Below are 98,313 nucleotides of genomic sequence, written 5' to 3' on the forward strand. Positions count from 1 at the left end.
TGGGGTAGTGCAGCTCATGACTGGAAGACCGCCATGAACCAATTCGCTATCCTTTACGCAGATCGATTCATCCGGCCTTCCGTGTAATTACTCAACCCGCCTTGAACACGGAAATCCTGACACCCCCCAAAGCAAAGTTGTCACCGTTTGCGAAGTAAAAATGTCACATCGCGGGTCGGCATCGATTGGGAAACGGAAAACTGTCGCAAATTCATGGGCATGAGTGTCGCGCAATAAAGTCGTCATCGGCCCCGGCGTTGCCGTAGATCAAATTAAAGTTGTCACCGTTTGGGAAGTAAAAATGTCACTTCGCCGCCTCGCGCCGGCGATGAAGAGCGAAACCGTCGTGAATTCATGGGGTTGCACGTCGCGAACTAAAGTTGTCACCGGCCACGGTGTTGCGAAGACCAGTGTCAACTGCCGCGCGGCGCCGTTGCAGCGCCGGCAACCCCTGTCACGCGTTGTGCGAAACCCGAGTTTGAATGGGTGATCGTACTGTCGTGATAACAAAGCTTAGCTCGTTACCAGAACGTTCGGCGAGGTCGGCAAACAAGCCCGTGCGCCGTCGAGCGGCCGTTCTGGAGCCGTGCGAGAGGCGCTTCGCGACCCACTCCGGTCAGACAGCCGCCTCCAAACCGGTCAGTCAGTCGAGTCAATGTTTTCGCGAACTGGAGCACCATAAAGCGGACGTTGGCGGCCTCACCCAATCGGGCCACTTGCGGGCGTTCGACCGCGCTCTCGCGGCGGACATTCGAACGTCAGTTCCGCTCAGCTATCAGACTCTGCCTTGTCGAAATGTGCCGTCGTGCTTCGGCGGCCCGATTGGCGACGCGTAGCGTGATCATCGAAGATTTGAACACTGGCGTTGGCGGTGTTAGCGCTTGCGTCACCTGCTGACTGAGAATTCGCAGTACAGGACAGTTTTCCCCGATAACAATCAATCTTCGTGCGCCAGCCGAAACAAGACATCAGCGAGGGGCGCGAATCTTGGACGTTGCGGCTCGTTGGGATGGATAGACGACGAAGTAAGAAATGCGCGGCCGCCATAAGCCTTTCACTCAGAGACGTCAATCCTTATCCCCGCCAGGGAAGCAGGGAATGCAAATCAACAATCGGCAAGCTACGAGCTCGCGTCGCGGTTCTGGCTGTCGAAAATCCGCCTCGCTTCTCTGAAGCGGTCCGCATTCTCGACAATCCAGGTCCACAACGGGACCATGCGAACGAGCAGGTCCATGCCCGTGTCGGATAACTCGTATTCGACTCTAGGGGGCACTTCATCGAAATCGTGACGGAGCACCAGACCGTCACGTTCGAGTTGTCGTAACGTGCGCGTCAACATCCGCTGAGTCACCCCGTGCATGCGCCTGCCGATTTCGGCATGGCGCAGCCTGCCGTACACGCCAAGCGTGTGGACGACACCGAGCGACCAACGACTCCCGGCGTGTGCGAGCACCTCTCGCCGCAGTCCGTCATCATCGTCTCGCAGGCCGTCGCAAACGGTTTGCGAATATCGGAGAAGTTCGTCTCGATCCAACTATCTGGCTCCCAGTATCACGCATGTGCCTTCTTTCATACACGTCCATGCATTGCTAGACTGCCGCAACACATTTCTCAGCAGGCTAGACGATGAACCAAACAGATCCTAACGCCACGTCTCAAAACATTCTCGTGCTCGGTGCTGGCGAACTTGGCCTTCCAGTGCTACGCAATCTCGCACGTCGAGCGAAGGACGTGGCCGGCGCGAAGATCAGCGTGCTGCTGCGCGCAAGTGCCGTTGAGTCCAATGCACCAGCCAAGCAACATGATATCGCGGAGATTCGAGACCTTGGGATCGAGATCGTCGTGGGCGATCTTGTGAAGAGCTCTATTGATGAGCTCGCAGGCGTATTCGCAGGATATGACACGGTAATCGGTTGTGCGGGCTACGCAGCCGGCATCGACACGCCGATGAAGTTGGCGCGGGCGGCGTTGCAGGCGCGCATCCCGAGGTACTTCCCGTGGCAGTTCGGTGTCGACTTCGATGTGATCGGTCGTGGCAGTCCGCAGGACATCTTCGACGCACAGCTGGACGTGCGCGAGTTGCTGCGCAGTCAGCACGAGACCGAGTGGGTCATCATCTCGACCGGCATGTTCATGAGCTACCTGTTTGAGCCAGACTTCGGTGTCGTTGACCTGCAAAACGACGCAGTCCACGCGCTGGGCAGCCTCGACACCGCCGTGACGCTGACGACGCCCGATGATATCGGCGCGCTGACTGCCGAGATCGTGTTCGCTCAACCCCGTATCCGGAACGAAATTGTATATCTGGCCGGTGACACCGTGACTTACGGGGTGGTCGCCGACAAGCTGCAAGCGGCCCTCGGCCGCCCCTTCAGTCGTTCCGAGTGGAGCGTGCAGTATTTGCTGGATGAGCTGGCGCGCGACCCGAACAACATGATGCGCAAGTATCGTGCGGCGTTTGCTCAAGGGCGGGGTGTCGCATGGGACAAGAGTGGGACGTTCAATCAACGCCATGCCATTCCAGTCACCGACGTAGCATCGTGGATCGACGCAAACCTTGCTTCGGGCCGCAGCGAGTAATCGTGAATCCGACCATCTAGGCAAACGGCATCGACGACTGCTTCCCCGGAAAGAAAGCCCGACCCCAGCGATGGGTGGGGGCTCCCGTATTCTGTACTGACTTCAACCGAATTCTGCTGGATGAAATCGACGTGTGAAAGCAATGTGGCAGCTGGCGGAAGTTGCTCGTCAGCGGTCGTTGACAGCGCTGAAGATTGGATGACGGGTTAGGGTCGGGCTGCGTCAGCCCCCTCTTCAAACTCATCGCCGGAAAGCGGCCAGTGGAATTCCGCTTCCGGAAGCGGCCAGTCGGCAGTGCGTACTCACGACCCGAAGTGGACCGCCGATATGCTGAGACGGATGACCGCAAAGCTCTCAATACCGGTCCATCCAAGCCGATCAAAAGAAACGATGGCTTGCATCGACGCCTCGATGTTGCGAGATGCGTGCTGAAACAACATCTTCGAGCGCATCACACGCCGCACGGATGTTGTCGGGCCGAAGATTCGTTACGCTCAAAAGTAGGCCGTTCCTCGCGAGCTCTGTCCGTAGGTACCACGCAGACAGCGCAGACGGTGCAAGATTTTCCTTGCGCGCGGAATGAACGATCTCCAGGTCATCGACGCCATCAGGCAACTTGACAATCAACCCCAATCCCGATTCCACGACCTCCGTAAACCGCTTTCTGAGCAGTTCAACAGCGAGATAGCGGCGCTCAGCGTAGACCTTCTTCATGTGTCGGAGGTGGCGCATGAAGTGTCCATCTGCGAGAAACTCGGTTAGTGCCAGCTGTGTCGTCCTATTCGGAGCAGGTGCCATTACTGAAACTGTTTCGACAACGCGTTCGGCCAGTGCGCGCGGCGCGACGACGAAGCCGAGGCCCAGCGCGGGGCTGATTGTCTTACTGAATGCGCCGATGTGGATCACGCGTTGCGCGCCATCACCCGCAGCCAAGGCGGGCGCCGCCCGTCCAACCAACTGTAGTTCACCCAGGTAGTCATCTTCGATGATCCAGGCATTCTTTGCTTCAGCCCATTCGAGCAGGGTACGTCTTCTCATCGGCGAGAGGGCGACGCCCAGCGGCGCATGTTGGCCTGGCGTAACCAGCGCTAACGCGGCATGCGGAGCACGAGCGATTCCTTCCTCGACACGTAATCCCTCGACATCTACGGAGATGGGGGCAACCGTAAGCCCCGCCAGCTCCAGAGCTTTCCTTCCGAGCGGATAGCCCGGTTCTTCGATCCACGCGGTGCGACCGTGAGCTCTGAGCGCGATCAGTGTAAGCATCAGTCCCTGACGGTATCCACTGGTCACAAAAACTTGATCGGGATGGCATTGAATCTGTCGGCTGATGGCCAGGTGACTGGCAATCTGTGCGCGCAAGCCGCGCTCGCCGCGAGGGTCGGCGTAGGTCGTGTATCCGGTGGCGTCCGCCCGGACAGCCCGCGCTCGCATTCGAGCCCAGACCTTGGCGGGGAATGCATCGTGAGCCGGTACGCCCATCTGGAACGGTAGTGGCGCGCTCGAATACGGTCGTGTAAAGGCATCCAGTGGCCCATCGAGCGGAATCTCGGTCTCGGTTGGCGCTGGAGGAAGTTGCGCGCAGACGCGTGTGCCGGCGGAGCCTGCGCCGACCACTAGCTTCTCGGAAGCCAGCCGCTCGTAGGCCACCAGAATCGTTCCGCGCGCGACGCCGAGCTGAGCAGCGAGATCCCTTCCAGAGGGTAACCGTCTTCCGGGTTGAAGACGGCCGTCGACAATCGCTTGCCTGAGGCTCGCGTAGATCTGCTCGCCAACGGGCGCCGCCGCAGTACGGTCTATCTCGATCGCAAGCGTGGGCATAGTCTTTGGCTCAGTCATTTCGCCAATTCTTGGGCCTGTTGTCCGTAATCTCGGGCTAGTAACGTCGCGTTATGTCATGAGTCACGCGCGAAGGGGAAGTAACCAACCCGCGACCGTGACCCAAGAGACGTTATTTTATGGCCAAACGGCAAAGGACAAAGATGACACGCTTGAACTGGAGCGAGATCGCACCGGACGGCGCAAAAGCGCTTTTCGGTGTCCATCACTATGTGACCAAAAGCACCAACCTGCCCGAGGAACTCATTCATCTCGTGTTCCTCCGTGTTTCACAGATTAACGGATGTGCCCATTGCATTGATATGCACAGTCGCGATCTTAGAAAGACCATGTCCATCGACAAGGTGACCCTGGTGCCCGTGTGGGACGAAGTCCCACACCTGTTCTCCGCTCAGGAGCGCGCCGCCTTGGCTTGGGCCGAAGAGGTGACTCTCGTCAGCGAAACGCATGCTTCAGATGAAGCCTATGCGGCGGCCTCGGCGGCGTTCTCGCCGAAGGAACTTGTCGACCTCACGATAACGATTGCCGCGATGAACGCCTTCAACCGTCTCGGCGCCCCATTCCGACTCCCGGTCGCCGCCAGGACGTGAGTTCACAGAGGCATCGGACGCCGACTCGACCGACTAAATCCGCGCTGTGTCGTCAAGCCAATGGATACGGTTAATTGCCGCAGCGGCTACTGAAAATGCATCAGCCAGTTGCGACCTCATGTAAAAGGGCGAGGCGGATACGGAGGTCGTGTGCACCTGCCGTTTCCAAGCTAAGGCTCGGTCCATAGCGTGCGAGTCAATCGAATCTGACCGGCGGTCATCCGCCAGGAAATGGTCACTCTCCTTGCGTCTTGTGCGGCCGCTTCTGGCTGCGTGGAGGCAATGCCACCTGCGATCTGCTCACCGAAGACCGGCCATTGAGCGAGGGCGGACGAGGCCTCGGTCAGCCAAACTGGACGACGACCTCGACCGGCCGCTCATGGCCGGAAGCCGTCAGTAGCGGCCGAGCCGCCACCGCCCATGCAGTCCTCCAGGGCGTGTCCGGGGCGGGGCGTCGCGACTGAACGATTCGCATACCGAGAATCGTATATAAATCATGCCTCTACGGTCGTTCAGGGGAGCGTACGACGCGAATTGACGACTTTGCTTCGGACATAGACGAAGTGACGACATTATTTCGGTGAGATTGTCGATAATGTCGTCAACTCGGGCGCGAAGAGCCACGTGCGACGGACACCTCGAATTGACATCTTTGCTTTGCTCTACGAAAACGGACCGACAAAACGTGGCCCGCACTCGTCAGATGGAAGAATTTCGGGGGAGCATGGGACGCTCCCCGCGATGATGCACGGCGGCCCTATCGAGCCGCCTTTACCGGATCTTCACTGCGCGGCCGTGATCTTCCGCGCAAACGCTGCGATGGCGTCGGCCATGGCAACCGGCTGCTCGGGCGCAAGCGCGTGACCTGCATTCTGAATCCTGACAATCGTCACACGATCGCCAAGCATCGACTTCAGCACATTCGAGAACCGGCGCGGTGCGACGGCGTCGTATTCGGCTTGGAGATCGAGGATCGGCGCGGTGCCGGCCGCAAAATACGCATCGACCGGCGTCGTCTCGCGCGCATGCGATTCGGCGTCGTGCGTGGCGGCATGCCAACCGTCGAGCCAGACTCGCGGATCGTGGCCCGGCGCAAAGAATGCCTTCTTCAGATATTCGATCCGCTTGGCTTCCGGCAGCGACATGTCCCCGGCGCCGTCGATCGCCTGCCGAATCTCCGCGCTGATCGGCTTTTCCGTCGAACCCGGCGGCACCTTTCCCGCGGATGCGGCCGCGAGCACGACACCGCGAACGAGATCGGGCCGGTCGACAGCCAGCATGCGCGCCGGGAAGTTCCCCCATGCATGGCCGACGACGATCGCAGGCCCGCGACGCTCGTTCTCGATCACTGTCGCTACGTCCGCCGCGAAATCATGGACCGACAGGTTGTCCATCGGCCCCTTGCTCTGCCCGATGCCGCGCGGCTCCGGGCGCAGCACGCGAAAGCCGTCCGCCACGAGCCGCTCGGCAACCACGTCGTAATCCCGGCCCGAGCGCCCGAGCGACGGCAGGATCACGATCAACGGGCCTTGCCCCTGGCGCATCACCTCGATCTGCACATCGCCATGCCGCACGATTTCCCGATCGACCGCCGCCCCGCCGGACGATGCAAAGGCGGACACCGTCCACCACAATACGCATGCGGCGACAATGCCGCGTTTCGATACCTTCATGTTCCGGATCTCCTGATTGATTGACAGACGCATTCATTTCTTTCGGCGCATTCCGCGGCCGATCAGCTCGTGCCGTAGACCTTGCGCGCAAAAGCGGCGATCGCATCGCTCATCGCGCGCGGCTGCTCGGGCGCCATGGCATGACCGGCGTTCGGGACTACCTGCACCGTCACGCGATCGCCGAGCCACGGCTTGAACACGTTCGGCACGACGACGGCGTCGTACTGCGCCTGCAGATCGAGCATCGGCACCTTGCCGCCGCCGAAATACGCATCGATCGGCGTGACGTTGCGTGCGTGGGCCTGTGCCGTGTGTACCGCGGGATACCAGCCGGTCAGCCAGGCATGCGGGTCGTGCCCCGGTGCGAAGAACGCCTGCCGCAGGTAGATCAGCCGCTGTGCTTCCGGCACCCGAGGGTCGCCCGCGCCGTCGATCGCTTCGCGCAGGCGGCCATACGGCTTCTCGGTCGACCCCGGCGGCAACTTGCCCGCCGAAGCCGCGGCCATCACCAGGCCGCGCACGAGATCGGGACGGTCGACCGCGAGCATGCGCGCGGGCTGGCTGCCCCACGCATGTCCAACGATTACGACGGGCCCCGTATGTTCGCGATCGAGCACGAGCGCCACATCGGATGCGAAGGCATGCAGGTCGAGGTCGCGCATCGGCCCCGTGCTGCGGCCGATGCCTCTCGGTTGCGGCCGCAATACACGAAATCCGTCGTGCGCGAGCATGCGGGCGACTTCGTCGTAATCTTCCGCGCCGCGTGCGAGCGACGGCAGGATCACGATCACGGGCCCGCGCCCTTGCGCAAGCGTTTCGATCTGAACGTCGCCCTTCGAGACGAGCGTGCGTTGAACCGCGTTCGCGTCGACAGGGGGCGTGGAGCAGGCGGCAACCGAGGTTGCCAGTGCCGCGGCAAGCACGAGCCGCGTCAGGATCTGGTTCGCTTTCATTGTCTCCTCATGATTCGATACGGGCCGTCGCTTCAAAGCGGATCGAGGCCGGTTTTCCGCAGAACGTCCACGGCGGGCGCCGTCTTCAGGAAAGCCGCGAACGCGCGCGACGCCTCGACGGCTTGCGCATTCGCGGCGATCGCCGACGAGATCACGCTGGTCTTCTGCACGCCGGCAGGCAGCGGGCCCGCGAAGTCGATGCCCGGCGTCACCTTCAGTTCGCTGATCTGCTGCAGCCCCAGGTCGGCGTCACCGCGCGCGAGTGCGGTGCCGACCAGTTCCTTGCCGCGAATCAGCACGCTCTTCGACTTCATCTGCTCGGCGATGCCGAGCCGCTTGAACAGCGTGCCCACGATGTAGGTGCCGCTCGCTCCTTCGGAGAAAGCAACCGATTTGGCGGAGAGCAACGCGCGACGCAGCGCGTCGTCCGTACTGACGTCGGGCACGGCGATACCCTTGCGCACCGCGACGCCGATTCCGCTGGCGGCGATGTCCGACAGCGTGGCCCTGTCGAATCGGCCGGCGTCGACTTCCTGCTGAAGCGCCGGCTTGATCATGAAGCAGATGTCGACCTTCTCGCCATTGCGCAGGCGCATTGGCAATGCCTCTGGGGACGTGCCGTACGACGGCCCCCAGGCAATCTCGAGACGATGTCCCGACGATTTTTCAAACATCGGCACCAGTTGCCCGAACGCGCCGTGCAGCGCGCCGGTTGCCAGTACGTGAATGTCGTCGGCATGCGCGCCCTGAGACGCCGCGCACAGCGTTACCCATGTCGCGGCGGCCACGCAAGTCCGCCAGCTCCGTTTTTCCTTCATGTCTCCTCCTTGAGGTTCACTGCAAGTCGAATGTGTTTTCTGGTTGTCACCGGGTGTCGAAGCCCGGGCTGCTGCGGCTCAGCCGTAGAGCCGCAGCGGATTGCCGGCCAGCACGGCATCCGCAAGCGCGTCGTCGCCGCACAGGTCTCGAACGAACGCCAGCAGCGCGGAGTCGTCCGGGGCCACACCTTCGATGTTCGGATGCGGCCAGTCCGATCCCCAGATCGCCCGGTCGGGTGCGGCAGCGAGCAGCCGGCGCGCGAGCGGCCGTGCATCCGGCCACGCGTGCGCGTCGCCGCCCGCGCATCGATCCACGCCGGACAGCTTGATCCAGCGGTGCGGATTGCCGAGATGGACGATCAACGCGTCGCGTTCGTCGTCGTTCCACGGCGCTTGTAACGACGGGCGCGCCATGTGATCGATCACCATTGGAATGTCGACCCCGGCCCATGTGTCGAGCACTGGGAGCAGGTCGGCGAGCCGGCCGTGCAGCAGCACGTGCCAGCCGAGCCCGGCAATGCGCTCCGCGATGCGCAGCAGCTTGTCCGTGTCGCGCTCCCCGGGCAAGTGCCCCATGAAGTTGAACCGAATGCCGCGCACGCCGCCTTCGTGAAGCTCGCGCAACGCGCCGTCGTCCATCGTGTCGTCAACGAGCGCGACGCCGCGGTACGCGCCGCCGGTCGCAGCGATCGCAGCAAGCAACGCGGCGTGATCGTGCCGATAGCACGCGGCCTGGACGATCACGCCATGCGTGACGCCGAGTCGTTCGTGCACCGCGAGCAAGCGCGACATCGGCGCCGCTTCGGGCAAGTAGGCGGCGTCGGCCGGCACCGGAAACTGTTCCCACGGCCCGTAGATGTGCGTGTGGCAATCCCATACTGTGTTTGCGGGGCGGCCCTGCGGAACCTGCGCCATCAGTCGCACCGTGCCGTCATGCCGCCATCCACGACGATTTCCGTACCGGTGATGAATCGAGCTTCGTCAGAGGCCAGGAACAGCGCGGCGTTCGCCGTGTCGCGGCCATCACCCATGAAGCCGAGCGGAATGCGGGCGAGCCGGCTTTCGAGCAGCTTGTCGACGTTGCCGCCGGAGCGTTGCCCGGCCAGGCGCGCCTCGACCATCGGCGTATGCAGCTGACCCGGCACGACCGTGTTGACGCGGATGCCCTTCTTCGCGTACTCGACGGCCACTACCTTCGACAGCTGGATCACGCCGGCCTTGCAGGCGGCATACGCGACCTGCGCGGAGCCGGTCCAGCGGATGCCGGAGGTCGACGCCGTGTTGACGATCGCGCCGGCACCCTGCTGCTCCATGACCGGCAGTACGTGCTTGCAGGTCAGGTAGACGCTCTTCAGGTTGAATGCAACCTGCTTGTCCCACGCCTCCTCGGACAGTGCGACCGGGCCACCCGCGGCGGAACCGCCGACGTTGTTGACGAGGATGTCCACGCGCCCGTAGGTTGCGCAGCACGCGTCGACCATGGCCGCGACGGCGTCGCTGTTCGTGACGTCGCACGTATGCGCGATGATATCCCCGCCAAGCTCGGCGACACGGCGGACCGTCTCGGCCATCGCGTCCATGTTGATATCCACGGCGAAGATCTTCGCGCCAGCGGCGGCAAACAGTGCGGCCACCGCGCGGCCGTTGCCCCAGCCCGGCCCGACGCAGCCCGCCCCCGTGACGATCGCGACCTTGCCTTGCAGGCGGCCTGCGCCCGCTTCATTGATGGATGTATCGTTCATGATGTGTGTGTATTCAACCGTGTGTTGCAGGAAGTTCGGGTGCCACGCCGGCCGGCGGCGGCACCTTGAAAACCTTGATCGTCATCGAGATCAGCGTGTAGTAGCCGGCGATACCGACGAGATCGACGACCGCGCCTTCGCCAAGCGCATCGACGAGCGCGGCATACAGCGCGTCGTCGATCCCGTGCCGTTCATGCAGCTGCGTCACGAACGCGTGCACGAGCTTCTCGTCGTCCCGGACGAACGGCGGCTCGACGCCGTCGCGAATCGCATTGATCACGTCGATCGAAAGCCCTGCCTCCAGCGCGAACGGCTTGTGCGCTGCCCATTCGTACTCGGCCAGCCAGTGGCGCCCCATCGACAGGATCACCAGCTCGGAGAGCCGGGGCGGCACGCTGCTGTCGTAGCGACAGTACTGGCCGAGCGCCTGCGCGCAGCCGGCAAGCTTCGGGCGATGCAGCCAGACTGCCAGCGGGCCGCGTACGCCTTTGCGGGGCCCGCTGGCGATTGCGTCGTACACCTGGCGCTGCGCGTCCGACATATGCTCGGGGGCGAGCGTGGATATACGTTCCATGAATGAAATCACCTCGACGGAATTCAGTTTGCTTTGGCGGGCGCGCCTGACTGGTCGGCCCGTGCTTCGGCGGACACGGTGCGCGAACGCAGCATCGAACGTCGCGCCGTTCGGCCGGTTTCGCGGTTGAATGCGGCAGCATCGAACAGACCTTCCCAGCGGGCGATCGCGAATACCGCCATCGTGTTGCCAACTACGTTCACGAGTGCGGTCGCCGTGGCCATGATCCGGTCGATGCCGAACAGCAGGCCCAGGCCGCCAAGCGGCAGCGAGCGCACCGACTGCAGCGTGGCCGCGAGCTTGACGAACGCGCCGCCGGCGACGGTCGTCCCGCCCTTGGACGTCAGGCTCAGAATCGCGAGCAGGCCAAGCTGCTGCCAGAGCGAGAACGGTGTATCCGTCGCCTGCGCGATGAAGCCAATTGCGATCGCCATGTAGATGGCGGTACCGTCGAGATTGAAGCTGTAGCCGGCCGGCAGCACGAACCCGACCACCACCTCATCGCAGCCGGCATGCTTCATCTTTTCGACGAGGCGCGGAAACACCACTTCGCTCGATGCGGTACCGAGCGTCAGCAGAAGCTCGTCACGAATCAGCCGCATGATCCCGGCGAACGGCAGGCCGATCGACCAGCTGATCGCGCTGAGCACACCGAACACGAAGATCGCGGACGTCGCGTAGTAGAGAACGATGACCTTGAACAGATACAGCAGCGTCACACCGCCGTAGCTTCCGACCGCGGCGGCCATCGCGCCGAACGCGCCGAGCGGCGCGAGGCGCATGATGAACGCGAGCATCCGGAACAGTACCTTTTGCGCCTCGTCGATGCCGCGCAGTACCACCGAATCGGCGCCGACCGATACGTTCAGCGCCAGCCCGGCCAGGATCGAGATGATCAGGACCTGCACGATGTCGCCTTTCGCGAACGCATCGACGAGCGTATGCGGAATGAGACTCAGCAAGTAGCTGACGGCGGAGATCTCGCCGGCACTCGACGTCGTCTTCAACGCTTCGGCGCTCTCGGCGATGTTGGCGGCATGCAGACCCGCGCCCGGAGGAAACACGTTGACCATCACGAAGCCCAGTACCATTGCGATCGTGCTGACCACTTCGAAGTACACAAGCGATTTCACGCCCATTCGGCCCAGCATCCTGAGATCCTTGACGTGTGCCATGCCCTGCACCAGCGTGCAGAAGATGATCGGCGCGAGCATCATCTTCAACAACGCGATGAACCCCTGCCCGAACGGCTTCATCGCGATCGCGGTCTTCGGCGCCAGCAGGCCCAGCACGATCGCGCATGCCAGCCCGATCAATACCTGGACGTGAAGTTTCTTCAAGCTTTTCATCAGTATTCCTCGCTATAGCGTGTTCGGTGATTCTTCGGATGATCGACGAAGGCCGCTCAGCGCCGAGTCGGCGAAGCGCTGCGGCACAGCCGCAAACGACGAATGGAATGAACGCGAGGATGGGGATGCATGGTGTCTCCGGAATCGTTATGGGTTGATCTGCTATCTGTTCGCAGCATAGAATCCGCCAACTTCTTTGACAAAGACCTTATGAACATGTATTTCTATGCCACGAAGGCATAGCTTAAAATCAACATGGACATTCGAGAACTGCGCAGCTTCATCCACGTCGCCCGCGCCGGCAGTTTCAGTCGCGCGGCCGCGGAGCTGTATATCGCGCAACCGGCGCTGAGCCGCCAGATCGCCAAGCTCGAGGAAGAGATCGGCGTGGCGCTCTTTACCCGCTACGGACGCGGCGTTCGTTTGACGGCCGCGGGATCGCGCCTCCTCGAGCATGCCGAGATGATCACGCGAATGGTCAGCGAAACGGCGGACCAGGTGCGCGCCAGCGTCGATGCCGAGCGGGGCTATCTTGCCGTCGGACTGCCGCCGACGATCGGCCGGTTGATCGGCACCGATCTCGTTCGTGACTTTCACACGCACTGGCCGGGCGTATCGCTCCATGTTCGCGAGGGGCTCAGCAACTCGCTGCAGGAATGGGTGCTCGACAGGCGCGTCGATCTTGCGGTGGTCTACAACCAGCCTCCGCTCGATGCGTTCGATATCGTTCCGCTCTTCAGCGAGCCGTTGATCGTCGTAGCGCCGCCCGATGCGGCTTCCGCGCGCAAGTCGTTGCAGATCCGCGACCTCGCGAACATGCCGTTGATCCTGCCCGGCCTTCCGCACAGCAACCGGCGCTTGATCGATCAGGCCGCCGTCCAGCACGGCGTCCGATTGCGCGTCGAATTCGAGATCGACAGCGTCGCGCTGACCAAGCAGCTGGTTCGCGCGGGTGTCGGCTATTCGTTGCTCACCTATGTCGCGATCCAGGAGGAACTGGCGCGGGGCGAGTTGAAGGCAATCGCGATCGAGCGCCCTGCCATCCGCTCGACCGTATCGATCAGCACGTTGCGCGAAAATCGTCCGTCGCGTCTGGTTGATGCGTGGATCCACCTGCTCAAGGACAAACTGTTCCGCTTTACGCGCGACCAGACCTGGAGTGATCAAGTCGTGTGGCTCGCGACGGGCGACCGTGAATAGCCGACCGAATACGATCCTGCGCCGTTCAGGCGGAGCATTCGACACTCTCCGATTCTCACCATTCCAAGCGACTGCAACCATGCGTGAACCTCGCCCCTCGCGTTCGCCCGACGCAACCGAACGCGCCTCGACGTCGACGGTTTCGAACCGCTCCCTGGAACGCGGCCTGGAACTGCTGCGCGCATTCGGATCCGGCGCGACCCTGCTCGGCAACGGTGATCTCGTCGAATTGACCGGCCTGCCCAAGGCGACGGTCAGCCGGCTCGCGCGGACGCTCGTCGAATCCGGGTATCTCGAGCACGACGCCATTCGCCGCGGCTACCGGCTCGGCCTGCCGGTTCTGGGTCTCGCGCAGGCGCTCCGGAGCAGCTCGACGGTGCTGCAGGCAGCCGCGCCACGCATTCGGGAAACGGCGCAGGCGCTGCATATCAACGTCGGCATCGCCGGGCCGGATCGCGACGACATGGTGTATCTCGAATCGATCCGATACAGCCCCCGCGCGTCGCTTCGCACGGTGGTCAGCGGCCAGCGCGTGCCGATGGCGCTCACGTCGCTCGGACGTGCGTATCTTGCGTCGTTGCCGGACGCGGCCTGTTCGAAGCAACTCGCTGCGCTCAAGCGGAATCGCCAGTCCTGGCCGCAGATCCGGTCGGAAATCGACGACGCGATTGCATCGGTTCATTCGCACGGGTTTTGCGCGGCGAGCTGGCAACCCGAGGTCGTCGCGTTGGCGACGCCGCTCGAGATCGCCGGCCATCGCACACTTGTCCTCAATTTCAGCTTACGTACGCTCGATGCACCGTCGTCGGTCACCGAGCGTCTTTCCGCGAGACTGCTCAGGCTACGCGACGACATCGTCGCCGCGACGCTCCAGCTCGACAGTTGAGCGCACCGCGTCAGCGTTCGCGAATCGCGCGGGCCGGAATGCCGAGCACGACGGCAAGGCCGCCGAGGATCGAAACGGCCGCTACCGTAAACAGGCCGATCGCACTGCTTCCGAAATGGGTCGACGTGTAGCCGATCACCGAAGGCGCCGCGATGCCGCCGAACTGGCCGAGACTGCTGATGAGGCCGATGCCGCTCGCGGCTACGGTGCTCGACAGATAAGCCGGCGGGATCGTCCAGAACAACGACAGCATCCCGAGATAGCCGGCCGTGGCGATGCAAAGCAGCACGATGAGCGCTGCCGGCTGCGCCGCCGCCGCCGGCAGCAGCGCGACGCCGAGCGCGGCCGTCACGGCGCTGCCCATGAAATGCCACCGCCGTTCGAGCTTGCGGTCGGAATGGCGTCCGAGCCAGTACATCGCGAGGGCACCGAATACATAGGGAATGGCCGACAGCAGACCGATGTACCAGAAGTTCGTGATGCCGCTCTTTCGAATCACGCTCGGCGCCCAGACGTGCACGACAATGCTCGCCCACGGCACGCTGAAATACGCGAACGTCAGGAAATAGAACTTGGGTTCCTTCAGCGCATCCCAGATCGAGCCATGTGCGTGCGACGCCTTGAGCGCTGCATCGTGGTCAAGTTCGCGGCGCAGCAGCGCCTTCTCGTCCGCACTCAGCCACGTCGCGTGCTCCGGGCGATCGGTCAGATAGATATATGCGAACAGGCCGGCCACGACGGACGGCAACCCTTCGATCACGAACAGCCATTGCCATCCCCGGAGCTGAAGCAAGCCCGACAGGTTGTTCAGGATGAAACCGGAAACGGGGCCGCTGACGATGCCGGACACGCAGATCGCCGTCATGAAGATTGCCGTCACGCGTGCGCGACGCGCCGACGGGAACCAGTACGTGAAGTACAGGATGACGCCGGGAAAGAAGCCTGCCTCGGCCGCACCGAGTAAAACCCGCGCAATATAAAACTGGGTCGGCGTCTGCACGAACGCGGTGCCCGCAGACACAAGCCCCCAGAGGGCCATGATCCGCATCAGCGTCTTGCGCACGCCGACACGAGCAAGCCACAGGTTGCTCGGCACCTCGAAAATCATATACCCGACGTAGAACAGTCCGACGCCGAAGCCGAACGACGCTTCCGTCAGACCAATGTCGCGCGAGAACTGCAGATGCGCGAAGCCGATATTGGCGCGATCGATGTAAGCGAATACATAACAGATGAAGAGGAACGGCAGCAGCCGTTTCGTCACCTTGGCATAAACCGCGTCGAGTGCCGGCCGGTCGGCGCCGCTTCGCTCGAGCGATTCTGTTGCAATGGCGGGTTGCATCTTGTCTCCAGTCTTGTTGGTCACGCCGCGGCGTACGTTCGATCCATCCATTCGGCGGCGGTGAGATCGATTATCGGCGGCTCGGCCCCAACCGCAATCTCGCCGTTTCACTGCATGAAACAAATCTACCGTGCCTGACAGTTTCATTCAATGAAACCAGAGCGATGGCAGGCGCAGTGCGGCGCGCTACGCTACCTGTGACCGGATCGCCGTGCCGCCTGCATGGCGAATGCACCGGACCCATCGCCTTCGACGCAGGAACCGAACATGCAAACCATCGACGTCACGATTCAATCGAACATCGCGACCCTTACCCTGAATCGCCCCGACAAGCGCAACGCCGTGAGCGATGCGATGCGTACCGAACTGATCGAAGCGCTCGATTCGCTGGCGCGCGCGCCGGAAGTCCGCGCCGTCATCGTCACCGGCAACGGCAAAGGCTTCTGCGCGGGCGGCGACATCGCCGGCATGGCCCAGCGCATGGAAGCGCCGGCCGACGAAGTCGCGTTCAACGGCTGGTCGCGCCAGCAGCGCGTCCATCATGCGGTCTCGCTGCTGCATACGATGCCGAAGCCGACGATCGCGGCCGTCAACGGCGCCGCGGCCGGCCTGGGCGCGGATATGGCGTTGTCGTGCGATTTCGTGGTTGCATCGGAGGCGGCGACGTTCGTGTGGAGCTACATCAAGCGCGGGCTGATTCCCGACGGCGGCGGCCTGTACTTCCTGCCGCGGCGCGTTGGACTGGCCGCTGCCAAGGACCTGATCTTCAGCGGTCGCAAGGTCGACGCCCGCGAGGCGCGAGAACTCGGCATCGCCGATCGCGTCAGTGCGCCCGATACGCTGCTTGCCGATGCCACGGCCTGGGCGCAGGAATTGATCAAGGGCTCGCCTACCGCACTCGCGCTCGGCAAGACACTGCTGAACCAGAGCTACGAACTGTCGGCTGCTCAAATGCTGGTGCAAGGCAGCCAGGCGCAGGCCGTCTGCTACACGAGCCGCGAGCACCGCAGCGCCGTGCGTGAATTTCTCGACAACACGCGCTGACAGGAGCCATTGATGAATGCCATCGCCAACCTGATGCGTCCGGCCAGCGTCGCGGTCATCGGCGCATCCTCGGACGCCGCGAAGACGGCCGGCCGGCCCATCGCGTATCTTCAGAAGCACGGATTCCAGGGCGAAATCTATCCGGTGAATCCGCGCTACTCGTCGATCGCCGGACTGCCCTGCTACGCGGACGTCGATGCCCTGCCGGCCGCACCGGACGTCGGCATCGTGCTGCTCGGCGCCGATCGCGCCCACGTCGCCGTCGAAGCGCTGGCCAGGCGCGGGACGGCCGCCGCGATCGTCCTCGCGAGCGGTTATGCGGAAACCGGCGAGGCCGGTATGCGCCGCCAGGCGCAGTTGAAGGCGGCGGCAGGATCGATGCGTGTGCTCGGCCCCAACACGATCGGCGTCGTGAACCTGACGGACGGGGTCACGCTGTCCGCCAGCGGTGCGCTGGACACCGACGATTTCACGGTCGGCGGCGTCAGCGTCGTCTCGCAAAGCGGCGGGATTCTCGGCGCGCTGCTCTCGCGCGCGGCGGACCGCGGCATGGGCTTGTCGAAACTCGTTTCGACCAGCAACGAGGTCGATCTCGACGTGAGCGACTTCATCGACTTCTTCGTCGACGACGCGGCCACGTCCGTGATCGCGCTGTACCTGGAAGGCCTGCGCGACCCGGCGCGCTTTCGTGCGGCGGCCCGCAAGGCCGCCGGCGCCGGCAAGCCGATCGTCGTCTACAAGATCGGCCGCTCGGAATCCGGTGCGCAGTCGGCCGTCTCGCACACCGGCGCGCTGGCCGGCGAGGATCGGATGTACGACGCGTTGTTCCGCGATGCCGGCGTAATCCGGGCGAACACGTTCGGCGACCTGCTCGACATTCCAAATGCGCTGGCATCCGGCCGCTCGCTGCGCGGCAAGCGGGTCGCGATTCTCACGTCGACCGGAGGCGCGGGCACGCTCGTCGCAGACAATCTCGGCCTCGCCGGATTCGACACGCCCGCACCGGATCCGGATACGGCCGCTGCATTGCGCGCGCTGCAGACCGGCGATCACGCGGTGCTCGACCGGAATCCAATCGACGTGACGCTGGCCGGCCTGCAGCCGGACCTGCTGCGCCGCGCGATCCGGACGCTCGCCGACAGCTCGTCCTACGACGCCGTCGCCGTGATCGCAGGCTCGTCCAGCATCGGGATGCCGGACCTGATGGCCGGCGCCGTTCGCGACGCTTTGCCCGATACCGACAAGCCGGTGATGGCGTTCGTCAGCCCGCATGCGCCGACGGTCGTGCGCGCGATGAACCGGCTCGGCGTCCCGGCGTTCATGTCGCCGGAAAGCGTCAGCAGCGCGATGGCCGCCATGCGGGAGACCGGGCGTCGGCGCGTGGACGTGACCGAGGCCGCGTCCGCCGCCGAAGCGAGTACGGTGGACGTGGCCGACGTGCCGACCGGGCCGCTCGACGAAGCGCAGGCCAAGGCGCTGTTCGCCCGCTTCGGTATCACGCCCGCGCGCGAGCGCGTCGTACGGACTTGTGCCGACGCCGAGCAGGCTGCACGCGACTTCGACGATCGCGTCGTACTCAAGCTGCTGTCCAACCGCATCACGCACAAGAGCGACATCGGTGGTGTGGCGGTCGGCCTGGCAGCAGACGAGATCGGCGCGCGACTCACGCGCATGCGCTGCGACGTCGAGACCGCGGCCGGCTTCGCGCCCGACGCATTCCTCGTGCAGGAAATGGTTTCGGGTGGCGTCGAGATGATCGTCGGTCTGCATCGCGATCCGCTCGGCACGGCGATCCTGCTGGGCATGGGCGGCGTGACCGCGGAAATCCTGAACGACACAGTGCTGCGCATGCTGCCGACCGATGCACCGTTGTCGCTTCGAGACGCGAGCGACATGATTCGCGAGCTTCGCACATGGCCACTGCTCGACGGCTATCGCGGCCGGCCGAAAGCGGATGTCGACGCGCTCGCCGCCGCGCTCGTCGCGTTCTCGCGGATGGCCCTTCAACTCGGCGAGCGGCTCGTCGAAGCCGAGATCAATCCGCTGTTCGTGCTCGACGCCGGCCGGGGCGTGCGGGCGGCCGACGGGGTCGCCGTGATCGCATGACGCGGCGCCAGCCGCTCGTTCATGCGATGCGTCCGCTGTCGCAGGAACGAACGGCCGCCCCGTCAGTTCGCGACGTTCGCCGGGTGCGCACACCGAGCCCGCTCGATACATGCGCATAGCGCTTCGACGATCTCGTCGAGCGGGGTGCCGGGCCCGAAAGTCGCCGCGACACCCTTCGTCTTGAGATGTCGCGCATCCGCGGCGGGAAAGACGCCGCCCAGCACCACCGGCATCTCGGCGCGATGCAAGGCCAGTTCGTCGAGCTGCCCTTCGACGAGCTCGAGGTGGCCGCCCGACAACGACGAAATGCCCACGCTATCGGCGCCATGCGCCTGCGCGGCGGCTGCCACGGATGCCGGTTGCTGAAACAGTGGCAGGCGAAGGACATCGAATCCGGCGTCCTCGAGCGCGGCTGCGACGACGGCCGCGCCGCGGTCGTGTCCATCCTGGCCGAGCTTGGCGATCATGATGCGCGGCCTGCGTCCCACGCGCTTCGCCAGCCGGTCGACGCAGCCCTTCGCCGCCCGCCATGCAGCGTCGTCTCGCCGATGTTCGCCGTAGACGCCCTCGCCGTCCGCTTCCACCGCCGCGGCATGTCGCGGCCATACCGATTCCGGTGCGCGCGTACACTCCCCGACGGTCGCACGTGCCCGCATGCAGTCGATCGCCCGTTCGAGCAGGTTTCCGGTGCCGTCGCGCGCCGCGTCGGCCAGCCGCTGCAACGCCGTCGCAACCCGCGCCGAATCGCGCGCGGCCTTGACAGCTGCAATTCGCCGCGCCTGCCCGGCACGCACATGACGGCCGTCTATCTCGCGCACCATAAATTCGCCAGTCGGTTCGTCCGCGACGAAGCGGTTCACGCCGACCACGGTTCGGCGCCCGGAATCGATCTGTGCCTGCGTCGCGGCCGCGGCATGCAGCATGCGCCGCTTCACCCAGCCGGACTCGATCTCGGCGATCACGCCGCCCTGCGCGTCGATGGCCGCCAGTTAGGCACGCACGCGCGTCGCGATGTCGTCCGTCAGCGACTTCATCATGTACGAACCGACCCACGGATCGACCGCATCGCACAGTCCCGTTTCATGCTGCAGAATCAGCTGCGTATTGCGCGCGAGGCGCGCCGCCGCCGCGGGAGGCAGTGCAAGCGCTTCATCGTACGCATTCGTGTGCAGCGACTGCGTGCCGCCGAACGTCGCGGCCATCGCCTGCGCCGCCACGCGAACGATGTTGTTTTCCGGCTCCTGTGCGGTCAACGACCAGCCCGATGTCTGGCAATGCACGCGCAGCGCGCACGCCCGGGGCGAACGCGCGCCGCACGCGTGTGCGATCTCCGCCCACAGGAGTCGCGCTGCGTGCAGCTTGGCGATTCCCGTATAGAAATCGCTGCCGACGCCGAAGAAAAAACTCAAACGGGAGCAGGCTTCATCCGCAGGCATGCCGCGTGCAGCCGGCGTGTCGAAGTACACGCACGCGTTCGACAACGTCAGCGCAAGCTCGAGCACGGTATTGGCGCCGGCTTCCTGGAAGTGATATCCCGACACCGACAGTGCGCGCGGAAACGATCGGTGCGCGCCTCCCGCCTACGCGACCACTCGAGCCAATGTATCCGGTCGTGTTTTTCGACGCACCGCGGGTCAAGGTTCGGTGGAAATCAACACACTTCAACATCACGCCGCATGACGGCGATCAATCACGCGCCGGGCCTTGCCGGTCGCGGTCGCGGGAATGCCGCCGGCCGCCAGCACCGTCACGCCGGACGACACGCCGACCATCGTCTTGATCCGGTGCTGCAGCTCGCGCGCGAGCGCCGCGCGATCGCTTTCGGTGACGGACGCGGCCGCTTCGGAGCGCAGTTCGACCGCAAGGTCGAGCCGGTCCATGTGACCGTCGCGCGACAGCGTGATCTGGAACTGGCCCGACAGCTGCGGCAGCGCGACGACGATCTCCTCGATCTGGCTCGGGAACACGTTCACCCCACGGACAATCAGCATGTCGTCGGAGCGGCCGGTGATCTTCGCGAGCCGGCGCATCGCGCGCGCGGTGGGCGGCAGCAGCGCGGTGAGGTCACGCGTGCGGTAGCGGATCACCGGCATCGCTTCCTTCGTCAGCGACGTGAACACGAGCTCGCCCTGGCTGCCGTCGGGCAGCACTTCGCCCGTGACGGGATCGATGATCTCCGGATAGAAATGGTCTTCCCAGATTACCGGGCCGTCCTTCGTCTCGACGCATTCGCACGCGACGCCCGGCCCCATCACTTCCGACAGCCCGTAGATGTCCAGCGCGTCGATGCCCACGCGCGTCTCCACTTCCTCGCGCAGCGCCTGCGTCCACGGCTCGGCACCGAAGATGCCGATCTTCAGCGACGACTCGGCCGGGTCCATGCCCTGCCGCACCATCTCGTCGATCAGGTTCAGCATGTACGACGGCGTGACGAGGATGATCTTCGGCTCGAAATCGCGGATCAGTTGCACCTGCTTCTCGGTCTGCCCGCCCGACATCGGCACGACCATGCAGCCGAGCCGCTCCGCGCCATAGTGAATCCCGAGGCCGCCCGTGAAGAGGCCATAGCCGAACGCGTTGTGCAGTGTGTCGCCCGGGCGGCCGCCGGCTGCGCGGATCGAGCGCGCGGTCACGTTCGCCCAGGTATCGATGTCGCGCGCGGTGTAGCCGACCACCGTCGGCTTGCCCGTCGTGCCGCTCGACGCGTGCACGCGCACGACCTGCTCGCGCGGCACCGCGAACAGCCCGAACGGATAGTTGTCGCGCAAATCGTTCTTGGTCGAGAACGGGAACTTCGCGAGATCGGCGAGCGACTTCAGGTCGTCCGGATGCACGGTGGCCGCATCGAACGTGCGGCGATAGTGCGGGACGTTGTCGTACGCGTGGCGCAGCGACCACTTCATGCGCTCGAGCTGCAGTGCCTGCAGTTCGTCGCGGCTGGCGGTCTCGATCGGTTCGAGGGCGGCGGCGGGATGCGTCGTGTGAGTCATCGGGGTGCTCCTCCAATGGAGTGATGTCGTTATCGTGTTCGAAATGACCGGCCGGTCATGAGCGGAACGTCCGGCCGGCCGCATGCAGCGCGGCGATGCGCGGCGACACGCGATAGCGGTCCTCGCCGTAGCTCGCCGCGAGGTTCGACAGCACGCGAAACACGCGTGCCGATGCCGATCGCATCGGCCCATGCAAGCGGGCCGCACGGGTAGTTCACGCCCTTCTCCATCGCGAGATCGAGATCGGCGGGCGAGCACACGCCCTGGTTCACCGTGTCGGCCGCCTCGTTCGCGAGCATCGCGACGGTATGCATCGCGACCATCCCCTGCACGTCCGCGACGCCGACGACGCGAAAACCCGCCTGCTGGAACAGGCCGACCGCATCCGCATAGGCCGCGTCGCTGCACTGGAGCGCACGCGTCAGCGCAACGAGCCCGGCCTGCGTGTAATCGCGCGCGAAGTCGACCAGCACGAGATCGGCCACGCCCGTCTGCGCGGCGCGCGCGGTCGCGGTGCGGCCGTCGGTCAGCGCGCGACGCGCGGCCGGCCGTAGCCGGCAGTTCGTCGACCTGCCGTGCGCCCGCGATGCGTTCGGTGAAGCGCGTATGCAGCGCGGCGGCCAGATCGTCCTGCGCGTCGTCCGGCGAAAGGAGCGGTTTTGCAGGATTTCAAAACGGTAGTGAAAATGGAGCGGCTCAGCAATCGACTGCGTCACTTTTTGATACTGATAACGTGTGGTTGAGTCATGGACTTCATGCCGTCAAGTCCAAACTCTACGCCCCAGCCCGACCTCTTGATTCCGCCGAAAGGGACCATTGGATGAATCGCACCATGCTGGTTGATCCAAACGGTTCCAGCGTGAATCTTCAACGCAACGTCCGCTGCGCGATCAAAGTCCGACGACCACACCGAGGCACCAAGCCCCACCTCGAGACGATTCGCGCTATTGACGGCGTCCGCCAATTCGCCGTACTTGATGATAGGGAGAACCGGCCCGAATTGCTCTTCATCCACCAGACGGGCGCCATCCTTTAGACCGGTCACTAGCGTAATCGGATAGAAGTTACCAGTACCCGATGGGGCTATGCCCCCGCACACCACAGTTCCACCTTCGGCGCGCGCAGCTTCCACAAGCGCCAATACCTTGTCGTATTGCGCGCGGTTTTGAATGGGACCCATCGCGACGCCCGCCGCGAGCCCATCACCCATTGGAAGCATTTCAGCGATTGCCTTGAGCTCCGAAACAAGTTCATCGTGAAGCTGTTCGGGGACGTAGAGTCGCTTAATGCATGCGCACGTTTGGCCCATGTTGAGGAAGGCCCCCCAGAACAAGCCTTGCGCAATATCTTTGGGGTTCGCATCTGCCAAAACAATGGCGGCGTCGTTGCCGCCCAACTCCATCGTCGTAGGTGTGACGGTTTCGGCCGCGACCGCCGAAATGCGAGCACCGGTGGCGGTTGACCCCGTGAATAGAATTTTGTCTACGTCAGGATGCGAAGTCAGCAATCCGCCGACCCTGCCGTCTCCGCTCACCGTGTTCAGCACGCCCGGCGGAAGCACTTCCGCGATCAAACGAACCATCTCGAGCGTGCAGATACTGGTCAACTCAGATGGCTTGAGCACGACCGTGTTACCCGTGCGCAGCGCGGGAATAATCTGCCAGATCGCAATCAGCAGAGGCCAGTTCCATGGCGCAATGGCGGCCACCACGCCATATGGCTGGCGGTGCATGACGTCGCGTCGAGTCTCGTCCTCGAACACGACCTCAGGAGCCAGGTCCAAGCTCGCAGGCACCCGGGTCCATACCTCGCAGCCCCACATCTCGAATCGCGAACCGGGGATCTGATTCGGACCCACCCCGCCCAAGGGCTTTCCTTGCTCGCGGGTAATCCACGTGGCGAGATACTCGGCGTTCTCTTCGAGAACGTCGGCTACTCGCTGCAGCGCAGCCCTTCGAGCGTCGTCCGAAAGTGACATCCACGCAGGTTGCGCAGCCCGGGCAGCGGCAATTGCCGCATCGACTTCCGCTTTCGTCGAAATGGGAACCCGACCAATGGGCTCGGAAGTCGCCGGGTTGAGCGATTCAATGGTCTCCGCGGCCTCGACCAACATGCCGTTGACGACATTCAGATGGATTTTCATGCGTTGCCCCCTCCCTTGGTGCCCCAAGCTCTCAATGTCCGTACCGAATGTAGGCGATAGATGACGCAGGTCTACCGATCGCTTCCGTGCACTGGTTGAAATTCAGACTAGCGAAGCGCGGCTTTCACCACGCCGATGAGTCGGTCCGCCTCTTCCGCCGTCATGATCATGACGGGCTTGCATTGCAACGCGCTCTTGTTGAACGACGAGAACACTGCCCATACTCCGGCTTCGTACAGCTTGGGCATGGCGGTCAGTGCCCAGTCAGGCGTATTTCGACCTATCCCGCCGCTCAAGCCGATCGTCCAGTAGTCGAACGCGGCATCGGCAAAGCCTTCGTGGAATTGCTGACTCAACGAGCGCACGTGTCCGAGGAACGTCGGGTTATCGACCATGTCGAGGAGTTCGCACAGCACGGCGCTGCCGATTTCGTTCCCGCCGTACGTGCAGACCTGTCCGTAGGGAAACCGATGAAGATGATCGAAGATCGGTTGCTTCATCATCGTTGCCGCCATGGGGTAGACGCCACCAGACAGACCCTTTCCGCTCACGAAAATGTCCGGTTCAATGCCATGGTACTGCCACGACCAGACATGTCCGGTCCGGCCCATACCGGTCTGCACCTCGTCGATGAGCAACATCGCGCCTCTATCGCGACATAGCTTCTCCACAGCCTGCAGATATCCGTCTGTCGGGAGAAGGAAGCCACATGACGAGGGCTGGGTTTCCATGATGACTGCAGCCGTGTCGTCGTCGATCGCCGCTTCCATCGCGGACAGGTTGTTCCACGGAACCTGGACGAAGCCGGGAAGCGGTCCACCGAAAGGAGCGGAGAATTCCGGGTCCGTGGTCGAGATGGCGATACCCGTGTGACCGTGATAGCCGCCCACGATGCTGATCACTTTCTGCCGCCCCGTAACGCCGCGTGCGAGCCGAATGGCGAGGTCATTCGCTTCCCCGCCGGACGCATTGAACACCACGCCGGCGTGCACGCCGCCGGTCGACCTGGTCAGTTTCTGCGCAGCTTGCGCCCGGATGCCGGAAGTGAATCGATGGTTGCCAATGTCCAACGTGTCGAGCGCACCGCGGAGTGCCTGGAGTAACCGCTCGTTGCGGTGGCCCATGTTGAACACTCCACCGTTGCAGTGCATGTTCCAGTACCATTTTCCGCTGAAAGCGTCCTGGAACTGCGCTCGCTCGCGCGCGCCAATGATCAAGTCTGCGCCGAGACCGCGCAGCAATCTGCCACTCTCCGACGCGAGGTAGCGCGTCGACGCCGCGATCGTCTGCTCGCGGCCTTCAAAAGGCTGCTCTGGCGCTGCGGTCGAGAGGTCCATCACCGAATCATCCTGAGTATTCAATTTCCGCTCCTGAGGAATTTCACGGAGGTTATGGCCATGAACCGGTCTCGGCAGCCAATGCGCCGCGATGCGCCACCCTCCATCAACTGGCTAGATTCTTCACGAACGGCTTCGATTCCGAATCAATCGAAGGTTTGATTTGTTGGCAGCTTGCAAACCATATTGTTGGAACCGAGGGCTACCGACAGGCTCCCGAACAGGACGATGGAGCGAGCAAGGCTCGCAAATACCTGGGTTGTCGATTCCGATCTTGTTCCAGTAGCACGTACAAACCCTAGTCGAGTCTCCAACCTTTGGAGGACGACAATTTATTTTCTGCTGCGAAAAATGAATGAAAGTCCGGTCAAGACCGGGCTGCAGATGTCGATGCCGGCTGAGCCGACAACGACCGTTCATTAACGGCGAGAATCGTCGGACGAAAGACGTCCGCGAGCTCCATGTTCTTCGGGATTTATGATGAGCAGTTTCGATGTGATCGTTCTCGGTGCCGGCACCTGGGGTAGCGCAGCAAGCTGGCAATTGGCCACCCGTGGCTATCGGGTACTGGCGATCGATGCATTTCGTCCGCCTCACAAGGTTGGCTCGCACGGCGGCGCGACGCGCCTCGCGCGGCAATCGAACAGTTCCGGCCCTGCCTACATCAAGCTTACCGAAGCCGCTTGGGAAATGTGGGGCGAAGTTTCGAAGAAGGTCGGTCAGGACATTCTGGTCAAAACCGGTTCGGCGTTTATCGGCGAACCCGGTTCCGAGTGGTTCGACAAGACGCTTTCCAACCTGCAGAAAAGCGAATTCGAATACGAAGTTCTTTCCAATGCCGAGTCTTCTTCACGTTTCCCGTGGCTGAAAACACGGGAGCGCGAGTTGACGGTGTGGGAACCGAATGGCTCGATCATCCTGGTCGAACCTGCCATTCACTCCTTGCAGAAATTGGCCTCCGAACACGGTGTCGAGTTCCGCTTCGACGAACCCGTTCTGACGTGGAACGCCGACGCCAGCGGCGTGGAAGTCCGCACAGCTCAGGGCACCTATCGAGCAGACAAGCTCGTCGTCACCGCAGGCGCGAGGTCGAACAGGATCCTGAACCTTGACCTTCCCGTGGACGTAGAGCGACAAGTACTCGTCAATTTCAAGGTCCCGGCGGGTCATGTCGCTTTGCCCGCCCTCTTCTTTGCCGCTCCCCCGGGTGACCCCGGGATGCCGGCTTACGGATGTCCCGAACCTGACGGCACCTACAAGTTCAGCGTCGCCACTCGAATGGACATCATCGATCCCGATACGATCAGTCAAGATATCAAGGCTAACGATGTCGAGCGCGTGCGCGAGGTGCTCCGTCAGCGCTTGCCGCAGCTCGATGCAGAACCGGTAGGGGGCGCGGTGTGCATGTGGAGCGAAAGCAAGGACGGTCATTGGCTGCTCGGGGCACATCCGGACCATACGAATGTCGTTATCGGCGCGGGGTGTACCGGCCGCGGATTTCGTTACGCGCCAGTGGTCGGCAAAGCACTGGCCGATTTCGTCGATGGCACGGAACGTCCGGACCTCGACACCTTCACGACAGCACGGTTCAATCTGAAAAACAGCGAGGTGACGAAATGAGTGTCATCGAAACCGTCCTCGATGCTGATCTGCTCAAGCGCGCTGAAGATGTCATCCGTCGAACACCGGGTTGGGCAGACTCCCGGCCCGTGTTCGAATGGATGTCAGGCGGTGGTGCGCACAAAAACCTGGTGGCCATCGACGGCGACCGCAAGTGCATGCTCAAGTTGTGGAATACGACTTGGGAGGGACTTGGCGTGATTCCTCCGTCCGGCGTCGCGATGGAAAACACGCGCCTGGCCGGCGAGTTGGGTATTGGTGCGCGGGTATTGAAAATCACCACGGAACCACTCGCGCTGGTGGTCGAATTCCTTCCCGGCAAACTTCTCGACACCTCGGATCGCGCGGGCCGCAGGCGCCTTCTGAGCGCCGCGCGTCGCCTGCATGACAGCGGCGCTCGCTTCGCACGGGATTTCAGTCCGTTTTCGGACGCCAGATCGCAGTTTGCATGCGCGCGCCAACGCGGCGTGGACCTTCCCGACGGTTATGAAGAACTGTGCAAAGTGATGGCGCGCGTCGAAAAGGTTCTCGACCTCCGGATCACCGACTTCGTTCCATGTCACAACGACCTCTACGGTGCCAACATTCTCGAGACGACGACCGGTGACGTACGACTCGTCGACTACGATTTGTCCGGGAATGGCGATCGCTGCTACGAACTCGGTTTCATCGCGACGTACGGTGAGCTCGACACGGATTCAATCGGCCAGATGTGTGAAGACTACTTCGGCGCCAACGATGCAGGCAGGCAGGCCCGCGTGCGCCTCTTCGCACTAGCCGCCGATTACTGCAGTCTTGGTCTATGGACGGTCGCGCAAGGAGCAAGCGACAAGAACGCTGACTACGATTACGCGGGTGAATTGAATCGCAGCCTTGACAAGGTAAAAAAACGGATCGATTCATCCGAGTTCGGGACACTGCTCCAGACCGCGGCCCGTTGACGCCACAGCTGCCGCGCGCACCGCGCGCAGGCAGCAATTTCCGTCTTTTCGTGTATGTCCGGATGCTCCGAATATCTCCACCACTGCGGGGGGCAGCAAATGAAGCATGAGTCCGTTTTGTCCGGTCGACGAAGGATCTACCTCGTCCGCCACGGAGAAGTGAACTACTTCCCCCAACGGGATCAAATGGACCAGGACCCGCCTCTTTCGAGCCTCGGAAGAGCACAGGTAGAGCAGACAGCCGCATTTCTGGAAGAGAACGACGTGGTCGTTGACCGGATCCTCTCGAGCAAGTTGCTCCGATCCCTCGAAACGGCTCGGATCATCGGTAATCGTCTTGGCGTGGCCTGCGTGGAAAGCCTCGATACACTAGGCGAAATTCGTGGTAACGATGTCAGTGCCTTGTCTCAAACCAGCCTGGATCGAGCATTCTTTGCGGGAGTTCGACTGGTGCCGGATTCCTGGGCGTTTATGAATGGCGAGACGCTTCGCGACTTCACGGCACGGGTCGATTCCGAGATCGATGCATTGCGGTTGGACGACAGCTGGAAAGTGGCGCTCCTTGCGGTACACGGCGGGGTCAACACTGCGATCATCTCCCGAGCGCTATCGGGAAATCGCGGCGCGTATTTCGCCGGCATCGAGCAGGATTACGCTTGTTTGAACGTGCTGGACATCGGCGCCGAACCTGAGGATTGGGTAGTCCGACTGATAAACTTTGCCGCGCACCACCCTTTCCATCCAACGCCGCTAGAAACGACGCTGGAGCATTTGCTTTCCCGACACCGACAAGCGAACGCCGGCTAGAAGCGAGGCCGGCTCGTTACGACGAAAAAGCATTGATCTTTGCGATCAGCGCAGCACGACTATCGACGCCGACCTTGTCGAAGATGTGAACCAGGTGTGTTTTCACGGTCGTGACGGCGATCGACAGATCCCCTCCAATCATCTTGTTGCATCGACCAGCCGCCACCAGTTCGGCAACCGCTACTTCTCTTTTTGAAAGGCCGTGGTCGTTCGCCAGCCACTCGCGGATGCGAATTGCCGAAGATTGGGGGCCGCTTGCGATATTGTGCTCGATGTAAGGCTGTGCAATCCGACAACGTTGCAGCAGTTCAGTCCTGCGATCCGGAACGGCTGAGCAGTCGTTCAGAAGCACACTCAATCCTCCGACCATTTGTCCATTACACCGGAAGAATAGTTCGATAGTGTCCCGGAATCCATGCAGTCGCATGAAGCGGTGGTACTCCCGGTCGCCGTCGCTTTCGCCAAGTTCGTTGCTCAGCAATGCGGTAGCGCCTCCTAAGGATTGGGCCCGGACAGGAGAAAGTGGGTCGAGATCCCCCGCATACTTCAAGTAATCATTGAGGAAGCTCGCAGGCACGTTCAGCAACCTGAACCGAGACTCTCGCGTTTCGTCGTCGATGTGATAAAACGCAATCGAGTCGACACCCAGCAGATTCGACATGAAATTCAATGTCTGCCTTGCAAATTGTTCGGCGCCCGCCTTCTCGCTACGCATGATCATTTCCCTGTTCGGCAAAGATCGCCTTCCTCCTGAACACTTGCCAGGAGTGAAAAACCGACCTTAGGTAAACACGCACCGTGACGAATCCATGTTAGAAAGCAAAAAAACGCGAGTCAATACTCCAAAACCATAAATTGGACTCCGTGTACAAGTTTTCTTGCCAAGTGAACGACTCCATCCCACAATAGAACGGTCGGCGTTGTCGCCCGACGAGTGCCCTCAACCCCCAAGCCGCCGTGTGAGACAGTCGAATGTCCGAACCCGCATCCACGCTCCTCGCAGTAACCTCGAAAACGCCATTGACCTTGCGTGAGCGCAATAAGCTTCGAGTCAGGGACGATCTTGTCGATGCAGTAACGACGGAGCTTGCAGAAAGCGGCGAGGGATTGTGTGCGCTGGACGACGTTCTCAGACGGGCGGGCTTGTCCAAAGGAACGTTTTACAACCACTTTCCGGGTGGCCGCGATCAACTGCTTCTTCTGGCTTACGAGCAGATCGGTGCCGAGTTTCAACGAGATAGCACCAATCGTCGGGATCGCGGAATTTCTCCTTCGGAGAAGATCATGGCGTTCGCAGACGCTTACTTCTCCATCTGCGCGGACCCGCGCAAGGGAAAGCTGTACAGTGTTGCCGAACCAGCTCTGGCACCGATTTTGGCGCCAGCGATCGGCCGGTCATCCGGTTGGGTTCGCGCCGAGATCACGGATGATCTGAGAGCCACGCCGCAATTCCGGGGGAAGAAGGGGCATTCTCGCGCCGATGCGTGCGCTATTCTGCTCGTCGGTGCGATCCGGGAGGCAGGTAGACGAACGTACGTCGACGCCACGACCGCACCGCCATTGCGCGCCGAATTGCTTTCCATCGTCACCTCCATTCTTGGAGGTGAATAGACTCATTGTGGTCAATACATCGTATGAAGAAGCGGCTCACTCATCCGGCCATCACCATCGACCTGATCATTTATGAAGGTTTCAAGCTTCTGGACGCGGTCGGACCGATGTCCGTGTTCTCTTATGCGAACATCCATCTTGCGGAGCTGGGCCGCCCGCCAGGTTACGACGTGCGGATTGTTGCGAGCAAGGTAGCCCCCATTGCATCCGACTCGGTCGCATCCCTCACGCCGACCAAATCGCTTTCTCCATTGTCGGTGCCGCATACCGCGTTCGTCGTAGGCACGCGGAGCATCGACGACGCCGTCGCGCAAAACCCTGAAATCGTTGATTGGTTCGGCTCGGCGGCGAGTCGGCTCCAAAGAACCGCGGGACTGTGTTCCGGCGTCTTCTTCCTTGCCGCCGCCGGTCTGCTCGCCGGACATCGCGCCACGACACACTGGAGCGTTCGAGATGAACTGAAGGATCGCTATCCTGACGTTTCAATCGATGAGGAATGCATCTTCCTGAACGACGATTGGCTGTGGACATCAGCTGGCGTCACTGCCGGGATCGACCTGGCACTCGCAATGGTCGAGCAAGATCACGGTCCGGAACTTGCCCATCTGGTCGCCCGCGATCTCGTGGTCTATCTGAAGCGCTCGGGCACACAGTCGCAGTTGAGCGTACACCTTCGAGTTCAGCAGACCAGCCGAATTGAAATTCGGCACCTGCAAGAGTGGCTTCTGGAAAACATCACACGGAAGCTCTCCGTTGCCGAGATGGCCAGATACATCTCAATGAGCGAGCGTAACTTCTTGAGGGTATTCCATGAGGAAATGGGCATGACGCCTGGACGTTATCTGGAGAAGACACGTATCGATATGGCGAGCCAGCTACTTCGCGAGACGTCCCTGCCTGCCAAGGCGATCGCGAGCCACGTCGGGTTCGGGAGCTACGAACTGATGCGACGCTCCTTTCAAAAGGTGCTCGGTATAAGCCCGAGCACCTGCAGAAGCGCAGACGAAAAAACGAAGCCGAAAAATGCCGCTTACGCTTCGGCTCAGGTGCCGCCAGCCGATCACCGAGAAACCTGAAAGGGGTGGATTCCTTTACCCGGATGGGAAAGGTTCCGCCTGCCTTCGTTGCGATTGCGAGACGAACGCAGGCGGATCGATCCGATAGAAGTAGTACTGGCGCGGCGGGAAAACTCAAGGCCAAAGGCTCATCTCTGGCAACGGCGCCAGGTCATTCAGCCTTGAAGCAATAGACAGCAAGTTTGTTGCCATCCAGATCGCGCACATAAGCGGCGTATGCGTTTGGTGCCCAGCCACGTGGTCCCGCAGGACCTTCGCATTTTCCACCGGCGGCAAGCGCGCTTTTGTGGAATGCGTCGATCGACTTGCGATCGGGTGCTTCAAACGAGACGGTCACACCGTTCCCGACGGTGGCTGCCTGGCCATTCGCCGGCTTCAGAACGAAGAAAGACGGAGACTCCTGACCCCAGATGGAGCCGCTGTCGTTGAGGTCGGCGACACGCTTCAAGCCGATTTCTCCAAGTACACGATCGTAGAACGAGCGCGCATTCTCGAGATTGTTCGTGCCAACAGTGATGTGCGTAAAGACTGCCATGATTGTCCTCTTTGAGTGACGTGATGGTACGGCGCAGAGCGCCAGAATGAATCTTCGGATGAATGTGTATTCACCCTCGGTACGCACCGAGGGCACGCGCGTGATGCGCGATGTGATCGGCGATGAACGTCGAGATGAAGTAGTACCCGTGGTCGTAGCCCGGATGGCGGCGCAGCGTCAGCGGCTGGCCTGCCTTCGCGCACGCGGCCTCGAACACGTCGGGGTTCAGCTGGTTCGCGAGGAATTGATCGGCCAGCCCCTGGTCGACGAGGATGCCGTCCGCGAACTTCGTCGCATCGGCGCGCGCGACGAGTTCGCTCGCGTCGTGTGCCTTCCAGGCATCGCGATCAGCGCCAAGGTAACCCGAGAATGCCTTCTCGCCCCACGGGCAGCGTGTCGGCGCGGCGATCGGCGCGAACGCCGATACCGACCGGTACAGCCCGGGATGACGCAGCGCAAGCGTCAGCGCGCCGTGCCCGCCCATCGAGTGACCGAAGATCCCGAGCCGCGCGCCGTCGATCGGCAGTTCGGCCGTGACGAGTTCGCGCAGCTCGCCCGTCACGTACGACTCCATCCGGTAATGCGCGGACCACGGCGCTTCGGTCGCGTCGACATAGAAGCCCGCGCCGACGCCGAAGTCCCACGCGTCGGTCTCGCCCGGCATGCCCGCGCCGCGCGGGCTCGTGTCCGGCATCACGAGCGCGATGCCGTGCTGCGCCGCGTATTGCTGCGCGCCGGCCTTGATCGCGAACGTCTCGTCGGTGCACGTGAGCCCCGCGAGATAGAACAGCGCCGGCACGCGGCCGTGCGCGGCCTGCGGCGGCAGGTACACCGAGAATTTCATCGGCAGGCCGATGGCCGCCGAATCGTGACGGTAGAAACGCTGCTCGCCGCCGTGGCACGCATGCGAGGAAACGAGTTCAAGCATCGCGGTGCGCTCCCGGTCAGTACAGCACGACCGAACGGATCGACTCGCCGGCCTTCATCAGGTCGAAGCCTTCATTGATCCGCTCGAGCGGCAGCGTGTGCGTGATCAGGTCGTCGATGTTGATCTTGCCTTCCATGTACCAGTCGACGATCTTCGGCACGTCGGTGCGGCCGCGTGCGCCGCCGAACGCCGAGCCCTTCCACTCGCGGCCCGTCACCAGCTGGAACGGACGCGTGCTGATTTCCTCGCCCGCTGCCGCCACGCCGATGATGAACGACTGGCCCCAGCCCTTGTGCGTGCACTCGAGCGCCTGGCGCATCAGCTTCACGTTGCCCACGCATTCGAACGAGTAATCCGCGCCGCCGTCGGTCAGCTGCACGATGTGGTCGACCACGTTCTCGACTTCGTTCGGGTTGATGAAGTGCGTCATCCCGAACTTCTTCGCGAGCTCGACGCGCTTCGGGTTGATGTCGACGCCGATGATCTTGTCCGCGCCGACCATCTTCGCGCCCTGGATCACGTTCAGGCCGATCCCGCCGAGGCCGAACACGACGACGTTCGCGCCGGCCTCGACCTTCGCCGAGTACACGACCTCGCCGACGCCCGTCGTCACGCCGCAGCCGATGTAGCAGATCTTGTCGAACGGCGCATCCTCGCGCACCTTCGCTACCGCGATCTCGGGCACGACGATGTAGTTCGAGAACGTCGACGTCCCCATGTAGTGGAACAGCGGCTTGCCGTCGAGCGAGAAGCGCGACGTCGCGTCGGGCATCAGGCCCTTGCCCTGCGTCGCGCGGATCTTCTGGCACAGGTTGGTCTTGCGCGACAGGCAGAACTTGCACTCGCGGCATTCGGGCGTGTAGAGCGGAATCACGTGATCGCCCTTGCGCAAGGTGCCGACGCCGGGGCCGACGTCGACCACGACGCCCGCGCCTTCATGGCCGAGGATCGCCGGGAAGATCCCTTCCGGATCGGCGCCCGACAGCGTGTAGTAGTCGGTGTGGCAGATGCCGGTAGCCTTTACTTCGATCAGCACTTCGCCGGCACGCGGCCCTTCGAGATCGACTTCCTCGATCGTGAGAGGCTGCCCTGCCTTCCAGGCGATTGCGGCTTTCGTTTTCATCTCAATCCTCGATCTATTTGCTGGAACGAAGATTAAATGTCGAAGAACGCTCAGCAAACGCTTCTCCTGAATGTTGGCGGGATCGTTGCGCACGATGGCGCGAATCAGTGCATCTGCTTCCAACCTGAAATCTACGCTTGGGTGGCCCCCTTTTCGTCATTCGTGCCCTTGACCTGGGACACCTGGGTGTATCCCGCACTAGGGGAAACACTGGCTTTGCAACTTTGGGATGATTGACGATTGATTTCGGCCGCAGAAAATCAGTTCGACAGATGCCGGTACCGCACGGAAATCCGTCTCCAGCGAGAGGTCGATGCGACAGATCAACACAGATCAGAAGAACTTGCGTTGACAAATGTACAAGCCGATAACGCCAGCTTTTCGCCCCAATTTTGGAAGGAACCCCACCATGGATGCCGCAAGAGAAGTAGATCAACCGCACCTGCGGAAGGGCGCTTTAGGGCTCTTCGCAATAGTCTCGGCCGTCATCGCAACCAACGGCCCCTTGACCGCTCTGGTTGGAGCGGTTCCCGTTTCCCTCACCATGGGCAACGGCATCGGGCTGCCTTCGGTATTTGTCATCGTCGGCCTAGTCTATGTGCTCTTCAGCGTCGGTTTCACCGCAATGAGCAAATACACCACGAACGCGGGTGCGTTCTATGCGTACATCGCTCAGGGACTCGGGCGGCCGTGGGGCATCAGTGCAGCGTTTGTCGCCATCTTGTCGTATAACGCAATGCAGCTCGCCTGTTACGGCATGCTTGGATTCTTCCTGTCGACAGGCTTACACGACTGGATTGGCGTTGACGTGCCATGGTGGATATGCTGCCTGGGTGCGCTACTTGTCATTCTCGTAGCGAGTGTCACCAACATCGAGATCAGCGGTCGATTATTGTTTTTCCTCCTCGCCGCCGAAATGCTCGTCATCGCCGCATTCGACGTCGCTGCAGTTTTGCATGGCGGTCCCGCTGGCTATACGCTCGCACCTTTCACCCCGCAGCATACCTTCACTGCCGGTTTTGGAACGGCAATCGTGTTTGTCGTCGGGTCATACATGGGCTTTGAAACCACCGCGATTTATGCGGAAGAAGCAAAGGAGCCGCATCGCAATATTCCATTGGCGACGTATATCTCCATCACGACGATCATGGTGCTGTACACCTTCTCCGTTTGGGCGCTGATCGTCGTCTGGGGACCGAGCGAGGTCGTCTCCATGGCTGGGAAAGATCCTGCCGGTTTGTGGTACGGAATGGCAGAGCGAATCGCCGGCAAATTCATTTCCGAGGCGATGCAAGCGCTGATGCTTACCAGCCTGTTCGCCGCACTTCTCAGCTTCCACAACACTACGTCCCGGTACATTTTCTCGCTCGGGCGAGAGGAAGTGCTGCCAAAGGTGCTCTCAACGGTATCACGAGGACAGCAAGCGCCCGTAGTTGCATGTGCGGTGCAAGCTACCGCCGTGGCCGCCGCTCTGCTCCTGTTCGCGTGGTCGAAGTCCGACCCGATGAACGTCGTCCTGCCCTATACGGCCGCACTCTCGACCATCGGTCTCCTGTCGGTTCAATGCTTGACTTCGCTTTCGGTAATCGCCTTTTTCATGCGGGGCGGTCGTGGCGAGAGCGCGTGGGTGAGGCAAATAGCGCCGGCGGCGAGCGCAATCGCGCTTGCGTGGTTCGTCTTCATGGAAGTCAGCCACCTTGATCTGATGACTGGATCGACGTCGCGGTGGATCTACTGCTTCCCTTACGGCATCGCGACGCTGGCGCTCTTAGGGGTCGTGTACGCACTTTGGTTGCGCAAGGCTCGTCCGGATCGCTACAGCAGTCTGGGGCGCTTCCTCTCCGAGTTGTGAGTTTCACGGAAAGTTCAAAACATGGCTCGTAAGCGAGCCAACTGAAACCCATCAATCGGTCCAACGCAGGCGGCGACCTCTGCGGGGCGGCGTTCGACCGAAACACATCGATTCCAGGAGCCGTTCGAATGCGCAATCCAAAAATCAACTCGTATTCGGTAATGAATCGCTACGCGAGTTCATCCTCTCTCAATGCCAGGCATGCAAAGTTTCGGACCCGCGCAATCTGTTCATCTGTCGCGGCTATCTTCGCGTGCGGACCGATGATTGCCGCGGCCCAAAGCAGCGTCACACTTTATGGTGTAGTTGACACCGGCATCACGTTCCTGTCCAACCAGCAGATTGCAGACGGCGCGGGTGCTTCGGGAAAACGCGCGTGGCAAATGACAGCCGGTAACAGTGCGCCGTCATCATTCGGCATTAAAGGCGTGGAGGATCTCGGCGGCGGAATGGCTGCAACTTTCAATTTGCAGAATTATTTTCAATCGAACAACGGTGCTTTATTTGAGCCCAACGGACTGTTTGACGCGAATGCAACCGTTGGCCTCAAGTCCGACAAACTCGGGGTACTCACCCTTGGCCGCCAGTTCGACTCGTACACGACGTATCTCGCACCATACGCATCGAGCAATGTCTGGTCCGGATTTGCAGGCGCGCACTTTGGCGACGTCGACAATCTGAATGCCGCGTTCAATGTGAACAATTCCGTTGTGTATACGAGCCCGTCCTTTGGTGGCTTCTCCTTCAGCGGCACGTTCAGCCTGGGCAATCAACCTGGAACGTTCGCGACCAATCGTGCATGGGCCGTCGCGGCTGGTTACCAGTCTGGTGCCCTCTCCGTTGCGGCCGGTTATCTTTCGCTGCGGGATCCGTTCACAGCAGCCTTAGGGGGCAACAACGCATACATCGGCGAGTTTAGCTGCGGCCAAAGCCCGTCGAACTATTGCCAGCTGCAGAACGCGAGCGAGCTTCGGACATACGGGGTCGGAGGCAGCTACAGTTTCGGCCGATTCAACGTGAATGCCACGCTTACGCGCGCGAAGTTGCTGGCCAGTCGGTATCTCGTCCAAGTCGGCGGCCCGGTTAGCGATGTGCGATTCGATACAGCCGAAGTCAATACTCTGTACAATTTTTCTGAGGCGCTGCAATTCGGCCTAGCCTATGCATACACGATTGGAAAGATATCCGAAACGGGGGATCGGCCTCAGATTCACAAGGTAAGCCTCGCGACGATCTATAACGTTTCGAAGCGGACGCAGCTCTACCTGATCGGCAATTTCGAAAAAATGGCAGGTGATGGAATCGGCATTAATCCCGTAACCGGCTCTCTCGAGCGCTACGCACAACTCTCATATTTCGGCAATTCGAACTCATCTAACCAGCTTGCCGTGTCTGTTGGTATCAAGCATACGTTCTAGTTGTTGCGGATGGTTAGATTCGAAGCGTCCGTCGCCGGGTGCGGCTGCAAATGATCGAACAGTGGTCGTTCGATGACGGCCGGCGATTGGATGCTCCGGGTTGCGCATTCAATCCGTCGACGCAACGAATTGATGAAATCGCTCAGCCGGTGTATCGAAGTCCAGCTGTAGGAGTTCACAATCAATGCTAGCCGTGCCCAAAGGAGTGCTAGCAATGTTCACTAATACTGCTAGCGTAGTGTTTTGCTCAGCCTAAGCGGTGGGCATCGATAACGTGATATCGCCCGCAGCGCGGCGTCGAAATTCGGAGCTCTGGCAAAAATCGATTGCGGAACAGTCTCGAGCAGGCTGTGGTGCACCCGGCAGTAGTCGGCTGACGGATCGAGCCACTCCCTCTTCCACCGTGACGCAGTGACATCGGCGTCGTTCAGAACAAGACATCTGAAGCAATACACCAAGTACTTCTGATCGAAGACCCACTCATGCGGCGTCTGGATCATGCTCAGAATACCGTCGTTGAGCCGCGCTGCGCGAGATAGACGGCTCAGGGTTGGGGATGGAACTGGGGGAAAGAGGATCCAGCCGGCCTTGGTCAGGCTAGGCATCGCTACGCCTGTGCCCGATTCCCAGATCAAGTCTACGCTCGTCTGATACCGCGCCGCGATGCGACCCAACCAGCTACCAAACGCCTCTTCCAGGAAGGGGCGAGGTGCGATGGGCCACGGCCTGTGGGTTTCAGACATGCGCGCGGGCAACTCGTTCAAGGTGAGCGATATCGATGCACTCGTCACCGTTCCTGATCGCCAACTCGGCTGCTTCGTTGAGGATCGTAGATATGGCGCCAGTTAGCCCTCCGCTTATCTCGAGAACGAGCTGGACAATCTCACGCCGCGACAGATTCGATGGTTTTCGTAGCGGCAAGACTTTCTCGAACGCAGCCATGAGCCTGCGAAGACTTTCACTTTCCCTCCACCTTGGGATCTCGAATGGCCTGTAGCGGCTGATCATCTGCGAATCGGTCTGAAGCCCTAGAACGGCATCGCGCGTACCGACAAGGACCATGCTAATCTGCAGGTCGTTGGCTAGGTATTTTAGAAGGTTCAAAGAGGCGCGTTGCTCACGATACGTTCCGGCGAGCAGGTGATGAACCTCGTCTACGATTAGCATCTGCGGCGACATCCGCCGCAATATGTCGCGAGCGAGCCGCTCGAGTGTGGCAAGCCCCGCCGCGGGGTTATGTGGCGCACCGAGCTCAAAGAGCAAAGCGGCGTAGAAGCGGTGCTGATCGGGGGTGGGAGGCATCTGTACGCTCACGACCGGACACCGCTCTACCCCGGTTCTCTCGTCGAACTCGCAGGGGTGCGCCCGCCTGAACTTGGCCGTTATCTTGGTTTTCCCGATGTTCGAGTCGCCGTGCAGCAGAAGACACGGCATGCGCTCACGTCTCGGCGTGTCATAGAGCCGCTGCAGTAGCTGCAAAGCTTCAGTCGCTCGGGGATAGTCGATCCACCGGTCACGTAGCAGACTCTTTATGCGATCCTCTTTTCCGAGTAGGACCTGATCTCTTGCTGCGGGTAGCAGATGCGCGAAATCATCTTGCTTCATGCTGGCCCCCCTACCACTGTTCAACGTCATACGCGGTAACTGGTGCGTCGTAGTTCACCTGCTCGACCTGCCGCTGTTCAGTGAGTGAAAGATCTTCGATGCTGCTCTTCGGAACCAAACCGCCAGCTTGACGCGCCATGCGGCGTCGCGCTCGACTAGCCCGCTGGGAAGTGACGACCAGTTGTCGCTGCTGCTCAACAGTCTCGAATATCTCCCTCTCCGATACTGCCCGTTGTCCCCTAGCCCGGATAGCTCGCAAAGCTGCACGCTGTTCGAACAGCGAGATGGGAGGCCGACGCAAGTCCGCGTATCGCACTTCAACGAAACTGCCTCTGCCAGCGCTTACGAAGATGCGCGAGAGGTCTTCTGGGTGATAGCGGATCGTCACGGACCGGCGTGTTTCCCGCCATGCCGCGAACAAGGGATGCCAATAGCGGATCAGGAAGAGCTTGAGGCCGTCCCGCTGAATGGTCCGGGATGCGACTGGCAGAAACCGGATCAGAAACTTCAGTTCGGCATCCGGTTGAGCTGGCAAGCATCGTGAATCCGATGCTCGCCATGTTTCCTGCCACTTTTGCGCGGGCTGAAGTCCCAACAAACCGCGGTGAGGGCTGCAGTGATAACGCCTGCCGATCTCGACAGCCAGCCACTGCTCGAACTGCTTCAACGTAAGTGAAGCTGTCTTTTCGGCCTGGCGCGCCTTGCGCCCTTTGACTGACGATCCAGTCGAACCAGGGAGGCCACGCACGCGCTCCATCAAGGTCCTGTTCAGCCGCTCGATGTGGCCACCAAAGTGCGGCTTGCCCACCGGTCGGTACATCAGTTCAATGCCGTACTCGCGGCATCCACTGCGAAGGGCACGGCTTTTGAATTCGGCCGCGTTATCAAGATGCAGCGTTCGAGGGATACCGCGCATCGGCCAGTCAGCCTCAACGCCTAGTCTTTCGAGCCACGGCTCTTTGCGCAGAACTACGCGCGAGAGGAGCAAGCTTACCGTCGCAGCCCCCGGCCTCTCCATTGCGACATAAAAGCCAAGCACACATCTCGTAGCAACGTCGAGAGCCACAGACAGCCACGGTCGACCGATAATCTGTCCGTCCAGTTCGCTAACGAGCAGGATGTCCGCTTGCGTGTGATCAACCTGCACGATATCTAACGGATGTCGGACCTGGAATGTGCCAGGGGCAACTGCAGCGTTCGGGAGCGCAGCTCGTGCCAAAGCATCCTGCTCGCGATAGGAGAGCCACCGTCGAGCAATTGTTGACCTGCTTGGAGGCGATAGACCTGCAACGCTGCAACGACGTTTCACCTCAAGTACAAGATCAGTTGCAGGATGCGCAAGGTGTCGCTGATCAGGGAGCCATTCGTGCACGGCCTCGTCGATGACGCATTCGACGGCGGCGTCCAGTCTGCCCCCGGTCGCCCTACCCGGCTGCCTTGGCTCTAATGTGCTGGCGACCGGATCTGCGAGGAAACGTCGACGCAGGCGATATACGGTGGTGCAGTGAACGCCTAATAGCTGTGCTGCTCGTTCAGCCTGCTGTCGGGAAAGCACGCCGTTGCCAAGCGGTCGAAGCACGGACGCAATCTTCGCTGCTCGAGCGGCCCGCTCTTCGATCGAAGCCATATGGATCCCTATCAATCCACGCGACACGTGCGCTAGCAGTATTAAAGAACACGTGCAACGTGCTAGCAACGTTAGTGAACATAGGCCAAGTTTCTGTTGCAGAAACGCAACGGCCAAGCAGCCGACAGAAAGCTCCAAAAAGTCCCTGTTCGCCGAGGCTTCTTTGAGAATTTCCGCTAGCAACGTTTCTGAACACGGCTAGCGCTAATAATGAACGCCTACACTATACGCACGTGCTGGATCAGCACGGCATTGTCTATAACCAACCGATCGTGCTGAACGAACGGCAGGCGGGCGTGGCCATCGAAGGTGTACTGCGGCATAACGAAAACCGAGACGATGGCGGACTGTTGCGACTCTCCGTCGACACGCACGGGTACACGAGCGTGGGGATGGCCGTCTCGAAGCTACTGGGCTTCGATCTGTGTCCGGGCCTGCGCAATTTGGCCGAGCGCAAGTTGTATTTGCCGCGCGGATTTGCCGTCTCCGAAGGACTGGCGCCGGTCGTGGCCCACGACGTTTCGCTCAAGGCGATTCGCGACGGCTGGGACGAGCTGCTGCGGCTCGTCGCCTCGATTCAGTCCGGCCGCGTCAGCGCGGTGGTTGCGCTGCAGCGGTTCGGCAGTGCCGCACAAGGCGACCCGGTGCATCGGGCCGCCGATCAACTCGGCAAGTTGCTGCGCACGCTTTTCCTGTGCGATTACTTCAGCAACGTGGCGTTCCGCCGGGAGCTGCATGCGCTGCTGAATCGCGGCGAGTCGGTCCACCAGCTTCAGCGCGCGTTGTTATGCTGATCGGCCTTGCCGCGCGCAACACTGAGCGGCCGTTGTGGAGCCGCCCGAACGGTTCTTTGGACCGTCAGCCGCCGGGTTGAATCTGCAAGGCAGAGCTGACGGCTGCCGTACAGCACGCCCTTGGTGTTGACGTCGATCATCCGGTCCCACTCGTCCACGTGCAGGCGTTCGAGCATCGGGCTCGGCATCAGCCCGGCGTTGTTCAGCATCACGTCGATGCGGCTGTGCATGTCGACCGCGCGATCGACCAGGCGCTCGACTGCGTCGCGGTCGGTAACGTCCGTTTCGAGAACTGCTTGCCGCCCGGCGCCGATTTCGTCGGCGAGCCGCTCCACCCGGTCCACGCGGCGTGCGCCGAGCACCAGCTGCGCACCGCGTTTCGCGAGATGCCGCGCAGTTTCTTCGCCGAGGCCGCTGCTCGCGCTGGTAATGACGACGACTTTGCCATCGATGTTTTCGGTAACGATGCTCCTCTCTTCAGTTGCGCGCGCGTCAAGCCGCGCGCCGTGAAAATACGTCCTTGAACGCAGGCATCGCCGAAAAGACGTTCGGCCATCCCGCGTAGAACGCCAGTTGCGTCAACGTCTCGGACGCTTCGGCCTGCGTGAGCCCGTTGTCCATCGCGCGGTTCAGGTGATACGGGATCTGCGCCACCTGGCCGTTGGCGACGAGCGCACTCACCGTCACCAGGCTGCGGTCGCGCGGCGCGAGCCCCGGGCGAAGCCACAAGTCGCGAAACAGCGCATCGGTCGTGTACGCGACCACGCCCGGCGCGACGGCGCCGAAGTTTTCCGCGACCGACCGTGCGCGCTGCGCCTCGGCCGCCTCGTTCAGCGGCAGCGGCGCAACGTCCGCCGGCGCGAGTTGATTGGGCCCGATGCCGCGTTCGTCATAGACGTGCTTGACGACAATCGATGCGGCGCTCGCGTTGGCCCATCCCGCGTAAAAGGCCAGGTGCGCGATCATTTCCGATATTTCCGCGGGCTTCACGCCGTGATCCAGCGCGAGGCGGACATGCAGCGGCATCTCGCCGGTCGGGCCGCGAGCGATCAGCACCGACAGCGTCACGATGCTGCGATCACGCGGCGATAGTTGCGGCCGCTTCCACAGGCCGTCGAACACGATGTGCGTCGTGTATCGCTCGAAGGCCGGGGCAACGGCTTTCAAATCGGTGGAAGACAAGGTTTCCTGCATGATGTCGGTCCTTTGCATGTGGGTGCACGCGGCGGTAAGCAGGGCCAGGCCCGTCGCGGCGACGAGCCGCAACGGGCAGCGCGTACGCTCGTCACCGCGCGCCGTATTGCGCATCGGTGACGTGTTCGAGCCAGTTGACGTTGCTGCCATCGAGCGCCTCCTGAAGCGCGATATGCGTGACGCCCGTCGTGGCGGACGCCCCGTGCCAGTGCTTGACGCCGGCAGGAATCGACACAACGTCGCCCGCGACGATCGGCTGTCGTTCCCGGCCCCATTCCTGAACCCAGCCGCGTCCCGAAGTCACGACCAGCGTCTGGCCGAGCAGATGCGTGTGCCACGCGGTGTGAGCGCGGGGCGCGAACGTGACCAGACCGCCCGACAGGCGCAAAGGCGGGTTCGCCTGAAAGAGCGGATCGATGCGCACTTGGCCCGTGAAGCGCTGCGGCGCGCCCGGCTCGGAAGATCGCGTGCCGCTGCGCGCAACCGCGATGCCCGTGCTTACCGCCTCGTCGGCCGATGCGGCGAATGAGGCGCAGGCGAGCATCAAGACCAAGGCAGCGGGCGCGTTCATTACGGTTCGTCGCTGCCGAAGTATTGCTCGTCCGTCACCTTGTCCAGCCAGTGGACGTTCTTGCCATCGAGCGCCTCCTGAATCGCGATATGCGTCATCGCGGTGGTCGACGTCGCACCGTGCCAGTGCTTGTGACCCGGCGGGCACCAGATCACGTCGCCCGCACGGATCTCGACGCGCGGCTCGCCGTCGCATTGCGTCCAGCCACAGCCGGCAGTCACGAGCAGGGTCTGGCCGAGCGGATGCGTATGCCATGCGGTGCGTGCGCCCGGCTCGAACGTCACGCTGGCGCACGACACGCGCGCCGGCGGCGGCGGTGCGTTCAGTGGGTCGATCCGGACCGTGCCGGTGAACCATTCTGCGGGGCCTTTGATCGAGGCCTGCGAGCCCGCGCGCTTCAGTTCCATGATGTCGTCCTCTTCCGAAAAGGGTGCCGCATGGATCGTTCCAGCGGTCAGCCATCGCACTTTAACGACTCGCGATTCACGCGACTAGATGGCAAAATCGGCATAGGCCTATGCTGTGGTGCATAAATCAATGGAAGACTTCAACGATCTGGTCGCATTCATGACCGTCGCGCGCGAGCGCAATTTCACGCGGGCTGCCGCGCAGCTCGGCGTGTCTCAATCGGCGTTGAGCCGAACGGTGCGCGCGCTCGAGGGGCGAATGGGCATTCCGTTGCTGACGCGCACGACCCGCAGCGTGTCGCCGACCGAGGCCGGCGAACGGTTGCTGGAATCGATCGCTCCCCGCTTTCAGGAAATCGAGGCGGAACTGGAATCGCTACGCGCAATGACGGACATGCCGACCGGCAACGTCCGGATCACCGCGACCGACTATGCGGCGAACGAGTACGTGTGGCCGCGGCTGCAACCGCTGCTGCGTCAGTATCCCGCGCTCAGGGTCGAGTTGGTGAACGACTATGGTCTGACCGACCTGGTCGCCGGCCGCTACGACATCGGCGTACGGCTCGGCGACCAGGTCGCCAAGGACATGATCGCGCAGCGTATCGCGCCGGACATGACGATGTCGATCGTCGGTTCTCCCGGTTATCTGTCGTCCCGACCGGTGCCAACGACGCCGCACGAACTGACCCAGCACAACTGCATCAACCTTAGATTACCGACGAGAAACGCGCTGCTATCGTGGGAGTTGAGCAAGGGGCGACGCGAGTTGCAGGTCCGCGTCGAAGGACAGTTGACATTTAACAACGTCTATCAGATGGTCGACGCGGCCCTCGCCGGTTTCGGGCTCGCCTATGTGCCGAAAGATCTGGTCACGCATCATGTTGAAGAAGGACGGCTCAGCTGGGTGCTGGAGGATTGGTTTCCGACGTTCGTCGGGCACCACGTCTATTACCCGAGCCGGCGCAAGTCGTCGCGATCGGTGGAGCTGGTGGTCGACGCGCTTAGGGCTGGGTATGTGGGCAATGCACGTTAAGCATGGGACACGTTTCGTCATCAAGCACCGAGCTCGCTTTCGCCCCGAGTGTAGAGAGCGGCACAACCTCGTCAGTGTCAGGTCTACCTAATGCACCTGGAATACAGTCTTTGCAATGTCGATTCCAACTGGTGTCAGATTCATCGCTAGCCTCCGCTTCGCCGTGAAGATCCAAGTGGTCTTGCGCTATGCGTTCGCTCATATCAAAAGCCCGCGCCTCGCGAGGCTGGAGGGAGGCCTCCATACCATTTCCCAAGAGTTGGAGCCTCCACAAAACTCGGAGCAGCTCATGATGATTGAACAACGTCACACTCACTCCAGCGTTGCCAATTCAACGGATTACTTCGTCAGGCGGACCGGCGCATCTGCGAAACGGCCCGCACGCGCACCGCGAACGTCAGGATAACCGCACCGGCGAGCGCCGACGCGCCCGCAAGCACGAATGCACTTGCATACCCACCGCCATACTGGACGAGCCAGCCGGTCAAGCTTGGCGACAGGATGCCTGCGAGATTCGCGAGCAGATGAACGAACCCGCCGGCCGAGCCGACACGTTCCCGCGGCACGATTTCCTGCAGAAGCGACCAGCAAGCCTGGGGTGCCATGAACGCGAAAAGGCTTGCGATTGCGATCAGCGTGACGGCCGCGCCGAGCGAGCTCACCCGTGACGCCAGCAGCACGCAAGCCGCCGCGACCGCGAGCCCGACGACGATCACGATCTTGCGCGCGAACAGCACGTCGCCGGTGCGGCGGTAGATGCGATCCGACACGGTGCCGCCGGCCACGAACCCGACGGTCGCGCCGAGCCAGGGCAGAATCCCGACGACACTCATCTGCTTGATGTTTAGATGCTGGTAGTCGGTCAGGTAGCTCGGCAGCCATGACAGGAAAAAATACAGCACGTAGTTGAAGCTGAAGAACGCGAGCGCGACGCCGAGCACCGGCCGCGACAACAGATCGCGCAGCAACGGACGCGCGGCGCGATCGTCCGCATGCGCATCCAGTGAGACGCCGACCGTCCGGTCGGATGCGATCTCACGCACTTCTTCCGGAGACACGCGCGGGTGGCTCGCCGGATCGTCGCGGAACAACGCCCACCACGCGGCCAGCCACACGAAGCCGAGCGTGGCGATCACAACGAACGAAACGCGCCAGCCAAACTGCAGCGCAACCAGGCCGACGATCGGCGCCGCGATGGCCGCACCGAGCGGCTGCCCCGCGTTGGTCCAGCCGACCGCACGTCCCGCTTCGCGGCGCGGGAACCAGTTCGAGATCGCCTTGTTGGTGGTCGTCCCCATCGGCCCTTCGCCGATCCCGAACGCGACGCGTACGATCAGTAGGTGCGCGAACGACCCGGCGAGCGCGGTCGCGCCGCAGAACAGAGACCACACGCCGGCCGCGCACGCGAACACTCGACGCGGCCCGAATCGGTCCGCGGCCCAGCCGCCGACGAAGCAGAATACGCAGTAGCCGATGAAGAAGCTGCTGAACAGGATACCCATCTGCGCGTCGTCGATGCCGAGTTCGCGCTTGATGATCGGCGCGACGACGGACAGCGCCGCGCGATCGAGATAATTCAGCATACCGGCGCCGAACAGCAGCGCGCCGATCCACCAGCGGTAACGCGTTTTCATGTTGTCTCCTGTCGAGCCGGGCACGTGCCTGCGCATCCACCCGGCTTCCTGATTTCCGATTGCGCCGCCAAACCGGCAACGGCTTCGCGTGCGTGCGCCGAGCGCACCGTTCCTGCGTTCAACCGATCGTCGCGTGCGCGATCGTGTTGCGTGCCAGCACTGCTTCGTCCGGCAAGAAGCCAAGCCCGGGCACATCGGGCAAGCGCAGCCGCGCCCCGGGCCGCTGCGCGTCATGCAGCCGCTCGGGCCAGTCGAGATAGGGAATTTCGAGCGCGACGTCGTCCGGTAGCGTCGCGACCACGTGCGCGGTCGCCAGCAGCCCCGCTCCGTAATAGAAACAGTGCGGCATGACCCGCACGCCGTGCTCCGCCGCGAGCGCGATCACTTCCGCGATGCCGGTCGGTCCACCGATCTTCGCAATGCTAGGCTGCGCGACGTCGAGCGCGCCGTGTTCGAACAGGTCGCGAAAGCCCGCGACGCCCGACGAGTTCTCACCCGCCGCGATCGGCGCGCCGACGCCGCGCACACGCGCGATGCCGTCCGCGTCGTCGCAAGGCCAAACCGGTTCCTCGATCCAGCCGAGCCGCAGGTCGGCCAGCTCGCTCACATGCCGCAGCGCGTCGCTCGCCGTCCACGGGCAGTTCACGTCGACCATCAGTTCGCTGCCGGCCGGCAGTGCCGCACGCGCGGCCGCGATGGCCGCACGTTGCGTCTCGTGCAGCTTGATGCGCCCGAACCCTTCGTCCGACGCCCGCCGCACGTGGCGCGCGACTTCGTCGGGGTCGTTGTCGTAGCTGACCAGGCTCGCATACACGTCTATCTCGTCGCGGTGGCCGCCGAGCCACCGATACAACGGCACGCCGGCCGCCTGCGCGGCGAGGTCGTGCAGCGCCGTGTCGATCGCGGACAATGCGTACAGCACCGGTCCGGTGCGGCCGAACGCATGCAGCGCGCGATCGGCCGCGTCACGCAATGTGGCGATCCCGTGCCGCGTCGGCTCGAGTTCGGCGCCCTTGAACCAACGGCCAACCGGGCCTTCGAGCGCGGCGAACGTGACGGGATTGATCAGATGACCGAATGCTTCGCCCCAGCCAACGCGCCCTGCGTCATCGGTGAGCCTGACTAGCAGCGACTCCATGCGACGCAGCGAGCGGTCTGCGGCGTTATACGTATCGGCGACGGTCGGTTCAACAGCGGCGACGGGACGGCGGCCCGCATCGAATGCGAGCGAGAGGCGAATGACTTCGATGGTGACGATTTTCACGAACAGATTCCCGGTGCGGCGGGTCGGTGGCATGGAAGCGGCCGACGGCAGAAAGTGCAATGCAATGGCAGCTTTGCGAGGTCGTTCGATTGCGTCACGTCGGCTCCCATAGCAGTCTGTCATCGTACAACTTACGTGATCCGACGGCAATATATCCAGACCTCTTCCCCTTATAGGTGGGATGATTTATACATGGGTTTGTCATGCGACATCTTATGACTGTTACAGGCGGAAAAAATGGAACCGCGGGCGCCGGGCCGATGGTGAACGGGACCCGGGTCGGCATCGCCTGCCTCGATGGCCAGCCAGCCTGGATAAGTCAGCGATTCGATCCGTCGAAGTTCACCAGTTCGACCCAGTTCGCGCCCTTGCCGACCGGATATTGGCCGAGCGTGGCAAGCCCGCCCGTTTTCGCGTCGATGCGATAGAGGCTCAACGTCGGCGACAGCTGCCCCACCGCGAGCAGATACCGTCCCGACGGATCGATGTTGAAGCCGCGAGGCTGCTTTTCGGTCGCGTACGTGCCGATCCGCACCAGCTTGCCCGTGGCCGTATTCACGCTATAGGCGCCCAGCGTGCTTGAGGTTCGTTCGGAGATGAACAGGAAGCGGCTGTCCGGTGTGAGATGCAGATCGGCTCCCCACGGCTTGTCACCCTTGAAGTCGGGCGGCAAGATCGAAATCGTCTGGACCGGCCTAATGGTGTCGTTGGCCCGATTGAAGGCAAGCACGTGCAGCTTGCCGTCGAGCTCGTCGATCAGGTAGACGAAGCGATTATCAGCGGAAAACACGAAATGGCGCGGGCCCGAATCCTTCGGCAGAGAATACGCGGGCTGCGCGTCCTCGGTGAGCGTGCCGGTGCTGGCGTCGAACTTGAGACGCAACCACGCGTCGGCGCCCAGCACTGATGCGAACGCATAGCGGTTGTCCGCCGACACGCGGATAGCATGCGCCATTGGCCCGGTCTTGACGGTCTGCTGCACGTTAGCTGCCACCCCATCCGAGTCGATGCGGTTCACCGCCAGGAGGTTGCCGCCGTACGATGCCGACATCAGATAGCGGCCGGTCATGTCGGTCGACAGGTATGCCATGCTTTCCGCGAGCGGCGCACGACCCAGTTCAACAAGGTGGCCGTCGAGCGGATCGATGGCGAAACTCACGACACTGTAGGGCTTGGAGCGCAGCCCCGCATACAGACGACGATGGTCGGGCGAGAGTGCCATCGGCATAACGGTACCGTTCACGGGCACGGTTTCGACCGCGGCGAGCGTGCCGGCCCGTGCGTCGAGGCGGAACACCGAGATGTCCTGGCTGTCGGCGTTCGAAACGTAGGCGTATGTCGCCGCGTGCACGGCGAAAGATGCGGCCAGGCCCGAGAACGCCAGCGCCACACGGCGCAACTTCATCGTCGTTTTCATTTCGTCCTTTTTTCTATTGTTGGTGAAAGCCGTCAAGCTTCGCCGAGACGGAATACCGCCACGGCGTCCTTCATCGATTGCGCCTGATGCTCCAGCGCATCCGCGGCGGCGGCGGCCTGCTCGACGAGCGCCGCATTCTGCTGCGTGGCTTGATCCATCTGGCTCACGGCGACGCCCACCTGCTGTATGCCGGCGCTCTGCTCGCTCGTCGCCGACGACATTTCCACCAAGATGGTCGCCACGTTGCGCACGGCGCCCACGATCTCCTCCATCGCCGCGCCCGCTTCGGCCGCGAACGCGTTGCCGTTTCGCACCTCGTTCATCGAGGCGCCGATCAGTTCCTTGATCTCGCGCGCCGCGCTGGCGCTGCGCTGCGCGAGCGTTCGCACCTCGCCCGCGACGACCGCGAAGCCACGCCCCTGTTCGCCCGCGCGCGCCGATTCGACGGCCGCATTCAGCGCGAGAATGTTGGTCTGGAACGCGATGCTGTCGATCATGTTCGTTATCTCGGCGATCTTGAGCGCGCTTGCACTGATATCCTGCATTGTCCGGACCACGCGGCCGACCACGTCACCGCCCCGGCGCGCGAGGTCCGCCGTGCCGCTCGCGAGCGTGCTCGCCTCGGTGGCGTTCGCCGCGTTCTGCCTGACCGTCGAGGTCAGTTCCTCCATGCTCGCGGCGGTTTCCTCGAGCGACGCCGATTGCTGCTCCGTGCGGCTCGACAGGTCGAGATTGCCGGCGGCGATCTCGCGTGCAGCCGTGTGGATCGCGTCGCAGCTGTCTCGCACGCCGCTCACGGTGCGCGAGAGTCCGTCGCGCATCCGCCGCATGGCCGCAAAAAGCAGGCCGAATTCGTTGCGGCCCGCCTCGGGCACGCGCACGGTCAGATCGTTCGACGCGACGCGGTCGAGCACCGCCACCGCTTCGCCGAGCGGGCGCGTCACGATGCGCGTGAGCGCGACGTGCGTGACGACCATCAACGCAAGCGCCAGCCCGACGCCCACCACCACGAAGCCCAGGATCCACCGGTAGCGCGCGTTGCCGTCGTTGAGCGCCTGTTCGGTCAGGGTGTTCGCGAGTGTCTGCAGCTTCTCGACGTTTTCCGAGTACACCATGCCCGCGCGGGTGACATCGCGGTCGTTGATGGTCACGTAGCCGGCAGTGTCGTTATTGCGCAGCGCGTCGGCCGCGCGCGCGAGCAGGGCCGCAAGCCGGTCCGACGACGCCACGAGTTGTCGTTTGAGCTCCGAATCCATGCCGTCGAATGCACTTGCGTCGCGATATGCGCTGGTTTCGCTCGCGGAGCGTTCGAAGGTGCGATTCGCGCTCTGCAAGGCCGAATCGCGCGCCGCCGTGTCGTTGCGCTCTTTCAGCGCGCTATAGGCGCGCACCAGCGCCGAACGCGTGCGGGTGCTGTCCTTGTATGCGTCGTTGACGAGGATGGTTTGGCGCGAAATCTCATGCAGGCGCTGCGCGTTCGCATCGGCCATTCGCAGCGACACGATGCCGGCGATGCCGCCAATCACGATCACCACCCCAAACATCGTCAGTGCCGCGAGCAGGCTGGCTCGCACCGTCATGTTGCGCATCTTGGTTCCTGTCGCTGCTTGGTCATCAGTCGCGGTGACGGCACGTGGGACGTCCCGGGCATCAGCCACGCACGTTCTGGCATTGTTGGGTGGATTGCGGGGTGCGTTACGTGGTGACCCGCGTATGGGTCGCGAATTTCGATATGTGACATCGTACCTCTTATACACGATTTTCGCGCTGTTCCACAGGAAACCTCTCCCCCTTTTGAGGTTGACCGAAATCCGCCTAAACCCCGGTGAACCTCATATGCCGCATGGGGGGCAATAATAACGCGCAATCTAACGGCTTGTTCTTAGGGTAGACACGGACGGGAGCGTTGGTGCATTCAGCGATAATATCATCGTGTCATCGTATGACAACGGCCCTGGCGACGGTATCGCCTCATCGACAAGATCACAAGAAAAAGACGGAGACAGCAGTGACCGACAACGACTTCGATCCACAACCCGACGGCACCGTTCGGCATCCCTCCATACCCAGGATCACTCGACGCCATTTCCTCGGCTACAGCAGTGCCCTGATGGGCGGCGCCCTGCTCGGCGCTTGCGGTGGTACCGACAACACTCCGCCCCCCGCCAGCGTGCCTGCGGCGGATCCAATCTGGGGGCCGAGTGGCCTGGCGACCAACATCATCGCCTCGCTGAATGGCATCGCGCAGTCGTCGTTCCCTGCCCTCGATTTCCAGGTTGAGGCCTACGGCGCCCAGCCGTGTTCGGTCGTTGCGCAAAGCAGCCCGTATACAGATGCTACCAAATCGCCGCTCAGCCCCGGCGCCGGCGCCACCCCAGGTGCTGGAGCGGTGGATTCGCGTCCAGCCTTCCTGGCTGCGATCGCAGCCTGCTCGGCAGCGGGCGGCGGACGCGTGGTGGTGCCGGCCGGCGCTTGGTACTGCGCGGGGCCGATCGTGCTGCAGAGCAACGTCAACTTTCACCTGAGTGCGAACTGCACGATCTTCTTCAGCCCAAACCCGGCCGACTACGCCAAGGACGGCCCCGTCGACTGCGGCGCCAACGGCAAGCTGTTCTATAGCCGCTGGCAGGCCAACGACTGCTTGAACTTCGGCGCGCTAGTGTACGCACGCAACGCCAGCCATATCGCGCTTACCGGCGAAGGCACCACCTCGATCCTAAACGGGCAGGCGATGACGCCGTTCGCCGGCTCGGGCAACACGGCCACCTGCTGGTGGACCTACAAAGGCAACACGGGTGTCTACGGTTGCGCTGGCTCCTCCACGCCGTCGCAGGCCTATACGAACCCGAACAACGTCGACCTGAAAACGGCCGCGCCCGGTATTCCGGACGCTTTGTATACGCTGCTGACCAATCCGGCCACGCCGTGGCAGCAGGATCAGAACTACCTGCCCGCGCTGTCCGAGGCCGGTGTGCCGGTAGCGCAGCGCATCTTCGGGCTGGGCCATTACCTGCGGCCCTGCATGGTGGAATTCATCGGGTGCACCGACGTCCTAATGGAGAACTATCACACCCAGAACACGCCGTTCTGGCAGCACCATCCGACCGACTGCACAAACGTGGTGATTCGCGGCGTGATGGCCGACAGCATCGGCCCGAACAACGACGGCTTCGATCCCGATGCCTGCACTAACGTGCTGTGCGACGGTATGATCTTCAACACAGGTGACGATTGCATCGCGATCAAGTCGGGCAAGGATCTCGATACGCAATACGGCGCGGCACGGAACCACGTGGTGCAAAACTGCACCATGAACAGCGGCCACGGCGGCATCACACTCGGCAGCGAGATGGGCGGCGGCATCGAGAACGTTTACGCGCGCAACCTGACGATGCTGAACCAGCACTGGGCGACCAATTCGCTGAACATTGCTATCCGCATCAAGACCAACATGAATCGCGGCGGTTTCGTGCGCAACTTCTATGTGAACGGCGTGACACTGCCGAACGGCGTGAGCCTGACGGGCGGCGGCTACGGCAGCAAGATGCTGGCCGGCAGCCCGATCAACAGCACCGTGCAGCTCGGCGTGGCAACCTTGGCGTCGGGCAATCCGTCGGCATCGCAGGGCGGCCTGATCACGTTCGATTGCGACTACCAACCCGCCGGCGATGCGATCCGGACGCGCCCGGCGCTCGTGCAGAACGTCAACATCACTAACGTGAAGGCCACCAACGTCACGCTCGGCAGCGCGACCGGCTCGTGTTTCCAGGCGATCGTCGCGCAAGGCCCGGTGGCGTTCGACTACAACGGTCCGGCGCCGACCCCGACGATTCCCGCCATCACCGGTGTGACCATCTCGAACTGCGACTTCGGCTCGCCCACCGCAACGGGGCCGGCCAGCACCACCACGCCGGGTCCGATCTATGCGTGGAACGTGAACGGCATTAGCCTGCAGAACGTGTTGATCGCGGGGCAACTCTACAACACCACGATCACCGACCTTCGCTGATCCTCACGGAACCGCGCACGTGGATCTCACGCGGAAGTACCCGGGGGCCGGGCCGGCCCCCGGACGACGTTCAGCAGGCAGCCTTCCAACGATTCTCCGGTCGCCTGTTGCCGCGCGCCACCAGTCAATCGGCCATGCCTGCAATGACTGAACGCGACCAAAAGTTGGACGACGAGCCCTGAGGCCAGACGCTGACGCAACCCTACGCGCTGCTGCATGACATGCTGTACGTGGCAACGAGGCAGGGGCAGGGTGACTTGCTCGACTGCTTCGATCTTGAACTCATCCGTGTACCGCTTGCCGCTCATATCGACCTCCTCGGCTGCCATAAATTATGGCTCGAAGATGTCTACGAAAGGCTAGCCGGTCCAGGCGCGAGTCGGCTGTCCATATCTCATTGGTTTTTATCGGCCGGTGCGTTGCCGGCGATGTCCAACAACAGCGCAGCGAGCGGCGATCAGGTCACCGGCGCAGGATTGAAGAGAACCAGAGCGTTATGGAGCTTCAGTTTTTCAGCGCACGTCTGTTTGCGTCCGCTCGCGACGTCGAGCAGCAGCTTGAACAACTCCCAGCCCACATCTTCGATCGTTGCAGTACCGGTCGCGATCGTGCCTGCGTTCACGTCCATCAGGTCGTGCCAGCGACGTGCCAGGTCCGAACGGGTTGCGACCTTGACGACGGGAACCTCGGCGAGGCTATACGGCGTACCCCGGCCTGTTGTGAAAACGTGCAGATTGATCCCGGCTGCCACCTGCAACGTGCCGCAAATAAAATCGCTCGCGGGTGTCGCAGCGTAGATCAGCCCTTTTTGCCTGACCTTTTCGCCCGGCGCGAGTACGCCAGATATCTGCGAATTGCCGGACTTGATGATCGAGCCCATCGCCTTTTCGACAATGTTCGACAGCCCGCCCTTCTTGTTCCCCGGCGTCGTGTTGGCGCTACGATCCGCTCCGCCGCGCTTCAGATAGTTGTCGTACCAGTCCATCTCCCGAATGATCGCAGCGGCAACTTCGGGATTAGCGGCGCGCCCTGTGAGCTGACCGACACCATCGCGCACCTCGGTCACCTCCGAGAACATGACCGTGGCACCCGCGCGCACGAGAAGATCGGTGGCGAAACCAACTGCCGGGTTTGCGGTCAGGCCAGAAAAGGCATCGCTGCCACCGCACTGAACGCCCAATACCAGGTCTGAAGCCGGACAGGTTTCCCGGCGCCGGCTATTCAGCCGGATCAGATGACCTTCAGCCATCCGAATGATCGATTCGATCATTGATTCAAAACCGACATGGGCGTCGTCCTGCAGCACCACGACGTCACCATTCACGTCCGAAGGCAGGTCACCGACGTCCGCGACGTCATCCGCTTCCGTAACAGTCGCAATAGGAATCGTCCCGGGAGGCATCAGACGCTCGGGCTGCAGTTTCTCGCAACCAAGGCTCACCATCATGACTTCTCCGCCGAAGTTCGGATTGAGCGCGATGTTGCGTACTGTACGGATCGGCACCATTGCATCGGGAGCGTCAATCGCAACCCCGCATCCATATGTGTGCCCGAGGCTGACCACGTCATCGACATTCGGATATTTCGGCAACAGTTCGCTCTTGATCCGGGTCACGGCATGCTGAACGACGTCTGCAACACACTGAACAGTCGTAGTAATCGCAAGAATGTTGCGTGTACCGACCGAACCGTCGCTATTGCGGTAGCCCTCGAACGTGTAACCCTCCAGAGGCGGCATAACCGGCGCCTTGATGGTCGCGATCGGAAGATCGTCGAGGCCGGGAGGGGTTGGAATCCGAATGACGTGCTCGTTCACCCAGCTTCCCTTGGGCAGCGCCTGGCTCGCATACCCGATTACAACGTTGTACCGGACGACCTCATCGCCCTCAGCGAAATCCTTCAGCGCGACCTTGTGGCCTTGCGGCACCCGTTCGCGAAGTGCCAGACCATCTGGGAAAGTCGCTCCCTCCCCCAGCCCCCCGTCATTGACAACGATCGCGACGTTGTCATTGGGGTGCACGCGAATATAAAGCGGTGTCTGTTCCATTTGCATCTTCCTCTGAGCGGCGGGGTTCGCCCAATGACCCTGCTTAGTTCTACGTCATCATACAACGTACAACCTCTTTTTGGATACCTATTTACCCTGGGAAATCTCTGAAAACCGCCATTTCCCGTTGCTCAGCCGAAAGCCTAGTTGTACGATAACATATAAGCAGTAACCGAAACCGAACCGAATTTCTTGGAACGCCCCATCATGACCACTCCGCAAGAACTCAAGCAAATCGTCTCCGACGGCCTCCTCTCCTTCCCGGTCACGGACTTTGACCAACAGGGCAATTTCCGCGCCGATACGTACGCAAGCCGCCTCGACTGGCTCGCGCCTTACGGCGCAACGGCACTGTTCGTAGCGGGCGGCACGGGCGAATTCTTCTCACTTACGCGTGATGACTACACAGCCGTCGTCCGTACGGCGACCGAAGTCTGCAAGGGCAAGGTGCCAATCCTCGCAGGGGCGGGTGGTCCGACGCGCGTTGCCATCGAGTACGCGAAAGAAGCGGAGCGCAATGGCGCGCAGGGCATCCTCCTGATGCCGCATTACCTGACGGAGGCCTCGCTCGACGGGATCGCAGCGCATGCCGAGGAAGTGTGCAAGGCAGTGCCCAATCTGGGCGTGATCATCTATAACCGGGCCAATTCGAAGCTGAACGCTGACATGCTCGAGCGCCTCGCCGATCGCTGTCCGAATCTGATCGGGTTTAAGGACGGTGTCGGCGACATCGAAAACATGGTGACGATCCGTCGCCGCCTGGGTGAGCGGTTTTCCTATCTCGGCGGCCTGCCGACGGCTGAAGTTTATGCAGCCGCGTATAAGGCCCTCGGCGTTCCGGTCTACTCGTCCGCCGTCTTCAACTTTATTCCGAAGACCGCCATGGACTTCTATCGTGCAATCGCATCGGACGATCACGCAACGATTGGAAAGCTGATTGACGACTTCTTCCTTCCTTACCTCGCAATCCGTAATCGCCGTGCGGGTTACGCAGTCAGCATCGTCAAGGCGGGCGCAAAGCTCGTTGGCCACGATGCCGGCCCGGTTCGCGCTCCGCTCACGGACCTCAACGACGAAGAACTGAGCCAGCTCGACGCTTTGATCAAAAAGCTCGGCGCGCAGTAAGCACGCCACGAGGAGACAGGCGGGGCTAGCCGCGCAGTTATGCCCAACAGCGACACAGGCACCCCGCTCGCTTTAAACAGAGGAAGATCGTCATGGAAATGAGCCGCACGGCAAATCCCGCGGACGCACTCAAGCGTACGAAGGTCCGCTACGTCATTCTGGCCCTTATTTTTGTCATCACGACATTGAACTACGCAGATCGCGCGACCTTGTCGGTCACCGGATCTGCAATGCGGGGAGAGTTCGGCTTCGATGCGGTCAAGATGGGATACATCTTTTCCGCATTTAGCTGGGCCTATGTTCTCTGTCAGATTCCAGCCGGCTGGCTGCTCGATCGCTTCGGAGCACGCCGAGTGTATGCCGCGAGCATCTTCCTCTGGTCTCTCTTTACATTGCTTCAAAGCTCGATCGGCCTGGCAGGGAGCGCCGCAGCAGCGGTAACCACGCTATTCATGTTGCGCTTTGTCATGGGGGCCGCTGAGGCGCCGGCGTTCCCTGCAAATGCCAAGGTCGTAGCGAGCTGGTTTCCTACAAAGGAACGCGGTACTGCCTCCGCTATCTTCAATTCGGCGCAATATTTCGCAGCTGTCGTGTTTACTCCGCTGATGGCGTGGATTACCCACGCCTTCGGCTGGCATTACGTCTACGTCGTCATGGGCTTTGCCGGACTGCTGCTGGCAATAACGTGGCTCAAGGTCATGAAAAACCCGGTGAACCATCCGGGCGTCAATAAACCGGAGCTCGAGTATATTGACCAGGGCGGTGGCCTCATTCACGGCCGAAAACTAGCCGACGCCGGTTCGCGCAGTCATCGCGGTGGCTGGGGCGTTGTGCGGCAACTGCTGGGCAATCGCATGCTGCTCGGCGTGTATCTCGCACAATTCTGCATTAACGTGCTTACCTATTTCTTCCTGACGTGGTTTCCGATCTACCTCGTTCAGGCCCGGCACATGACTATCCTCCAGGCAGGGCTCATCGCTTCCCTGCCGGCCATCTGCGGGTTCGGTGGCGGCGTTCTCGGTGGCGTGTTGTCGGACACACTTATACGACATGGTCGCTCGCTCACCGTCGCACGAAAGACGCCGATCGTTGGCGGCATGCTGCTGTCGTGCTGCATCGTCGGATGCAACTACGTCAATACCGATTGGGTCGTCGTTGCCCTTATGTCGCTTGCCTTCTTCGGGAAGGGTCTGGGTGCACTTGGATGGGCTGTGGTCGCAGACACCTCACCCAAGGAAGCGATTGGCCTGTCTGGATCGATCTTCAACATGTTTGGCAACGTTGCCGGTATCGTCACCCCCATTGTGATCGGGTATCTCGTCGCACAGTCTGGTGGCTCGTTTAACGGCGCCCTGGCTTTTGTAGGTGCCAATGCGCTGATTACAGTGTTCTGTTATCTCGTCATCGTTAAAGAGATCAAGCGCGTAGAGCTTAGTCACGACTAGTCCAAAGTTACTGGAGCAGGAGAAGTCCATCGGCAAACAAGGCGAGATCGCCCATAAGCTAATGTACGTCGACCTGGTGATCCTCGACGAACTGGGCTACCTGCCGTTCAGCCAAACCGGTGGCGCATTGCTGTTCCACTTGCTCTCGAAGCTGTATGAACACACGAGTGTCGCGATCACCACCAACCTCAGCTTCGGTGAGTGGGCGACCGTGTTCGGGGACGCAAAGATGACGACGGCGCTGCGGGACCGCGTCACCCATCACTGCCACATCGTCGAAACAGGCAATGAATCCTGGCGCTTCAAGTCCAGTCCTGCCAAGGCGAAGGCAACCAGAAAGAGAGCAGCAAAGCAGCAGGCAGTGAGGAGTTATCCACACCGGAATAGATGTACTACGCTGTCTCGGGGTGGGTCAAGATCCAGTGGAAATCAACACGCCAGCGTCGCGGCGTTGATGGCTTCGGCCGTCATCGGACCGTTGCCGAACTGCTCGAGCAACTCGGCCGGAATCGCCGGCAGAGCCGCCGGCTGGGCTTTCGGTTTGCGAGGCATAAACTCTCCTTGGGAGCATGTTATGCCTTAAACACAAAATTCCTGACAGGCCCGAGCGGCGGCATGGTTTGGCGCATCAGGCGAGACCAAGGCGGAAGCTCTATCGCAACTCGACATTAGGGCGTCCGTCGTCACTCCCCTGGACGTAATAAATGCGACCCTGCTGCATGCGACCGCCTATTCGGGTATTCCGCATCGTCTCAGCGCGTTCAAGGCCGCGCATGAGGTGCTGGTGGCGGAGGGGGTGTTGAAGTAACGACGCGGTTGAAGCCGGGGGTTCCGTCATCGGACACCCCGGCATGGGCGAGTGCTCGCGCCCGCCGGCATCACAGCGCGTTCGGCGCCCCCTTCCCGTCAAGCACCGCCGCGACGTTGTCGAGCGCGGTAAACCCCATCTGGTCGCGCGTCTCGACGGTCGCGCTCGCCATGTGCGGCGACAGAAACACATTGTCGAGCGCGGCAAAGCGCGGATCGATGTTGGGTTCGCTCCGGTAAACGTCGAGCCCCGCGGCGAACAGCCGATGCGACGTCAACGCATCGTAAAGCGCATCCTCGTCGACGAGACTGCCGCGTGCCGCATTCACGAACACGGCACCTTCGCGCAGTAAGCCGAATTCGCGGCGGGTCATCAACGGCGTGCCGCCGCCGGGCACGTGCAGCGTGAGGATGTCGCACTGCGGGAGCAGCGTGTCGAGATCCGCGCAATAGCGCGCGCCGGCCTCGATCTCGGGCGGTGCGGGACGTCGGTCGGTATAGACGATCTTCATCCCGAAGCCGCGCGCGCGCTGCGCGACCGCACGGCCGATCCGCCCGAAACCGACGATTCCGAGCGTCTTGCCGTTCACGCGCGTACCGAGCATGTCGGTCATGCCGAACGACTTTCCCCACCCCGCGCGCACGATACGCTCGTACTCCGATGCACGCCGGCACGCGGCCAGCACCAGCAGCATCGTGAAATCGGCCGTGCAGTCGGTCAGCGCATCGGGGGCGTTGCTGACCGCGATTCCGCGTGCGCGTGCGGCGGCGACATCCATGTGGTCGTACCCGGCGCTCGCGTTCGCGATGATCTTCACGCTCGGTGGCAATGCTGCGATGTGCTCGGCCTGCAGCCCCGATTTCTTGCCGATCAGCACCGCCGGCGTCTCGTAGCGATTGCAGAACTCGACGACGGACGACGCGTCCATGTCGGCGTCCGTTACATACGCGTTGAATTCGGATTCTGCGCGTGCGGCGACTGCGGCGGGAACGCGTCGCGCAACCAACAGGCGGGTGCGATTGTTGTCAGGCATGGTCTCGTCCTTGGGTCGGAAAACGGAACACAGCCTACGAAGCGCAGTCGGCGCAGGTCAATATTGATTGGTTCGATCAACATGTCCGCGCGGCATTGAGCGACCGGATAATCGACCGATTCCGATCATGTCCTCTGCTATGCGCGATGCCGTGCCGGCGCGCGAACGGCGCAGTCGCGAGCTCAGGAAAACCCTGACGCCAGCCCGTCGGGACGGGGCGGTTGATGTTGATTGAAAGAATCAAGATTGCTGCGAAATCGTCGCCGCGCAATGCTTTTTGCATGTTCAACGGACTGAAGACGAGGGCGTGAAAATGCAGGCAGAGAAAAGAATCGCGGCAGTGACGGGCGCCGGCACCGGAATCGGACAGGCAGCGGCGGTAGCGCTCGCGCAAGCCGGTTTCAGCGTCGCGCTGCTCGGCCGGCGCATTGATCCACTACTCGCGACGCAGGAGATCGTCGAGCGGGCAGGCGGCGTGGCCGCGGTCATTCCGACCGACGTTTCCGACGAGGCATCGGTCGATGCGAGCTTCACGCGGATTGCGCATGACTTCGGCCGCCTCGACGTGCTGTTCAACAACGCGGGCCGCAACGCGGGCGCCGTGCCGCTCGACGATTATTCGCTTGAGTTCTGGAACGACGTGGTCGCCACCAACCTGACCGGCGTGTTCCTGTGCGCCCGCGCCGCGTGGCGCCAGATGAAGCGCCAGACGCCGCAAGGCGGCCGCATCATCAACAACGGTTCGATCTCCGCGCACACGCCGCGCCCGAACACGATCGCGTACACGGCCACGAAGCACGCGGTCCTCGGCATCACGCGTTCGCTCGCGCTCGACGGGCGGCCATTCAACATCACGTGCGGCCAGATCGATATCGGCAACGCCGCCACGTCGCTGACCGAGCGGATGAACAACGGCGTGCTGCAGGCCGACGGCCGCATCGCGCCCGAGCCGCGCGTCGACGTTGCGCACGTCGCGAACGCGATCGTGCAGATGGCGAGCCTGCCGCTCGAAGCGAACATTCTGAACATGACGATCATGGCAAGCGCGATGCCCTTCGTCGGACGCGGCTGACCGGACGCGCGCCGGCGCACACGACAGGTTCACCAGCACAACCATCACAAAACAGGAGACAACATTGAAAACCGCTGAAGAACAGGTTTCGGTCATGCGCGAGTTCGACGCGCACGCAGGCGCCGCCAGGCGATCGCGGGTGCGCTACGGCGTGCTGTCGATGCTGCTGGTGGCCACCGTCCTCAACTACGTCGATCGCTCGGCGCTCGGTATCGTCGCGCCGGCGTTGTCGAAGGATCTCGCGCTTACCCGCGTGCAGATGGGCGAGCTGTTCGCCGTGTTCGGCCTCGCCTACTCGATCGCGCTGCTGCCGGCTGGCGCTCTCGCCGACCTGCTCGGCTCGCGCGTCGCGTATGCGCTATCGCTCGTCGGTTGGTCGCTGGCCACGGTGACGCAAGGGCTCGCGCATGGCTACCACATGCTGCTCGGCTCTCGGCTAGCGATGGGCGCGCTCGAAGCGCCCGCGTTTCCGTCGAACGCGCGCGCGGTGACGATGTGGTTCCCGGTCCAGGAGCGCGGCTTCGCGACGAGCGTGTACGTGATGGGTCAGTACATCGGCACGCCGCTCTTCACCGGGCTATTGCTGTGGATCTCGTCGGCATTCGGCTGGCGCGCCGTGTTCTTCGCGACCGGCGCGTTCGGCATTCTGTTCAGCGTCGTCTGGTACCGGCTCTATCGCGATCCGTCGCGCCATCCACGCGTCAACGCGGCCGAGCTGCAGTACATCACCGAAGGGCAGCCGGTAGTGACGGCGCGCGACCGGTTCGACTGGCGCATGGCGCTGCGCCTGCTGGGCTATCGGCAGATCCTCGCGATCTGTCTCGGCAAGTTCTGCAACAACACGCTGCTGGTGTTCTTCACGACCTGGTTCATGACCTACCTTGTCGAGGAACGGCACATGTCGATGATCAAGGTCGGTTTCTTCCAGGCGATGCCGTTCATCGGCGCGACGCTCGGGATCCTTATCGCGGGTTATTTGTCCGATCTCTGCATCCGGCGCGGTGTATCGATGTCGTCGTCGCGCAAGGCGCCGCTCGTGATCGGCACCTTCCTCGGCGCATCGATCATGCTCGTCAACTTCGTGCACTCGAACGCGCTGGTGATCGCGATCCTGACCGTCGCGTTCTTCGCACAGGGAATCGGCTCGATGTCGTGGGCGGCGGTGTCCGAGATCGCGCCGAAACGCTATGTCGGGCTCACCAGCAGCATCACGAGCCTCGCCGCGAATATCGCAGCCGTCACCACGCCGCTGATGATCGGCTACGTGACGCAGCACACCGGCAACTTTTTCTGGGCGCTGATCCTGATGGGTGCGATCTGCCTCCTCGGCACGCTGTCGTACTCGGTGCTGCTCGGCAAGCTGTCGCGTATCGAGCTCTGACCCGGTTCGCCCCCTTTTACGCTCCACTGCACGTACCGCACACGACCATGATCGAATTCAAATGGGATCACCTGCAACTCTGCTCGGCTGATGCCGAGGCCACCGCCGCGTGGTTCGCGCGCTGCCTGAACGCCGAAATCGTGCGGCGCCCCGGCCGCGTCGACCTGCGGATCGGGGCGATCAACCTCTTCATCACGGCGCTGCCGGACGCGTGTCCGGCGATCGTGCCGGACGGCGCGCGCATGCAAGGGATCGACCACTTTGGCGTGCTGGTCGAGGATCTGGATGCGGCTTACGCGCATCTGGTCGACAACGGCGCGGAGATCGTCCAGCCCGTCACGCGGATCCGCCCCGGCGTGCGCGGCTGTTTCGTGCGCGCGCCCGGCGACATCCTCGTCGAGGTGCTCGAGCGGCGCCCGGCCGAGATGACATTCAACTGAACCCGGTCTATAGTCGGCGCAAGCGGCCGCGCACCGGCCGCATCCTCATCACGACTCCCCATGCAGAACTGGATCACCCTGACGGAAGCAGCGCGGCGGCTCGGCGTGCGGGCGCAGACCGTCTACGCGTACGCCAGCCGCGGCAGCATTGCCGTGATGCAGGATCCCGACGATCCGCGCAAGAGCCTGTATCGGGCCGAGGATGTGGTCGCGCTGTGCCGCAAGAAACAGGTCGGCCGCAAGCGAGCGGCGCTCGCGGCCAGCACGATCTTCGGCGCCGAGCCGTGCATCTATAGCGGCATCACCACGTTCTCGAAGGGTCGCGCGTGGTATCGCGGCCGCGACAGCATTCAACTCGCCGAGAGCGCGACGCTCGAGGAAACGGCTTCGCTGCTCTGGCAGGCCACCGCGCCGGTGTCGTTCGACGCGCCGGTGATCGTGCTGCCGCCCGGCGAGCGCGACCGGCAATGTGCGTTCACGATGCTCGCGACGCTGGCCGCGTTTGGCCATTCGACGCTCGGCCGGCTCGACAGCGCGCTGCACATCGAGGCCGGGCAGCTCGTTGCGATCGTGTCGCGCGCGTTCGGCGCGCACGACGACGCCGGCGCAAGCCCGCTTCACACCCATCAGCGGCTCGCGGCCGGCTGGGGCCTCGACAGCCATGGCGCAGACCTGCTGCGCCGCGCGATGGTGCTGGTCGCCGATCATGAGATCACGAGTTCGGCATTCGCCGCGCGCATCACCGCATCGACCGGCGCGTCGCTCGCGGGCTGCCTGCTGACGGGGCTCGCGACGTTGTCGGGGCCGCTGCACGGCGACGCGTCGGGACGCGTGCGCGCAGTGTTCGACGATGTGCAACGATTGGGTGCCGAGCGCGTCGTCGATCATCACCTGAAGTCCGCAATCCCGATTCCCGGTTTCGGCCATCATCTTTACCCCGACGGCGATCCGCGCGCGGCCGCGCTGCTTGCGCGGCTCGATCCGCCGACGGAACTCGCGCACTTCGTCGACAAGGTCACGACGCTCACCGGCCAGCGGCCGACCATCGATGTCGCGATGGCGATGCTGTCGGTGCAGCTTCAGTTGCCGCGCGATGCGGCGTTCGGGCTGTTCTCGATTGCGCGCAGCGTCGGACTGCTCGCACACTGCATCGAACAGCTGCGCGTCGGCAAGGTGATCCGGCCGCGCAGCCGCTATACGGGGCCGACGCTCGACGATCGGCATCTGCGGCCCGCTGCTGACGACGACGGCAAACAGACGAAAGTCGGCATGATCAACAAGAACCGCCTTTTCAAGGTGGTGGAGTAACTCGCGTGACAATCGTAGACCGAATTGAACGCGCCACCGTTTGCAATGAAAAGTTTTCATCGGCCGCGACTCACGAAGACCGGCGTCAACTCCCCTGCGACGCCGGCAGTGGCAGTCATGCGTTGTGCGAAATCTGAGTTTTGAGCAGGCAATCGCAGCATAGTGATAAGGTTCCACTATCTTGCGGTCGCGTTGATTCCGATGCCGGGAACTGCACGCGACAGTGAATGGCGGTTCATCCGCGATGCGATCGACAGTGAACGACGGCGGATTCAACCGGTCGGCTCCTATACAAATCAGTCGTTCGGACGCGGGTTTGGTGACCGCCTCGCGGACAATGCCATCCGGCTTGACGACGATGCGCGAGCGTTTGGAAAAAGTAAGCAACGCATTGCCAGACTCATTCGCCTACACATCGTCCTCGGCTAAGGGACCAGACACGACCAGCAGCGCACTGATCTCCGCAGTCGCATGATTTCTCTGGTCATCTGAGTCGATGAAATCAGCTTGTGTGGCGAAAACGGCGTCCCGCCCTCTACTCACCAACCATGTTGGATATGTGTCGCAATACGAACCGGACGACCGTGCATGTTAAACACGTCGCAACCGAATGGACGTGGCAATACAATCACGAGCGCTCTAACATGGGTCTGGCCGCCACGGCGCCGAAACAGGGGCTCATGGCCGCAACAGAAACGCTACTTTCGACTCGCGTCAAAAGCGAAGGATTACCGTTCGCTAGACACACCTGAAATTCTATTCCGGCCTATTGCACCCCCAATGATCGGTTAAAATTTCCGGGTAATTTTTAGTCTCTCGGATGTGTCATTGGATTAACCTATCGGTAGGACTCTACGCGGCAGGGACGCCACTGTGTATATCGCAGAAATTCGAATCGAGAACTTCCGGCTGTTTGGTGCCAATAACAACGCGCTCGTGCTACCACTGTCCCCGGGACTTACCGCACTGGTCGGCGAGAACGATGCTGGCAAGACAGCGGTCATCGACGCGCTACGTTTGGTGGTCGGCACGCGTGACCAGGACGTGCTGCGGGTGGATCCACTTGATTTTCATCGGCCCACCCCCGAGGGTCCAAGTGCCGACGAAATCATCATCCGTCTGACTTTCAGAGGCCTCACCACCACTGATCGAGGCGCGTTTGCCGAGTTCCTCACGTATGAGACGGTAGCCGAGGTAACCAATACCGTGCTGATCGTGACCTGGGTTGCGAAACGCAACACCAAGGAAGGCAGCTCCCGCCGGGTGCTTCCGCCTGAGTGGCGCACGGGTGCCAAGGGAGACGGCCCATTGCTCGATCTGGGGGCACGATCGCTGCTGACGGCGACGTATCTGCGGCCGTTGCGCGACGCCGAGCGGGCAATGAGCTCTGGGCGAGGATCGCGACTATCCCAGATCCTCCAGCACACCACTGAAATCCGCGACACGGGAAACCCTTTCGACAAGCTTGCCGATCCGCCACCCGACCCGACGACGTTGAGTGTTTTGGGCCTCGGTGACTATGCGACTCATCTGCTTGGAGAGAGCGAAGGCATTAGGCAAGCTCGAAAGCGGCTCAATGATGAGTACCTGAAGCCCCTCTCGTTCGCCAACGATATGCTGAATGCACGGATTGGCGTAGCAGGCGCGCAGGAGGACAGCCTCAGATTGCGGCAGTTACTTGAGAAGCTTGAGCTCGTACTGACCGCGTCGCCTGACGCCGAAAGCGGGCACAGTCGCGGACTCGGCTCAAACAACCTGCTGTTCATGGCATGCGAGCTTCTGCTGCTCGCTACTGAAAGCGACGGATTTCCGTTGCTGCTGATCGAAGAGCCCGAGGCACATCTCCATCCGCAGCGGCAGTTGCAACTTATGTCGTTCCTGCAGACACAGGCAAAGAAGACGCGTTCCGACGGACAGCGCATCCAAATCATCGTTACAACCCACAGTGCCAATCTCGCTTCGGACCTACAACTCGACAGGCTCGTATTGATTGAAGGCGGGCGGGCTTTCCCTCTATGTGGGGGAAAAACCAAGCTCAGCGCATCAGACTATCGATTTCTCGAGCGCTTCCTCGACGTGACAAAGGCAAACTTGTTCTTCGCGCGCGCAGTGATGATCGTCGAGGGGGATGCAGAAAACATCCTCCTGCCCGTCATAGCGAGGTTACTTGACCGCGATTTCCACCATCATGGTGTCTCCGTGGTTAATGTCGGCGGTGTTGGGCTCGGCCGATATGCACGCGTATTCATGCGCGAAGACGTCGAGAAGGATGGGGTCGTTAACATTCCCGTCGCCTGCATTACCGACATGGACGTGATGCCCAACAATGCACCTTGGATTGTCGGCAAGCTGGAGATCGGGCAACCGATCCCTCTAAGACCTCCCTCAAAGCGGCAATGGCGGATTAAGGACGATTTTCCGGGCGAACAGCTCGAACAGCGGCGAGCCGAACGCCGGGAGAAGGCCTCGGGCCAAAAGGTGGAGACGTTCGTCGCTGACGAATGGACGCTTGAATTTGATCTCGCATTCTGTGGTCTCAGCAAGCACGTCTACCGCGCAGGGACGCTGGCGCTAGCCAATGACCGCCTCAATGCCGGCACTGCCGAGCAAGCCGTCATCCTCGCCGCCGCTGATGTAGCCTATCAAGCGCTGACCGACGCGGGCCATGATCCCTCGACGCTCGCTTCACATGTCTATGCGCTGTTTGAGGCTGATGGAGCCTCAAAGGCGATCGGCGCGCAATATCTTGCGGAACTGTTGGAAAAGGAGGTTGCGGACAATAACCTCAATGCCAATAGCTTGCGCGCGTTGCTGCCGCCCTACATCGTTGCGGCTATCGAGCATGTCACCGGGCCGTTCGCACCGCCGCTCGCAGGCGGCGTGGCCGGAGAGCTGGACGCGCCAGTAATGGCGCCGGCACCGGGGGCCTGAGTGATGTACGACGATTTAATCCGTGAGGAAGACGTTACCTGGGCAGCAGTATTGATGGGGCTTGGCCCGGCGGGATTTGCGACTGTCGAGGGTGATGACAGCCGACTCCGAGCAATGTTGCGACTCGACACAATCGACTTTGAGGCATGCCCGGGAAGTGGGAAGACGACTTTGCTGGTCGCAAAACTCGCAGTGCTGGCGATGCGCTGGCCAAGCCGTCAACAGGGCATCTGCGTGCTGTCGCATACTAACGCGGCGCGCAACGAGATCAGCGCGAAGCTCAGCAGTTCCGCGGCGGGCGTCTCTTTAACACGCTATCCGCACTTCGTCGGCACGATCCACGCGTTTGTGAACGAGTATCTCGCGCTGCCTTGGCTCCGGTCGAAAGGAATCGAAGTGCGCTGCATCGATACGAGGATTGCGGTCGCGAAGCGGTGGAGCCTGTTGCCCGCGAATCGGCGTTGGGCTTTGCAGCAGGCAAATCTGGGCGAGACTTGCCTGATTTACGACCAGATTGACTATGGTGGGGGAAAGACAGGCCGATTCGGACCGCAGACGCCTACATATCAAGCGATCATCGATGCGCGTCGCCGGTCGAGCGAACTGGGATATTTCTGCTTCGACGAAATGTTTGTATGGGCCTGCGAATTGCTTGATCGGCATCCTGAGACGATTCCAATGCTACGTCGGCGCTTTCCGCTGGTATTCATCGACGAGGCGCAGGACAACAGCGAGGCACAATCCGCGCTGCTGCATCGCATCTTTTGCAGTGGCGACGCGCCGTCGCGCCGTCAACGTTTCGGCGACTCCAACCAGGCCATCTATGGAAGCGCCGGCCAGAGCGGCGCCACAACGGACCAGTTTCCAGGCGCCGTTGTACATCCGATGCCACGCAGCTACCGTTTTGGGCAGAATCTTGCAGATCAAGTAAAGGGACTGGGCGTCACGCCGCACGCGCTAATCGGCGCCGGTCCACCGGATCACCTCAGCACCGATCCTAAGGCGTCAGTAATTTTCCTTTTCGATGACGGGTCAGTCCAGAGAGTGCTGGAGCGCTATGGCCAGCATCTGCTGGATAGCTTCGACGCAACTGCGCTGAAAAATGGAGTGTTCACTGCGGTGGCCGCGGTTCACGAACCCGGAGACGACGATCGCATCCCGCGAGCGATGGGACACTATGCGCCGAGTTACGACCCGGGATGCGTTCGGAAAGAGTCCACGCCGAGCAGCTTCGCACAATACCTTGCGCGGGCTCGTTTTGAGATGGCTGGCAGCGCAAACACGGGCAAACTTATCAACGCCGTGGCGGCGGCGCTCCTCACTGCAAGCGAGCTTGCCGGCGCCCCATATGGGGCGAGCGTACGGAAATCGCCTCATCGTCGGGTGGTCGAGATGCTTGGCGACAGCGATGCAAGAGACGAATATTTCGCATTGCAGGAGATCATCCTGACGCATCTAGGCGATATCACCCCTGCGCTCTGTGCAGCGGCAGCACAAGCCCATATCGAGGCGGTGATCCGGCAACTTAGCGGCGCAGAGGTGCTTGGCGAAGATGTTGCCGCCTTCTTAGCACCGCCGCAGGCTCAAGCCGTAGATGAGGCCGAAGCCGCAATTGCCGCGCGCACCGACAATTTGTTTGCTTATCCGGCCGACGCCCCGCAGGTACACATTCGGCTGAGCTCGATCCATGCTGTGAAGGGCGAAACGCACACGGCGACACTCGTCCTCGACAGCTTCTACCACGCACATCATCTAAGTGAACTCAAGCCCTGGTTGCTGGGCATGAAGTCGGGCGGCTTTTCGACAAACGCCAGAGGCCGGAAGATCCCTGAAGGCACGCGAATGCTTGGGCGGCTCAAGCTACATTACGTCGCCATGACTCGGCCGACCCATCTGCTGTGCTTGGCGATGCGGAAGGACGCGTTTGGACATGGGGAACTCGACATGCTCATGGGGCGAGGTTGGACTGTCATTGATTGCTGCTCAGATGCGCAGGTACAGGTCTAGTCCCTCATCATGTTCTCCACCGTCTCTTAAAAGACCGCACCGTATCCGTACCAGAGCGACCGCCCTCTCCCGGTTCATCTGACCCGTCATCGCGTGGACGCTACCGGTCATCCTGCGTGATGTTGCGTGCACCTGCTCAGGTCAGGGTCAGCTCGGTTTGATCGAAAAATATAAAAGTGGAACGCGATAAAGTCTTCGTTTTTGCAATCGTCCGCTGACGCATGTCGGCGGCAAAGATATTTGCAGCTTTCACTAAATGAGTCAATTCGCCATGAGCAACGTCGGCATGATGGAAGATCTCACCATCCGCGTTCTACTATGACGACGTAACCCAGGCAGTCAACGCTGGCGACGCCCGGCGGCATATCCACCGGACGATAATCATGAAAGGAGGCGATATGGGTTTGGCCAAGACTGCATGGATGGATGCACAGGAGCGCGGCTGGTCGGCACCCGATACCTACGTGTGTGCTGACTGCGTGGACGATGCCTATCTCAAAGCGCTGATTCAAGACAACGTCAGTTCTAAAACCTGCGATTACTGCGAGCGTCACGGCACTGAGTACATTGCTGCCGAGGCCGAGGTGGTGATGAAGGCGATATTCGACACGATACACACTTACTACTGCGAACCCGCCTCGGGAGGAGTACCGTACGACGGCGGTTTCATCATTCCATCGATCAGTGTCGATGACGTATTGGATCAGCTTGATTTCAGCGGTCATCCTGATTTCGAGGATGCTGTAATCGAGGCTGAGGCAAACGGTGACTATTTTGTCCCCGCTGCTGACGGTCACTGGGCCGGCAGTCACCTGCACGAAATGCTTTCCAGTGCCTGGAAATTGTTCTGTTACACGGTCAAGCACGAGACGCGCTTTCATTTTGCCAATACCCCACGTGAAGCCGAATCGCCTTATGACATTGACATCGCCGATGTGCTCCCGGCGATTGCTGAACATCTGCGCCCAGCCATTCGCACGCTCGCGGCAGGGACGGAGGCGTACCGCGCCCGCATACGTCATCGTGGCCAGACGTGGGAGCCAACCGCCGAACAGATGGGCCCACCACCGAAGGCATTTACGACCGCAGGACGCATGAATCCTGCCGGCATCCCCTATCTCTATATATCGTTTGACAAGGCCACCGCCCGGCGTGAGATCGGTGTCCCGGAGCGATCGAGTCGGACCGTCTTTACGGCCGCATTTACCTTGACAAGGAACCTCACAGTCATCGATCTGACTGCGTTACCCTCTATGCCGTCAGTGTTCGACCTAGAACGGAAGGATGCGCGCGAGAAGGCCTTGTTCATACACGAATTTGTCGAGACCATCAGTGTCCCCGTCACCAAGGACGGGCGCGAGCACATCGACTATGTTCCCTCGCAGGTGGTCTGCGAGTACCTCGCCCAAGTGTTTGACGCTGGCAAAGACACCAGGTTGGCTGGCTTGATCTACCCCAGTGCCGTCAAAGCAGGTGGCAAAAATCTCGTCGTGTTTCCGGAGGATCGTTACCGGGCTACCTATCATGGAGTGCGGTATGTCCGGGCCGGCCGCTGACCATGCGCACACACTCTGCCGCATATTTGCAGCAAGCACTGACATGACAGAATCCGAATACCTCACTGCGGTGGATGGCGCAGTTGCCCGCTGGCTGCGCGATCGCAAAGGCGAACCTCTCGCGGCAAAAGCCTTTACGCAGGCGGAGTCTGCCCAATGCCGCGCGAACGCGGATGCCTAGGTTATCCAGCACGGAGATCAGGTCGTACGCGGGTTCCTCATGCTGCATCCCGACGAATGGACCGTAGTCTGGGTTATGCCGCACTCCGTCGTCAGGACAGCGGCAGGTTTAGTCGATGTCACGCTGAAGAGCGCGGAACTCCGCGGCTTGGCGTTCTTTTCCATCGAAGGCGATCCGGAAAATTTCATGGACTGGGCGAAACGGTATCCCCAGGAAAGTCGCTCGATAGTGCAATCTTACGAGCCCAGACATTCGTTCTGATGATGTCGGCCTGTCATCATGACTCCTGCTTTTCGTCGAGCCGTGCCCGTGCCACCGCGATTGATTGGTGCAGCTTCGCCTGCAGGGTCTCGCGTGGCGGGAGCACCGTGAGGTACTCTGCGACGTGGATCCCGCTTTTGCCAAGTTCAAGCAATTCGATCTGCTCTTGCTTTTTTCCCGCACACAAGATGATGCCGATCGGCGGCGCTTCATCCGGTTCCTGCTCGTGCTTCGCGAGCCAGCGCAAGTACAACTCCATCTGACTCTTGTACTCAGCCTTGAAGGAACCGAGCTTCAGTTCGATCGCGACAAGGCGTTTGAGCTTGCGGTTGTAGAACAACAGGTCGAGATAGAAGTCGTCGTCGTCGATCAGCAGCCGCTTCTGGCGCGCGACGAATGTAAAGCCGGCGCCGAGTTCCAGGAGAAACTGTTCCATCTCGCGCAGGATCGCATCTTCGAGATCGCGCTCGAGGTAGTGATCGTTGAGGCCGAGAAAGTCGAGTATGTAGGGATCTTTCAGCACGAGATCGGGCGTCATCTGCTGCGCGTCGCGCAGGTGCGCCACCTCGCGCCGGATCACTTCGTCGGGTTGCCTCGATAGCGCGCTGCGCTCGAACAGCATCGACTGCATCCGCTCCTGCAACTGCCGCGACGACCAGCGCTCCAGGCGGCAGAGTTCAATATAGAAGTCGCGCTTGAGCGGGTCGTCGACGTACATCAACATCTTCAGATGGGTCCAGCTCAATTCTCTCCGCAGTGCGGAGAGAATTGGTTCATCCGGAAACACTTCGGCCGCGCGGATGCAGTGGCGCAATTGCTGCTCGCTCCAACCCCGGCCGTACTCAGCTCGCAGTTGTCGTGCGAGCGCGGGGAGGATCTGTTGTCCGTAGCCCGCGCGCTCCCCGCCCAGCACATCATCTCGAATGCGACGACCAACCTGCCAATAAATTAGGGTCAGTTCTGCGTTGACGGCGGCGGCCGCCCGGGCGCGCGCCGAATCAATCATGCGGCGGATGTCGGTTAAGAGGGATGCGGGGACGAGTTCGGTCATGTTGTTGGGAATGGAGGAATCGGCGCGCCGGCGCGCGCCAGCAGTGGCCACGTTACCGGAATCTCAGCAACGGCGGAACCCTGCTGGGCGCTCCCCCAATTCTCTCCGCACCGCGGAGAGAATCCAGCCATCTTCCCGCCGAAGCCCTCCCCTCCCCCGCGCTAGTTACGGGTGCTCGCAATTGAGCTTCGGCGTCGCCAGAGAAGAAGCCACCCTCCAGTCGCCCGGCTCGGGTCGAAGAACCTCCCGGCCCGCGGGTGATGCAATGCCCAATGAACCCGCCCACCGGCACATCGCCTCCCGCACCAGAAATACAGGGGCGCCGAGACGGCGGCGGCAGCGTTTTTCGATCGCCGCGGCGCGGGGGTTACCGTCCTCGGCCACGGTGCCTCGCACGCGGAGGCTTTGCTTATGTCCAGAAATGAAGGGTAACATAGCCCTTACTATGTTCCCCTTCCCCGCCGGCCCTCGGAATTGCTCGCTTCAGTAGCCCGACAGTTTCACTCGGACAACCACGCACAACCTCCCTCGATTCCTAAAGTTTCTATGTAGAAACTGCCGATGCCCGCCAGCGACATGCTTTAAGTAGGCGCGCTACCCGCGCCACGGTACGGTTCACCCGCGCTGGCAGTGCAAGTGCAATCTCGTTTGAGTCACTCGCCAACGGACAAGGTGTCGGGCCCCAATAAACTATCCGGGATAGATCATGGGAAGATCCATCTGCACCCAGTCACCATCATTGCGAAGCGCCGCCGCACGCGGTGCGGTGGAGAGCAGCACGTAGTCACCGACCGCGTGCGTCACGCCACTTTCACTCGCACGGGCGACCGTTACGGTTGCGATTTGATACCCGCGTTTACGCAGCTCGCACACACGTGCACGAGGATCGAGGATGTCGAGGAAGCGCATTGCCTCCACGGTAGTAACACGACCGAAAGCAGAGAAAGCCTGAAGCAAGCGTTCGCGCTGCCGGCTCGCACTATTGCCAGGTTGTCGAGCCAAAATCACCCTCAGTGCCGTCGCCATCGTAGTTGCATCAACTCGTGCCATGCTTTTCCTTCTAGTTGTGAGCATGGACACAATGTTCGCCTAGCATCCCGCAAACCCTGCTACGTCAATCTCTCCGCTCGGGAGGGGGAAAGCGTCCGGAAGAAATTGATGTCAAAAGCCTAGGTAATTCATCCGGCCGGCTGTTCAAGCTGTACGGGCGCGATGCCAAACTCGTCTGCGAGCTCCATCAATGTCGCCACCGTGACGGTTGCGGCAGTCGGATCGGTGAGCGACCGGAGCAACCGCAACGCCTCTGCGATTTTCTCGCCGTCTGACCTACTGTCGCCCCCAATCAACGGAGTCGATACTGGATTCACGCTGACCCGGCTGATCAGATGGTGAGTCGCATTTTCGCTGGCGATACCCGCCACTCTTTCGGAAGCGGCCTGAGCGGCAATCGTCGACCTCACAGCGGGTGTGAGAATCGAGCGAATCGTGCGATCGCTCGTCTCCTCCCAAGCAAGAACCGTAGCCACCATCAGAAATTTCGTCGGGAAACTTGAGCTAAGCACGTACAACGAACGGGCAAGGTGGAGAACAAATGCCCGTCGATCTCCCAGCGGCAACCGGCCCGCCGATCGCGGCGGCACGCGAGAAGGTGCGGCACAAATACGGCTAAGTGGTTCGCGAAAAGCCGGATCCGTCCGATCGCCGATGACCCATGACCCGGCCGAATCAAGGTCCGCCTCAAAGGCAGAAGCCGAAGCCTGCAGCTTTCTGACCTGGGCAACAGTCGGAGCCAGTTCAGCCTCTTGCCCCTCGACGCACGCCAAATACGCTCTCGCGACCGCCTCGGCCACCTTCACTCCGAATACCGTCGACTGCGTCATGGGCGTCGCGTCGAAAAAGGTGCGGCTATCGCGATCGTCGCGCAAGTAGCGACACCAATTGTCGGCTGCCCTTTTTTGCGGCTGCGTGGCCAAGAACGCTTGTGCACGCTCGATTGTATCTGCGAGCGTTTGATTATCGATGGCGAGGACGGTCACGGGTTGCTCCCGATTCTTATTACGGTTCGATCAAGGCTGAATGCCGTCGATTGTAGCCTGCGGAGTCGCCGCCCCCCAGCAACCGCGGACGTCGGAGTGCCGACGACGGACTTATAACCGTGACAAGTCGTATTATCAGGGTTACATCTTCCTCCTTCCCTCTGCGGAGATGCCCTCCCCGATTAGGGTGAGAACAGAAAACGTACGTTTTCCGTACCCGTGCCAACTAGTACCGACAGGCGGTCACCCCATCGCCGCCAAGCGTCGCGCATCTGCGCGTCATAATCGAACTGCAGATAGATCCGATCAAGCGGATCGTTTCGTGCGTGGTTCAGACATCGATGCACGATGCTTTCCGGAATGCCCAGCGATTGCATCATCGTTGCGCACGTCCGACGCAAGTCGTGACATTTCCATTGCCCCCCCGGGACAGTGAGCGCATCGGTTGCCCTCGTGCGACCCTCGGTCGGCGCATCCTTTGGGCGTTGCCGATTACGGATAGCCCCGCAGGTCGTATGGATGCTGACGTGCGGCAGCTTACCCTTTTCCGACGGGAACACATAATCGCGCCGTGCGTCGCCCTCCGGCACGCCGGCGCGCACGACCTGCTGCGCCGCAAACTGCGCGAGGACGAAATCGGAAAGGTGAATTGTGATCGCCGTGTTCGACTTCGTGTGTTCCTTTGGGATGGTCCACGTCCGTGCCTTGAAGTCAAGATCGGTCCATCGCGTCACGACTGTTTCGCCGACGCGCGTTCCGCAAGCGAGCATCACCCATACCGCTGACGCAATGGAGCATGGAAGCCGAGCGGCCGGAATCAGTTCACCGAGCATGCAGATTTCGTCGTCCGTAAGCGTCCGATCGCGTTCGTTGCCACGCACCGGATCGTAATCGCCTGAAACAACATCCTCTTTTGCAAGCGCAAGCACATCGCAATCGATCAACAAGCGCTTCCACGGCTGATTACGCTCGCCCCATCGAATCATTTGTTGGATGGTTATCAGCATCTCGACCGCTTGGCGGTTGTATCCCACATCGGAAATCGCGGTAAGCAGCGGCAGAACGTTCGACGCAAACACGCCTGCGATCCGGTGAGCACGAAGAGTCGGCAGCACATGCTTTTCCATCGCAGCTCGAAGCGACTTACCGCCATCCTTTCGGCCTTTCTTGCCGCGCTTCTTGTTGACCGTCGCGAACCACGCATCGAATAAGTCGCCGAATGTGAGGTCCGCCGTCACCGCTTGTTCAACCTTGGCCTGGCGTTCACGCTTCTTCGCTTCGAGGTAGTCCACGCCGTCGCGCGCGTGTGAACGAATCGTCGCAGCCGCTGCGCGCGCATCCTCTAGCGATAACTGCGCATCGGTCGTCGAGCGCGCCCACGTCTTGCCGAGCGGCTTATCGCATTGCTTGCCATTGATACTGACGCGAACAAACCAAGATTTCCCGCCGGCCGGCCCCACGCGCAGGAACAGTCCACGCCCATCCGACAGGAAATACCGCTTTCCGGTCGCCTTCGCAGCTTCGATTTGCCTGACCGTCAATGCCCCCATGATCGCCCTCCATCGATATCGTGATCCGATCGGCCCGCGCATCCTCAGCAGAGCCTACCCCACGCCACGAACACTAAAAAGACACTAAAAAGTTGCGGCTCGTGCGGGATTTCCGCGGAATTGGGCGGACCACCGATTCCCCGCAAACCCTTATCCGACGCGGCTCAGACGGATTTCGTCGGACTTGGCCGGATCACCCGGAAAATAATCACAATTCATTTAACTTTCCGTGAGGACTTCGACACCGGCCGCTGCCTACGATGGGCGCATGTTTTCAGGACCTGCTTCCAGGAGCCCATCATGCCCACCCGCAGACATCTGCTGTTCGCCGGAGCCACCGGTCTCGCCGCGCTCGCGGCGCTGTCGTCCGCCGGCCGCCGCGCGCTGGTCGGCCGCGCGTTCGCCGCGCCGCCCGCCGGCTCGCCCAAGGCCGCCCCGTTCGAGATCACGCTCAGCGACGCCGAATGGCATCGCCGGCTCACGCCCGCCCAATACACGGTCCTGCGCGAAGCCGGCACCGAGCGGCCGTACAGCAGCCCGCTGAACGCCGAGCACCGGCCCGGCACGTTCGCGTGCGCCGGCTGCGACCTCGCGCTGTTCTCGTCGGCCACCAAGTTCGACAGCCATACGGGCTGGCCGAGCTTCTGGAAACCGCTCGACCACGCGGTCGGCACCGACACCGACGCGTCGTTCGGGATGGTCCGCACCGAAGTGCACTGCCGCCGCTGCGGCGGCCATCTCGGCCATGTGTTCGACGACGGCCCGGCGCCGACCGGCCTGCGCTACTGCATGAACGGCGTCGCGCTCGCCTTCCACCCGGCTGCCGCCTGATCCGGCCCCCCGACCGACTGGAGAACGCATCATGCTGCTCATCGTCCTTGCCTATCTCGGCGGCGTGCTCACGATCCTGAGCCCGTGCATCCTGCCCGTGCTGCCGTTCGTGTTCGCGCGCGCCGACCAGCCGTTCGTGCGCACCGGCCTGCCGCTGCTCGCCGGCATGGCGCTCACGTTCGCCGTCGTCGCGACGCTCGCCGCCGTCGGCGGCGGCTGGGTCGCGCAGGCCAACCAGGCCGGCCGCTGGATCGCGATCGTGCTGCTCGCGGTGTTCGGCCTGACGCTGCTGATGCCGCGCTTCGCGGAACACCTGACGCGCCCGCTGGTCGCCGCCGGCAACCGGCTCACCGGATTCGCACAACGCGACGGCCGCCCGGCCGGCCCGGCGTCGTCGCTGCTGCTCGGCGTCGCGACGGGCCTGCTGTGGGCGCCGTGCGCGGGCCCGATCCTCGGTCTCGTGCTGACCGGCGCCGCATTGCGCGGCGCGAGCGTCGGCACGACGCTGCTGCTCGTCGCGTATGCGGCCGGCGCGGCGACCTCGCTCGGCGTCGCGCTCGTGATCGGCGGCAAGGTGTTCGCCGCGATGAAGCGCTCGCTCGGCGCCGGCGAATGGATCCGGCGCGGGATCGGCGCGGCGCTGCTGGCCGGTGTCGGCGCGATCGCGCTCGGCCTCGACACCGGCGCCCTGGCGCAGCTGTCGACCGTCACCACCGGCGGGCTCGAAACGAAGCTCGTCGACCGCCTCGGCGGGCGCTCGAACGGCGCGCCGGCGGCAACGCCGGCGACCGGCGCCGCCGACAACGCGACGGGCGGCGCGATGATGGCCGCCGCGACGGATGGCGCGCAGGCCGGCGGCGCTGCAATGGCCGGCAGCGCGATGATGCGCGCGGCCGGCGCGACCGCGGCCGCGCTGCCCGTCGAAGGTACGCTGCCGTCGCTCGACGGCGCGGTGCAGTGGCTGAACTCGCCGCCGCTGACGGCGGCCGGCCTGCGCGGCAAGGTCGTGCTGGTCGATTTCTGGACGTATTCGTGCATCAACTGCCTGCGCACGCTGCCGTACACGACCGCCTGGGCACGCAAGTACGCGCCGTACGGACTCGTCGTGGTCGGCGTGCACGCGCCGGAGTTCGCGTTCGAACGCGACATCGGCAACGTGAAGAAGGCCGTGCACGACCTCGGCATCGACTACCCGGTCGCGATCGACAACGGCTATGCGATCTGGCGCGCATTCAACAACGAATACTGGCCCGCGCACTACTTCATCGACGCGCAAGGGCGGATCCGCCATCACCACTTCGGCGAAGGCGAATACGCACAGTCCGAACGCGCGATCCAGTCGCTGCTCGCCGAAGCCGGCCATCCGGACGCGCTGAACGTGCCGCTCGGGCTCGCCGGCGCGCCCGCGAAGGGTGCGCTCGCCGCCGCCGACAGCGCGGACGTCCGTTCGCCCGAAACCTACGTCGGCTATGCGCGCGCGGAAAGCTTCGCGTCGCCGGGCGGCGTCGTGCGCGACGCGGCGCACCGCTACGACGCGCCGGGCAGCCCGGATCTCAACGGCTGGGGTCTCGCGGGCACGTGGAACGTCGGCGCCGAACGCGCGTCGCTGGCCGCACCGGATGGCCGGATCGTCTACCGCTTCCATGCGCGCGACCTGCACCTCGTGCTCGGCCCCGGTGCGAACGGCCGGCCCGTGCGCTTTCGGGTGACGCTCGACGGCGCGGCGCCCGGGGCCGCGCATGGCGCCGACGTCGATGCGCAAGGCTACGGCACCGTCACCGGCCAGCGCCTGTACCAGCTCGTCCGGCAGCCGGGCGCGATCGCCGATCGCACGTTCGCGATCGAGTTCCTCGATCCGGGCGTCGATGCGTACGCGTTCACGTTCGGTTGATTGCGCGCGCCACCGCCCTCCGAGCACCGGCTTTTTTCAACGCAGTCCGAAGGAGCAAGAGATGATCCCGATCCCCACCCGCGATGCCGCCGCACGACGGCGCGCGGCCATGCTGCGCCGCATCGGCGCCGTTGCCGTGGCAGCCGCCGCCGTGTTCGGCTACCAGCGCATCGTCAATTCCGCGGAGCCGATGCGCACCGTGCCCGCACCGACGCTCGACGAAACGCCCGGCGCGTCGCACGACGAAACGGCCGTGCTCGCCGGCGGCTGCTTCTGGGGCGTGCAGGGCGTGTTCGAACACGTGAAGGGCGTGAAGCAGGTCACCGCTGGCTATGCGGGCGGCGCGTCCGAAACCGCGCACTACGCGCTCGTCGGCTCGGGGCTGACGGGGCACGCGGAATCGGTGCGGATCGTCTACGACCCGACGCAGATCACGTACGGCCGGCTGCTGCAGGTGTTCTTCTCGGTCGCGCACGACCCGACCCAACTGAACCGGCAAGGCCCCGACGAAGGCTCGCAGTACCGGTCCGCGATCTTCCCGACCACCGCACAGCAACGCGCGGTCGCGACCGCGTACATCGCGCAGCTCGGCAGCGCGCATGTGTTTCCGGCGCCCGTGGTCACGCGCGTGGAAGCCTACAAGGGGTTCTATTCGGCCGAGGCCTATCATCAGAACTACCTCGAACTGCATCCGGATGCGCCGTATATCGCGTTCAACGATCTGCCGAAGGTCGCCGGGCTGAAGCAGCGCTTCCCGGCGCTGTACCGTGCCGACGCGGTGCTGTGGCGCGAAGCGCGCTTGTGAGCCGCGGGTCACTCACCCTGCCGCGCGACGGGAGGCCGCCCGCCGCACAGCCGGGCCGGGCCGGGCCGGCCCGCCACGCCAGGCGCCGGCAGAGGCCGCTTTGCGCCGCATCAACGAATCGGCGGACGCGACGCCGGGGCAAACCCGCATCGTGTCCGCCGCGGCCGGCAACTTCGCGTAGACTTCTCCTGATCCTCGCCGCATGATGCGGCATCCGGACCACCCGCCCAGCCAGGAGGCGTCACGCATGCGCGCAGTGCCTTTGCCTGACAGCAATACCCTCGAAGAACCGTCCACCGGCGCGGTCGTGCGCGACCTGCGCCGCGTGCCCATTCACCCCGATCACTGGTACCCGCTCGCGTGGTCGCGCGAGCTCAAGCGCGGCAAGACGCTCGGCGTGCGCTTCGCCGGCGATCCGATCGTGCTCGTGCGCACCGAATCGGGCGCCGTGTATGCGCTCGAAGATCGTTGCGCGCACCGCCAGGTGCCGCTGCACGCAGGCGTCGTGAGCGGCGAAACGCTGCGCTGCTGCTATCACGGCTGGACCTACGCGTGCGACAGCGGCCGCTGTGTCGACGTGCCCTACCTCGGCCGCGAACGCTTGCCCAACGGCGTGCGCGCGTATCCGTGCCGCGAGGCGCACGGGCTGATCTTCGTGTTCCCGGGCGACGCCACGCTCGCCGAGGCACGGCCGTTCCCCGCGCTCGAATCGGCGGACGATCGAGCGTTCAAGACACGCCGCTTCGGCCGCGAAGTCAAGTGCCACTATTCGTTCATGCACGAGAACCTGATGGACATGAACCATCAGTTCCTGCACCGCAAGCAGATGGGCCAGATGCGCGCACGCTCCGTGGGCCGCCGCCGCGGCGACGACTGGGTCGAGGTCGACTACACGTTCGCGCGGATGGAAGGCAAGCAGCCGGTCGGCGAGGCGCTCGTGTTCGGTTCGAGCAAGAAGCCCGGCGACCAGGCCAACAAGAGCGTGATGACGGTGCGCACCGAGTATCCGTACCAGACGCTGCGGATCCGGTCGAGCGAAGGCACGCTCGTGATGGACCTGTGGATCGTCTACGTGCCGCTCGACGCGGAGCAGCGCACCAACCGCACGTTCGGGCTGCTGTCGATCCACAAGCCCGGCATCCCGTTCGCACTCGATCTCGCGTGGCCGCTGCTCGTGTGGTTCACCGAGCGCATCTTCCGCGAGGATCGCTGGATCGTCGAACGAGAGCAGGAAGCGCATGACCGGCAGGGCGCCGACTGGAATCACGAGGTGTTCCCGGTCATCAACGAGCTGCGCGACCTGCTGCGCCAGTGCGGCGCGCGCACCGTGATCCCGATCCGCGACGCGCGTGACAGCGCATGAGGCGACGCGCGCGTCTCGCCGCGGCGCGTGCGGTTACAGCATGAACGCGCCCGGCAGCAACGCGCGGGCCGTCGTGATCTCGACGGCCCCTTTCAGGTTGGTCAGGATCACTTCGATGTCGGGCTTGCCGATCTCGATGATCACCTGACGACACGCGCCGCACGGCGCGATCGGGCCGTCCGTGTCGCCGACGACCGCGAGCCGCGCGAAATCCCCGGGCCGATAGCCGGCGGCGATCGCCGCGAACAACGCCGTGCGTTCCGCGCAATTGCACAGTCCGTACGACGCGTTCTCGACGTTGCAGCCGTGGAAAACCGTCCCGTCGCGCGCCTGCAGCGCCGCGCCGACCTTGAAGCGCGAGTACGGCGCATACGCGCGCTCGCGCGCCGCCTTCGCCTGTTCGATCAGTTCGTCTCGTTCCATCGTGGTGAGGCCTCCGGGAGCAGGGTCAGTCGACCCGCTGGTAAAGGGTCGGCGGCGCTTCGCCCGTGTCGCCGAGCACGTAGCCGCGGCGAATCGCGTCCGCCGCGTGCGCCGCGGTCGCTTCGTCGCGGGCGTGCACGAAACCGAGCGGCTCGCCGGCCTCGACGCGTTGCCCGATCTCCGCGAGCGCCGACAGGCCGACGCTGACGTCGATCGCATCCTCCGCGCGCGTGCGGCCGCCGCCGAGCGCGACCACCGCCAGCCCGAGCGCGCGGCAATCGACGCGCTGCACCACGCCGCTCGCAGGCGCCGGAACCGGCACGATCACCGCCGCGCGCGCCAGATGCCGTGCGGGCGCATCGAGCAGGTCGGCGGGGCCACCGAGCGCGACGACCATGCGCGCGAAACGCTCGGCCGCCGCGCCCGAATCGAGCGCCTGCTGCAGCTTCTCGCGCGCGTGGCCGACGTCGCGCGCCAGCCCGCCGGTCACGAGCAACTCGGCCGACAACGCCATCGTCACGTCGTGCAACCGCGCGGGACGCGACTTGCCGGTCAGGTAGTCGATCGCGCACGCAACCTCGAGCGCGTTGCCCGCGCACGGCGCGAGCGACTGGTTCATGTCGGTGAGGATCGCGGTCGTCTTCATGCCGACGCCGTTGCCGACGTCGACGATGCTGCGGGCCAGTTCCGCCGATTTCTCCGCGGTCGGCATGAACGCGCCGGAGCCGACCTTGACGTCCATCACGAGCCCGTCGAGCCCGGCCGCGAGTTTCTTCGACAGGATCGACGCGGTGATCATCGCGACCGATTCGACGGTCGCCGTCACGTCGCGGATCGCATAGATGCGCTTGTCGGCCGGCGCGAGCCGCGCGGTCTGCCCGATGATCGCGACGCCGACCTCGCGCACCGTGCGACGAAACGCGTCCGTGGCGGGCATCACGTCGTAACCGGGAATCGCGCTGAGCTTGTCGAGCGTGCCGCCGGTGTGACCGAGCCCGCGCCCCGAGATCATCGGCACGTAGCCGCCGCACGCGGCCACCATCGGCCCGAGCATCAGCGACACGACGTCGCCGACGCCGCCCGTCGAATGCTTGTCGATCACCGGCCCGTCGAGATCGAGCGCGCGCCAGTCGAGCACGTCGCCCGAATCGCGCTGCGCGAGCGTCAGCGCGACGCGCTCGTCGGTGCTCAGGTCGTTGAAATACACCGCCATCGCGAACGCGGCCACCTGGCCCTCGGTCACGCTGCCGTCGGTCACGCCGCGCACGAACGCGGCCATCCCGTCGCGATCGAGCGGCTGCCCGTCGCGCTTCCTGCGAATGAATTCCTGCGGTAGAAACATCGTTGCCTCGCTTCGATCGGTCGGAGTCTACTGTCAATGCAGCGAGAAAAACAGGCCGGCAATCGCCGCGCTCATCAGGTTCGACAGCGTCGCCGCCGTCAGCGCGCGCAAGCCGAGGCGCGCGACGTCCGAGCGGCGCTCGGGCGCGACCGCGCTGAAGCCGCCGGCGAGAATCGCGATCGACGAGAAGTTCGCGAAGCCGCACAGCGCGAACGACACGATCGCGAGCGTCTTCGGGTCGAGCACCTGCAGGCCGGCCGCCGCCGCATGCGCGCCGCCCTTCAGGTACGGCGACAGGTCGCCGTACGCGACGAATTCGTTGAAGATCAGCTTCTCGCCGATGAAGTTGCCGGCCAGCGCCGCATCGTGCCACGGCACGCCGATGATCCACGCGAGCGGCGCGAACAGGTGGCCGATGATGCCGACCAGCGTGACCTGCGGAAAGCCCACGAACGCGGCCGCGCCACCGACGATCAGGTTCATCAGCGCGATGAGCCCGACGAACGCGATCAGCATCGCGCCGACGTTGATCGCGATGCGCAGCCCGACCGATGCACCGGAGGCGGCCGCCTCGATCACGTTGGCGGCGCGCTTGTCGTCGAAATCGAGACCGTCGACCACCACGCGGCTCGGTTCGACGGTCGGAAACAGCAGCTTGCCGAACAGCAGCCCGCCCGGCACCGCCATGAACGACGCGGCGAGCAGGTACTCCATCTTCACGCCGAGACCGGCATAACCGACCAGCACCGAGCCCGCGACCGATGCCATCCCGCTCGCCATCACCGTGAAGATCTCGGCGCTCGTCATGTTGCGCACGAACGGCTTCACGAGCGCGGGCATCTCGCTTTGCCCGAGGAAGATCGTCGCGACGGCCGAACACGCCTCGATGCGGCTCACGCCGAGCACCTTGGCGAGCCCCGCACCGAGGATCGCGACGATCCACTTCATCACGCCGATGTAGTACAGCACCGAGATCAGCGCGGTGACGAAGATGATCATCGGCAGCACGCGCAGGCCGAACACGAACCCGCCGTCGCCGAACAACTGGAACATCCGTGCGTCGACCAGACCGCCGAACACGAACGCGATGCCGTGATTGCCCATGTCGAGCACGCGGTTGACGCCGTTCGCGGCCGCGGCCAGCGCCGCGCGACCCGACGGCACGAACAGCACGAGCGCGCCGATCGCGAACTGCGTGAGCAGCGCGGCGATCATGGTCCGCCCACTGACCGCGCGGCGGTTGTTCGACAGCAGATACGCGACCAGCAACAGAAACAGCATACCGAGGAGACTGCGTAGAATATCCACCTTGTGCTCCTTTCTCACTATTTGAACTGTCCGGCGGGCGGCCCGTGCCCGCGACCCGCGTGATCGGGTTGGTGGATGTTACTCGCTCGATATGCACGCCGGCAACGTCGCCAAAATCGCCGCGACCAATGGCGTCGATCGTTTCTTTTTTCGTGCTTCGACGACTTGATCAGTTGTTCTACCTACCTCGTGAAAACGCGCGCGGGGCGCGCCGTTCGAACGGGCACGCCCCGCCTGCTACGCATCGCTCAACCCGCGCGTTCGACCGGATGGGGTTCGCGCAGCCGGTTCGCGATCCGCGCGGCCTCGTAGTAGCCGGCACCGGGCGGGCGCTTCAGGTAACGGCCCGCGCCGCGCACCGCGCGCAATTCACCGTCGGCCCAGGCGAGTGCGCCGCGCGTGAGCGTGTGCGTCGCGACGCCCTGCACGGTCATCCCCTCGAACACGTTGAAGTCGACCTGCTGGTGATGCGTGTTCACCGAGATCGTCTTCGTCGCGGCCGGGTCCCATACGACGAGGTCGGCATCGGCGCCGACCTGCACGGCGCCCTTGCGCGGATACAGGTTGAAGATCTGCGCGGCGTTCGTCGACGTGATCCGCACGAACTCGTTCGGCGTGATGCGGCCATGATTCACGCCGTGATGCCACAGCACCGACATGCGATCCTCGACGCCGCCGCAGCCGTTCGGGATCTTCGTGAAATCGTTGCGGCCCATCGCCTTCTGCGATGCGCAGAACACGCAGTGATCGGTCGCCGTCGTATGCAGCTGCCCCGACTGCAGCCCGCGCCACAGCGCCTCGCGATGCTCGGCGGAGCGGAACGGCGGGCTCATCACGTGGGCCGCCGCGCGCGTCCAGTCCGGGTCGCGATAGACGGCCTCGTCGATCACCAGGTGGCCCGGCAGCACTTCGCCGAACACGCGCAGCCCTTCGCTGCGCGCGCGCGTGATCACGTCGACCGCATCCTTCGCCGACACGTGCACGATATACACGGGCACGCCGAGCACCTGCGCGATGCGGATCGCGCGGTTCGCGGCCTCGCCTTCCACCTCCGGCGGCCGCGACAGCGGATGCGCCTCCGGCCCCGTCATCCCGCGCGCGAGCAGCGCCTTTTGCAGCTGGAACACGAGCTCGCCGTTCTCCGCGTGCACGGTCGGCAGCGCGCCGAGTTCGAGCGAACGCGTGAAGCTGTTCACGAGGATCTCGTCGTCGGCCATGATCGCGTTCTTGTACGCCATGAAGTGCTTGAAGCTCGACACGCCATGCTCGCGCACGAGCGTGCCCATGTCGCGGTGCACGCTGTCGTCCCACCACGTCACGGCCACGTGAAAGCCGTAATCGGAAGCCGATTTCTCGGCCCAGCCGCGCCATTCGTGGAATGCCTCCATCAGCGGCTGCTTCGGGCTCGGAATCACGAAGTCGATGATGCTCGTCGTGCCGCCCGCCAGCCCGGCGGCCGTGCCCGAGTAGAAATCGTCGCTCGCCCGCGTGCCCATGAACGGCAACTCCATGTGCGTATGCGGATCGATGCCGCCCGGCATCACGTACTGGTCGTGCGCGTCGACGACGGTCGCGCCGGCCGGCGCATCGATCTGCTCCGCGATCTGCAGGATCGTGCCGCCGTCCTGCGGGTCCGCGCAGAGCACGTCCGCGCGATAGGAACGGTCTGCATCGACCACGGTGCCGCCACGAATCAGGATTGCCATTTGCTTGCCTCCTCGTTGACTGTCGGGTGCCGCATGCCGCGTGCGAGTCGAAGCCGGCTCGCGCGTCATGCGCTCGCGATCTGCGCGCGCTGTCCGGCGCGCCACTTCATCCAGGTGCCGTACACGCCCGACGCCAGCACGAGGCCGACGAACCACGCGTACGTGTAAAGCGTGTTGAAGAACGCCGGCACGTTCGGGAACGACGCGGGAAACGCGGTATGCAGGAAGCCCGGCAGGTTCGGCAGCACGCCGACCGCGAGCGCGACCAGCGCGGCCGGGTTCCAGCCGCGCGCGTAGCTGAAGCCGCCGGCCTCGTCGAACAGCGCACGCGTGTCGAGCTGCGTGCCGCGAATCAGGAAGTAGTCGACCATCAGGATGCCCGCGACCGGCCCGAGCAACGCCGAATAGCCGACGAGCCAGGTGAAGATATAGCCGTCCGTCGTCGCGAGGATCTTCCACGGCATCATCACGATCGCGATCGTCGCGGTGATCATCCCGCCCGTGCGGTACGAGATCGCCTTCGGCCACAGGCTCGAGAAGTCGTACGCGGGGCCGACGAGATTCGCGGCGAGGTTGCAGCACATCGTGTCGAGCGTGAGGATCACGAGCGCGATGCCGACGCCGATGCCCGTCATCCGGCTCGTCAGGTCGATCGGATCCCAGATCGCGTTGCCGTAGATCACGACGGTTGCCGACGTCACGACGACCGACACCACCGACAGCAGCGCCATCGGCAGCGGCAGCCCGATCGACTGCCCGATCATCTGGTCGCGCTGCGAATGCGCGAAGCGCGTGAAATCAGGAATGTTCAGCGCGAGCGTCGCCCAGAAGCCGACCATCGCGGTCAGGCCGGGCCAGAAGGTCGCCCAGAACAGCCCGGCCTTCTTGCCGCCTGCCGCGAACTGCGACGGCGCCGACAGCATCGAGCCGAACCCGCCCGCCTTCGACGTCGCCCACCACACGAGCGCCACGCACATCACGACCTTGATCGGTGCGGACCAGCTTTCGAGCCAGCGGATCGAATCGGTGCCGTGCCAGATGAAGTACAGCTGCAGCGCCCAGAACACGAGGAAGCACGCGAGCTGCCCGAACGAGATGCCGACGAGCGGCAGCGCCGCGCCGTGCAGCGCGTTGCCGGTCAGGATGTTCAGCAGCGTGTAGATCGCGCTGCCGCCGAGCCAGGTCTGGATGCCGTACCAGCCGCAGGCGACGATCGCGCGCAACAGCGCCGGCAGCTTCGCGCCCTGCGTGCCGAACGACGCGCGCACGAGCACCGCGTACGGGATTCCGTGCTTCGCGCCCGCATGGCCGATCAGCAGCATCGGCACGAGCACGATCAGGTTGCCGAGCAGCACCGTCATCACCGCCTGCCACGGCGACATGCCTTCCTGGATCAGCCCGGCCGCGAGCATGTACGACGCGATGTTCATCACCATCCCGACCCACAGCGCCGCGAAGTGGTACCACTTCCACGTGCGCTGCGCCGGCGTCGTCGGCGCGAGATCGTCGTTGTACAGGCTGCCGCCGTGCGCCGCGGCGCTGTCGGGATCGGCGGGATTCGCTGCGTGATTCATCGAACACACTCCACGAAAACGTCAACGCCGGCATCGTGCGATGCCGGCCCGGGTGGAACGAAAGGCGGCGATGCAGGATGACCCTGCCTCGCCGGACGCCGGTCAGGCAGCCTTCTTCGCGTGCTTATCCGGTGCCGCCGCGCCTGCACCCGCCCCCGCCTCCGCGCTCGCCGGATTGTTCGGATGCGTGGTCCAGTTCGCGTAGTCGCCCGAATCGACGCGCTCCATCGTGATGCATTGCTCGACCGGACACACATGCATGCAAAGATTGCACCCGACGCACGCCGAATCGACCACTTCGAAATGCCGCACGCCGTCCTTCGTCGCCGTGATCGCCTGGTGCGAGGTGTCCTCGCACGCGATATGGCACAGCCCGCACTGGATGCAGCGGTCCTGGTCGATGCGCGCCTTGATGTCGTACTTCAGGTTCAGGTATTTCCAGTCGGTGACGTTCGGCACTGCGCGGCCGCGGATGTCGTCGAGCGTCGCGTAGCCCTTCTCGTCCATCCAGTTCGACAGCCCGTCGGCGAGATCCGACACGATCCGGAAGCCGTAATGCATCGCGGCGGTGCACACCTGCACGCTGCCGGCGCCGAGCACCATGAACTCGGCCGCGTCGCGCCATGACGAGACGCCGCCGATGCCCGAGATCGGCAGGTTCGGCGTTTCCGGGTCGCGGGCGATTTCCGCGACCATGTTCAGCGCGATCGGCTTGACCGCCGGCCCGCAATAGCCGCCGTGCGTGCCCTTGCCGTCGACGGTCGGCATCGGCGCCATGTGGTCGAGATCGACCGCGACGATCGAGTTGATCGTGTTGATCAGTGACACGCCGTCCGCCCCGCCCTTGTACGCGGCGCGCGAGCCCATCCGGATGTCGCTGATGTTCGGTGTGAGCTTCACGAGGCACGGCAGCTTCGTGCCCTCCTTCACCCAGCGCGTGACCATCTCGACGTATTCGGGCACCTGCCCGACCGCCGCGCCCATCCCGCGCTCGCTCATCCCGTGCGGGCAACCGAAGTTGAGCTCGACCGCGTCGGCCCCGGTATCCTCGACGAGCGGCAGGATCCATTTCCAGTCGCGCTCGTTGCACGGCACCATCAGCGACACGATCAGCGCGCGGTCCGGCCAGTCGCGCTTCACCTGCGCGATCTCTCTCAGGTTCACGTCGAGCGGACGGTCGGTGATCAGCTCGATGTTGTTCAACCCCGCGATGCGCTGGCCGTTCCACTGCACGGCGCCGTAGCGCGAACTGACGTTGACGACGTGCGGGTCGAGCCCGAGCGTCTTCCAGACGACGCCGCCCCAGCCCGCCTCGAATGCGCGATTGACGTTGTAGGCCTTGTCGGTCGGCGGCGCGGACGCCAGCCAGAAGGGATTCGGCGAAGTGATGCCTGCGATGGTGCAGCGAAGATCGGCCATGTTCGGCTCCGTGAGAATGGGGTCGTGTTCGGTGTGCCAGCGGGACGCCGCGCGTTCAGGCTGCCTTCGCGTCGCGCGCGGCGAGCGTCGCGTCGATCGACGCGGCCGCGCGCTTGCCGTCCTGCACGGCCTGCACCGTGAGATCGATGCCGTCGGTCGCCGCGCAGTCGCCGCCGGCCCACACGTCCGGCAGCGCCGTGCGCCCGTCCGCATCGACCGCGATCCGCGTGCGGTCCGAAGTCAGCAACGTGGCCGCGATGCCGTCCGGCACGAGCGTCTGGCCGATCGCCTTCAGCACCATGTCCGCGTCGATGGTGAAGCGCTCGCCCGATGCGCCCTCGAATTCGACGCCCGTCACCTGCCCGTCCGTGCCCACGATACGCACCGGCTTCGCGTGCGTGACGAGCGTGACGCCGCTCTTTTGCGCGAACTCGCGCTCGGCCCACGTCGCGCTCATCGCGTCGACGCCGCGCCGGTACACCATCGTCACGCGCTCGGCGCCGAGCTTGCGGCTCTGCACCGCCGCATCGATCGCCGTATTGCCGCCGCCGATCACGACCACGCGCCGCCCGACCGGCACGTTCGCGAGCGCGTCGGCCTGCCGCACCTGCGCGATGAAATCGACCGCGTTCATCACGCCGCCCAGTTGCTCGCCGTCGATCGCGAGCGCGCGCACGCCACCGAGCCCCATCGCGAGGAATACCGCGTCGTGCTGCTCGCGCAGCGCATCGAGCGTCACGTCGCGTCCGAGCGCCGCACCGGTTTTCAGCGTGATGCCGCCCACCGACAGCAGCCACTCGACCTCGCGTTGCGCGAAATCGTCGACGGTCTTGTACGCGGCGATCCCGTATTCGTTGAGGCCGCCGGCCTTCGGACGCGCGTCGAACAGCGTGACACGATGCCCGGCGAGCGCGAGCCGGTGCGCGCACGCGAGCCCGGTCGGCCCCGCGCCGACCACCGCCACATGGCGGCCCGTCTCCGGCGCGCGCCGGAACTGCACCGCGCCGGTCTGCATCGCCCAGTCGGTCGCATGCCGCTGCAGCGCGCCGATCGCGACCGGCTGCGCATCCTGATGGTTGCGCACACAAGCGCCTTCACAGAGGATCTCGGTCGGGCACACACGTGCGCACATCCCGCCGAGCGGATTCGCGGACAGGATGTCGGTCGCGGCGCCTTTCAGGTTGCCGTTGCCGATCTTGCGGATGAAGCTCGGGATGTCGATCTGCGTCGGGCACGCGTGCACGCACGGTGCGTCGTAGCAGTAATGGCAGCGGCTCGCGGCGGCCGCCGCCGCGGTCGGATCGAGCAGCGGCGCGATATCGGCGAATTCGCACGAGAGTTGCGTGGACGACAGGCGATGCGCGGCGATATCGCCGGTTGGCTGGGTGGTCATACGCGTTCCTTCGGCTGGGTGGAGACAAAGCCGTCCCCGCCGGCTGCGAATGCACAGTCGGGGCGGTCATGCTTAGGCATGCAAATTTCTGACGACAGGCAGCCTCGCGGCTGCTACGGCCGACCCATCATGAAGCCGGCTCGCATGCGCGCGACAGCATCGCGTGCAGCAGCACGTTCGCGCCGGCCTCGATCCATGCGGGCGTCGCGTCCTCGATCTCGTTGTGGCTGATGCCGTCGACGCAGGGCACGAACACCATCGACGTCGGCGCGACCTGCGCGAGATAGCACGCGTCGTGGCCCGCGCCCGACACGATGTCGCGATGCGAATAGCCGAAGCGGTCGGCCGCGCCGCGCACGGCCGCCACGCACGCGGGATCGAACGCGACCGGCTTGTAGTAGAAAATCTGCTCGAGCTCGGTGTCGAGCCCGATGTCGGCCGCGATGCGCGCGACTCCGTCGCGCAGCGCCGCATCCATCTTCGCGAGCACGGCGTCGTCCGGATGACGGAAATCGACGGTGAAGAACACGCGGCCCGGAATCACGTTGCGCGAGTTCGGGTGGACCTGCATCATGCCGACCGTCGCACAGCCGAACGGCGCATGATCGAGGCCGATCCGGTTGACGAGATCGACCACGCGCGACGCACCGAGCAGCGCGTCGCGGCGGCGCGGCATCGGCGTCGGCCCCGCGTGCGCTTCCTGGCCGGTGAACGTGATCTCGTACCAGCGCTGCCCCTGCGCGTCGGTCACGACGCCGATCGTCTTGCATTCCGCTTCGAGAATCGGCCCCTGTTCGATATGCAGCTCGAACGCCGCGTGCAGCTTGCGCCCGCCGCACGGCACGTCGCCCGCATAACCGATGCGCGCCAGTTCCTCGCCGATCGTCTTGCCGTCGACGTCCTTGCGCGACAGCCCGTATTCGAGCGGGAACACGCCCGCGAACACGCCCGATGCGACCATCGCGGGCGCGAAGCGCGAACCCTCTTCATTGGTCCAGATCACGACCTCGACGGGATGCTCGGTCTCGATGCCGTGATCGTTGAGACTGCGAATCACTTCGAGGCCGCCGAGCACGCCGTAGATGCCGTCGAAGCGTCCGCCGGTCGGCTGCGAATCCGCGTGCGAGCCCGTGACGACCGGCGCGGCGTCGGCCACGCGGCCCGCGCGGCGCATGAACACGTTGCCCATCGTATCGACCGTCACCGTGCAGCCGGCCGCCTTCGCCCAGCCGACGATCAGGTCGCGGCCGGCCTTGTCGAGATCGGTCAGCGCGAGGCGGCACACGCCGCCTTTCGGCGTCGCGCCGATTTTCGCGACTTCCATCAGGCTGTCCCACAACCGCTTGCCGTCGACCTTGATCGACGTGTCGAAAGCTGCCCGCTTCACTGTTTCCGATACCGCGTTCATTCGTATCGCTCCTGTGGGGTCGGTGATGTCGTCAGCCCGGTCTGTGCCGGTGCGTGTGATGCCTGTTTCGAGGGCACACCGCCCGGATGCGGTGCATGTCCCCGTCGATTCGCGAAACGCGCAAATCCTGTCCGATTGGACAGGTTTTAGACGATCAAAATGACCAGCGCAACGTCTTTCTTGCGTGACGCGATGGAGCGAGAAACGTGCCACCGCAACGCAGCATCGCGGTGGAATCGCGGCATCCGGATGCGTGCGCGCGACGCGAATCAGCAGCTAGAATGAAGCCCAACGCGGCATGGCCGCCGCGCGAGGGACACGATGAGACATGACGAGGCGGCGATCGAAGCCACCGACCGGGACGAAACGCCCGCGCCTTTGCGGCGACGCAAGGCACACATTCGCGAGTCCAACGAAGCCCATCTGCTCGCGTGCGCGGAAGCCGTATTCGCGGAACGCGGGCTCGCCGGCGCCAGCACCGCGATGATCGCGGAGCGCGCGGGCCTGCCGAAGGCGAATGTGCACTACTACTTCCCGACCAAGCTTGCGCTGTACCGCCGCGTGCTCGACGACCTGTTCGAGGACTGGCATCGCGCGGCCGGCTCGTTCGAGGCCGGCGACGATCCGGTGGAGGCGATCGGCAGCTACGTGCGCGCGAAGATGGCGCTGTCGCAGCGGCGCCCGCTCGGCTCGAAGGTCTGGGCCAACGAGATCATCCACGGCGCGGAACACATGCAGGACATCCTGTCGCAACGCGTGAAGCCGTGGTTCGACGCGCGCATCAACGTGATCGACGGCTGGATCGCGCGCGGACTGCTCGCGCCGATCGACCCGCATGCGCTGATGTACCTGATCTGGGCGACCACGCAGCACTATGCGGATTTCGATGCGCAGATTCGCGCGCTGAGCGGCAAGCGCGCGTTCACGAAGAAGGCGTTCGACGACAGGACCGAACAGGTCGTGCAACTCGTGATTCGCGCATGCGGCGCGGTATCGCCGAACGCGAAGTCGTAGCGCGACACGGCGATCAACCAAATAAAAACGGGCGGCGCGCACCACACGGAAGGTCCCGTGCGATACGCGCCGCCCGCGATGCCACGGACGGACGAACGATGCGTCGCGTTACGCGAGGCGCTCGATCGCGACGGCCGTCGCTTCGCCGCCGCCGATGCACAGCGATGCGACGCCGCGCTTCAAGCCGTACGTTTCGAGCGCGGCCAGCAGCGTCACCATCACGCGCGCACCCGATGCGCCGATCGGATGCCCGAGCGCGCATGCGCCGCCGTGCACGTTGACCTTCTCGTGCGGCAGGTCGAGGTCGCGCATCGCGGCCATCGGCACCACCGCGAACGCTTCGTTGATCTCGAACAGGTCGACGTCGCGCAGGTTCCAGCCGGTTTTCTCCGACAGCTTGCGCAGCGCGCCGATCGGCGCGGTCGCGAACAGGCCGGGCTTGTCCGCATGAGTCGAATGCCCGACGATCACGGCCTTCGGCGTGAGGCCGAGGCGCTCGGCTTCCGAGCGACGCATCATCACGAGCGCGGCCGCGCCGTCCGAAATCGACGAGGCGTTCGCGGCCGTCACCGTGCCGCCGTCGCGGAACGCCGGCTTCAGCGTCGGGATCTTGTCGAGTTTCGCCTTGCCCGGCTGCTCGTCGATCGACACGACGCTTTCCGTCTTGCCGGCCTTCACGGTCACCGGCGCGATTTCCGACACGAAACGCCCTTCCGCGATCGCGCGCTGCGCCCGCGTCAGCGACGCAATCGCGAACGCATCCTGCGCTTCGCGCGTGAACTGGTAGGCCTGCGCGCAATCCTCGGCGAAGGTACCCATCAGGCGGCCCTTTTCATACGCGTCCTCGAGCCCGTCGAGGAACATGTGGTCGAGCACCTGCCCATGACCCATGCGCATGCCCGCGCGCGCCTTCGGCAGCAGGTACGGCGCATTCGTCATGCTCTCCATCCCGCCCGCCACGGCCACGCCCGCCGAACCCGCCAGCAGCAGGTCGTGCGCGAACATCGCGGCCTTCATCCCGGAGCCGCACATCTTGTTGACCGTGGTCGCACCCGCGGCGAGCGGCAGCCCGGCCTTCAGCGCGGCCTGGCGCGCCGGCGCCTGGCCCTGGCCGGCCGGCAGCACGCAGCCGAACACGATCTCGTCGATGCGCTCGGCGGACACGTTCGCGCGCTCGAGCGCGGCGCGAATCGCCACCGCGCCAAGGTCGCTCGCGCTGGCCGCCGCCAGGTCGCCCTGAAAACCGCCCATCGGCGTGCGCGCCGCGCCCACGATTACGATCGGATCCTGAGTCGTCATGATTCGCTTCCTCCAGTGTCAGCGCGGTGCCATGCGCAACGCGCCATCGAGACGGATAACTTCGCCGTTCAACATCGTGTTCTCGGCGATGTGGCGCACCAGCGCCGCAAATTCTTCCGGGCGGCCGAGCCGCGGCGGGAACGGCACGCTCTTGCCGAGCGCGTCCTGCACGTCCTGCGGCATGCCGGCCATCATCGGCGTCGCGAAGATGCCGGGCGCGACCGTCACGACGCGAATGCCGAAGCGCGCGAGCTCGCGTGCGATCGGCAGCGTCATGCCCACCACGCCGCTCTTCGACGCCGCATACGCAGCCTGTCCGATCTGCCCGTCGAACGCCGCGACCGATGCGGTATTGACGATCACGCCGCGCTCGCCTTCCGCGTCAGCGTCCTGCTTCGACATCGCTTCGGCGGCCAGCCGGATCATGTTGAACGTGCCGACCAGATTGATCGACACCGCGCGCGCGAAGCGGTCGAGCGAATGCGGGCCGTCGCGGCCGACGACCTTCTCGCCCGGCGCGACGCCCGCGCAGTTGACGAGCACGTCGACGCGGCCGAACGCGTCGCGCGCGGCCGCGACGGCGGCCTGACCATCGGCTTCGCTCGTCACGTCGGTCTTCACGAAGCGCGCGGCCGCGCCGAGTTCGTTCGCGAGGCTCGTGCCCGCCTCGTCATTGACGTCCAGCAGCACGGCTTTGCCGCCCTGCGCGACGACCATGCGCGCCACCGCGGCGCCGAGGCCGGAACCGGCACCGGTAATCAGAAAAACGCGATCCTTGATATTCATTCGCAGTCCGTATTCAGGGTTGAGCGGCCTTCTCGGCTTCCATCTTGCGCAACACGAAGCGCTGGATCTTGCCGCTCGGGGTTTTCGGCAGCGCGTCGACGAAGTCGATCGCGCGCGGATAAGCGTGAGCGGACAGCCGCCGCTTCACGTGCAGACTCAATTCCTCGGCCAGTTCCGGCGTGCCGTCGAACCCTTTCGACAGGACGACGAACGCCTTCACGATCTCTGTGCGCTCCGGATCGGGCACACCGATCACGGCAGCCTCGCTGACGGCCGGATGCTCGATCAGCGCACTTTCCACGTCGAACGGGCCGATCCGGTAGCCGGACGACGTGATCACGTCGTCCGCGCGGCCGATGAAGCTCACGGTGCCATCCGGCTCCAGCTCGACGTTGTCGCCGGTCCGGTAGTAGCCGCCCGCGATCGCCGGCGTGTCCTGCTGCCAGTAGCCGCGGAACCACAGCAGCGGCGAGCGCGCGATGTCGATCGCGAGGTTGCCGGGCTCGCCGGGGCCAAGCTCGCGGCCGGCTTCGTCGAGCACCGCGACACGGTAGCCCGGCATCGCGAGGCCGGCCGAACCGGCATGGATGACGTGCGTGAGGCCGTGATGATTGTTGACGACCATCCCGAGTTCGGTCTGGCCGTAGTGGTCATGGATCGGCGCGCCGAGCGCCGCGTGGAACCAGCGCACGACTTCGGGATTCAGCGGCTCGCCGGCACTGCTGACCACGCGCAGCTGGCCTTTCAGCCGTGCGGCCGCTTCGTTGCCGGCCGCCATCAGCATCCGGTACGCGGTCGGTGAACCGGCGAGGCTCGTGATGCCGAGTCGCTCGATCACGTCGTAGGTGCTCTCGACCGTGAAGCTGCCCTCGTACAGCGTCGTCGCATGACCAAGGAGCAGCGGGCCGGTGATCGCGTAATAGAGCCCGTACGCCCAGCCCGGATCGGCGATGTTCCAGAACCGGTCGCTCGCGCGCAGGTCGACCGCTTCGCGCATGTACGCGCCGAACGCGAGCAGCGCGTACAGCGGCACCGGCACGCCCTTCGGCAGGCCCGTCGTGCCCGACGTCGACATCATCATGAACAGGTCCGCCCCCTTGCGCAGCACCGGCTCGAACGTATCGGACTGCGCAGCGAGCGCCGCGCGGAAATCGATGTCGTGAGCCGGCAGCGTCTCGCCTGCTTCGCGCACCGTCGCGACCGTCGGACAGTCGGCAATTTCGTCGAGCTTCGCGCGATTCGCGACGTTGGTCACGACCAGCCGCGCGCCGCTCATGCGCAGCCGGTGCTCGATCGCCTTCGGGCCGAACGCGGTAAACAGCGGCTGGTACACGGCGCCCGCGCGCCACGTGCCGAGGATCGTCGCGACGAGTTCCGGCGTGCGCGGCAGCATGCCGGCCACCACGTCGCCCGGTTTTACGCCCTGCGCGACGAGCAGGTGCGCGACCCGGGCCGACAACGCCTGCATCTGCGCGAAGGTGAAGCGATGGTGCTGGCCGCCGGCGTCGATCCAGTCGAGCGCGATCGCGTCCGCCTTCGCGTGCCGGTCGCAGCATTCGACACACGCGTTCAGGCCGCGCTCCAGGTCGCCGTCCAGTTGCGCGGCGGCGGTCTCGATACTGAACCGGGCCACGGCGTCGGCGTAGGCCGGCACCGCCCGGGCGGTAGCTCCTTCAGGCATGCGTGTCTCCTGTGCGTTATGGCCGCCGGCGAGCCAGGGGCGCGACGGGGATACATCGATAGTAGACAGCCCCTACATTGCAATCAATGACAAACGGAATCTAGAATCGTGATCGCTTTTGCCATGTCGGAGGACGCAGGAAAATGGGGCCGCAGATGATTTCGCCGGATTTCGTCGACGATGCGCTTGCGTGCCTGCGCCGGCGCGGCCTGCCGACCGCGCCCGTGCTGCGTGCCGCGGGGCTGCCGGCCGCCGTGCACGAGCCCGTCACGCCGCAGCAGTACGGCCGCCTGTGGCTCGCGATCGCCGGTGCGCTCGACGACGAGTTCTTCGGACTCGCCGCGCGCCCGATGCGGCGCGGCAGCTTCACGCTGCTGTGCCACGCGGTGCTGCGTGCCGGCACGCTCGACAAGGCGCTGCGGCGCGCGCTGAAGTTTCTGCGCGTGGTGCTCGACGAGCCGCACGGCGAGCTCGTGGTGGCCGACGGGCAGGCGCAGATCGTGCTGGCGCAATCGGGCGCGCCGTACCCGGCGTTCGCGTACCGGACGTTCTGGCTGATCCTGCTTGGCGTCGCGTGCTGGCTGATCGGCCGGCGCATCCCGCTGCAGCGCATCGATTTCGCGTGCCCGAGCGCCGGCCAGCGCAGCGACTATCACCAGTTCTTCGGCGTCCCCGTGCATTTCGACCGGCCCGACAGCCGGCTCGCGTTCAACGCCGCGTACCTCGCGCTGCCGACGATCCGTTCCGAGCAGGCGCTGAAGACCTTCCTGCGCGGCGCGCCCGGCAACCTGCTCGTGCGCTACCGGCACGACACGGGCTGGGTCGCGAAGACGCGCGCGCATCTCAAGGCGCGGCCGGCCGCCGAATGGCCCGACTTCGACACGCTGGCCGTGCGCCTCGACACGACGCCCGCGACGCTGCGGCGGCGTTTGCGCAGCGAAGGGCAAAGCTTCGCGGCGATCAAGGACGAGTTGCGCGGCGCGCTCGCGCAGTCGCTGCTGCGCGGGCACGCGCTCAGCGTCGCGGAGATCGCGGCCGAGCTCGGCTTCACCGAGCCGAGCGCGTTTCATCGCGCGTTCCGGAAATGGACGGGGACGAGCCCCGGTGCCTTCCGGCGCGACGTGCATGCGGCTCAGGCGGAGTCTTGAATGGCTGATGGATGTGGAGCGCCTCGTCATGTGCCGTCGATACGCTCCAGTCCGGTTTCTTCTGCGTTCCGGTGCGAATCCGCGCGGCGTTCACCGCACCGCGGAGCCGGCACGACGTTGCGCCGCGATCCGTCAGACCACATACTGGTCGGCCTGTCCGGACGAGGTTGCGTCGATGGTGAATGTCGATCAGGGCGCCGCTTCGATCTTCGGCGCGATCGGAACGGCCGTGTCGTTGCTGGCGGCGATTCCTTACGCGCTCGCGATCTATCGGCGCACCGTGCGCCCGCATCTGTTCACGTGGCTCGTGTGGTCGGTCGTCACGGCGATCGCGGCTGCCGGCCAGTTCGTCGCGGGCGCGGGGCCGTCCGCGTGGTGCACGGCGGCGATCGCCGTCACGTGCTTTCTGACGCTGATCGCCAGCCTGTTTCGCGGCGAACGCGGCTGGACGGGCCTCGACTGGCTGTTCCTGTGCGCGGCCCTGTCGGCCATTCCGCTGTGGAAGCTGACCGACGATCCGACGGTGTCGATCTGTCTGGTTACGCTGATCGAGCTTGCCGGCCTCGGCCCGACCGTGCGCAAGACGATCCGCGATCCGTGGAGCGAGAGCCTCGCGTATTTCGCGCTATGCGTGCTCAAGTACGCACTGGCGCTGCTGGCACTGAGCACGTGGAGTGTCGCGGTCGCGTTCTATCCGGCCGTCAACCTCATCGCGTCGATCGGCATCTGCATGGTGATGCTGGTCCGGCGTCAGTCGTTGTCGAACGCGCGGTAGGCTGCGTTTGTCACCGCCATGCCGCTCCCCTTCCGAAATGATGCGAGGCCTGACATGGACGCAATCCGTACCGTCATCGAACCCTATGAGACCGCGCTCCGCACAGCGATGCTGAGCAACGACGTCGAAGCGCTCGACGCGCTGCTGGACGACGATCTGGTATTCACCGCCCCGACCGGCCAGGTCATCTCCAAGGAGGACGACCTCACCGCGCATCGGGCGAAGCTTCTGTGTCTCGACACACTCGACGTCCTCGAGAGGCGCGCATGCGCGATCGACGAGATGATCCTGACCACGACGCGAGCGACTCTCGCCGGACATTTCGATGGCGCGGCATTCGCCGGCACGTTTGCCTATACGCGTGTCTGGCGTCGATCGGGCGCCCACTGGCGTGTCGTCGCCGGACATGCGTCGCAGGTCATGTAACTGCGACGGGCGTGTGGGGATGCATAGTGTCGAGCAAAGCCGCTGCGAGCAGCCGGCCGTCGACCGGACGGTGAGATGCCGCGATCCCGACGATGCACTGATGAAGGCGCGACACGGTGTCGACAATGACGAGAGACGAAATGCACAAGCTATTTACCGTGCGTTCCGCGCGTGCCGCGGACGCAGACGAACTCACGCGACTGGCGCGCCTGTCGAAAGCGCACTGGGGCTATCCGAAGGAATGGCTGGACGTGTGGCAAAACGATCTCACGATCTCGCCGGAGACGATCGAAGGGGCGATCGGTTATGTCGCGGAATCAGGCGAGTCGATCATCGGGTTCTGGATCCGAGCATCGTTGAATTCGGATCGACCAACACCCGGATGGCTGTTCGTTCATTCCGATCACATGGGTCAGGGTGTCGCCCGTGCGCTGTGGGAATCAGTTCGGACCGAGGCCGCTGCGAGAGGAATCAAGCGCTTTGTGATCGAAGCAGATCCCAATGCCGCGCCGTTCTATCTGACACTGGGGGCTGAAAAGATCGGCGAAAAGGAATCGAGCGCTATCCCGGGCAGATTTTTTCCGATCTTGCGGATCATGGTCTGATGGGTGAGGAGATCGCAGCAAGATGGCTCACTGCGTACGGTTGACGGGATTGGGCTACCGACTGCGGCAAGCATGCTTTTGGGCACGCCAATGCAAAAACCCCCGCCTGTTCGGGCGGGGGTTTCTGGCTTAGGGAGCCTGACGATTACCTACTTTCACACGGGAATCCGCACTATCATCGGCGTAGAGTCGTTTCACGGTCCTGTTCGGGATGGGAAGGGGTGGGACCGACTCGCTATGGTCATCAGGCAA

General features: G+C 63.3%; 80 protein-coding genes, 1 rRNA gene and 6 pseudogenes. 37 read left to right on the plus strand and 50 right to left on the minus strand.

What is annotated here, in order from left to right:
* Window positions 1-1,120 precede the first annotated feature (1,120 nt).
* Window positions 1,121-1,534, minus strand: a complete 414-nt coding sequence (locus MMB92_RS19840) for a helix-turn-helix domain-containing protein (protein WP_062885772.1) — start codon at window positions 1,532-1,534, stop codon at window positions 1,121-1,123.
* A gap of 92 nt (window positions 1,535-1,626) precedes the next feature.
* Between MMB92_RS19840 and MMB92_RS19845 the strand changes: the two genes are divergently transcribed.
* Window positions 1,627-2,580 (plus strand): aromatic alcohol reductase, encoded by a 954-nt coding sequence (locus tag MMB92_RS19845; RefSeq protein ID WP_062885773.1) that lies wholly within the window; start codon window positions 1,627-1,629, stop codon window positions 2,578-2,580.
* A 378-nt stretch (window positions 2,581-2,958) separates the two neighbouring features.
* On the opposite strand, the gene MMB92_RS19850 is transcribed toward MMB92_RS19845, so the two are convergent.
* Window positions 2,959-4,401, minus strand: a complete 1,443-nt coding sequence (locus tag MMB92_RS19850) for a PLP-dependent aminotransferase family protein (protein ID WP_124489443.1) — start codon at window positions 4,399-4,401, stop codon at window positions 2,959-2,961.
* Window positions 4,402-4,562: 161 nt separating this feature from the next.
* On the opposite strand from MMB92_RS19850, the gene MMB92_RS19855 reads away from it, so the two are divergent.
* On the plus strand, window positions 4,563-5,009 hold the full coding sequence (locus MMB92_RS19855; RefSeq protein WP_062885775.1) for a carboxymuconolactone decarboxylase family protein: 447 nt from the start codon (window positions 4,563-4,565) through the stop codon (window positions 5,007-5,009).
* Between the two features lie 782 nt (window positions 5,010-5,791).
* Here the strand turns inward: MMB92_RS19855 and MMB92_RS19860 are convergent.
* The 7 genes from MMB92_RS19860 to MMB92_RS19890 all read right to left on the minus strand — a co-directional run bounded on the left by MMB92_RS19860 (window position 5,792) and on the right by MMB92_RS19890 (window position 12,118).
* Entirely contained in the window at window positions 5,792-6,526 is a 735-nt protein-coding gene (locus MMB92_RS19860) for an alpha/beta hydrolase (protein WP_277562892.1), read from the minus strand.
* A 218-nt stretch (window positions 6,527-6,744) separates the two neighbouring features.
* Entirely contained in the window at window positions 6,745-7,635 is an 891-nt protein-coding gene (locus tag MMB92_RS19865; protein ID WP_062885777.1) for an alpha/beta hydrolase, read from the minus strand.
* Between the two features lie 32 nt (window positions 7,636-7,667).
* Window positions 7,668-8,453, minus strand: a complete 786-nt coding sequence (locus MMB92_RS19870; protein WP_062885778.1) for a substrate-binding domain-containing protein — start codon at window positions 8,451-8,453, stop codon at window positions 7,668-7,670.
* Between the two features lie 78 nt (window positions 8,454-8,531).
* Complete coding sequence (locus MMB92_RS19875) at window positions 8,532-9,368, minus strand: amidohydrolase family protein (RefSeq protein WP_062885779.1); 837 nt, start codon at window positions 9,366-9,368, stop codon at window positions 8,532-8,534.
* Entirely contained in the window at window positions 9,368-10,195 is an 828-nt protein-coding gene (locus MMB92_RS19880; protein ID WP_062885780.1) for a glucose 1-dehydrogenase, read from the minus strand. The genes MMB92_RS19875 and MMB92_RS19880 overlap by 1 nt, the downstream gene beginning before the upstream one ends.
* A 13-nt stretch (window positions 10,196-10,208) precedes the next feature.
* The gene (locus tag MMB92_RS19885; protein ID WP_062885781.1) at window positions 10,209-10,769 is read right to left on the minus strand and encodes a hypothetical protein; all 561 of its coding nucleotides are present in this window, start codon (window positions 10,767-10,769) and stop codon (window positions 10,209-10,211) included.
* A gap of 23 nt (window positions 10,770-10,792) precedes the next feature.
* A complete protein-coding gene (locus tag MMB92_RS19890; RefSeq protein WP_062885782.1) occupies window positions 10,793-12,118 on the minus strand; it encodes a cation:dicarboxylase symporter family transporter in 1,326 nt (441 codons plus the stop codon).
* Between the two features lie 255 nt (window positions 12,119-12,373).
* Here MMB92_RS19890 and MMB92_RS19895 point away from each other — a divergent pair, with 255 nt between their 5' ends.
* Window positions 12,374-13,318 (plus strand): LysR family transcriptional regulator, encoded by a 945-nt coding sequence (locus MMB92_RS19895; protein ID WP_062885783.1) that lies wholly within the window; start codon window positions 12,374-12,376, stop codon window positions 13,316-13,318.
* Window positions 13,319-13,397: 79 nt separating this feature from the next.
* The gene (locus tag MMB92_RS19900) at window positions 13,398-14,204 is read left to right on the plus strand and encodes a helix-turn-helix domain-containing protein (RefSeq protein ID WP_062885784.1); all 807 of its coding nucleotides are present in this window, start codon (window positions 13,398-13,400) and stop codon (window positions 14,202-14,204) included.
* A gap of 10 nt (window positions 14,205-14,214) precedes the next feature.
* Here the strand turns inward: MMB92_RS19900 and MMB92_RS19905 are convergent, their stop codons facing one another.
* Window positions 14,215-15,693 (minus strand): MFS transporter, encoded by a 1,479-nt coding sequence (locus MMB92_RS19905; protein ID WP_277562877.1) that lies wholly within the window; start codon window positions 15,691-15,693, stop codon window positions 14,215-14,217.
* A gap of 120 nt (window positions 15,694-15,813) precedes the next feature.
* On the opposite strand from MMB92_RS19905, the gene MMB92_RS19910 reads away from it, so the two are divergent.
* Together MMB92_RS19910 and MMB92_RS19915 are read left to right on the plus strand one after the other, a co-directional pair.
* On the plus strand, window positions 15,814-16,590 hold the full coding sequence (locus MMB92_RS19910; protein WP_062886093.1) for an enoyl-CoA hydratase/isomerase family protein: 777 nt from the start codon (window positions 15,814-15,816) through the stop codon (window positions 16,588-16,590).
* A 12-nt stretch (window positions 16,591-16,602) separates the two neighbouring features.
* Entirely contained in the window at window positions 16,603-18,696 is a 2,094-nt protein-coding gene (locus tag MMB92_RS19915) for an acetate--CoA ligase family protein (protein WP_062885785.1), read from the plus strand.
* Between the two features lie 62 nt (window positions 18,697-18,758).
* Here the strand turns inward: MMB92_RS19915 and MMB92_RS19920 are convergent, their stop codons facing one another.
* The 6 genes and pseudogenes from MMB92_RS19920 to MMB92_RS19945 all read right to left on the minus strand — a co-directional run bounded on the left by MMB92_RS19920 (window position 18,759) and on the right by MMB92_RS19945 (window position 25,190).
* A complete protein-coding gene (locus tag MMB92_RS19920; protein ID WP_277562893.1) occupies window positions 18,759-19,280 on the minus strand; it encodes a cobalamin-dependent protein in 522 nt (173 codons plus the stop codon).
* A gap of 30 nt (window positions 19,281-19,310) precedes the next feature.
* A pseudogene (locus MMB92_RS19925) lies at window positions 19,311-20,237 on the minus strand (methylmalonyl-CoA mutase family protein); the annotation flags it as partial.
* A gap of 126 nt (window positions 20,238-20,363) precedes the next feature.
* Window positions 20,364-21,686, minus strand: coding sequence for a phenylacetate--CoA ligase PaaK (gene paaK, locus MMB92_RS19930; RefSeq protein ID WP_277562878.1), 1,323 nt, complete (start codon window positions 21,684-21,686; stop codon window positions 20,364-20,366).
* Window positions 21,687-21,741: 55 nt separating this feature from the next.
* A pseudogene (locus MMB92_RS19935) lies at window positions 21,742-22,322 on the minus strand (3-hydroxyacyl-CoA dehydrogenase family protein); the annotation flags it as partial.
* Between the two features lie 76 nt (window positions 22,323-22,398).
* Complete coding sequence (locus tag MMB92_RS19940; protein ID WP_062885787.1) at window positions 22,399-23,829, minus strand: aldehyde dehydrogenase family protein; 1,431 nt, start codon at window positions 23,827-23,829, stop codon at window positions 22,399-22,401.
* A gap of 107 nt (window positions 23,830-23,936) precedes the next feature.
* The gene (locus tag MMB92_RS19945; protein WP_154233817.1) at window positions 23,937-25,190 is read right to left on the minus strand and encodes an aminotransferase class III-fold pyridoxal phosphate-dependent enzyme; all 1,254 of its coding nucleotides are present in this window, start codon (window positions 25,188-25,190) and stop codon (window positions 23,937-23,939) included.
* 456 nt (window positions 25,191-25,646) lie between these two features.
* On the opposite strand from MMB92_RS19945, the gene solA reads away from it, so the two are divergent.
* The 3 genes from solA to MMB92_RS19960 all read left to right on the plus strand — a co-directional run bounded on the left by solA (window position 25,647) and on the right by MMB92_RS19960 (window position 28,534).
* Complete coding sequence (gene solA / locus MMB92_RS19950; RefSeq protein ID WP_062885788.1) at window positions 25,647-26,786, plus strand: N-methyl-L-tryptophan oxidase; 1,140 nt, start codon at window positions 25,647-25,649, stop codon at window positions 26,784-26,786.
* A complete protein-coding gene (locus tag MMB92_RS19955; protein ID WP_051701074.1) occupies window positions 26,783-27,727 on the plus strand; it encodes a phosphotransferase in 945 nt (314 codons plus the stop codon). Before solA ends, MMB92_RS19955 begins: the two co-directional genes overlap by 4 nt.
* 99 nt (window positions 27,728-27,826) lie before the next feature.
* The gene (locus MMB92_RS19960) at window positions 27,827-28,534 is read left to right on the plus strand and encodes a histidine phosphatase family protein (protein ID WP_196217761.1); all 708 of its coding nucleotides are present in this window, start codon (window positions 27,827-27,829) and stop codon (window positions 28,532-28,534) included.
* A 16-nt stretch (window positions 28,535-28,550) separates the two neighbouring features.
* Here the strand turns inward: MMB92_RS19960 and MMB92_RS19965 are convergent, their stop codons facing one another.
* On the minus strand, window positions 28,551-29,249 hold the full coding sequence (locus MMB92_RS19965) for a LuxR C-terminal-related transcriptional regulator (protein ID WP_195761874.1): 699 nt from the start codon (window positions 29,247-29,249) through the stop codon (window positions 28,551-28,553).
* A gap of 257 nt (window positions 29,250-29,506) precedes the next feature.
* Here MMB92_RS19965 and MMB92_RS19970 point away from each other — a divergent pair, with 257 nt between their 5' ends.
* Window positions 29,507-30,145: a TetR/AcrR family transcriptional regulator gene (locus MMB92_RS19970; protein WP_080465591.1), complete on the plus strand. Its 639-nt coding sequence runs from the start codon at window positions 29,507-29,509 to the stop codon at window positions 30,143-30,145.
* 23 nt (window positions 30,146-30,168) lie between these two features.
* Complete coding sequence (locus tag MMB92_RS19975) at window positions 30,169-31,221, plus strand: helix-turn-helix domain-containing protein (RefSeq protein ID WP_080465592.1); 1,053 nt, start codon at window positions 30,169-30,171, stop codon at window positions 31,219-31,221.
* A gap of 151 nt (window positions 31,222-31,372) precedes the next feature.
* Here the strand turns inward: MMB92_RS19975 and MMB92_RS19980 are convergent, their stop codons facing one another.
* The 3 genes from MMB92_RS19980 to MMB92_RS19990 all read right to left on the minus strand — a co-directional run bounded on the left by MMB92_RS19980 (window position 31,373) and on the right by MMB92_RS19990 (window position 33,807).
* Window positions 31,373-31,756 carry a VOC family protein gene (locus tag MMB92_RS19980; RefSeq protein WP_080287976.1) on the minus strand — a complete coding sequence of 128 codons (384 nt, stop codon included), beginning with the start codon at window positions 31,754-31,756 and terminating at the stop codon, window positions 31,373-31,375.
* Between the two features lie 70 nt (window positions 31,757-31,826).
* The gene (fghA, locus tag MMB92_RS19985) at window positions 31,827-32,684 is read right to left on the minus strand and encodes an S-formylglutathione hydrolase (RefSeq protein WP_062885790.1); all 858 of its coding nucleotides are present in this window, start codon (window positions 32,682-32,684) and stop codon (window positions 31,827-31,829) included.
* Between the two features lie 16 nt (window positions 32,685-32,700).
* Window positions 32,701-33,807 carry an S-(hydroxymethyl)glutathione dehydrogenase/class III alcohol dehydrogenase gene (locus MMB92_RS19990; RefSeq protein ID WP_277562879.1) on the minus strand — a complete coding sequence of 369 codons (1,107 nt, stop codon included), beginning with the start codon at window positions 33,805-33,807 and terminating at the stop codon, window positions 32,701-32,703.
* A gap of 409 nt (window positions 33,808-34,216) precedes the next feature.
* On the opposite strand from MMB92_RS19990, the gene MMB92_RS19995 reads away from it, so the two are divergent.
* Window positions 34,217-35,659: an APC family permease gene (locus MMB92_RS19995; protein WP_277562880.1), complete on the plus strand. Its 1,443-nt coding sequence runs from the start codon at window positions 34,217-34,219 to the stop codon at window positions 35,657-35,659.
* Between the two features lie 128 nt (window positions 35,660-35,787).
* Window positions 35,788-37,077, plus strand: coding sequence for a porin (locus tag MMB92_RS20000; protein ID WP_062885792.1), 1,290 nt, complete (start codon window positions 35,788-35,790; stop codon window positions 37,075-37,077).
* Window positions 37,078-37,307: 230 nt separating this feature from the next.
* Here the strand turns inward: MMB92_RS20000 and MMB92_RS20005 are convergent, their stop codons facing one another.
* From MMB92_RS20005 to MMB92_RS20015, 3 genes are read right to left on the minus strand one after another with little or no spacing between them, the layout of a single operon-like run.
* Window positions 37,308-37,820, minus strand: a complete 513-nt coding sequence (locus tag MMB92_RS20005) for a TniQ family protein (protein WP_080465451.1) — start codon at window positions 37,818-37,820, stop codon at window positions 37,308-37,310.
* Complete coding sequence (locus tag MMB92_RS20010; protein ID WP_062883925.1) at window positions 37,813-38,682, minus strand: TniB family NTP-binding protein; 870 nt, start codon at window positions 38,680-38,682, stop codon at window positions 37,813-37,815. Before MMB92_RS20010 ends, MMB92_RS20005 begins: the two co-directional genes overlap by 8 nt.
* Before the next feature lie 10 nt (window positions 38,683-38,692).
* A complete protein-coding gene (locus MMB92_RS20015; protein WP_062883924.1) occupies window positions 38,693-40,309 on the minus strand; it encodes a Mu transposase C-terminal domain-containing protein in 1,617 nt (538 codons plus the stop codon).
* Window positions 40,310-40,533: 224 nt separating this feature from the next.
* On the opposite strand from MMB92_RS20015, the pseudogene MMB92_RS20020 reads away from it, so the two are divergent.
* Window positions 40,534-41,094: pseudogene (locus tag MMB92_RS20020) on the plus strand (Tn3 family transposase); the annotation flags it as partial.
* A gap of 113 nt (window positions 41,095-41,207) precedes the next feature.
* Here MMB92_RS20020 and MMB92_RS20025 read toward each other — a convergent pair.
* From MMB92_RS20025 to MMB92_RS20040, 4 genes and pseudogenes are all read right to left on the minus strand, one after another.
* Window positions 41,208-41,570: pseudogene (locus tag MMB92_RS20025) on the minus strand (SDR family NAD(P)-dependent oxidoreductase); the annotation flags it as partial.
* 25 nt (window positions 41,571-41,595) lie between these two features.
* On the minus strand, window positions 41,596-42,447 hold the full coding sequence (locus tag MMB92_RS20030; RefSeq protein WP_346828522.1) for a carboxymuconolactone decarboxylase family protein: 852 nt from the start codon (window positions 42,445-42,447) through the stop codon (window positions 41,596-41,598).
* A complete protein-coding gene (locus MMB92_RS20035; RefSeq protein WP_277562881.1) occupies window positions 42,389-42,868 on the minus strand; it encodes a cupin domain-containing protein in 480 nt (159 codons plus the stop codon). The genes MMB92_RS20030 and MMB92_RS20035 overlap by 59 nt, the downstream gene beginning before the upstream one ends.
* The gene (locus tag MMB92_RS20040; protein WP_059541789.1) at window positions 42,868-43,275 is read right to left on the minus strand and encodes a cupin domain-containing protein; all 408 of its coding nucleotides are present in this window, start codon (window positions 43,273-43,275) and stop codon (window positions 42,868-42,870) included. Before MMB92_RS20040 ends, MMB92_RS20035 begins: the two co-directional genes overlap by 1 nt.
* Window positions 43,276-43,405: 130 nt before the next feature.
* Here MMB92_RS20040 and MMB92_RS20045 point away from each other — a divergent pair, with 130 nt between their 5' ends.
* On the plus strand, window positions 43,406-44,308 hold the full coding sequence (locus MMB92_RS20045; protein ID WP_059542980.1) for a LysR family transcriptional regulator: 903 nt from the start codon (window positions 43,406-43,408) through the stop codon (window positions 44,306-44,308).
* Window positions 44,309-44,655: 347 nt separating this feature from the next.
* Here the strand turns inward: MMB92_RS20045 and MMB92_RS20050 are convergent, their stop codons facing one another.
* The 4 genes from MMB92_RS20050 to MMB92_RS20065 form a co-directional block, all read right to left on the minus strand.
* Complete coding sequence (locus MMB92_RS20050) at window positions 44,656-45,942, minus strand: MFS transporter (RefSeq protein WP_059497474.1); 1,287 nt, start codon at window positions 45,940-45,942, stop codon at window positions 44,656-44,658.
* Between the two features lie 118 nt (window positions 45,943-46,060).
* Complete coding sequence (locus tag MMB92_RS20055) at window positions 46,061-47,206, minus strand: mandelate racemase/muconate lactonizing enzyme family protein (RefSeq protein ID WP_277562882.1); 1,146 nt, start codon at window positions 47,204-47,206, stop codon at window positions 46,061-46,063.
* A 319-nt stretch (window positions 47,207-47,525) separates the two neighbouring features.
* Window positions 47,526-48,623 (minus strand): beta-propeller fold lactonase family protein, encoded by a 1,098-nt coding sequence (locus MMB92_RS20060; RefSeq protein ID WP_059497476.1) that lies wholly within the window; start codon window positions 48,621-48,623, stop codon window positions 47,526-47,528.
* A gap of 32 nt (window positions 48,624-48,655) precedes the next feature.
* The gene (locus MMB92_RS20065) at window positions 48,656-50,212 is read right to left on the minus strand and encodes a methyl-accepting chemotaxis protein (RefSeq protein WP_277562883.1); all 1,557 of its coding nucleotides are present in this window, start codon (window positions 50,210-50,212) and stop codon (window positions 48,656-48,658) included.
* A 521-nt stretch (window positions 50,213-50,733) separates the two neighbouring features.
* On the opposite strand from MMB92_RS20065, the gene MMB92_RS20070 reads away from it, so the two are divergent.
* Complete coding sequence (locus MMB92_RS20070; RefSeq protein ID WP_200061106.1) at window positions 50,734-52,632, plus strand: glycoside hydrolase family 28 protein; 1,899 nt, start codon at window positions 50,734-50,736, stop codon at window positions 52,630-52,632.
* Window positions 52,633-52,658: 26 nt separating this feature from the next.
* Here the strand turns inward: MMB92_RS20070 and MMB92_RS20075 are convergent, their stop codons facing one another.
* A complete protein-coding gene (locus tag MMB92_RS20075; protein WP_200061104.1) occupies window positions 52,659-52,961 on the minus strand; it encodes a hypothetical protein in 303 nt (100 codons plus the stop codon).
* Window positions 52,962-53,089: 128 nt separating this feature from the next.
* Complete coding sequence (gene garD, locus MMB92_RS20080) at window positions 53,090-54,679, minus strand: galactarate dehydratase (RefSeq protein ID WP_059542986.1); 1,590 nt, start codon at window positions 54,677-54,679, stop codon at window positions 53,090-53,092.
* Between the two features lie 207 nt (window positions 54,680-54,886).
* Between garD and kdgD the strand changes: the two genes are divergently transcribed.
* The 4 genes and pseudogenes from kdgD to MMB92_RS35290 all read left to right on the plus strand — a co-directional run.
* Window positions 54,887-55,804 carry a 5-dehydro-4-deoxyglucarate dehydratase gene (kdgD, locus tag MMB92_RS20085; protein ID WP_027791957.1) on the plus strand — a complete coding sequence of 306 codons (918 nt, stop codon included), beginning with the start codon at window positions 54,887-54,889 and terminating at the stop codon, window positions 55,802-55,804.
* A gap of 92 nt (window positions 55,805-55,896) precedes the next feature.
* Window positions 55,897-57,249 carry an MFS transporter gene (locus tag MMB92_RS20090; RefSeq protein ID WP_059541780.1) on the plus strand — a complete coding sequence of 451 codons (1,353 nt, stop codon included), beginning with the start codon at window positions 55,897-55,899 and terminating at the stop codon, window positions 57,247-57,249.
* A gap of 10 nt (window positions 57,250-57,259) precedes the next feature.
* Window positions 57,260-57,636: pseudogene (locus MMB92_RS20095) on the plus strand (ATP-binding protein); the annotation flags it as partial.
* 307 nt (window positions 57,637-57,943) lie between these two features.
* A pseudogene (locus tag MMB92_RS35290) lies at window positions 57,944-58,057 on the plus strand (gamma carboxymuconolactone decarboxylase); the annotation flags it as partial.
* Window positions 58,058-58,127: 70 nt separating this feature from the next.
* Here the strand turns inward: MMB92_RS35290 and MMB92_RS20100 are convergent.
* The gene (locus tag MMB92_RS20100) at window positions 58,128-59,090 is read right to left on the minus strand and encodes a D-glycerate dehydrogenase (protein WP_062911592.1); all 963 of its coding nucleotides are present in this window, start codon (window positions 59,088-59,090) and stop codon (window positions 58,128-58,130) included.
* A gap of 313 nt (window positions 59,091-59,403) precedes the next feature.
* Between MMB92_RS20100 and MMB92_RS20105 the strand changes: the two genes are divergently transcribed.
* The 8 genes from MMB92_RS20105 (at window position 59,404) to MMB92_RS20140 (ending at window position 70,227) form a co-directional block, all read left to right on the plus strand.
* Window positions 59,404-60,162, plus strand: coding sequence for an SDR family oxidoreductase (locus tag MMB92_RS20105; RefSeq protein WP_277562895.1), 759 nt, complete (start codon window positions 59,404-59,406; stop codon window positions 60,160-60,162).
* 94 nt (window positions 60,163-60,256) lie between these two features.
* Window positions 60,257-61,543, plus strand: a complete 1,287-nt coding sequence (locus tag MMB92_RS20110) for an MFS transporter (RefSeq protein WP_277562896.1) — start codon at window positions 60,257-60,259, stop codon at window positions 61,541-61,543.
* Window positions 61,544-61,590: 47 nt separating this feature from the next.
* The gene (locus tag MMB92_RS20115) at window positions 61,591-61,983 is read left to right on the plus strand and encodes a VOC family protein (RefSeq protein ID WP_277562884.1); all 393 of its coding nucleotides are present in this window, start codon (window positions 61,591-61,593) and stop codon (window positions 61,981-61,983) included.
* Window positions 61,984-62,043: 60 nt separating this feature from the next.
* On the plus strand, window positions 62,044-63,291 hold the full coding sequence (locus MMB92_RS20120; protein WP_277562885.1) for a citrate/2-methylcitrate synthase: 1,248 nt from the start codon (window positions 62,044-62,046) through the stop codon (window positions 63,289-63,291).
* Between the two features lie 873 nt (window positions 63,292-64,164).
* Window positions 64,165-66,222, plus strand: a complete 2,058-nt coding sequence (locus MMB92_RS20125) for an AAA family ATPase (protein ID WP_277562886.1) — start codon at window positions 64,165-64,167, stop codon at window positions 66,220-66,222.
* 3 nt (window positions 66,223-66,225) lie between these two features.
* The gene (locus tag MMB92_RS20130; protein ID WP_277562887.1) at window positions 66,226-68,229 is read left to right on the plus strand and encodes a UvrD-helicase domain-containing protein; all 2,004 of its coding nucleotides are present in this window, start codon (window positions 66,226-66,228) and stop codon (window positions 68,227-68,229) included.
* Window positions 68,230-68,612: 383 nt separating this feature from the next.
* Complete coding sequence (locus MMB92_RS20135) at window positions 68,613-69,785, plus strand: HEPN-associated N-terminal domain-containing protein (RefSeq protein ID WP_277562888.1); 1,173 nt, start codon at window positions 68,613-68,615, stop codon at window positions 69,783-69,785.
* 220 nt (window positions 69,786-70,005) lie between these two features.
* On the plus strand, window positions 70,006-70,227 hold the full coding sequence (locus MMB92_RS20140) for a hypothetical protein (RefSeq protein ID WP_277562889.1): 222 nt from the start codon (window positions 70,006-70,008) through the stop codon (window positions 70,225-70,227).
* Between the two features lie 16 nt (window positions 70,228-70,243).
* Here MMB92_RS20140 and MMB92_RS20145 read toward each other — a convergent pair whose 3' ends face one another.
* From MMB92_RS20145 to MMB92_RS20160, 4 genes are all read right to left on the minus strand, one after another.
* The gene (locus MMB92_RS20145; protein ID WP_277562890.1) at window positions 70,244-71,278 is read right to left on the minus strand and encodes a PDDEXK nuclease domain-containing protein; all 1,035 of its coding nucleotides are present in this window, start codon (window positions 71,276-71,278) and stop codon (window positions 70,244-70,246) included.
* Window positions 71,279-71,968: 690 nt separating this feature from the next.
* Window positions 71,969-72,328: a helix-turn-helix domain-containing protein gene (locus MMB92_RS20150; RefSeq protein ID WP_080465610.1), complete on the minus strand. Its 360-nt coding sequence runs from the start codon at window positions 72,326-72,328 to the stop codon at window positions 71,969-71,971.
* 128 nt (window positions 72,329-72,456) lie between these two features.
* The gene (locus tag MMB92_RS20155) at window positions 72,457-73,314 is read right to left on the minus strand and encodes a hypothetical protein (RefSeq protein WP_062885880.1); all 858 of its coding nucleotides are present in this window, start codon (window positions 73,312-73,314) and stop codon (window positions 72,457-72,459) included.
* 182 nt (window positions 73,315-73,496) lie between these two features.
* Complete coding sequence (locus tag MMB92_RS20160) at window positions 73,497-74,864, minus strand: site-specific integrase (protein ID WP_062885881.1); 1,368 nt, start codon at window positions 74,862-74,864, stop codon at window positions 73,497-73,499.
* A gap of 300 nt (window positions 74,865-75,164) precedes the next feature.
* Here MMB92_RS20160 and msrB point away from each other — a divergent pair, with 300 nt between their 5' ends.
* The 4 genes from msrB (at window position 75,165) to MMB92_RS20180 (ending at window position 79,754) form a co-directional block, all read left to right on the plus strand.
* Complete coding sequence (msrB, locus tag MMB92_RS20165) at window positions 75,165-75,695, plus strand: peptide-methionine (R)-S-oxide reductase MsrB (RefSeq protein WP_006498596.1); 531 nt, start codon at window positions 75,165-75,167, stop codon at window positions 75,693-75,695.
* Window positions 75,696-75,726: 31 nt separating this feature from the next.
* Window positions 75,727-77,586, plus strand: a complete 1,860-nt coding sequence (locus MMB92_RS20170; protein ID WP_062885882.1) for a cytochrome c biogenesis protein DipZ — start codon at window positions 75,727-75,729, stop codon at window positions 77,584-77,586.
* Between the two features lie 61 nt (window positions 77,587-77,647).
* On the plus strand, window positions 77,648-78,391 hold the full coding sequence (msrA, locus tag MMB92_RS20175; RefSeq protein WP_062885883.1) for a peptide-methionine (S)-S-oxide reductase MsrA: 744 nt from the start codon (window positions 77,648-77,650) through the stop codon (window positions 78,389-78,391).
* A gap of 247 nt (window positions 78,392-78,638) precedes the next feature.
* On the plus strand, window positions 78,639-79,754 hold the full coding sequence (locus tag MMB92_RS20180; RefSeq protein WP_006485640.1) for an aromatic ring-hydroxylating dioxygenase subunit alpha: 1,116 nt from the start codon (window positions 78,639-78,641) through the stop codon (window positions 79,752-79,754).
* Window positions 79,755-79,787: 33 nt separating this feature from the next.
* On the opposite strand, the gene MMB92_RS20185 is transcribed toward MMB92_RS20180, so the two are convergent.
* The 8 genes from MMB92_RS20185 to MMB92_RS20220 all read right to left on the minus strand — a co-directional run bounded on the left by MMB92_RS20185 (window position 79,788) and on the right by MMB92_RS20220 (window position 90,327).
* Window positions 79,788-80,177, minus strand: coding sequence for a cytidine deaminase (locus MMB92_RS20185; protein WP_006485641.1), 390 nt, complete (start codon window positions 80,175-80,177; stop codon window positions 79,788-79,790).
* A 25-nt stretch (window positions 80,178-80,202) separates the two neighbouring features.
* Entirely contained in the window at window positions 80,203-81,519 is a 1,317-nt protein-coding gene (gene deoA / locus MMB92_RS20190; RefSeq protein WP_062885884.1) for a thymidine phosphorylase, read from the minus strand.
* Between the two features lie 33 nt (window positions 81,520-81,552).
* Window positions 81,553-82,827, minus strand: a complete 1,275-nt coding sequence (locus tag MMB92_RS20195) for a NupC/NupG family nucleoside CNT transporter (RefSeq protein WP_048985671.1) — start codon at window positions 82,825-82,827, stop codon at window positions 81,553-81,555.
* A 248-nt stretch (window positions 82,828-83,075) separates the two neighbouring features.
* Complete coding sequence (hydA, locus tag MMB92_RS20200) at window positions 83,076-84,533, minus strand: dihydropyrimidinase (RefSeq protein WP_006485639.1); 1,458 nt, start codon at window positions 84,531-84,533, stop codon at window positions 83,076-83,078.
* A 65-nt stretch (window positions 84,534-84,598) separates the two neighbouring features.
* Window positions 84,599-86,107, minus strand: a complete 1,509-nt coding sequence (locus MMB92_RS20205; protein WP_034203769.1) for an NCS1 family nucleobase:cation symporter-1 — start codon at window positions 86,105-86,107, stop codon at window positions 84,599-84,601.
* Window positions 86,108-86,209: 102 nt separating this feature from the next.
* Window positions 86,210-87,526: an NAD-dependent dihydropyrimidine dehydrogenase subunit PreA gene (preA, locus tag MMB92_RS20210; RefSeq protein ID WP_034203770.1), complete on the minus strand. Its 1,317-nt coding sequence runs from the start codon at window positions 87,524-87,526 to the stop codon at window positions 86,210-86,212.
* Between the two features lie 55 nt (window positions 87,527-87,581).
* The gene (locus MMB92_RS20215; protein WP_062885885.1) at window positions 87,582-88,919 is read right to left on the minus strand and encodes an NAD(P)-dependent oxidoreductase; all 1,338 of its coding nucleotides are present in this window, start codon (window positions 88,917-88,919) and stop codon (window positions 87,582-87,584) included.
* A gap of 127 nt (window positions 88,920-89,046) precedes the next feature.
* Window positions 89,047-90,327 carry a Zn-dependent hydrolase gene (locus MMB92_RS20220; RefSeq protein WP_006498608.1) on the minus strand — a complete coding sequence of 427 codons (1,281 nt, stop codon included), beginning with the start codon at window positions 90,325-90,327 and terminating at the stop codon, window positions 89,047-89,049.
* A 321-nt stretch (window positions 90,328-90,648) separates the two neighbouring features.
* On the opposite strand from MMB92_RS20220, the gene MMB92_RS20225 reads away from it, so the two are divergent.
* Window positions 90,649-91,341 carry a TetR/AcrR family transcriptional regulator gene (locus MMB92_RS20225; protein ID WP_006485720.1) on the plus strand — a complete coding sequence of 231 codons (693 nt, stop codon included), beginning with the start codon at window positions 90,649-90,651 and terminating at the stop codon, window positions 91,339-91,341.
* 108 nt (window positions 91,342-91,449) lie between these two features.
* On the opposite strand, the gene MMB92_RS20230 is transcribed toward MMB92_RS20225, so the two are convergent.
* The 3 genes from MMB92_RS20230 to MMB92_RS20240 are packed head-to-tail and all read right to left on the minus strand — an operon-like array spanning window position 91,450 to window position 95,107.
* Complete coding sequence (locus MMB92_RS20230) at window positions 91,450-92,640, minus strand: acetyl-CoA C-acetyltransferase (protein WP_034203774.1); 1,191 nt, start codon at window positions 92,638-92,640, stop codon at window positions 91,450-91,452.
* 18 nt (window positions 92,641-92,658) lie between these two features.
* Entirely contained in the window at window positions 92,659-93,426 is a 768-nt protein-coding gene (locus MMB92_RS20235; RefSeq protein WP_006483642.1) for a 3-hydroxyacyl-CoA dehydrogenase, read from the minus strand.
* A gap of 13 nt (window positions 93,427-93,439) precedes the next feature.
* Window positions 93,440-95,107 (minus strand): acyl-CoA synthetase, encoded by a 1,668-nt coding sequence (locus MMB92_RS20240; RefSeq protein WP_062885886.1) that lies wholly within the window; start codon window positions 95,105-95,107, stop codon window positions 93,440-93,442.
* 143 nt (window positions 95,108-95,250) lie between these two features.
* Between MMB92_RS20240 and MMB92_RS20245 the strand changes: the two genes are divergently transcribed.
* The 4 genes from MMB92_RS20245 to MMB92_RS20260 all read left to right on the plus strand — a co-directional run bounded on the left by MMB92_RS20245 (window position 95,251) and on the right by MMB92_RS20260 (window position 98,061).
* Entirely contained in the window at window positions 95,251-96,255 is a 1,005-nt protein-coding gene (locus MMB92_RS20245) for an AraC family transcriptional regulator (protein WP_034203776.1), read from the plus strand.
* Between the two features lie 175 nt (window positions 96,256-96,430).
* Window positions 96,431-97,030: a hypothetical protein gene (locus MMB92_RS20250; RefSeq protein ID WP_006491465.1), complete on the plus strand. Its 600-nt coding sequence runs from the start codon at window positions 96,431-96,433 to the stop codon at window positions 97,028-97,030.
* Window positions 97,031-97,084: 54 nt separating this feature from the next.
* Window positions 97,085-97,456 carry a nuclear transport factor 2 family protein gene (locus tag MMB92_RS20255; RefSeq protein WP_277562891.1) on the plus strand — a complete coding sequence of 124 codons (372 nt, stop codon included), beginning with the start codon at window positions 97,085-97,087 and terminating at the stop codon, window positions 97,454-97,456.
* Between the two features lie 140 nt (window positions 97,457-97,596).
* Window positions 97,597-98,061 (plus strand): GNAT family N-acetyltransferase, encoded by a 465-nt coding sequence (locus MMB92_RS20260; RefSeq protein WP_171984186.1) that lies wholly within the window; start codon window positions 97,597-97,599, stop codon window positions 98,059-98,061.
* A gap of 136 nt (window positions 98,062-98,197) precedes the next feature.
* Here the strand turns inward: MMB92_RS20260 and rrf are convergent.
* Window positions 98,198-98,310 (minus strand): 5S ribosomal RNA (rrf, locus tag MMB92_RS20265).
* Between the last annotated feature and the right edge of the window lie 3 nt (window positions 98,311-98,313).

The organism is Burkholderia sp. IO2 (assembly GCF_029522185.1).
GTDB lineage: Bacteria > Pseudomonadota > Gammaproteobacteria > Burkholderiales > Burkholderiaceae > Burkholderia > Burkholderia cenocepacia.

What these genes read in the sequence shown, in the direction of transcription:
- MMB92_RS19845 (WP_062885773.1), top strand. Translation starts at nt 1,627, where the DNA reads ATGAACCAAACAGATCCTAACGCCACGTCTCAAAACATTCTCGTGCTC.
- MMB92_RS19850 (WP_124489443.1), bottom strand. Translation starts at nt 4,401, where the DNA reads ATGCCCACGCTTGCGATCGAGATAGACCGTACTGCGGCGGCGCCCGTT.
- MMB92_RS19855 (WP_062885775.1), top strand. Translation starts at nt 4,563, where the DNA reads ATGACACGCTTGAACTGGAGCGAGATCGCACCGGACGGCGCAAAAGCG.
- MMB92_RS19865 (WP_062885777.1), bottom strand. Translation starts at nt 7,635, where the DNA reads ATGAAAGCGAACCAGATCCTGACGCGGCTCGTGCTTGCCGCGGCACTG.
- MMB92_RS19870 (WP_062885778.1), bottom strand. Translation starts at nt 8,453, where the DNA reads ATGAAGGAAAAACGGAGCTGGCGGACTTGCGTGGCCGCCGCGACATGG.
- MMB92_RS19875 (WP_062885779.1), bottom strand. Translation starts at nt 9,368, where the DNA reads ATGGCGCAGGTTCCGCAGGGCCGCCCCGCAAACACAGTATGGGATTGC.
- MMB92_RS19880 (WP_062885780.1), bottom strand. Translation starts at nt 10,195, where the DNA reads ATGAACGATACATCCATCAATGAAGCGGGCGCAGGCCGCCTGCAAGGC.
- MMB92_RS19885 (WP_062885781.1), bottom strand. Translation starts at nt 10,769, where the DNA reads ATGGAACGTATATCCACGCTCGCCCCCGAGCATATGTCGGACGCGCAG.
- MMB92_RS19890 (WP_062885782.1), bottom strand. Translation starts at nt 12,118, where the DNA reads ATGAAAAGCTTGAAGAAACTTCACGTCCAGGTATTGATCGGGCTGGCA.
- MMB92_RS19895 (WP_062885783.1), top strand. Translation starts at nt 12,374, where the DNA reads ATGGACATTCGAGAACTGCGCAGCTTCATCCACGTCGCCCGCGCCGGC.
- MMB92_RS19900 (WP_062885784.1), top strand. Translation starts at nt 13,398, where the DNA reads ATGCGTGAACCTCGCCCCTCGCGTTCGCCCGACGCAACCGAACGCGCC.
- MMB92_RS19905 (WP_277562877.1), bottom strand. Translation starts at nt 15,693, where the DNA reads ATGAAACTGTCAGGCACGGTAGATTTGTTTCATGCAGTGAAACGGCGA.
- MMB92_RS19910 (WP_062886093.1), top strand. Translation starts at nt 15,814, where the DNA reads ATGCAAACCATCGACGTCACGATTCAATCGAACATCGCGACCCTTACC.
- MMB92_RS19915 (WP_062885785.1), top strand. Translation starts at nt 16,603, where the DNA reads ATGAATGCCATCGCCAACCTGATGCGTCCGGCCAGCGTCGCGGTCATC.
- paaK (WP_277562878.1), bottom strand. Translation starts at nt 21,686, where the DNA reads ATGACTCACACGACGCATCCCGCCGCCGCCCTCGAACCGATCGAGACC.
- MMB92_RS19940 (WP_062885787.1), bottom strand. Translation starts at nt 23,829, where the DNA reads ATGAAAATCCATCTGAATGTCGTCAACGGCATGTTGGTCGAGGCCGCG.
- solA (WP_062885788.1), top strand. Translation starts at nt 25,647, where the DNA reads ATGAGCAGTTTCGATGTGATCGTTCTCGGTGCCGGCACCTGGGGTAGC.
- MMB92_RS19955 (WP_051701074.1), top strand. Translation starts at nt 26,783, where the DNA reads ATGAGTGTCATCGAAACCGTCCTCGATGCTGATCTGCTCAAGCGCGCT.
- MMB92_RS19960 (WP_196217761.1), top strand. Translation starts at nt 27,827, where the DNA reads ATGAAGCATGAGTCCGTTTTGTCCGGTCGACGAAGGATCTACCTCGTC.
- MMB92_RS19965 (WP_195761874.1), bottom strand. Translation starts at nt 29,249, where the DNA reads ATGCGTAGCGAGAAGGCGGGCGCCGAACAATTTGCAAGGCAGACATTG.
- MMB92_RS19970 (WP_080465591.1), top strand. Translation starts at nt 29,507, where the DNA reads ATGTCCGAACCCGCATCCACGCTCCTCGCAGTAACCTCGAAAACGCCA.
- MMB92_RS19975 (WP_080465592.1), top strand. Translation starts at nt 30,169, where the DNA reads ATGAAGAAGCGGCTCACTCATCCGGCCATCACCATCGACCTGATCATT.
- MMB92_RS19980 (WP_080287976.1), bottom strand. Translation starts at nt 31,756, where the DNA reads ATGGCAGTCTTTACGCACATCACTGTTGGCACGAACAATCTCGAGAAT.
- fghA (WP_062885790.1), bottom strand. Translation starts at nt 32,684, where the DNA reads ATGCTTGAACTCGTTTCCTCGCATGCGTGCCACGGCGGCGAGCAGCGT.
- MMB92_RS19990 (WP_277562879.1), bottom strand. Translation starts at nt 33,807, where the DNA reads ATGAAAACGAAAGCCGCAATCGCCTGGAAGGCAGGGCAGCCTCTCACG.
- MMB92_RS19995 (WP_277562880.1), top strand. Translation starts at nt 34,217, where the DNA reads ATGGATGCCGCAAGAGAAGTAGATCAACCGCACCTGCGGAAGGGCGCT.
- MMB92_RS20000 (WP_062885792.1), top strand. Translation starts at nt 35,788, where the DNA reads ATGCGCAATCCAAAAATCAACTCGTATTCGGTAATGAATCGCTACGCG.
- MMB92_RS20005 (WP_080465451.1), bottom strand. Translation starts at nt 37,820, where the DNA reads ATGTCTGAAACCCACAGGCCGTGGCCCATCGCACCTCGCCCCTTCCTG.
- MMB92_RS20010 (WP_062883925.1), bottom strand. Translation starts at nt 38,682, where the DNA reads ATGAAGCAAGATGATTTCGCGCATCTGCTACCCGCAGCAAGAGATCAG.
- MMB92_RS20015 (WP_062883924.1), bottom strand. Translation starts at nt 40,309, where the DNA reads ATGGCTTCGATCGAAGAGCGGGCCGCTCGAGCAGCGAAGATTGCGTCC.
- MMB92_RS20030 (WP_346828522.1), bottom strand. Translation starts at nt 42,447, where the DNA reads ATGGCAGCAACGTCAACTGGCTCGAACACGTCACCGATGCGCAATACG.
- MMB92_RS20035 (WP_277562881.1), bottom strand. Translation starts at nt 42,868, where the DNA reads ATGAACGCGCCCGCTGCCTTGGTCTTGATGCTCGCCTGCGCCTCATTC.
- MMB92_RS20040 (WP_059541789.1), bottom strand. Translation starts at nt 43,275, where the DNA reads ATGGAACTGAAGCGCGCGGGCTCGCAGGCCTCGATCAAAGGCCCCGCA.
- MMB92_RS20045 (WP_059542980.1), top strand. Translation starts at nt 43,406, where the DNA reads ATGGAAGACTTCAACGATCTGGTCGCATTCATGACCGTCGCGCGCGAG.
- MMB92_RS20050 (WP_059497474.1), bottom strand. Translation starts at nt 45,942, where the DNA reads ATGAAAACGCGTTACCGCTGGTGGATCGGCGCGCTGCTGTTCGGCGCC.
- MMB92_RS20060 (WP_059497476.1), bottom strand. Translation starts at nt 48,623, where the DNA reads ATGAAAACGACGATGAAGTTGCGCCGTGTGGCGCTGGCGTTCTCGGGC.
- MMB92_RS20065 (WP_277562883.1), bottom strand. Translation starts at nt 50,212, where the DNA reads ATGCGCAACATGACGGTGCGAGCCAGCCTGCTCGCGGCACTGACGATG.
- MMB92_RS20070 (WP_200061106.1), top strand. Translation starts at nt 50,734, where the DNA reads ATGGGCGGCGCCCTGCTCGGCGCTTGCGGTGGTACCGACAACACTCCG.
- MMB92_RS20075 (WP_200061104.1), bottom strand. Translation starts at nt 52,961, where the DNA reads ATGGCAGCCGAGGAGGTCGATATGAGCGGCAAGCGGTACACGGATGAG.
- garD (WP_059542986.1), bottom strand. Translation starts at nt 54,679, where the DNA reads ATGGAACAGACACCGCTTTATATTCGCGTGCACCCCAATGACAACGTC.
- kdgD (WP_027791957.1), top strand. Translation starts at nt 54,887, where the DNA reads ATGACCACTCCGCAAGAACTCAAGCAAATCGTCTCCGACGGCCTCCTC.
- MMB92_RS20090 (WP_059541780.1), top strand. Translation starts at nt 55,897, where the DNA reads ATGGAAATGAGCCGCACGGCAAATCCCGCGGACGCACTCAAGCGTACG.
- MMB92_RS20100 (WP_062911592.1), bottom strand. Translation starts at nt 59,090, where the DNA reads ATGCCTGACAACAATCGCACCCGCCTGTTGGTTGCGCGACGCGTTCCC.
- MMB92_RS20105 (WP_277562895.1), top strand. Translation starts at nt 59,404, where the DNA reads ATGCAGGCAGAGAAAAGAATCGCGGCAGTGACGGGCGCCGGCACCGGA.
- MMB92_RS20110 (WP_277562896.1), top strand. Translation starts at nt 60,257, where the DNA reads ATGCGCGAGTTCGACGCGCACGCAGGCGCCGCCAGGCGATCGCGGGTG.
- MMB92_RS20115 (WP_277562884.1), top strand. Translation starts at nt 61,591, where the DNA reads ATGATCGAATTCAAATGGGATCACCTGCAACTCTGCTCGGCTGATGCC.
- MMB92_RS20120 (WP_277562885.1), top strand. Translation starts at nt 62,044, where the DNA reads ATGCAGAACTGGATCACCCTGACGGAAGCAGCGCGGCGGCTCGGCGTG.
- MMB92_RS20130 (WP_277562887.1), top strand. Translation starts at nt 66,226, where the DNA reads ATGTACGACGATTTAATCCGTGAGGAAGACGTTACCTGGGCAGCAGTA.
- MMB92_RS20135 (WP_277562888.1), top strand. Translation starts at nt 68,613, where the DNA reads ATGAAAGGAGGCGATATGGGTTTGGCCAAGACTGCATGGATGGATGCA.
- MMB92_RS20140 (WP_277562889.1), top strand. Translation starts at nt 70,006, where the DNA reads ATGCTGCATCCCGACGAATGGACCGTAGTCTGGGTTATGCCGCACTCC.
- MMB92_RS20145 (WP_277562890.1), bottom strand. Translation starts at nt 71,278, where the DNA reads ATGACCGAACTCGTCCCCGCATCCCTCTTAACCGACATCCGCCGCATG.
- MMB92_RS20150 (WP_080465610.1), bottom strand. Translation starts at nt 72,328, where the DNA reads ATGGCACGAGTTGATGCAACTACGATGGCGACGGCACTGAGGGTGATT.
- MMB92_RS20160 (WP_062885881.1), bottom strand. Translation starts at nt 74,864, where the DNA reads ATGGGGGCATTGACGGTCAGGCAAATCGAAGCTGCGAAGGCGACCGGA.
- msrB (WP_006498596.1), top strand. Translation starts at nt 75,165, where the DNA reads ATGCCCACCCGCAGACATCTGCTGTTCGCCGGAGCCACCGGTCTCGCC.
- MMB92_RS20170 (WP_062885882.1), top strand. Translation starts at nt 75,727, where the DNA reads ATGCTGCTCATCGTCCTTGCCTATCTCGGCGGCGTGCTCACGATCCTG.
- msrA (WP_062885883.1), top strand. Translation starts at nt 77,648, where the DNA reads ATGATCCCGATCCCCACCCGCGATGCCGCCGCACGACGGCGCGCGGCC.
- MMB92_RS20180 (WP_006485640.1), top strand. Translation starts at nt 78,639, where the DNA reads ATGCGCGCAGTGCCTTTGCCTGACAGCAATACCCTCGAAGAACCGTCC.
- MMB92_RS20185 (WP_006485641.1), bottom strand. Translation starts at nt 80,177, where the DNA reads ATGGAACGAGACGAACTGATCGAACAGGCGAAGGCGGCGCGCGAGCGC.
- deoA (WP_062885884.1), bottom strand. Translation starts at nt 81,519, where the DNA reads ATGTTTCTACCGCAGGAATTCATTCGCAGGAAGCGCGACGGGCAGCCG.
- hydA (WP_006485639.1), bottom strand. Translation starts at nt 84,533, where the DNA reads ATGGCAATCCTGATTCGTGGCGGCACCGTGGTCGATGCAGACCGTTCC.
- MMB92_RS20205 (WP_034203769.1), bottom strand. Translation starts at nt 86,107, where the DNA reads ATGAATCACGCAGCGAATCCCGCCGATCCCGACAGCGCCGCGGCGCAC.
- preA (WP_034203770.1), bottom strand. Translation starts at nt 87,526, where the DNA reads ATGGCCGATCTTCGCTGCACCATCGCAGGCATCACTTCGCCGAATCCC.
- MMB92_RS20215 (WP_062885885.1), bottom strand. Translation starts at nt 88,919, where the DNA reads ATGACCACCCAGCCAACCGGCGATATCGCCGCGCATCGCCTGTCGTCC.
- MMB92_RS20220 (WP_006498608.1), bottom strand. Translation starts at nt 90,327, where the DNA reads ATGAACGCGGTATCGGAAACAGTGAAGCGGGCAGCTTTCGACACGTCG.
- MMB92_RS20225 (WP_006485720.1), top strand. Translation starts at nt 90,649, where the DNA reads ATGAGACATGACGAGGCGGCGATCGAAGCCACCGACCGGGACGAAACG.
- MMB92_RS20230 (WP_034203774.1), bottom strand. Translation starts at nt 92,640, where the DNA reads ATGACGACTCAGGATCCGATCGTAATCGTGGGCGCGGCGCGCACGCCG.
- MMB92_RS20235 (WP_006483642.1), bottom strand. Translation starts at nt 93,426, where the DNA reads ATGAATATCAAGGATCGCGTTTTTCTGATTACCGGTGCCGGTTCCGGC.
- MMB92_RS20240 (WP_062885886.1), bottom strand. Translation starts at nt 95,107, where the DNA reads ATGCCTGAAGGAGCTACCGCCCGGGCGGTGCCGGCCTACGCCGACGCC.
- MMB92_RS20245 (WP_034203776.1), top strand. Translation starts at nt 95,251, where the DNA reads ATGGGGCCGCAGATGATTTCGCCGGATTTCGTCGACGATGCGCTTGCG.
- MMB92_RS20250 (WP_006491465.1), top strand. Translation starts at nt 96,431, where the DNA reads ATGGTGAATGTCGATCAGGGCGCCGCTTCGATCTTCGGCGCGATCGGA.
- MMB92_RS20255 (WP_277562891.1), top strand. Translation starts at nt 97,085, where the DNA reads ATGGACGCAATCCGTACCGTCATCGAACCCTATGAGACCGCGCTCCGC.
- MMB92_RS20260 (WP_171984186.1), top strand. Translation starts at nt 97,597, where the DNA reads ATGCACAAGCTATTTACCGTGCGTTCCGCGCGTGCCGCGGACGCAGAC.